We start from the raw sequence: 113,668 nt of genomic DNA on the forward strand, positions 1-113,668 counted from the left end.
TGCACGATGTCTCCAACCTGCAATTCATCGTCGATGTAACCGCTGGCAAGGCCGTGGGCCTCCCGTTTGACACTGACACGATAGTGACTGGCGCTGGGTTCGCCTGACAGCGAATAGCTACGCATCATCGCTGGCGCAGAAGCTGGTTCGAGCCGCAACACCACGAACTGCCCGGGCAGTGCCGCGGCAACGGGTTGGCCATCCGTCGGCTCGAGCAGGAGCGAGGTCACATTGCCGCTTTCCCGCACCTTGCGCGACACACGCATAGGGCGGAAACCGCGCCATGCGGGCGGTGGGCCAGACGCGGCGGCAAGCCCGGCATTTCCCGTCGCCTCGCCCTCCTCCCGTTTCTGCTTGAGCAGCGCCTCGAATGAACCACGCCAGCCGGCGCTCAGCGCCGGGATGCGCAGCGCGCGCTCCAATTGGTCACGAGGGTGGCCGGGCATGTAAAGCAGCGCGTTGATCGTAAAGATACTCATGCCCTCCGGGCCGGCCGCAACCTTCGTAATCTCGTCGCCCGCCCGCACCTCCCCTTCCTCCAGCACACGCAAGTAGAAACCGGGACGACCGTGTTTGACCAGCAACGCGGCCATCTCCGGCTCGTCCATGCGTATGCCAAGCCGGTAACAGCTGACGCGCGGCTGCGTCACCTCGAACAACGCGGCGCCGATCCGATAACGGTCTCCAATGCAGACTTCTGTGTCCGGCAAACCATCGATGGTAAAATTCTCTCCGAACTGCCCATGGACAAAGTCGTCTCGGCGCAACTGCTCCTGCCAGTACCGGTAGGAATCGATCTGATAGACAAAGACCGCGCGGCCTTCGCCGCCATGGCCGGCGAGGTCCGCTTGTCCATCGCCGTCCACGTTCAGTCGCCGCACCATGCGCGGGCCGCCGACCGGCGTTTTCCAAATGGCGGTGTTGACGATCTTGCCTTGCCAGGTGATGTCGCGCGGCAGGCCCACATTGACCGAGAGCAAGCGTACCATGACATTTCTCCCGAATGATGAGGTCGTCAGAGGATGGCTGAGGAACGGGCGCGGCTCTCCACGAGGCTGCTTCAGTGACCTCCCCCCAGTCGCCCGCAATCACAGGCTCGCCGATGATACCACCGAAGGGCTTTTCGATCGATCAGATGGTGGTGTCGGCGACGAGGTCCCTTGCAGTCCGTGGGCGGGGCGCAGGGCGGCGTGACGGTGTTCTCCTAGGCCGACGGCCCGCAATAGCCAAACGCCAGGGTCAAGCCGCAGGCAATCCCGATATGAGCTGAAATCACAGGGTTGTCGCAAAACCGCCTTGGACGGCGGGGAACGTCTCCCCGCCCGCAGCATCGTTCGGCCACGGCCTTCTCAGGCGAGGTATTTCGTAAACCAGTCGACCGTGCGCTGCCAGGCGAGCTTGGCGGCCGCTTCGTCGTAGCGCGGGGTGGTGTCATTGTGGAAGCCGTGATTGACGTCGGGGTAGACATAGGCTTCGTAGGTTTTTTGAGAGGATTTCAGCGCGGCTTCATAGGCCGGCCAGCCTTCGTTGATGCCCTTGTCCAATCCGGCATAATGGAGAAGCAGGGGCGCCTTAATCTTCGGCACGTCCTCGGCGCGCGGCTGCCTGCCGTAGAAAGGCACGGCGGCGGCAAGTTCCGGATAGGCGACCGCCGCGGCATTGGCGACGCCGCCGCCATAGCAGAAGCCGGTGATGCCAACCTTGCCGGTGGTGAGGTCGCTCTTCATCAGAAACTCCACGGCCGCGAAGAAGTCGTTCATCAGCTTTTCCGGGTCGACCTTCTGCTGCAGCTCCCGTCCCTTTTCGTCGTTGCCGGGATAACCGCCGACCGACGTCAGTCCATCCGGCGCCAATGCGATGAAACCGGCCTTTGCGACGCGCCGCGCCACATCCTCGATATAGGGGTTGAGGCCTCTGTTCTCGTGCACGACCACCACGGCCGCGACTTTGCCGGCGGCTTTTGCCGGGCGAACGAGATAGGCGCGGACGTTTCCATTTCCTTTCGGCGAGGGATAGGTGATGTATTCAGCTGATATGTCGGGATCGGTGAACTCGACCTGGGTCGCCAGCGCATAGTCGGGGCTCAGCGATGAGAGAATGGCGGCTGCCGTCAGCCCTCCGACCGCGAATTTGCCGGCCCGGTCGAGAAACTCGCGCTTGGTGATTTTCCCGTGCGCATAATAATCATAGAGTTCGAGAAGTTCCTGCGGGAAATCCTTGGCTGTCATGCGGGTCATGATGGCTCCTCCTTGCCTTCGGGTTTCGCACCATCCTACACACGCAAACTCACGTGTCTTTTCAACATTTCGCGAGTCCCGCGTGTGCTTGCCGGGGCGATGACCACCCGCGGTGACGGAGGCTGAATTCGCCGCCTCTGCTTCAACAGGTGCGCGCTTCTCAATTTGCAATCCGCGTCCTGCCGGCCGCAGCCGCCAATCGACAGCCGTCTACCGATCTATGAAAATAAATTTCATCCTCGTGCTGTGAGGCCCGTTTTCTATTGACGCCTCTCGTTTTTTGTCCCAACTTAAAGAAAATAAATTACTTAAACTGGGAACTTGATCGGCATGAAAGTGGGAATCATCGGGCTGGGATTCCGGCTCGGCTATCTCGGCTACGTCTTCAAAGCAATCGACAGCAGCTTCGACATTGTCGGCTATGTGGATCCGGAACCTGCCGGACTTCCAGGGTTGACGGAAAAGGGAATTTCGGTCGGCAAGGCCTATGGGTCGCCGGAAGAGCTGCTGGCTTCCGAAAAGCTCGATCTGTTGATGATCGGCTCCCCCAATCACCTGCATCTCGATCATATCAGGCTCGGCCTGCAAGCCGGCCTCAAGGTTTTCTGCGAAAAGCCGATCGTCACGACGATCGCTGAAAGCATCGAGCTTGCCCATCTGATGGCGAAGTTCGGTCATGAGCGGCTGATGGTTGGTTTGGTGCTGCGTTATTCCCCGCTTTACAAGGATCTGCGCGCCATCCAGGCCGAGGGCAAACTCGGCCAGATCGTCTCGATCGAGGCTTCCGAGCACATCGAGCCCTATCACGGCGCCTTCTTCATGCGCGACTGGCGTCGCTACGAGCGCTATTCCGGCAGCTTCATGCTGGAGAAATGCTGCCACGACCTCGACCTTTATAATGGTGTCGTCGGCGCAAGGCCGGAGCGCGTGGCAAGTTTCGGCGGCCGCAAGAGCTTCATTCCGGCCAACGACCCGGCGCGCGAGGGCATCAACGACCTCGAGCTTTTCCACCGCAAGCCGAGCGGCTGGATGGGATCGGACAAGGTCTTCGATAGCGATGCCGACATTATCGATTACCAGGTGGCGATCGTCGAATATGAAAATGGCGTGGGCATGAACTTCCACACCAATCTGAACGTGCCCGACCAGTTCCGCCGTTTCGCCATCATGGGCTCGCGCGGCATGGCCGAAGGCGATTTCGTGCGCGGCTATCTCGATGTGCATGAGCAACTGACCGGCAAGAAGGTGATCGAAAACAAATATGCCGCCACCGAGCTCTCCCAGCATTACGGCGCCGACGAACAGATGGCGAGCGACCTCTTGGAAAGCGTGTGCACCGGGCTCGAACTGCCCGTTTCCACGCTGAATGCGCTCGAAGCCGGCATCCTCGCCTTGGCGATGGATGAGGCGAGGATGAAGAAAACCGTCGTCGACCTGCGTCCCGTCTGGGATCGCTTCGACGAGGCGCTCCACGCCAGAGCGGCTTGAGGAAGGCGGCAAGATGAGTGTCCAAAGAAGCGCCTTCATCTTCGCCTGGCTCCTTCTCCTCCCGGCCGTCCTCTATGTTCTCGCCATCGTCGCCTATCCCCTCGTCGATACCTTCATACTCTCCTTCACCGATGCGTCCCTCAGGAAGACCACCAATTGGGTCGGCTGGGTCAATTACCAGAAAATCTTCAACGCCACCTTTGCGGAGGTCATCTTCCGCACCTTCGTCTGGACGTTCTTCTCGGTCGCGCTGAAAATGGTGATCGGCACATTCGGCGCGACGATGCTGAATGCCGCCGTGCCGGGCCGCTCGCTGTTCCGGCTCTTGACCATGCCGCCGTGGATCGTGCCGATGGCGATCGGCATCTTCATGTGGGGCTGGATGTATAATGGCCAGTTCGGGATGATATCCGGCGTTTTGCAGCGCCTCGGTCTGGTCGACGGCCCCGTCGCCTTTCTCGCCTATGGCAACACCGCCTTCTGGGCGACGATCATCACCGACGTGTGGATCGGCGTGCCGCTGGTGACGATCTACTTCCTGGCGGCGATCCAATCCATTCCGAAGGATCTCTACGAGGCCGCCTGGACAGACGGTGCCGGCCGCTGGTACCGCTTTCGCCGCATCACCCTGCCGCTGATGGTGCCCGCCATCATCACCATGTCGATGCTGTCGCTGATCGCCACGTTCAACTCGTTCGACATCATCTGGATCCTGACGCAGGGCGGACCGAGCGGTGAGACGACGACGATGATCATCGATACCTATCAGACCGCCATCGGCTCGAAGAAATACGGTGAAGGGGCCGCACGCGCCGTGCTGATCTGCATCTTCCTGTCGCTCTTCTGCTTTGCCTATTTCCGCGTCACCCGCCGCCTCAACCCGGAGAAGCGCGCATGAGCAGTGCTGCCTTGATCGACCGTTACCGCTGGTGGGAAATCATCCTGATCTATTGCGGCATCGCGCTGTTTCTGTTTTTCGTGCTGGCGCCTTTCTTCGAAGGTTTCATGGTTTCGCTCAAACCCCTCAGCCAGCTCTTCTCCTCGCCCTACCGCTTCTGGCCGGAGAATGGTTCCTTCGAAGCCTACCGGACGATGTGGGTCAGCGTGCCGGGTTTCGGGCGCTATATCTTCAACTCGTTCTTCATCTCGATCATCGTCACGCTGATCGTGCTCTGCCTCGTCATTCCGGCGGCCTACGCCTTCGCCAAGTTCGAATTCAAGGGCATGGGGATTCTGCTCGGCGCCTTCCTGACGGTGAACATGTTCTCCGGCGCCGTGCTTCTGATCCCGCTCTTCCGGCTGATGCGCAGCATGGGCGTGCTCAACACCTATCTCGCGATGATCGTGCCCGGCGTCGCCTTCCTCATCCCCTCGGCGATCTGGCTGCTGCGCACCTATATGATCCGTATCCCGCAGGAGCTCAACGAGGCTGCCTATATGGATGGCGCCAGCCATTTCTACACGCTTCGCCGCGTCATCCTGCCGATTGCGATGCCTGGGATCATCGTCGTCGCCATCACAACATTCATCGGCGCTTACGCCCAGCAATTCATCTTCGCGCTGACCTTCAACTCGAAGACAGAATACATGCCCCTGCCGGTGGGTCTCTTTGCCTACTTCGGTAAGCAGGAGGTCATCTGGAACGAACTGATGGCGGCATCCTTCGTCGGCATCGCGCCGGCGATGGTCGTCATCTTCTTCCTTCAGCGCTACCTTGTCGGCGGGCTGACCGCCGGTGCGGTGAAACAATAAGACCAAAAAACGAGTGAACAGCTAACACAAGAACGGGAGTCACGACGTGAGTATAACAATCAAGACAGGCCTTATGGCGCTCGCCTTGCTCGGTTCGACCGCACTGACCGCGGTCACTGCCCATGCAGCCGACAAGGAAATCAGCTGGATCTATTGCGGCGACACGATCGACCCGGTCCACACCAAATACATCAAGCAGTGGGAAGAAAAAAACGCAGGCTGGAAGATCGCGCCTGAAGTCGTCGGCTGGGCGCAGTGCCAGGACAAGGCAACGACACTTGCCGCCGCCGGCACGCCGGTTGCCATGGCTTATGTCGGTTCGCGCACGCTGAAGGAATTCGCGCAGAACGATCTTATTGTCCCGGTGCCGATGACCGATGACGAGAAAAAGTCCTATTACCCCCACATCGTCGATACGGTAACCTTCGAGGGCAACCAGTGGGGCGTTCCGATCGCCTTCTCCACCAAGGCGCTTTACTGGAACAAGGATCTCTTCAAGCAGGCGGGCCTTGATCCCGAGAAGCCGCCGAAGACCTGGGCCGAAGAAATCGAGATGGCAAAGACCATAAAGGAAAAGACCGGCATTCCGGGCTTCGGTCTCTCCGCCAAGACCTTCGACAACACCATGCACCAGTTCATGCATTGGGTTTACACCAACAACGGTGCGGTGACCGATGCCGAAGGCAAGGTCACGCTCGACAGCCCGGAAATCCTCGCAGCGCTGAAGGCCTATAAGGACATCGTCCCCTACTCCGAAGAAGGCCCGACGGCCTATGAGCAGAACGAAGTCCGCGCCATCTTCCTCGACGGCAAGGTGGCGATGATCCAGGCAGGTTCGGGTGCAGCCGACCGCCTGAAGAAGACGCAGATCAGCTGGGGCATTACGACGCTGCCGCTCGGTCCGAACGCCAAGGGCCCCGGCACGCTGCTGATCACCGACAGCCTGGCGATCTTCAAGGGTTCGGGAGTCGAGGACAAGGCGACGGAGTTCGCCAAGTTCATCACCTCTCCGGATGTCCAGTCGGAATACGAGCTGCAGGGCGGCGCCGGCCTCACCCCGCTGCGTCCTTCGGCAAAGGTCGACGAGTTCGTCGCCAAGGATCCCTATTGGAAGCCGTTGATCGACGGCATCAGCTATGGTGGTCCGGAGCCGCTGTTCACCGACTATAAGGGCTTCCAGAACTCGATGATCGAAATGATCCAGTCGGTCGTGACTGGAAAGGCCGAGCCGGAAGCCGCACTCAAGAAGGCAGCCGGCGAAATCGAAGCCTTCAAGTAATCCCTCCTGAGGCTCCCTGGGGTCGCGGCAAAAACCGCGGCCCCTCCCCTATATCGAATGTGCGACGAAGGCCGCCGGCGGAGACAGATTTTTGGGACAGCTCGTTCTTAACAAAGTTCAGAAATTCTATGGCGACTACGAGGTTCTGAAGGGCGTGCAGCTCGACGTGAAGAACGGCGAGTTCGTCGTTTTCGTCGGGCCGTCCGGCTGCGGCAAATCCACCCTGCTGCGGATGATCGCCGGTCTCGACGCGACGACGGCTGGCGATATTGTCATCGACGGCATCAGGGTCAACGACCTGCCGCCGGTCAAGCGCGGCATCGCCATGGTGTTCCAGTCCTACGCGCTCTACCCGCACATGACGGTTTTCGAAAACATCGCCTTCCCGCTTCGCGTCGAGAAGATGGAAGAGGCAAAGCTCAAGGCCAGGGTTGAGAATGCGGCGCGCATCCTGCACCTGGAACAGCGACTGCAGCAGAAACCCGGCATGCTTTCCGGCGGTCAGCGCCAGCGCGTCGCGATCGGCCGCGCCATCGTGCGCGAACCGAAGATCTTCCTGTTCGACGAGCCGCTCTCCAACCTCGACGCGGCGCTGCGCGCCGATATGCGCATCGAGCTTGCCAAGCTGCACCGGCAGTTGAAGGCGACGATGATCTATGTGACGCACGACCAGGTCGAGGCCATGACTATGGCCGACCGCATCGTCGTGCTCGACGCCGGCGACATCTCCCAGACAGGCGCGCCGCTGGAGCTTTATCACAAGCCCGCCAATCAGTTCGTCGCCGGCTTTATCGGCAATCCGAAAATGAATTTTCTCCCCGTGACCTGCACGGGCGTCAGCGCCGGCGGCGTCGAGGTGGATTATCTCGGCCAGACGGCCGTTCTGCCGGTAACACCGCGTGACGGCATGGCCGGCAAGACGCTGACACTCGGCATCCGCCCGGAGCATATCCAACTGAACGGCGGTGATATCGTCTTTACCGTGACGCCGACCGTGATCGAGCGCCTCGGCGCCAATACGGTCGCTTACGCCTCGCTCAATGGCGAGGGCGAGAACTTCTGCGCCATGCTCCCCGGCAGCGTCGGCATCCGCGCCGATGCGCCTGTATCAACCGGCATCAATGCCGCCGACTGCCATCTCTTTGACGAGGCGGGCATTGCGTTTGAGCGGCGGGTGGAACTGACGGAAATCGATATGAACGTGATCAACCCGACGCGGCTTGAAGCGACTGGGCTCTTGGCCAATCTCCCGCGGACGGCAGTATCCAGCCGCAGGTCCGACGCATAAATTGTATTTATTGGCAACTCCCCTGCGGCGAAAGGCGGCCACCCGTAGAATCGCCACGGGTTGCGTAAGATCCGGCCGACCAGCCCGGGGCCGCTATGTCTACCAAGCTCGTGAAGGATGAACTCCTGCGCTTCCTCACCTCTACGAATGAGGAGGTGCTTTGCATCAGAGGGAAGTGGGGAACGGGCAAGACATGGACGTGGCGGGATATGCTCACCTCAAATCGGAGCAAGATCGCGCTAAAAAAGTACGCCTATGTCTCGCTGTTCGGCCTGAATTCGCTCGCGCAGGTGCGCAGCCAAGTCTTTCAGAACACCATTGACACGAACCAGATCGGCAAGGATTTCAGCCTTGAGGATATGGAGGCCTCGGTCAAAGCGAGCTGGGGTTGGGCAAAGAGGGGGCTGGCGCTCGTCCACAGACTAGGTGCCGGCAGTGATGACATGGAGTCCGCCCTATCCCTTCTGGCGCTCTCGGCCCGCAACCAAATCATTTGCATCGATGACCTTGAGCGGAAGGGGAAGGATTTGGACGCCGCCGACGTCCTTGGCTATGCCTCGCAATTGAAGGACGAGCGCAAATGCAAGGTCGTGTTCCTGCTCAACGAGGAGGGATTGGATAAGAAGAACCGAGACGCCTACGATGCCTATCTTGAGAAGGTCGTAGACGTCAGCCTGCTTTTTGCGCCGACACCGCTGGAGTCCGTGGGTATTGCGCTAAAGGGAGCGGACGAGGCCAGCGAGCTCACCCGCAAATATTGCCTGATGCTGGGTCTCGAAAACGTCCGCGTCATTACGAAGATTCACAAGGCAGTCACGCAGCTTGACGCGCTGCTGAAGGAATTTCCAAAGGGTGTGTTTGAGAATGTCGTCGCGTCCACCGTCCTATTTGGCTGGACCCAGCACCAGCCGGACATCGCGCCAACGATGGACTTCCTCCACACTTACGGCCGCCTCATCTTCGGCGCCAAGGAGGATGACCTTACCGAGCAGCAGGCAGCTTGGAAACGTGCTTGAGGAATACCCGTTCAACGGCATCGACGCGTTCGACCTGGAGATCGTGAAAGGACTGGCGAGCGGTTACTTCTCCCCGGATACCGTCGCTGCCCATGCGGACGAGCTGAATAAGCGTATTGAGGCACAAGATGCAATGAACAGATGGCAGGCGGCTTGGGAGACGTGGCGGTATTCATTCACCTCGCCGGCAAGCACGGTCACGCGGACGATAGCCGACGCCTTTATCAAGGACACGGCCTACCATACGAACGACCATCTCAACACGCTCTATGACCTGTGCATCAGCATGGGTGAGCCCGCGACGGCGAATCAGGTGCTCGAACACTTCCTCGACTTCAATAAGAGCAACGTCGAGGCGTTCAATGTCGATAACAGCTTCTATCATGGCGCCGACTTCCATATCGATGTGAAAACCGCGCTTGCCACCGCATACACTGCAGCCAAGCCAAAGCCGAGTTTCGAGGAATTGCTTATTAGTCTCAGCAATACCTACAACTCCAATACGCTTGAGGAGCTGGACAAGTACACGGATGCCGATTTCGAAGAGGTGTTTCTATCCTATGAGGGCGAGGAGCTGAAAAAGCGGATCGTAGGGGTCACGGATCTCCGACGCATCAGCAACCCTAGCCCGGAAGTCACGTCAGTCGTGGGGAAGGTCAATGCAGCCCTGATCAGCATCGCGGCGACCTCGCCCATCAACAAGGAACGGGTCGAGAAAACGTGGCGTGTGAAACTGCCGCCTCCGCCTGCGCCTGTTGCTGCAGCCTCCGTCGCAGCGGCTCCCGACACTAAGGCGGCTAAGCCCCGAGCCCGACCGCCACGGAAACCCAAGATCCCTTGAGGCACAGACGTCCGCCTCACCCGAAGCCAACCGTTTTGCCCCTGAGATGCCCCCCAGCCGTCTAGTCCATTCCCGCTTCCACTTTCCGACGTGATGCCTTGGACGGCGGCATAAAGCTCGCGCCTTCTTGAACCTACTCACTAAAGACCGAACAATCTTCTTTCCCGTCGAGACCAGCATGAACAAAGCTTTTGACCTAACCGCCGCCGCGGCGCATCTGTCCGACAACCCCAAGGCAGCAGACTTCATCAAAGCCGTCCGCAAGTTCCAGTCTGCCGTCTCGGTCACCAACGACTTGAAAGAGGCGCAAGTATCCGTCAACGCCCTTATTGCGATGAGAGGCGACGATTCCGCCCAAGACTACCTTATTCGCGCGCTGCTGATGCACGCGGTGGTCACCTATTGCCGAGCCTCTACGACGAAGGCCATTGAGCGTTATAACGTGGGGGTCACAGGTGCCTACTCCCCAGAACAAAAGGAGCAGCATGAGAGCATCGTATTTCTTCGTGACAGGGTGCTGGCCCACTTCGGGCCAGGCGATGGCTGGCATATTGAGAAGGTCATCTACACCGAGCAGGAACATGGCGACGCCATCACTGCTGTGCATAAGCGGGTGGCAAGTGACAGCGTCGTCGTGGATGTACTGAAGGAACTTCTGACAGCTGCGATCCCCTATGTTGAGGCACGGCAGGCTGAGAGAGCCAAGGAGCTGGACACGGTTCTCCATTCCAATCAGCAGCTTTACAAGCTGATAGACCGGGTGCCGTTTGACCCAATGGCGTTCTTCGGGGACACCGCCTGCGCCGGAGAAGACTTTTGGGGACCAGACGGGTTCTCTATTGATAGCACCATCCGGACAACGACGGCAGAGCGTCCAAAGTTGTGGTCAACCAAGCCTCGGTGAGAGCGAGCTTCCGCGAGGCTGGTGATCCGCGTCTGGGGATAGCCGACGATCAGGTCGTAATCGCTGAAGCCTTGGAGATCCGAGGTCAGCGCCTTCGAGCCGGCGTCGACGACGGCGCTGTCGGCGGGTTTGGGGGCGAAATAACGGTGCAAGATGGCCGATTAGGCCGGTGCCACGCTGCCGATCGTCTGCCTGAGCTGACGTATGTCGCGCACCGGGGGTGCGCCGAATTGCCTGAGATATTCGCGACTGAATTGTGAGGCGCTTTCGTAACCGACTGCGAAGGCGACGTCCGAAGCGGTTCGGTCGCCGGAGAGCAGCAGTTGTCGCGCCTCCTGCAATCGAAGCTGCTTCTGATACCGGATAGGGCTGAGCCCCGTCAGTGCCACGAAGTGGCGGTGCAGGCTGGCGCGGCTCATGCCGCTTGCGTCGCACAGCGCTTCGATCCGCAGCCGCCCGTTCTGGTGATCGCGAATCCATTCGACCGCACGCCGGATCCGGCCGAGTGCCCCCTCGGGTTGGGCGATATGGCGCAGCAGGCGTCCCTGCGGGCCTTGCAGGAGACGATAAAGCAATTCGCGTTCCGCCATCGGCGCCAGAACCGGAATGTCGGCCGGGGTGTCGAGCAACGCCAGCAGACGCAGCAGCGTGTCGCGCAGCGGTGGGGTCATCGCATTGATTGCGATGCCCATGCCAGGCGCATCGGCGTCGCGCACCGGCGGCATGGTGGACGCGACCTCGGCCAGCAATGCGGGATCGAGGACGAGCGACACCGCGACATAGGGCCGGCCGCCATCGGCATCGTGGATCTGGCCGCTCAGCGGCAGATCCAGCGCGCTGACGAGATACTGCGAGGAGTCGTAGCGCAGCAGCGTGTCGTGGATCACCACATCCTTCGACCCCTGCAGGATGAAGCAGATCATCGAGCGGTACAGGCAAGGCGCCGTGCCTGATGTCGCTTGCCCCACGCCGATCTCCAGTCGCTGGATCGGCGTAACGGTCATCCCCGATCGCGCGTGGCGCAGGGCAAGGTCGATATGCGGCTGGAGATGATCGGTCATCAGCCTTCTATGGCATTGTTTTTCGAGCAAGCAAAGAGCTTGAGACAATCAGGCAATAGATTGAGAGCATTGGGCGGGCGGGCGCGGCGCGCTCTGCTTATCTGGTTGGCATCGGAACAACGCCGCAGCGGTGCGGCCTTCCGGAAAAACCATCCACGAAGGACAGACCATGACCAAAAAGATTGCACTCATCACCGGCGCCAGCCGCGGCCTCGGCCGCAGCATGGCGCTGCATCTTGCCAAGCGCGGCGTCGCCATCATCGGCACCTATCGCAGCGCCGCGGCAGAGGCCGATACGCTGCGCCAGGAGATCGAGGCGCTGGGCGGCCAGGCCGCGATGATCGCGCTCGACGTCAGCAATTCGGCGAGCTTCCCGGCATTTGCCGAGACGGTGGCCGACACGCTGAAGACCCGCTTCGGCCGCGAGCAGTTCGATTTCCTGGTCAACAATGCCGGCCACGGCCTCTATGCGCTGCTGACCGACGCGACCGAGGAACAGTTCGACTCGCTGATCGACACGCATCTGCGCGGCCCGGTCTTCCTGACGCAGAAGCTGCTGCCGCTGATCGCCGACGGCGGGCGCATCCTGAACGTCTCGTCGGGCTTCGTGCGCGTCACGATGGCGGGCTACGGCCTCTATGCGGCGGCGAAGGCGGCGATCCAGACGCTGACCAAGTTCATGGCGGTCGAGCTGGGCGCGCGGCAGATCCGCGTGAACACGATTGCCCCGGGCGCCATCGCGACCGACTTCGGCGGCGGCGTGGTCCGCGACGATGCGAACATCAACGCCTATGTCGCCGGGACCATCGCGCTCGGCCGTGTCGGCGAGCCCGACGACATCGGCGGCGCGGTCGCGGCCATCCTGTCCGACGACATGGGCTGGGCGAACGGCACCACCTTCGACATCTCGGGCGGTCAGGCGATCTGACCACCGCGCCGCTCCTCCATCCGGAATTGCCGTCACACCGAGAGGCCATCATGCCCGACCCCAGCCTGACACTCATCAGCCACCCGCTCTGCCCGTTCGTTCAACGCGCCGCGATCGTCCTTCTTGAGAAGGACGTGCCGTTCGAGCGGATCAACGTCGACCTCTCGGCCAAGCCCGACTGGTTCCTGGCGCTGTCGCCGACCGGCAAAGTACCGCTGCTCAAAGTGCACCAGACCGACGAGGGGGACGCCATCCTCTTCGAAAGCATGGTGATCTGCGAGTATCTCGAGGAAACGCAGGGCGGCGCGCGCATGTATCCCGACGGTGCGCTGCTGCGCGCCCGGCAGCGCGCGTGGATCGAGTTCGCCACTCAGACCCTGGCCGATGGCTGGCAATTTCTCAACGCCACCGATCCGGCGACCGCGGACGCCAAAGGGGCCGCGTTCCGCGACCGGCTCCGGAAGCTGGAAGCCGAGCTCGGGGCAGGCCCGTATTTCGCCGGCGCCGCCTTCGGCATGGTCGATGCGGTTTACGCCCCGCTCTTCCGCTATTTCGGGATCATCGATCCCGCGGTGTCGCAGGCGATCTTCGAAGGCTTCCCGCGCGTCTCGACGTGGCGGGCGGCATTGGCGGCGCGCCCGAGCGTAGGGAATGCGGTGGTCGGGGACTATGCCGACCGCTTCCGCGCGCATCTGCGTCAGCATCAGGCTCTCCTTGCTGCCTGACGCCGGGCGCAGGGGCGCGCACCCGAACACCATCCAAACAAAGGAACAACATCATGACCGACCACGCAACCAACGAAGCCGGCGCCAGGAGCGCGCTGATCCTCATCGAATATCAGAACGACTGGCTGGCCCCCACCGGCGGCATCAACGGCCAGTTCCACGACCGCGAACAGATCGACACCGCAGTCGCCAATTCGAAGAAGGTCCTCGAAGAAGCCCGCCGCCGCAACATCGAGATCATCCACGTCAGGATGGTGCTCGAACCGAACTACCGGGTGCTGGGCGAAGGGAAGTACGGGCTGCGCAAGATGGTGCGCGACTATGGCTCGTTCCTCGGCGAGCAGACCGATTTCTTCCCGGGGTTCGAGCCTCGGGATGGCGAATATGTCATCAGCGAGCGCACCGGCGGCAGCAGCGCCTTTGCCGCCACCACGCTCGACAGCTATCTGCGCAACAACCGCATCTTCGACATCTACGTCATGGGCTTCGCCCTGCGGCAGTGCGTCGAGTCGACCGTGCGCAACGCCCACGACCTCGGCTATCACACCAACGTTATCTACGATGCGTCGGCGGCCTTCACCAGGGAACACCAGACCGCGTTCCTCAGCGACATCGCACCTTTCTACGCAAATGCGATCACGACGCAGGCATTCATGACGCGAGCTTAAGCCGTTGCAATGCCCGGCGCCACGGAGGTGGCGCTGGGCATCGTTGTTCCGGCCAGCGTGCGACCGGAGCCGCCCCTACCAGACGAGGCCGCGGGCCGCGACGTCCTCGACGCGCGTCACGATCCCACCCCGGTGGAAGACCATCGTATCGAACAGGTTGGACACCACGCAGGTGTGGTTCGGGATGATGAAGAGCTTTTCGCCGATCTGCGGCCGGGGGCCGGTGCAGTTGGAAAGATCGATTACGCCGTGTTCTTCCGAGAGGCTGGTGATCCGCGCCTGGGGATAACCGACGACCAGGCCGTAGTCGCTGAAGCCCTGGAGATCTGAGGTGAGCGCCTTCGAGCCGGCGTCGATGACGGCGCGGTCGGCGGTCGGGCGGGAGACGACGGTGGCGAGCACGTGCATGGCGCAATCGTCCTCGGTGCAATGGCCCATGCGCACCATCTGGCGGTCGTTGTAGATATAGGTGCCGGCGCGGTGTTCGGTGGCGGAGGGGACGAGATGCGCCTCGAACAGGCTCGGCGTTCCGCCATTGCTGACGATCGGGCAGGCGATGCCGTCGGATTTCAGGCGGTCCAGCGTTTCGGTGATGAAGGCTTCGACGGCGGCGGCCGATTGCGGCTTCGGATAGGTGACGATGCCGCCGAAGGTGAGGCCGTCGGCGGCGGCAATGCGCCTGGCAAGCGAGGCCGCTTCTTCAGGCGTCTGCACGCCGCAGCGGCCGCCGCCGGTGTCGCATTCCACAAGCACGGTGAGCGGCTTGTGCCCGGAGAAATGCGCCGCCAGCCCATCGATCGTCGTTTCGCTGTCGGCAACGACCTTGAGAGCCGGAATTTTCTCGTTCAGCCTGGCCAGGCGCTCGAGCTTCTGCTGTCCGAGGATGTTGAAGGTGATCAGAATGTCGCCGAAGCCGGCTGCGGCAAAGACCTCGGCCTCCGTCACCTTCTGGCAGTTAATGCCCTTGGCGCCGGCGGCAATCTGCGCGACGGCCAAGGCCGGGATCTTGTGCGTCTTGATATGCGGGCGGAAGTTCAGGCTGTGCTGATCCATATAGGATTGAACGCGGGCGATGTTGGCAGCCAGCCTGTCTTCGTCGATCACGGGGCGCGGCGTCGAGAGATCGGCAATCCGGTCTCCCGCCTTGGCGACGACGGCAAAGCTGGCATCATCCATCTAGGCGGCTCCGCGTTCTCTTCCATGGGGATCGGCCACGATCGGCCAGATTGTCTTCGGCGCCCGCCGATATGGCGTTGTCGCCGGATTATTGGGATAGGGCGTTCCGGCGGAGCAGTAAAGGATCTCGGCGGCAATCCGGGAGAAGGAGGCGAAGAAGTGATTGGTGGATTTGATCACCAGGATCTTCTGCCTCGTCGGATCGATGCCCATCACCGAAAACAGGCTGGGATCGAAGCTTTGGGCGCGCGTCGAATTGAGGATGATGTCGATACCATCAAGCACGATATGGGCGGCATCGCCGAAAGGCGCTAGGCTCTCGCCGAACTGCATCTCGGCATTCCTCACGAGCTTGACGACCTTGACGGTGCCGTCGATCGGATTGCCGGTGCCGGGCGCCGATTTGGCGCCGAAGCGCAGCGGAATCTCAGCCCCCTCGCCTGCGGCAAAACAGATCTGCACGGCCACCGGATCCCAGATGGTGCCGATGACAGCACTTCCGACGCCGCGGGCCAGGAGCTCGGCGAGAATAACCGTCGCATCCCCTGCCGTGCCGCCGCCCGGATTGTCCCAGACATCGGCGATGACGACGGGCCATGCGGTCGCAGCAATCGCGCGCGAAACGGCTTGCCTCTCATCGATCTGCGGGACCATGAAGGTGCCGCGCTTGGAAAACAATTCGAGGCCGAGCTCGCGCGCCAAAGCCGCGCCCTTCTCTGGCTTGTTATCGGTGATGACCAGCAGCTTCGTTCCCATTTCGGGAACGTCGCCGACCATGAAGCCGTGGATCACCGAGATCGACAGGATGTCGGGATCATCCTCCTCGATCCGCATGATCTTGTCGACGAAGGAGCGCATCGGTTCGCGCGATGTCGGGAAGACGTCGATCATCCGGCAGTCGAACACCGAGATCACAGGCTTGACCCGGCCTTCGAGCGCATCGACGGCGATGCGCCAGAGGTCCTCGGCACGGTCGACGAAATCGGTATGCGGAAATTCCTTGAAGTAGACGGCGAAATTAAGCGCGGCGACGCGCTTCGCCGTCAGATGGCTGTGCGGATCGAGTTCGGCGCAGATGAGCACGTCGGGTCCGACGATCTCGCGCATGCGGGAGAGAAGATCGCCTTCCGTATCCTCGTACCCGGCGGCTACCATGGCGCCGTGCAGGCCCATGACGACGGCATCGACCGGCATTGCGGCGCTGAGCTGGCCGAGGATTTCGTCACGCAATTCTTCGTAGGTCGCCCGGTTGACGAGGCCCGCGGGATCGGCCCAGGTCGCCGTTCCCTCGATCAGCTGCCAACCTTTCTCCTTGGTGACGCGCCGTCCGACGGTGATCGGCGCGGTGCAGAGCGTCGGTGTTTCCGGATGCTGGCCGGGGGGTGCGTAAAGCGAGGCTTCGAATGCGCGGCGATCCACGCAGATCGGGGAAAAAGTATTGGTCTCGGTCGCCAATGCCGCCGTGAAAATGCGCAAAAAAGTGGCCTTCGTGTTGTCGGCCCCGCTTTACCCCATCGGGTTCGGCAGGTAGCCGGTGAAACCTGAGATCTTCCAGCGTCCTTGGTGAAGCCTGCAATAATAGAGCGTCTGCCATTGCAGGATGTCGCGGGTGCCGTCCGCCTTGGTAATGCCGCCGTCGAACTTCTTGCGGACGAGCGCCATCTCGCCTTCGATCTCGATATCTTCGAGCGTCGTGGTGGTGAAGATCGCCGTGCGCGGATCTTCCGCGAAGCTCTGCTCGGCGAAATCCTTCGCCTGTCTCAGCCATTCCTGGCGATAGGCCGACAGCGTCGGAAAGGCCAGGCGCCACCTGTCGGGGCTGACCTGCTTCTGGGCATCGATGCCGATGAAGCCCTCTTCGACGAAATCATCCTCCACCTTCGACCAGTCGGCGGCGAGAAAAGCATCGATATCGCGCAGAACGAGCATTTCCCAGATCGCCTGCCGGGCGCTGTCAGAGGGGAAAGGATTCTGGAAAGGATCGCGCATATCTGCCCCGGATTGAAATTCTTTTCATAATTTCTGTTTTTCACTGGCCAAATTCTGCTTTCTATGGTCCTTTGTCAACTTATCAAGAAAATAATTTGCAAGGACGTCAGCATGCCCATCAAGCGCTATGGCACTGTTCAAACGGGGGCCGGCGGCAAGGCGCTGCCTTTCGCGCGTGCGGTCGAAGCCGACGGATGGCTCTATGTTTCCGGGCAGGTTGCAATGGAAGATGGCGAGATCATCGACGGCAACATTATCGCCCAGACCCACAAGACAATCGCCAATGTTCTGGCGATTCTCGAGGAGGCCGGATATGGCGTCGAGGATGTTGTGCGCGTCGGCGTCTGGCTCGACGATCCGCGCGACTTCTGGACCTTCAACAAGATCTACCAGGAGTATTTCGGCGAGCATCCACCGGCACGCGCCTGTGTGCAATCGTCGATGATGGTCGATTGCAAGGTTGAGATCGACTGCGTGGCCTATAAGAAGAAGGATGGGTGAGGAATAAGGGCGGGAGCGGCTTTGGATATCTTTTCGACATTGCAGGAAGACAAGGGCCGGCTCTCTCCCTCCGAAAGCCGCATCGCGGAGATCATCGTCAACGACTTCGAGTTCGCGGTGAATGCCTCGATCATCGAGCTTGCCGAACGCGCCGAGGTATCGCCGCCGACCGTCACCCGCTTTTGCCGGCGGCTCGGCTGCGAGAGCTTTTCCGATTTCAAGGTGCAGCTCGCCCGGACTGCCCATATCGGCGTGCGTTATCTGAAGCCGGAATCGAAAAGCACCGACCCGGCCGATGTCGCCCAGGATATCATCACCAAGGCGCAGAACGCGCTCTTTCTCCTGCATCGGTCGCTCGATCTTGCCGCAATCGAAGCCGCTGTTTCGTTTATCGCCAAGGCCGATATGATCTATGCCTTCGGCTCGGGCGGCAATTCGTCGATGATCGCCGACGAGCTGCAGAACCGCCTCTTCCGTCTCGGTCTTCGCATCACGGCAAGTTCCGATCACAGCATGCAGCTGATGATGGCGGCTGCGGCAAAGCCCGGCGATGTGCTGATCGGCTCGTCCTTCTCCGGGCGCAATCTGGAACTGGTGCGGGCCTTCGAGCTTGCCCGCGGCGCCAAGGTGAAGACGATCGCGCTCACCCAGACGGCAAGCCCTGTTGCCAAGGCCGCCGAAATCGTCGTGCCGATCGACCTTCCCGAAGGCAACAATATCTATCGCCCGACCTCGACGCGCATCGCCTACATCGCGACGGTCGATATTCTGTCGAGCCTTGTCGCTTATGCCGTGCAGCCGAAGGCGACGACGACGCTGCGGCGCATCAAGCAGCAGCTCGTCCTCCACCGCGACGGCGACGACCGGCAATTGCTTGGAGATTGAGGTTCATGAACGGGAGCGACAGAAAATGACGAAGTCGATTGCGATCGTCACCGGCGCTGCGGGCGATATCGGTGCGGCAATCGCCGCACGGCTCGCCGATGAGCACGACGTCGTGTTTCTCGCCGATATCGATGCTGCGGCTGCGGCCGCCGTCGCCTCGAAGCTCGGGCCGGCCGATCGCTTCGTGGCCGCCGGGTGCGATGTGACCAGCGAGGCGAGCATTGCAGAACTGGTCAGACGCGCCGCCGATGCCGGTATCGTGCGAACGCTGGTCAACAATGCCGGTGCGGCGCGCGCCACCAGCCTGCACGAGACGACGCCCGAAATCTGGCGGGCTGATAATGCGCTCAATCTCGAAGCGGCATTCCTGTGTTTCCGCGCCTTCGAGCCGATGCTGAAGGCTTCGAAGGGCTCGGTTGTCAACATCGCGTCGGTCAACGGCATGAATGTCTTCGGGCACCCGGCCTATAGCGCCGCCAAGGCCGGCCTTTTGCATTTCACCCGGCTGGTCGCCGTCGAATACGGCAAGTTCGGTATCCGCTCCAACGCCGTTGCACCCGGCACCGTGAAGACGCAGGCCTGGGAGAAACGCGCCGCCGCCAATCCGAATGTTTTCGAGGAAGCGCGCCGCTGGTATCCGCTGCAGCGGGTCGTCGATCCCCAGGATGTCGCCAATGCGGTTGCCTTCCTTGCCGGTCCGCTTGCCGCCGCCATATCAGGCGTCTGCCTGCCCGTCGATTGCGGTCTCACGGCCGGCCAGGCCGAACTGGCGAGAACCTTCTCGCAATCGGAGCATTACTGATATTCAGGGCTCCGATCTCCGAGCCGAAACATGGCATGACTTTCGAGACTGCCCGCCGCGGCCGCGCCTGCCGATTTTCCCGACGATTGATGACCCGATGAGCCGCCTCTTCCCCGACGTCTTCCGCAATCCGGCGATCCGCGCCAGCATGATCGCCATCTTCACCTTCGGCATGGCAGGGGCGATGACCGCCCCCTATCGTTCCATCGTCGGCATCCGCGAACTGGGCTTGAGCGACGGTCTCTATTCCGTCCTGGCCTTCGCCTCGGCGGCGGTAAACGTCGTCATCAGCGTTCTGCTCGGCAACCTCGCCGACCGGCTCGGCGAGTATCGTTCGGCGATGATCGGCGCCTGCATCTTCGGCATCGTCGGTTACGGCATGGTCTATGCCTTTCCGAGCGCGGCGGTTTTCATCATCAGCGGGCTGCTGCCGTTGCCGATCTACGGGGCTTTGAATTCGCTGCTGTTTGCCAATGCACGCGCAGCGATGCACGGCATGAACCGCAATGACATGGTGACGGCCAATTCCGGCGTGCGCGCGATGATCTCGCTCTCCTGGGTGCTGATCCCGGGCATAATGGGCCTTGCGCTTTCCGGCGCATCGAGCATGCTGCCGGCCTATCTCTTTGCCGCCATCTCCTGCCTGCTCTGCCAGGGCATCATCGTCTTTTCCCTGCCGAAGCGGGCGGGAGCGGAGATGGCCGCGGTTCATCATCTCTCCTATCTCGGTGCGCTCAGGCAGGTGGTGTCGCCACGGATTTCGGCGCATATCGCCGGCGTCGCGCTGATCACCAGCACGCTGCATCTGAACGACGCCCTTCTGCCCTTGATCGCCACCGGTGCTGCCCATGGCGCGCTCAGCGATGTCGGTATTCTCGTCGGCATCGTTGCCCTGCTGGAGATCGTCTTCATCATCGTCTGGTCGCGGATCGCCCGGAAGACTGGGCAGATGACCGCGCTTGCCGCCGGCACCATCATCTATGCCCTATTCCTCAGCCTTCTCGGCTTTGCCTCCGAGCCATGGCACCTCTATGCGCTGACCTTGCTCGCCGGCATCGGTGCTGCGGCGATCATCAGCTTTCCGATCACCTATCTGCAGGATCTCATCGCCGATCGGCCGGGGCTTGGCAGTGCGCTGATCTCCGTCAATATCTTTGCGAGTGCGGGGATCGGCGCACTGGTTTTGCCGCCGGCACCTGGATGACAGGCTATTCCGAAACCGCGATGCTGAGCGCCGTCACCGGACTGTCGGGCATCGCCATCCTCGGCCTGCTGCAGCGACGGAATGCCGTTGCGCCTGGTGATGTCGAGGTTCAGTAAAATCCCGCCGAAAAATGTGGCTTTCATCACTATCCGTCTTGTGACAAGGGTGGTGCACCATTTCCTTTGAAGGCGACATGAAGGCAATCTCCGGCACGAATCTCGAGCAGGCCAAGTCTCACAACCGGCGTGTGGTGATCGAGGCCGTGCGGACCAACGGTCCCTTGTCGCGCGCGGCGATCGCCCGGATGACGGCGCTGACCGCCCAGACCGTGTCGAATATCGTCGAGGAACTGGAGCGGTCGCATCTGCTCGTTCCGGCCGAGGCCCAGAAGCTGGCGCGCGGCCAGCCGATCATCCCCTATTCGATTAATCCCGCCGGCGCCTATTCGATCGGTCTCGAACTCGGCCGCCAGCGCGCCAGCGGGGTTCTGACGGATCTTTCCGGCGCCGTCTGCGCGCGCATCGAGCGTCCTGTCGAACATCCCGATCCGCAACGGGCGATGCCGGTTCTGCAATCGATTGTCGAGGACATTCAGCAGGCCTTCGAATTCGACCGAAACAGGCTGCTCGGCGTCGGCATGGCCCTGCCCGGGCGCTATGCCGATGGCGGCATCACCTCTCTCAGCCCGCAAAACCTGCCCGGCTGGCAGGATTTTCCCGTCGGGCATGAGCTGGAGCAGCGGGTCAAGGTGCCGGTGCTCGTCGAAAACGATGCGACCGCAGCCGCGATCGGCGAGCGCCTCCACGGCGTCGCCCGTGGCTTGAGCAGCTTCGTCTACCTGTTTCTTGCCGGCGGCGGCGGCATCGGCGCCGGAATGTTCCTCGACGGCCACCTCTACAAGGGCAGCCGCAACAATGCCGGCGAGATCGGCCATATCATCGTCGAGCCGCACGGCAAGCTCTGCAGCTGCGGCAAGCGCGGTTGCCTGGACCGCTACATCTCGCCGACCGTCGCTTACGAATTCATGGGCATAACCAATGCCGAGGAACTGTCTTCAGACGATCTCGACGCGCGGATCGCCAAGGGCGGCGAAGGCTTGGATGCCTGGCTCGACCAGGCCGTCCAGCCGCTGCGGCAGACCCTCGACTTCCTCGAACTTGCCTTCGATCCGCAGACCATCGTGTTCGGCGGCAGCATATCGACATCGCTGATGCGTCGGCTTGCGGAACGGCTGGAGCCGCTGTATGTGCCGATCGACCCCAACCGGGCGCGGAGCGTTCCCCGGGTGATGATCGGCATGACCGGCAAGGATACCGCCATCCTCGGCGCCGCGGCGCTACCGATCTTTTCCGAAACCAATCCGCGCTTCGACGTTCTGCAAAAGCCGGTCGGCTAAGCAACGGTCGAGCGGCTATTCAAACAGAATGAGACTTGCCGGCGTTGGCGGCATCGGCTTGACTGTGACGCCGGTAAGACCGGCCAGTCTTGCCATCTCGGTCAGCTCATTTTGCGTATAGGCTTGGCCCGCCGGCGTGCCGGCGAGCATCTCCCAGGAGAAGGCCGCCGGAAAAGGCGGCGACACGCGATCCTCGTTCGGCACGAAATCGACGGCGACGATCCGGCCATCCCCTGCAAGGCTGGCGATGATCTTTCGCAGCAGCCCTGCGCATGTCGGCAAATCGAAGTGGTGCAGGAAATTCGGCAGCAGGACGAGATCATAATCCGTGCCCCAGTCGACATCGAAGGCACTGCCGGCGATCGTCCGATACCGGTCAGCGACGCCCGCTCTTTCCGCATTCTGCCGCGACAGCTCCAAGACCGCGGCCCAATCGACGGCAACGATCTCCGCCGACGGAAGGGCCTTTGCAATTTCGATCCCGAACAGGCCCGGACCTGCGGCAATGTCCAGAACCTTTTTGAAGGGCTTTCCCAAGCCGGAGATTTCGTCAGCCAGTATTTTGGCGCTGAGGCCGGTAAAGGAGCCCATGCCGCGCGCAAATTTCAACCAGACGGGATTGTCCGGCGACATGTTCGCCAGCCCGGGCGAACCGCCGTTTCGCACGACGGCCGCCGGATCGCGCAGAAAATTATCCAGTATTTCGGGTGCGGCGACGAACTCGACCGCGGAGCCCATATAGGCCGGCGAATTGCGATCGAGGAACATTCGGGTCGCCGGAGTCATCCGGTACTCTCCGCTTTCCTTTGTCAGGAAACCATGGACCACGAGGTAGTCGCACAGGATGCGCACCCCACGCTCCGAGGCGCTGGTTGCCGACGCCAGCAAGGCTGCCGTTTTGCCCTCGCCGATATGGGTAAAGAGATCGAGCTCGATGGCCGCCCTGATCGCTGCCGTCTTTCGGCAGGCAAACAGTGCATCGACCACGAGTTCGGGTGACACGACGCCAGCATCGGCATCCTCGACGATCGTTTCCATGGTATCCCCCAAGAGCCCTCGATCGGTCCTGTCTGGCAGTGCCAGCCGCGGGAATTATGCGTACATTCGCATATTCTACAATACTTACCATGCTAACCCGATCGGGTGCCCCAAGGGCCGACCGGGACCGCTGTATCACGGTCCCAATCTTTTAGCCTTACGACTGTTGCAGCCCATAAAGCAGCGGCATCAGCCCAGCCAGCGCCTTGAAGCGTTCCCACGACTTGGATGACGGTTTCGTCCAGCCGGTTTCGGCCAGTGCCGAAAGGCGCGGGAAAACCAGGCGGTCGAAAACGGCGCGATCCGTCATCGGTTCCGACCAGATGCAGGCCTGGATGCCGAGCAGTTTTTGTTTCTGGCTCGCTGTCCAGCCGCCGATGGGATCGAAGGTGTAGAGCTTCTCGGCATCCGAAGTCCCGGCCCAGCTGGCGCCAGGCTCGTCCCAGTCCGGCCGCAGCGCCATGTCGAGGTAATAGACCTGGCCGGGGCAGACGACCATTGCGTAGCCGCGCTCGGCAAGTTCGGCCGAGACTTCGACATTGCGCCAGCTGCAGAGATAGCTCTTCGCTTTGTCGATGACATCGCCGTGGGCTGCCTCTTCCCAGCCGCCGGTGATGCAGCCTTTGCCCGCCAGGAAACGCTGGACCCGCTCCAGGAATTCCGCCTGCAGGATGGCTGCGCCCGAGCCGTGAATATCGTCGGCGCCATGGGTGTTGGTCACGACGTTCAGCCGCTTGGCATGCGCATCGGCAACCGCATCGCCGGCGACACTGCGCAGCCGCTCAAGCGCCGCCGGCGAGCCGGACCATGCGCCGAGCGGCACTTCGTCGGCGCCGAGATGGATTGTCTTGAACGGAAAAAGTTCGATGAGCTCCGTCAGGATGGTCTCGACGATCTCGTAGGTCTTCTCGAGGGCGGGATTGATGCAATTGTCGGGAAAACCCTGAACCGAATAATAGCTGCCGACCTCTAGCGGATCGCGCAGTTCCGGTATCGCCTGCTGCATGGCGTAGCAATGGCCGGGCATGTCGATCTCCGGCACGATCTCGACGCCGAAGCGCTTTGCCTCAGCGACGATCGCGCGGATGACCGCCTTGGTGTAGTAACCGCCCGTGCGGGCCGGGCTCGAGCCGAGGAGCGGCGGCACCGCAAGGCCGTGGCCGCGCCAGGCGCCGACCTCGGTCAATGCCGGATAGGCGTCGATTTCGACGCGCCAGGCCTCGTCGTCGGAAAGGTGCCAGTGGAAGCGGTTGAGCTTGTTCCAGGCAAGCACCGCGATCAGCTTCTTGACCTCGGCGGCGCCGTAGAACTGGCGGGCGACATCGAGATGCAGTCCGCGCCAGCCCATTGCCGGCTCATCGACGATCTCGCCGGATGCCGGAAACTGGAAGACGCCGGGATGCAGCCTTGCGCCGCGCCAGATCTGGCCGAGGGTGACGAGGCCATAGAGAAAGCCGGTCCGGCTGCTCGCCTCGACCGTCAGCCTCTCTTCGTCAAAGCTCAGCCTGTAGGCTTCGGGGCCGAAGCCGGCGGCATCCTTCAGGGTGACGGGCACGGCACCTTCCGCCTCGGTGCGCACGATGCCTTCGACGGCGAAGAGATGGTCGACCAGCGCCGCGAAGCTTTGCGCCGCCGCCTCCCCTTCGGCGCTCTGTGCCCGCGGCGCAAAACCGGCCGGCAACGGACGGCGCGAAGCGACCGCCACATGCTTCGGCCAGGGAATGATCGACACCTGAACGGGCGCGTTGGCGGGAACCGGATAGATCTCGGCGCCCCGCTTGAGCGGCGCATTGCTGACCGAAGAACGCGTCGGCTCGATGCCGAGCACGATGGTGCTGCCGTCGGAAAGCGCGAGATAGGCGCTCGTCGCTCCGTCCGTCCAATGGCGGAACTGCCAGCTCAGCGCGTAGACCGAGATCGTCCAGGTCTCGCCCGCGGCGAGAACGAAATCGGCCGGCGGCTGGAATTCGGTAAAATTGGAGAGACGCTTCGAGACCGTGGCGCCTTCGACCCGTCCGGCCGGATCGACCCGGCCCGGACCGCTGATGCAAAGCGAGAAGCCCGAAATCGGCTCGCTGCCGAGGTTCTTGAGGCGTAGGACATAGGAGAACTCCTTGCCGTCGGCAGGCGGGTTCCAAAGGGTTTCAAGCCGCAGGGTTTTCGGTCGCGGTATGGACATGGTCACTCTTTCCTTTTGAACATTGGCCTCTTGAGAAGCGGGCTTTTGAAAATCAGCTCTTGGGCAATCCGGCGTTGGAAACGCCGAGCGCGCGGATGAAGTGGTTGGGGCCGATCTGCTCGATGACCGCCGATTCAGGGCGGCTCAGCGACCGCACCTTTTCCGCCTGTTCGAGGAAGCGCGCGCTTCCGCCGGTCACGAACGGCCTGCTGCCGTCCGGAACGGCGGACAGCAGCAGCCTCGTATAGGGATGGCGCGGGTCGGAAAGAACCCTTTCGGTATCGCCCCATTCGACCATCTGGCCGGCAAACATCACGACGATCTCCTCGGCCACATGCGCCGCCGTTGCGATATCGTGGGTGATATAGAGCATGGCGAGATCGTTTTCCCGTTTCACCCTGGCGAGCAGGTCGAGAATATCCTTGCGGATGGAAACGTCGAGCATCGAGGTCGGCTCGTCGGCGACCAGCACGCTCGGCGCGACGGCCAGCGCCCGGGCGATGTTGACGCGCTGCCGCTGCCCGCCCGAAAGCTCATGCGGGAATTTCTGCCTGGTCACATCGGGTTCCAGCCCGACGCTTGCGAGCAGCCGGATAATCTCCTCGGCGAGATCAGCCTTTGCGCCGCTCTGCCGATGCAGTTGCAGCGGCCGCGCCAGATGATGGCTGACGGTGAAGGCCGGGTTGAGCGATGAGAACGGATCCTGGAAGACCATCTGCACTTCCCTGATGTAGCGATGCTCAGCCCCAGCGTCGCCGCGGGCAGTCAGCTCCTGCCCGCGGAAAAACAACCTGCCGCCGGTCGGCCTGTCCAGGCGCGCGATGATGCGGGCGCAGGTCGTCTTGCCGCAGCCGGATTCGCCGACGAGCGCCAATGCCCGGCCGGGAAACAGCGAGAAGGACACGCCTTTCAGCGCGCGGACCGGGCCGAAATTGCGCTCTATCCCTTCGAGCCGGATCACGGCTTCAGCAGCAACGGGATTTGCCTCCGCTTTCATGCCACGACTCCCGATAGATGCCGATTGTCCGGAAGCTGCGGAATGGCATTCCAGAGCTTCCGCGTATATTCGTGCTTGGGCGCATGGGCGACCTGGCTGACGTCGCCCACTTCGACGAGCTCGCCCTTCAGCATGACGCCGATGCGGCGGCAGAGCTGCGCCATCAGGTGCAGGTCATGGGTGATGAACAGCACGGAAAAGCCGTAGCTCCGCTGCAGGTCGACGACCTGTTCGAGGATCTCCCGCTGCACGACGACGTCGAGCGCCGTCGTCGGCTCGTCCATGATGATCAGTTCCGGTCTCAGCGCCAGGCAGATGGCGATGACGATGCGTTGGCGCATGCCGCCGGAGAACTGGTGCGGGTAGTCGCCGATGCGATGCGTGGGAATGCCGACGAGGCGGAACATCTCCTCTGCCCGCGCCCGGGATTCCGCATGCGAGCAGCCGGTGTGCCGGCGCAGAACGTCGTGGAACTGCGCCTCGACCCGCATCAGCGGATTGAGCGAATTCATCGCGCTCTGGAAGACCATGCCGATGCGCTTCCAGCGGATTGTCTGTAGCTCGCGTTCCGGCAGCTTCAGGAGATCCTGCCCATCCAGTCGGATGCTGCCGCCGCTGATCCAGGCGGGCGCCTTGGAAAGACGGGTGATCGCATAGGCGATCGTGCTCTTGCCGCAGCCGGATTCACCGGCGAGCCCGAAGATCTCGCCGCGGCCGATCGTGAAGGAGACGTCCTTCACGGCGCGGAATTCTCCCTTGTCGACGAGGTAGTCGACATTGAGCTTTTCGATTTCCAGAAGATTGTCGCTCATCGGCCAAGCTCCAGTTGCCTGTTGCGGGCGCGGTTGAGGCGAAACCAGCGGGCCAGCGCCGGGCCGGAGCGGAGCTGCGGATTGGCGATCTCGTCGAAGGTGAAATTCAAGAGCGCAAGGCCAAGGCCGGTCAGGGCGATGCCGAGCGCGGGCACCCCGATATCCCACCACGCGCCGACCATGATCGCCGAGGAATTCTGGGCGTTGTAAAGCATCGTACCCCAGGAGACTTTCAGCGGATCGCCGAAGCCGAGATATTCGAGCGTCGTCTGGGCAACGATGGCGTAGATGATGCTGCCGACAAGGTTGATCCCGATCAGCGTCGTCAGGTTCGGCAGGATCTCCACGAAGATGATGCGCCAGGCCGGCTCGCCGATCATCTTCGACGCCGTGACGAAATCGCGATTGCGCAGCGCCATCGTCTGCGACCGCGTCATGCGGGCGCCCCACGGCCAGGAGGTCAGCGCGATGATCGTCATGATCGTCATCGGCCCCACCGTGCCGGCAAAGGAGGCGAGCAGGATCAGAAGCGGCATGTTCGGGATGACGAGCACGGCATTCGTCGCAAGGTCGAGACAGGCATCCGTCCTGCCTCCGGCATAACCGGCGACGAGCCCGATCGCCGTGCCGAGAACGGTGATGGCAATGCCGGTGGCAAAGCCGACGGAAAGAGAGCTGCGGGCGCCCCAGACGAACTGGCGATAGACGTCCCGCCCCATTTTCGTGGTGCCGAGAACATGTTCGATCGACGGCGGCTGATGCGAGCGTCCGACACGTGCGCCCGGCTCACCGGGGGCGACGAGCGGCGCAAACAGCGCCATCAGCCACAGGACGGCGATGATGATCAGGCCGGCGAGCGCTTTCTTCTGCTTGAAGATGGGCCACAGCGTAAAGCTCATCACGCGGCCTCCCGCAATCTTGGATCGACAAAGCCATAGATGATGTCGACGAGGAAGTTTGCGCCAAGGGTCGCAAGCGTCATCAGCAGGAGCTGCCCCTGGATGACGGGGTAATCGCGGGCGATGCTCGCGGTATAGAGCGTCAGCCCCAGGCCGGGATAGTTGAAGACGATTTCGGTGACGATCGAGCCGCCGAAGACGGCGCCGAGCATCAGCGCCAGATTGGTCAGAACGGGAAGCATGGCATTGCGGGCGCCGTAGCCGAACATCACGGTGAGGTGGCTGAGCCCCTTGGCGCGGCCCATGGTCACATAGTCTTCGCCGAGCACCGAGATCATCGACGAGCGCATCGTCGTCTGGAATTCGCCGATCAGAAACGGCGAAAGCGTCAGGACCGGCAGGATCGCATGGGCGAAGACGCTGCCGATAAAGGTGAAATTGAAGGCGGGATCGAGATTGGGATCATAGGCATAACCCACCGGAAACCAGCGCAGCGAAACCGCGAAGACGAAAAGCGTCGTCAGCGCCACGATGACGGGCGGCACCGAAATCATGATCACCGAGAGCGGCGAGACGATCGTGTCGAAACGCCCGCCGCGGCGCCAGGCCGACGCTGCGCCCAGCACGACACCGACACAGAGGGAAAAGATAATCGCGGTGGTGACAAGGAAGATGGTCCAAAGGGTCGAACGGCCGAGCACCTGGACGACGGTCTGGGGGTAATATTTGACCGAGACGCCGAGATCGAGGGTCGCGAGCCCCTTCAGATAATCGGCGAATTGCCAAAGCATCGGCTGGTCGACCGCGCCGAAGCGCGCCTTGATCGCTTCGACGGCGGCGGGCGTTGCCCGTGGACCGAGCTGGGCAACCATGGCATCGACCGGGCTCCCCGGCATCAGCCGGGGAAGGATGAAGTTCACCACGATGGCAAAGGCCAGCGCGACCGCATAGACGCCGAGGCGCCGGCTCGAAATGCGCATTTCCGCTCCCTCGCTGGGCTTAGCTGACCGGCTTGAGACGCAGCAGATGCATCAGGCGCATGCGGTTGTTGTCGTGATCCTCCGGATTCATCACCGGATCCTTGTGGGTGACCCAGCCGGTGAAGCGCTTGCTGGAGAACTGATACCAGGTCGGCCCGTTGAAGACGGGCACGACGGGGAAGTCGTCGGCGATCAGCAGCTGAATGTCGTTGAAGATCTTCTTGTGATCCTCGTCCGACGTTGCCTGCAGATATTGATCGAAAAGCGCGTCCAGTTTCGGGTTGGAATAACGCGAGGGCGCGCCGGTGATGCGCCCGCCATAGGCTGTGGAAAGGCTCTGGTAATAGCCGCGGAACGGCGTTGCGCCATCGGCGCGGGAGTTCATGACGACCTCGAAGCTGCCGTCGATGATCTCTTTGCGCCATTGTTCATATTCGGGCGTGGCGACCGACGCATTGATGCCGGCGGCGCGCAGGCCTTCGACCGCGATCTGGACCGCATCGATCCAGTCCGTCCAGCCGTTCGGAACGATGATCGGGAAGGCGATCGGCTTGCCGCTCGGCGTCGTGCGGAAGCCGTCGGCGCCCTTCTTGTAGCCGGCATCGTCGAGAATCTTGCTGGCCTTCTCGGTGTCGAAGCCCATGAAAGCGTCCTTGCCGCCCTCGGCATCCTTGTTGCGCCAGCTTTCGAAGCGCGGCGGCAGGCCGGTCGCATGTTCGTTGACGACGGGATAGCCGAAGCCGGCAATATCGACCATGGACTTGCGATCCATGGCGAGGCTGAAGGCATGGCGGAAGTTTAGGTCCTTATAGGCCTCGAGGTTGCCTTCATTGCCGCTCTTGAAGTTCATCTGGAAGGCGACGGTTTCGGCCGGCGGCTGCCAATAGCCATTATGGTCGGCATCGAGCGCGACGAAGGTCTTGTCGATCTGGGGAATGAAGGATCCGATCCAGTCCATATTGCCCTCAGGCAGGATGGCAAGCATCTGGTCGTTGCCGGAGATCTGCGGCAGTCTCAGGCAATCGACATGCAGCGAGGCGGCATCCCAGTAGTTCGGGTTGCGGCACTGCTCGTAGACCTGCGGCGTGAAGCGGCGCAGCTCGGTCATCGGGCCGGAACCGACCGGCTTCTCGTTCTTGAAGGCGACTGGATCGGAAACATCCTTCCAGATATGCTCGGGAACGACGGCGAGGTCCGCCAGCGTTTCCGGGAAATCGGAGTTGACGGCCTTGAGATCGATCTTCACCTCGGTCGCTGACGGCGTTTCGACCGAGGCAACGGTCTCTCCGACGCCGACGGTGTCGAGGGCTGCGTTCTTCAGCATGAGGTCGATCGTATATTTCACATCGGCCGAGGTCAGCGGCTGGCCGTCGGACCATTTCACACCGGGTCGCAGCGTATAGGTGACCGATTTCATATCCTCGGAGAATTTATAGCCGGTCGCCAGACGGAAGACCGGCTTGCCGCCATCCTCGGCATTGAAGATCACCAGCGGCTCGTAGATGAAATCCATCGTGCTCTGCCGGCGGCCGGCAAGATCGAACGGATTGAAATTCTGAACCCAGCTGGTCTGCTCTTCGATGTGCATCGTCAGCACCGATTCAGCCGCCGCACTGCCCGCCCCGAAAGCGACGAGCGCCGTCAGCGCGGTTGCCGCTGCTAAGCCGGCGTGCACGGAAATGTTGCGAAACATGCGTTTGCTCGATCTCATTCCAACGTTCCCTTGTTGTTTATTTTTGAAGTCAATCAAATTGATTTAATATTGATAGTCAGTTTCCCGCCGATGCGTCAATTGCCGATCTCAAATTTTTCCGGGCGGCATCGGGAGCCGTTTTCGGCAGAGATCGAGATGCGCAATTTCATGGTGAACAAAAAATAAGGGCCGGGCTCGCCACGTTAGCAATTAAGGTACGTTTAAGTACGATAATTACTCCAACGATGGCGAATTGATCGGAAACTCCAGGTCGATAAGCATGAGGCTGCTCGCCACGGCCGGGATGTTTCCCCGGGTTTCAACATATGCAACCACCGAAACAGGCGAACTCCGATGACGAGCATCAATACCAACAATTCCGCGATGGCAGCCCTTCAAACGCTGCGCAGCATCAATTCCAATCTCGAAACGACACAGAACAGTGTCTCCACTGGTTATCGGGTCGATACTGCATCCGACAATGCCGCCTATTGGTCGATCGCCACCACGATGCGCTCCGACAACAAGGCGCTGTCTGCCGTCTCCGATGCGCTCGGCCTCGGCGCGGCGAAGGTCGATACTGCTTACACGGCAATGGACAGCGCGATCGACGTCGTCGACGAGATCAAAGCCAAACTTGTGGCAGCGACCGAAGACGGTGTCGACAAATCAAAGGTCCAGGAAGAAATCAGCCAGCTGCAGGAGCAGCTGATGAGCATTGCCCAGTCGGCGTCGTTCTCGGGCGAGAACTGGGTCGCGGGCGCCGACGGCACGAAGAGCGTCGTATCCTCCTTCGTTCGCGACGGCTCCGGCGCCGTTTCCGTGAAGATGACGGATTACGTTTTGGATACCAGTTCCGCCGGCAACGTGCTGTTCGGCATGAGCAGCGGTTCGATCGAAACCTCGACGGGTATCCTCGGAACGGCGGATGCAAACGGCGATTCCGTCTACTCGCTCGACATTACCAACTTCACCACCGGTCAGATCCAGTCGGCATTGTCGACCATCGAATCCGCGCTGTCGGCGATGACCTCGGCCGGTGCGCAACTGGGTTCGATCTCGACGCGCATCGATCTGCAGGAAGACTTCGTCGGCGCGCTGTCGGACTCGATCGACTCGGGCGTCGGCCGGCTGGTCGATGCCGACATGGAGGAGGAATCGAGCAAACTGTCCGCCTTGCAGACACAACAGCAGCTGGCGATCCAGTCGCTGTCGATCGCCAATTCCTCGTCCCAGAACATCCTGTCGCTTTTCCGCGGCTAATCGCAATCGCCGACACAAAGGGAGCCGGGCGCTTAAAACACCCGGCCTCCATCCGCCGATCAAACGATCGAGCCTGGCCTTGCCGGTCAGGCTCGATCGCATTTGGGACCGCTCTTGCCTCGACATGCCGGTTGACATGTCGATCGTCTCCACAGCAAACATGGTCGATCTTCTCAACCGCGGCAGAAATGCCGCGCGCGCGGGACCATCGCATGGAACGAGTTGAGCCTGCCCATCCCGATGCAAGGCCCGCCATCATCTGGCTCGGCTTCCTCGCCATGTGCATCGGCATGTTCATGGCGATCCTCGACGTTCAGGTGGTGGCGACGTCGCTCCCGACCATCCAGTCGGCACTGGGGATCGATCCCGATCAGATGAGTTGGATACAGACGGCGTATCTCATCGCCGAGGTGGTGGCGATCCCGCTCACCGGCCTGTTGACGCGGCTTCTGACCATGCGGTGGCTGTTCGTTGTTGCCATCGGCCTGTTCGTGACGGCTTCCGCCGGTTGCGCGGCCAGCGGCAGCTTCGGCGAACTGGTCGCCTGGCGGGTGCTGCAGGGTTTTTCCGGCGGAACCCTGATCCCCTCGGTGTTTTCGGCCGTCTTCATCCTGTTCCCGAACGAGCGGCAGGCGCTGGCGACGACGATCGCCGGCGTGCTGGCGGTGCTGGCGCCGACGGTCGGGCCGATCGTCGGCGGGTGGCTGACCGAGACCTATTCCTGGCACTGGCTGTTCCTGATCAACATCGTTCCGGGGATAGCCTCGGCAATCCTGGCGGCATTCTTCCTGCCGCGGCAGGCGGCCGACCCGTCCGAACTCAGGTATCTCGACGGCCTGTCGCTTCTCCTTATGGCGACCGCGCTGACGACGCTGGAACTCAGCCTGAAAGAGGCGCCGACCAGCGGCTGGACCTCGGCCTATGTGCTGAGCCTGCTGGCGATCTGTCTTGTCTCGGGCGGTGCGTTCATCGCTCGCACGCTCAGCCGGCGCCGGCCGATTGTCGATCTCGGCAATTTCGCCGATCGCAATTTTCTCGTCGGCTCGACCTTAAGCTTCGTGCTCGGCATCGGCCTGTTCGGCTCGGTCTATCTGATGCCGGTGTTTCTCGCTTTCGTCAGAGGCCACGACGCGCTTGAGATCGGCATGACGATGCTGGTGACCGGCATCGCGCAATTGGTGACGGCGCCGATCGCGGTCGCGCTGGAGAAGCGTTTGGATGCGCGGCTGCTGTCGGCCGCCGGTTTTGCGCTGTTTGCGATCGGCGTCGGCATGAGCGCGTTTCAGGATCCGCGTTCGGACTACGATGCGATGTTCTGGCCGCAGATCGTGCGCGGCGTCGCCATCATGTTCTGCCTGCTGCCGCCGACGCGGCTGGCGCTCGGCACGCTGCCGGCCGATCGCATTCCCGATGCGAGCGGGCTTTTCAATCTGATGCGCAATCTCGGCGGCGCCATCGGCATCGCGCTGATCGACACCATCATCTACACGCGCTCGGAACCGCTGGGCCAAGGTCTCTGGGCGCGTCTTCAGGCCGGCGACATCGACGCCGCCACATTCGTTGGCGCACCTCTTCAGGCCATATCGGGCCACAATGGGGAGTTCGATGCGGATACGACGGCGCTGCTCGATCCGCTGATCCAGACCGCGGCCAACGTTCAGGCGATCAACGAAGCCTGGATGGTCGTCGCCATCCTCACCGGCTGCGCCCTGCTCTGCGTGCCCTTCGCCAGGCGGCCGGCGTCAACGTGACACATGGCGATATGTTGCCGATCGGTCGGCCGCCGGTAAGATTTCTCTCAATCTTTTTGCGTCATCCTTCGATTCCCCTCTGATCAATCGACGAGATCTCAATGGCCCCGAACCTTGACCGCAGCTTTCAAATGCCCCGACGCGACGATCTCGGCCTGTTTACGATCAGCAACGGCTCCGGCCTGTCGATATCGGCGCTGCCGAACGGCACGCTGTTTGCCATCGAATATGCCGACAACAAGGGGTCGGTGCAGATCAATCAGATCGAGGGTTCGCCGCTCATCGGCGGCATCGGCCGCCTCTACCTGCGCATCGGCGGCGCTCGGCCTGATGTCGTCGAGATTGTCGGGCCGCGTGCCAATGGCAGCTTCGGATACGATGCGACGAGCTTCTGTTGGAGCGGCAAGGCAGGCGATATCGCCTATGACGTCCGTCTCGAACTCCATCCCTCCGAAACGGCATGGTTCTGGCGCGCCTCGCTCCGGCATCTGAAGGAGAAAACCCTGCCGGCGGATCTGGTGCTGATCCAGGATGTCGGCCTTGGCGATCGCGGCTTCCTGATGAACAGCGAAGCCTATGCCTCGCAATATGTCGATCACCATATCGCCGATCATCCGGCATTCGGCCCTGTCGTCATGAACCGGCAAAATCTCAAACAGGGTGGCGCCCGCAGTCCGTGGCTCGCCCAGGGCTGCCTCGACGGGACTGCGGCCTATGCCACGGATGCGATCCAGCTGGTGCAGGCGAAAGACCGCCTCGACGACCGGCTGGTCGGTCCCTTCGGCGCCAGCCTGCCGAGCGAACGGCGCCAGCAGGAAACGGCCTGCCCGGCCATTCAGTCGAAACCGCTCACCATTTCCGCAAGCGGTGCTGGTGCGACTTTCTTTGCAGTGTTTGCCGCCGATCATCCCGAGGCGTCGAGTGACGTCGATCTTGCGCGGCTCGACGGGCTCGCAACTGCGGAAAGTGTTGCCGCCGGCCTCGAAGCGGTGACGCCGGTCCGCAGCCTGTTGCAGGACGCGTCGCTGCTGGAGGTCGAACCGCTCGACAAAAAGGCAATCGGCCGGCTCTATCCCGAGCGGAGCCTGGGAGAGCGCGCCGGCGGGAAGCTGCTGTCGTTCTTCACGCCGGACGGCGGCCTGAACCGCCATGTCGTGCTGCGCGAGAAGGAGCTTTTGGTGGCGCGCCGTCACGGCGCGATCGTCCGAAGCGGTCAGAATATGCTGCTCGACGATTCCACCCTTGCCGCCACCTGCTGGATGCAGGGCATTTTCGCCGCGCAGCTGACGATCGGCAATACCTCGTTCCACAAGCTCTTTTCCGTCTCCCGCGACCCCTATAACCTGACGCGCGCCAGCGGCTTGCGCATCATGGCGGATATTGGTGCCGGCTGGCAGCTGCTCGCGGTGCCGTCGGCGTTCGAAATGGGGCTGAGCGACTGCCGCTGGATCTACCGATGTTCGGAACGCACGATCACCGTTGCGGCGGTCGCCTCCGGCGAGGATGCCGCGATGCAATGGTCCGTCTCTGTCGAGGGAAAGCCGTGCCGCTTCCTGGTGTTCGGTCATGTCGTTCTCGGTGAGCGCGAATATGACGCGGGCGGGCAGATCGAAGTCGATGCCGCACGCAAACGCATCGCCTTCCGGCCCGACCCGGCCTGGCTCTGGGGCGAACGTTATCCCGATGCCGGCTATTGGCTGGTGAGTTCGACACCCGATGCCATCGAGGAGATCGGCGGCGACGAACTGCTCTATACCGATGGCATTGCACGCAACGGCGCCTTCGTCGCCCTGCGCTCCCGGCCGACGCGGGCCCTCTCATTCGCCGTCGTCGGCTCGATGACCGATGCTGAAGAAGCCGAACAGCTGGCGCGACGTTATGAGGCCGGCGTCACCGATGCAGCCATACTCGCGCCGGCCTCGAAATTCTGGCGGAACGCCGTGCGCGGTCTGACGATCGATAGCCCTTCGCCGGACCTTGCCGCGCAGACGACGCTGCTTCCCTGGCTCGCGCATGACGCCATCGTGCATTTGAGCGTGCCGCACGGTCTCGAGCAATATACCGGTGCCGCCTGGGGCACACGCGACGCCTGCCAGGGGCCGATCGAATTCCTGCTCGCCTACGAGCATGACCGCGAAGCCAAGGAGGTGGTGAAAACGGTCTTCAGCGAACAGTACCTTGAGAAAGGCGACTGGCCGCAATGGTTCATGCTGGAGCCCTATGCCAACATAAGAGCGGGCGACAGCCATGGCGACGTTATCGTCTGGCCGTTGAAGGCGCTCTGCGACTATATCGAAGCGACCGGCGATCTCGCTATTCTCGACGAGAAGGTCGCCTGGCGCGATGAAAAGACCATGCAGAAGGCGCCGAAGGCCGACAGCATTGCGGTCCATGTCGACAAACTGCTCGATACCGTCCGCGGCCAGTTCATCCCGGGAACGCATCTGATCCGTTATGGCGAGGGGGACTGGAACGATTCCCTACAGCCGGCCGATCCGCATCTGCGCGACTGGATGGTCAGCAGCTGGACCGTCGCCCTGCTTTACGAGCAGATCGTCCGTTATTCCGCGATCCTACGTCGTCTCGGCCATGGGAAAAAGGCCAGAAATAACAAGGCAAAATCGCTGAGGAAAATCGCGACGGCGATGCGGCGGGATTTCAACCGCCATCTCGTGCGAGACGGCATCGTGGCCGGCTACGGCATCTTCGATCCCGCCCATGACGGGGTCGAATTGCTGCTGCACCCGAGCGACCGGCGTACCGGCCTCTCCTACTCGCTGATCGCGATGACGCAGGCGATGCTCGGAGGGCTGTTTTCGCCGGATCAGCGGCGCGATCATATGAAGCTGATCGAAAATCATCTGCTTTTCCCAGACGGCGTGCGGCTGATGGAGAAGCCGGCGACCTATGCCGGTGGCCCCGAGACGCTGTTTCGCCGCGCCGAATCCTCCTCCTTCTTCGGCCGTGAGATCGGGCTGATGTATGTGCATGCGCATCTGCGTTATTGCGAGACGCTCGCTTTGGACGCCGAGGCGGATGAACTCTGGAAGGCGATTTCGGTCGTCAATCCGATCGCCGTCACCACGGCCCTGCCGCAGGCGTCGTTGCGCCAGCGCAATACCTATTTCAGCAGCAGCGACGCGGCCTTCCATGACCGCTATCAGGCGGCGGCACAATGGGCGCGGGTCAAGGCCGGAAAGGTCGCCGTCGACGGTGGCTGGCGCATCTATTCGAGCGGGCCCGGGCTTTATGCCAGAAGCTTCGTCGAAAATATCCTCGGCTTCAAACGGCGCTTCGGCCGGCGCAGACGCAAACCGCTTCTCCCCGCGGTTCACGCCTCCGTCGAGCTGCAGACGGATCACGCCGCCTGGCGGCGGCTAATGAAACCGAAGCCCGACGCGTAATATTCACGACGAGGTGCTTGCGTCGCGCAGTTCTTCGAAGCGGGCGGCACTCTTGGACAGGTGAGTTCGGATGGCGCGGCGGGCGGCCGCCTCTTCGCCGTCGCGGATCGCCGCGAATATGGCATGGTGTTCCCGGCGCATGCGCGCCGCATGGCGCTTGCGCTCGGCCGCCGTCATTTTGTCCAGGCGGGCCCATTGCCGCGGCACCATGAGGTCGCCGAACGTATCGAAGAGGCGACCGTAATAGGAATTCTGCGTCGCGACCAGAATGGACCTGTGGAAGGCGTAGTCCTCCTGCGCCCCGTATCCGCCCTCCTCCAGCGCCTTGTCGAGCGCATCGAGCCGGTCCTGCATGCGGTCGAGATCCTCAGGCGTGCGCCGCAGCGCGGCAAGACCGGCGGCTTCGTATTCGACCCCCATGCGCAGCTCCAGCACGCGCAGGATCTCGTCGATCGACTGCAGGTCGTTGGGAATGATCGAGAAGGATCGCGGATTAGGATCGTTCGAGACGAAAGCTCCAAGCCCCTGCCGCGTGGTGATCAGACCCTTGGCGCGCAGCGTGGCGAGCGCCTCGCGGACGATCGTCCGGCTGACGCCGGTCGTCCTCATGATCGCCTGTTCGGTCGGCAGGCGCTGGCCGGGCTTCAGATCGCCGGACTCGATCTGCGCCATCAACATATCGGCAAGGCCGCTGCGCAGGTTCGTCGGCTGGCGAATGGTGTTGAAGACCGCGTTGTCGTTGTCCGTCATCCTGTGTCGAATCCTGCCTGTCGATGCGGCTGTGCCGGTCTCATGTCCTTTTGCTAACGCATGCCGGCAGGAAAGGCAAAACGACGTCGGTCACGGCAGCTCTGTGCGACAGCGCCGCGTCTGAAGACACGCGGCGCTGTCGCACTTAATTATGCAGTCGTCGTGCCAGGGCGGATCACCGCGCCAGCCAACCGCCATCGACGGGCAGCACCGTTCCATGCACATAATCGGAGGCCGACGATGCCAGGAACACGGCAGCCCCTCCAAGTTCGGCTGGTGTTCCCCAGCGCCCAGCCGGAATGCGGGCAAGGATGGCGGCGTTGCGGTCGGCATCCTCGCGCAGCGCCGTGGTATTGTTGGTGACGAAATAACCGGGCGCGATGGCGTTGACGTTGACGCCCTTGCCGGCCCATTCGCAGGCAAGCAGCTTGGTCAGGCCGGCAAGGCCGCTTTTCGAGGCGGTATAGGATGGGATGCGGATGCCGCCCTGGAAGGAGAGCAGCGAGGCGATGTTGATGATCTTGCCCCTGCCCTTGTCGACCATGTGGCGGCCGGCCGCCTGCGACAGGAAAAAGGCCGTCTTCAGATTGACGTCGATCACCGCGTCCCAGTCTTCTTCGGTGAAGTCGAGCGCATCGGCCCGGCGGATGATGCCGGCATTGTTGACCAGGATGTCGAGGCCGCCGAAGGTTTCGATGGCTTCAGCGACGATGCCCTTGACCGGCTCGATGGTGCCGAGATCGGCCTTGACGACGTGGAAGCGGCTTCCCGCCTGCTTCACCAGCGCCTCGGTTTCGTCCATCGACGAGCGCCCGACGGCGACGATCGAGGCGCCGGCCTCGGCCAGCGCCGCCGCGATGGCTTGGCCGATCCCGGTATTGGCGCCGGTGACGACGGCGGTTCTGCCTGTGAGGTCGAAGGGATTTGCCACTGCGCTCACCTCAGATCCGCAATGGCGATGTGATCCATGTCGGTGAAGCTCTTATTGTCGCCGGCCATCGCCCAGATGAAGCTGTAGTTCTTGGTGCCGGCGCCGGAATGGATCGACCAGGGCGGCGAGATGACCGCCTGTTCGTTGGCGACAAGCATATGCCGGGTCTGCTGCGGTTCGCCCATGAAGTGGAAGACGCGCTGTTCCGCTTCGAGATCGAAATAGAGATAGGCTTCCATGCGGCGATCATGCGTATGGGCCGGCATGGTGTTCCAGACGCTGCCCGGCTCGATCGTGGTGAAGCCGAGGGTGAGCTGGCAGGACTGGCAAACCTCAGGGTGGATGAACTGGTAGATCGACCGCTTGTTGGCCGTTGCCGCGTCGCCGGGCGTCAGGTGGCGGGCTTTCTCGCGGGTGAGCAGCACGGTCGGGTGTGCTTGATGCGCCGGCGTCGAGACCAGATAGAACTTTGCCGGATTGGCGGCATCCACGCTCTCGAACCGCACGTTCTTGGCGCCCTTGCCGGCATAGAGGCAATCATACTTGGCAAGATCATAGCTGGTGCCGTCGACGACGATGCGGCCGGCGCCGCCGATGTTGAGCGCGCCGAGTTCACGCTCGGCGAGGAAGGTTTCCTGGCCGATCGCCGTCGGCGCCGTCAGCGGCAGCCCGTCAGCAAGCGGCGTCGCGCCGCCGATGACCATGCGGTCGTAATGGGAATAAGTCAGCCGGATCTCGCCGCCCGCAAAAACGGTTTCCACCAGAAAGTGACGCCGCAGCGTCTCCGTGTCGTATTCGCGCACGGCCTCGGGATGGGAGGCGTGCCTCACGTCGATCTGCATGTCAATTTTCCTTCAACTTCATTGTCGTCAGGCGGTGCCGCTATTGCGGAAAGCCGGTTATGTTGGACGGTTTCCGGTGCGTGGTATCCGTCTGGTTACATAGTTGTACGACAAGTTCAGTGTCAACAGCTTTGTCCTGTGCCTCTTCGGGCAGGCGCACGGGACGACAAGCGCGAAAACTCATTCGGCAATAAGCAGGTACTCTTGGGGGAAAGCGAGGGCCGGATGATCGCGACAGGCCGTACGATAGCGCCGCGATAACAACTTGAATCTGCGCACCATGCTTTCCAAAAATCGATTCCGGTTTTCGAGCTGAGGCGCGGTCCGACGTTCTATGGCCCAGAACGAAAAAGCCTGCCGCGGGAGGAGGTGCGGCAGGCTTTCGAGAAAAACCGAACGACAGCTGGGAGGAGGAGTGCTGCCGTTCCCGCAGACGACCCTGGGAGGAGGATGGGGCGCCTGCAAATCGAAGGGATGCGGGAGGAGGTGCATCGCTTCGATAGAAATAATCATACTTATTTTGTGCTCAGTTGGTAGGCATTTCTTTGCAGGGCAGCTATGCGTTATGCGATAAGCAGGTAGCTCCTGTTACCATGATCCGGCCACGCCAAAAGCACAAAAGCAAAGCGCCCGCTTCGGAGAAAGCAGGCGCTGGCCAGGTCTTTAAAAGTGCTTACTGTGCAGGTCGTTAGCGGCCGATGGCAGCGCGAGCGACATTGCGGATATCGCCGCGGCCGATGCCGAGGTCGTCCAGTTCGCGCGCGGACATACGGCCCAGTTCAGCGACCGTCTGACGGTACTTGCGCCAGTTATTGAAAGAGCGTGCTACGTTCATGATGATCCCCTTTCCGTGGGCTTTCGAAGCCTAGCTGCCAGTCCTTGGCGCTTCGTTCGCTTCGATGAGTGGTATATAGGATGAACCCAGCGATTGTTGCAGCGCCAATGCATCACTGCACCTATGCGACGTTTGCATGGGTCGTCGGGTTGGAGGTGTTCCGGTCAGGATCCGAACCGCGTCGCGCTCAGAGTTTGAAGCGATCGAAGGCCGTCAGCCGCACGGTCGGCGGATCCGCGTCTCGCCACCGGTAGATTTCCGAGCGCAGATAGGAAAGCTCGTCACCAAGATCGTCTTCGCCGACTTCGATCCACCAGGACTTCAGGCGGCCGTCGCTTCCATCAGACCAGCGGTAGCCCCTCGCCTTCAGATGGTCCTTCATCTCGAACGGGCTGTGTTCGGCAAAGATGCGGATGCGCGAGCGCTGGCTGGCGCGATAAAGCTCGGCAAACGGACTTTCACCGTCGCCTTGCTGTCGATCGAGGATTTCCAGCAGCGCGTGGCAGTCGTCCACGGCGCGATGGCCGTCATGGAAATAACCGGCCTGGCCGACGAGATAGCCGAGCTTGGTGCCTTCGAAACCGCGGGCGCTCCAATCGATCTCCGACACCGAACAGGCCCAGGCCTTGCCGGCGAAGATCGTCGAGAAAGCTTCGCAGAACGGTCGGTCGAAGCCGGCATTGTGGGCGATGATCAGATCGGCCGGTTCGATCAGGGTGCTCAGCGACCTCATATCGATGACCTGGCCTTCGACCATCGCATCGGTAATGCCGGTCAAACGGGTAATTTCGGCCGGAATTGGCCGCGACGGCTGTTGCAGGCCGCCATAGACGCCGACGATATCGCCAATCGCGCCGTCATCGTCGAATGTGAAGGCGACGGCGCCGATTTCAATGATCTCGTCGCTGCGGTGGTTGAGACCGGTCGTCTCCGTATCGAGAATGACGCCAAGCCGCGAAAACTCCGGCCGTCTGGCCGTTGCAATCGGCCGGGCGGTCAGTTTCCGGAGGATACGGTAGTTGCCGCTCTTTTCAAGCGTGCGCGCCATGTCTTCATTGGAATGGCCGGCCGGCTGCGACGTCGGCCGGCGCAATCGAGCGCGCTCCTTGGGCACCGTCAGTGACGGCTTGGCAAACATATCGAGTTGCAGATCTCTCTGCACGCTCATCGAACCTGTATGCCACGCAGACGCGGTTTAATCCATCACGCGCGGCGCTATCCCCAGCCCTTGCCTTTCACGGACATGCAAGCTTAGCTGAGCGCGAGCAGCCAAAGGAAAAGCCATGCCCGGTGACAACGGTAAGGGTGTCGAACAGGACGTCGTCATCATCGGCGCCGGGGCCGCCGGCATTGCCGCTGCCCGTCGCCTGCAGGCGATCCGTCCGGATCTTTCGATCCTGCTGCTGGAAGCCGGCGATCGTCTCGGCGGCCGCGCCTGGAGCATCGGACTGCCGGGAGCATCCGACATCGCGCTCGACCTCGGCTGCGGCTGGTTGCACGGGGCGCGGACCAATGCCTGGACTGGCATTGCCGACGAGGTCGGATTGACGGTCGACCGCACGCCGGCGCCCTGGAACGGCGGGCGGCGGCTGCAGCGCGACGATGCGGAAACCCGCGCCGCACAGGAGGCGATCGGCGCCTATTTCGAACGCCTGGAAAGCCATGAAGGCGATGACACCGATCTGGCCGCGATGCTTGAACCCGGCAATGCCTGGAATGGCCAGATCAGGGCGATCGGCACCTATATCACCGGCGCCGAGTTGGAACGTTCGTCGGTCGTCGACTACAACAGATACGACCCCGGCCCTGGCCCCGATTGGCGGGTGCGTGAGGGCTATGGAACATTGATCTCCCGTTATGGCAGGCCGGTTCCGGCAAGGCTTGGCGTCGAGGTCACGCGCATCGACCACCGTCATGCAGGCCATATCGCCATTGAGACGAACCAGGGTGGGCTCAGCGCCCGTGCAGTGCTGGTGACGGTTTCGACGAATATGCTTGCCGCCGAAAAGATCGCCTTCGACCCTCCCTTGCCCGAGAAGATCGAGGCGGCGGCGCGTCTGCCGCTCGGGCTCGCCGACAAGCTCTTCCTCAGGCTCGATAATCAGGAGGCGCTGCCGGCCGATACCCATATGCTCGGCTCCATCAGCCGCGGCGCGACCGGCACCTATCAGCTCCGGCCGCTCGGCGCTCCTGTCGTCGAGGCCTATTTTGCCGGCGACCTCGCGCATGATCTGGAGCGTGAGGGCAGAGACGCCGCCTTTTCCTTCGCCGCCGATGAGCTGGCGGCACAATTCGGCGCCGATATCCGCAAGGAATTGTCGGTGACGGCGATCTCGGCCTGGGCTGCAGCGCCGCATATCGGCGGTTCCTATTCCTATGCCGAGCCCGGAGCCTCGGATCTCCGCACGGTCTTGGCCGCACCGCATGACCAACGGATATTCTTTGCCGGCGAGGCCTGTTCGCGCTCGCGTTATTCGACAGCGCATGGCGCCTACGAGACCGGTGTCGCCGCCGCCGATCTGATTGCCGGTTCGTTTTCGAAAAAAGCGTAAATCGCCGGGCGCATGGCCTGCGGGAAAATTTTTTCCCACTTGTGGCACCGGCGGGATTGGCTATGCTGCTCCAGCCCCTGCGCCGGATGTGCCCAGGGCGCTAGACGTCATCCGGCGGCAAGCGGCCGCCTCAAGCTCGATATTGTCATTGATTGCGGAAGCCCCGGCTTCTACCCCGGCGATTTTGTGCGTCGGCTGCGGGCGTCCGCATGAGGAGGAAGAAATGGATTATCGCAAGCTCGGTCCCAGCGGGACCGTCGTCACCGCCTATTGCCTGGGCACCATGACCTTCGGCGCGGAGGCCGACGAAGCGGCCTCGCACAAGCTGCTCGACGATTATTTCGCCTGGGGCGGCAATTTCATCGATACCGCCGATGTCTATAGCGCCGGCAAATCGGAAGAGATCATCGGACGCTGGCTGAAGGCGCGCCCGACCGAAGCCCGCCAGGCAATCGTCGCCACCAAGGGCCGTTTTCCGATGGGCAACGGACCGAACGACATCGGCCTGTCGCGCCGCCATCTCGGCCAGGCGCTCGACGACTCTCTGCGTCGTCTCGGCCTCGAGCAGATCGATCTCTACCAGATGCATGCCTGGGACGCGCTGACGCCGATCGAGGAAACGCTGCGCTTCCTCGATGATGCGGTTTCCTCAGGCAAGATCGGCTATTACGGCTTCTCCAATTATGTCGGCTGGCACATCGCCAAGGCCTCGGAGATTGCCAAGGCGCGCGGTTATACCCGCCCGGTGACGCTGCAGCCGCAATATAATCTGCTGGTGCGCGACATCGAGCTCGAAATCGTCGCGGCCTGCCAGGATGCCGGCATGGGCCTGTTGCCCTGGTCGCCGCTTGGCGGCGGCTGGCTGACCGGCAAATACAAGCGCGACGAGATGCCGACCGGCGCCACCCGCCTCGGCGAAAATCCCAATCGCGGCGGCGAATCCTATGCGCCGCGCAATGCGATGGAGCGAACCTGGGCGATCATCGCTGTTGTCGAGGAAATCGCCAAGGCGCACGGCGTCAGCATGGCGCAGGTGGCGCTCGCCTGGACGGCGGGGCAGCCGGCGATCACCTCAGTCATCCTCGGCGCCCGCACGCCCGAACAGCTCGCCGACAACTTGGGCGCCATGAAGCTCAAGCTCTCCGACGACGACATGGCGAAGCTCAACGAGGTGAGTGCGCCTCAGCCGTTCGACTATCCCTATGGCAAGGGCGGCATCAACCAGCGGCAGCGCAAGATCGAAGGCGGCCGCTGAGCTTCGGTCCATAAGCAACAAGTTGTCTCAGATCTGCAGCCACCAATGCAAAAAGCCGCCATGTTTTTTCATGGCGGCTTTTCTGCTTGGGAGGCGATTTAGGCCGGAAGCTGGAAAATCACATTGGCGATCAGGACGATCGCCAGGCCGCCGGCGAGTGCCAGATAGGGCAGCATGCCGGCTTTCTTGACGCCGAGATCCTGGCCGACGAGGCCGAGATCCTCCATCGCGCCGGCCGGGAACTTGCCGCCGTCGCGCACATAGTGGCGATAGGCGAAGACCGGCAGGATCAGGGCGGCGAAGATGAAGCCGACCCAAAGTGCGTTGGAATAACCCCAGACCTTGGCGCCGGCGCCGAGGAACAGTGCGTTGACGAAGGCGAGCACGGTGTTGAGGCCGATCAGCCAGGTCGGCGCCTTCCAGGGGCGTTCGATGTGGCCGGAATCCATCCGATGGATCCAGCCGGAATTGAGGTTCAGGAAGTTGAAGATGATGTAGCCGACATTCGAGACGGCGAGCACGAAGAAGTAGCCGCCGGTATCCGAGGCGATGGCCAGAAGGAAGAGGTTGAAGGCGAAATCGGTCCACATCGCCCGCGTCGGGGCGCCGTTTTCGTTGACGTGGTCGAGATATTTCGGCAGCCAGCCGTCCTTCGAGCCCTGATAGAGCGTGCGCGAGGAGCCGGCCATCGCCGTCATGATGGCGAGGAAAAGCGCCATGATCATCAGCACGACGAGCAGCTGGGTGACGACGCGGCCGGCGCCGATCAGGCCGCCGAGTGCTTCGGCAACGCCGGTGCCGTCGACGATGCCGGGGGCGAGCATGCCCGCATGGCCGAGAACGCCCTGGAAGGCGAAGGGCACCAGGAAGAAGAACAGGCAGCAGGCAAGGCCGGAATAGAAGATCGCCTTGAAGGTATCGGTCTTCGGGTTCTTGAGTTCACGGGTGTAGCACACGGCGGTCTCAAAGCCGTAGGTCGACCAGGCGGCGATATAGAGGCTGCCGAGGAAGAGCGTCCAGCCGCCGTTGCTCCAGGTGCCGTCGGTGCCGGAATAAGCGGCCGTCGGCGGTACGAGGCCGGTAACGTTGGCGGCAAGGATATGGCCGCTGACGATCGGGTAAAGGCCGATGATGAGCAGCGGCACCAGCACGATGATTGCCAGCCACTTCTGCACGCTTGCCGTCTCGGAGATGCCGCGATGCTGGATCGCGAAGATGATCAGCATCAGGATGCCGCCGATGAAGAAGGTGGCGTTGACATTGGCGGTGGCAAGAAAGGGAATGCTGAAGCTGACGAGCGACCAGCTGCGGATCCACGGTGTCAGCGCAGCGATGCCGTCGGTGCTCAGCAACGCTTTGACGGCGTCGTCCGGCGTCGTGCCGGCATGGGCCGCAATATATTCGGCGACGCGGGGGCTATCGGCCGTGATGGACGCGGCATGCGCGGAGATCCAATCGAGGACCATCTGCGAATCCGCCGCCGGGATGGGGAAAAAGGCATTGAGGATATAACCGGCGGCGATGGCGCAGCCGAGCGACAGCACGGGCGACCAGGCAAACCAGTTGCACCAGACGGACAGCGGCGCGATGAACTTCGAATAACGCAGCCATGCGGTGGCGCCATAGACCGAGGCGCCGCCGGATTTGTTGGCGAACATACCGGCGATTTCGGCATAGGTGAAGGATTGCAGGAAACCCATCACCATTGAAATAATCCAGACGAGAAAGGCGAGCTTGCCCGTCGTGCCCGCAATACCGCCGATGGAGAAAAGAACGAGCGGCGGCACGCCCGCAGCCACCCAGAATGCGCCCTTCCAGTCGAGCGCGCGTACAAGCTTACCTTCGATGCCGGATGAAATTCCGGCCTCCACCACGTCTGTCATCGGTGAAATTCCCCATTCGATTTGTTCCCGGACGTATCTTTGTACGTCTCCCTGAACGTGTCTCCCTGACAGTCTCAAGCCCGCCCGGATGATTTTGGCGATCCGTGTTCCCGACGGATTCCCGAGTCTCAGCCTTGATGCATAGTGAAGAAATTTTCTTTTTAGTCAATACACCTTTACTTTCCGAAGGCGTTTTGTAACCTGTATGGGTGTGCCCGAGAGCATGCCCATCCCATGAGGGCAGTATGCGAGAACTTCATCCTGCTACGACCGGGTTGCGCCCGGCCACTCCGAGCCTGGTGCGCTATCCCGGCATTCCCACCCTGCCGGAGGGAATGGAGCGCTATAGGGCCAAGGGCGGCGGATCGGTCGTCGCGCGTGTCGAGCCGGGAGATGTCGTCAGCGTTATCGACAGCGAGGGCGGACAGGTTTGCGAGATCTCCTTTGTCGATGAAAAAGGCCGCTTCCTGGCGGCGGGCCTCGGAACGGCGTTCAGCAATTCTGCTCAGGGTTTAAAAGCTATTCTTCAAGCAGAGGATGAAAGTGCTGCGCGTACGCGTGTAGCACTTCGCCGTCGCGGCGCGGATCTGACTGCGGCTGGAGCACTTAGGATCTTCGGGGCGGGATCGAGCCCGGGCAGCCGGGCGGAATTCACGATTGCCATGAAGGGACTGTTGATCGTCGCGGCACCCGCCGGTGCGATGTCGCCGGAGGCGCAGGATACGGCGACGCCGATCGAGATCAGGATCAAGCGCAGCCTCCTGATCCGCGATTATGCCTCCGCCCTGCCGGAGCCGGCCGCCGACCCCATCGAGGATATCCGCATCCGGGCGGCGACCGCCACAGCCTATTTGGTGCGCGCCGGCGAATTCATCCAGATCGTCGATGTTTATGGGCGCCAATGCACCGACTTCCAGGCTTTTGCCGCTCGCAAGGTCGACAAGGGCCTCGATCTCGCACTGGATTCGACGGTGACTCGCACGCTGCTCAGCCGCAGCTATCCGGTGCCGGGCCTGCCCTCCAAGGCCTTCGACCGCGATTTCGAGCCGCTGGTCGAGATCGTCCAGGATACGGTCGGGCGCCACGATGCCTTCGCGACCGCCTGCAATTCGCGCTATTACGATGACATGGGTTATCCCGGCCACGTCAACTGCACGGACAATTTCAACGCGGCGCTGGCGCCTTACGGCATTGCCGGCCGCAAGGGCTGGGAAGCGCTGAATTATTTCTACAACACCAATATCGACCACAACAACCAGCTCTATCTCGACGAGCCCTGGTCGCGCCCCGGAGACTACGTGCTGATGCGGGCGCTGACCGATCTTGTCTGTGTCTCCTCGTCCTGCCCCGACGATATCGACGCGGCGAACGGCTGGGATCCGACGGATATCCACGTCCGCACCTTTTCCGGAAAAGAAAAATTCTCACGAGCGGTGGCCTATCGCATGACCCCAGACGCCGACGCCGAACTGACGCGCGAAACCGCCTTCCATCCCCGTCTCTCCGCCCTGACGCGGGACTATGCCGAATATCGCGGCTACTGGCTGCCGAACCGCTTTTCCGCCGAAGGGCCGGTCGAGGAATACTGGGCCTGCCGCGAGCGCGCCGCCATCATGGATCTCTCGCCGTTGCGGAAGTTCGAGGTGACGGGGCCGGATGCCGAGGAGCTCTTGCAATATTGCCTGACGCGCGATGTGCGCAAACTGTCGACCGGCCAGGTCGTCTATTCCGCCATGTGCTACGAAAACGGCGGCATGATCGACGACGGCACGCTTTTCCGGCTCGGCGACAAGAATTTCCGCTGGATCGGCGGCGATGATTCCAGTGGCATATGGCTGCGTCAGCAGGCCGAGAAGAAGGGCTTCAAGGCCTGGGTCCGCTCCTCGACCGATCAGATGCACAATATCGCCCTGCAGGGCCCAAAGAGCCGCGATATCTTGAAGGACATCATCTGGACGGCGCCGCGCCAGCCGACGATCGGCGAGCTCGAATGGTTCCGCTTCACCGTCGGCCGCATCGGCGGTTTCGAGGGCGCCCCCGTCGTCGTCTCGCGCACGGGCTATACCGGTGAGCTCGGCTACGAGATCTTCTGCCATCCGAAGGATGCGCTGACGGTGTTCGATGCCGTCTGGGAGGCAGGACAGCCGCATGGCCTGAAGCCGATGGGGCTGGAGGCGCTCGACATGGTCCGCATCGAGGCAGGCCTGATCTTCGCCCATCACGAATTCACCGACCAGACGGACCCGTTCGAGGCGGGTATCGGCTTCACCGTGCCGCTGAAATCCAAGCAAGACGAATTCATCGGGCGCGAGGCGCTGATCCGGCGCAAGGAACACGCGCGTCATCTGCTCGTCGGCCTCGACGTCAAGGCCAACGAGGCCGTCGGCCACGGCGATTGCGTTCATATCGGCCGCGCTCAGGTGGGCGTGGTCACCAGCGCCACCCGCTCGCCGATCCTCGGCAAGACGATCGCGCTCGCCCGCATCGACGTGATGCATGCAAGTCCGGGCACAGAGGTGGAAATCGGCAAGCTCGACGGCCACCAGAAGCGCCTGCCGGCGACAATCGAGCCGCTTTCCCACTACGACCCGCAGAAGACGCGGCCGCGTTCGTAATGCATGCATTGGAGACCTGGTGACGCCGATCCGTTCCGGACCTCGCCGATGCGGCATCACGCACCGGCGACAATGTAAAGCGGCAACGATACAACCAGTTAGAGAATATAGAGTTTCGAAAAACTGAAAGTTGACAAATTCGGGTTAAGTCATTATATCGGTATTGTCGATATTGCTTGTTTGACTTTTGTTATCGCACGCCGACAACGTGCCCTGGACGAACTTCCCTCTTCAAAATCGAGATTATCATCCGACGTGCATTCAGCACGTGCGGTCATTCAATTGCTATGAAAGGGTTCGTTATGACCACTGGCACAGTTAAATGGTTCAATTCCACCAAGGGCTTCGGCTTCATTCAGCCTGATGACGGCGGCGCTGACGCCTTCGTTCACATCTCTGCCGTCGAGCGCGCCGGCATGCGTGAAATCGTCGAAGGCCAGAAGATCGGCTATGAGCTTGAGCGCGATAACAAGTCGGGCAAAATGTCCGCTTGCAATCTTCAAGCTGCCTTAAATTGATATCTGCTTTCCTTTGACCACGGATGTACTGGCACTGTTGAAAGCGTGATACCAGCGAGGTCAGGCAAATTGCCTGGCCTTTTTGCTGCACTCGAGCGGGCCACTGCACCATTCCTTAAATGGGAATCGATCTAAGGAATTATGCAGCAAGTCAAAGCGTTCCAGCGTCCTTTGCGCGTCTTGAGACGCGCGGCGCTGTTACGAAAATCCAGGACTGATATGACAGACACACACAGCAAATCGCGCCAACGGGCGGAGATCGCCTTCGGAAACGTACAGTCGCAATTCTTGGCGCGCAGCCGCGCGGTCGAAGAGATCGATCAGACTGTGCGCGCCCGCGAGGAAAAGACCTTGAGATTGCGAGAAGCCCGTGAGGCCAAGGAATTACAGGATCGCTTGATGGCGGCCGCCGACCCTTCTGTGAAGCGAAAAAAGAAAAAGTGATTCAAGATCTAGATGATTTCAAGCCGGATTGGCATAATAGCATCCGGATCCCAATCGAATACATAGAGCATAGGGTCATGCGAAAGCCGCACAGTTTTCGGCAATCATGCTCTAACGTCGCAGCAAAACAGTCAGGTAACAGAATTGAAAAACGCCAGAAACAATGAGCTTTCCGATCGTCGCAGCGCCGCTGCCGAAGCAAAGGCCGCTCTCCTCAATGCGTATCGTGACGCCAAGGATAAGGCTGAGCCGACCAGGCAGGCAAAGCAGGCGGAGCGTCAGGCCGTCGCTGCCGCCAGGGAAGAACGCCGCGCCGAGCGCGAACGGGTAAAGCGCGAGGAACTGGAGCAGGCGAAAGCCGCGGAAGCAGAACGCCAGGCCGCCGCCGAGGCTGCAGCACGCGCCGACGCCGACGCGCGGGAAGCGGCTGACAAAGACCGGATCGCTCGCGTCATTGCCGACGAAGCCGCCCGGAAGGCCGCACGCGACCTGCGTTACGCCAATCGAAAAGCCAGAAAGTCGTGACTGTCAGCGCTGCCTGTCGTCACAACAGGCAGCGCCCTCTTTCAAGCGGCCTGCACGGCTGCATTCAGCGGGATTTCGACATCGATCTCGAGCGTTGAGACGAATTCGTTGCGATCGATCGTCACCTGCACCTTGTCATGGTCGAGCTCGACATGCTTGGCGATCACCGCAAGGATTTCCTCGCGCAGCAGGGTGACCAGGTCCGACCCGGCCGAAGATCGCTCATGGGCGAGAAGCACCTGCAGGCGCTCACGAGCGGCCGGTGCGGTTCTCTGCTTGTTGAAAAGACGGAAAATACTCATGCCGCCCTCCGTCCGAAGATTTTGCCGAAAATATTCCGCTTTTCCTCAGGGATCGCCATCGGCACCAACTCGCCGGCGAGCCGGCGGGCGGCGTCGAAATAGGCCATCGCAGCCGGGCTGCGGCTTTCTGCCAGCGTGACCGGCGCACCGATATTGGAGGCGCGCAGGACATCCATGCTTTCGGGCACGATGCCGAGCAGCGGGATGGACAGGATCTCCAGGACGTCGTCAACCTTGAGCATGTCGCCGCGCTCGGCGCGGTTGGCGTCGTAGCGGGTCAGCAGCAGGTGCTTTTCCATCCGTTCGCCGCGTTCGGCCTTGGCGGTCTTGGCATCCAGCAGGCCGATGATGCGATCGGAATCGCGTACCGACGAGACTTCGGGATTGGTCACGACAACGGCAACATCGGCATGGCGCATCGCAAGCGTTGCGCCGCGCTCGATCCCGGCCGGGCTGTCGCAGATGATCCAGTCGAAATAGCGCTTCAGGTCGTTGATGACCTGCTCCACGCCCTCGGCCGTCAGATTGTCCTTGTCGCGCGTCTGCGAGGCCGGCAGCAGGAACAGCGTTTCCAGCCGCTTGTCGCGGATCAGCGCCTGGGTGAGCTTCGCATCGCCCTGGATCACGTTGATCAGGTCGTAGACGACCCGGCGCTCGGCGCCCATGACCAGGTCGAGATTGCGCAAGCCGACGTCGAAATCGACGACGACGACTTTTTCATTGCGTTGCGCCAGCGCCGCTCCCAATGCGGCGGTCGAGGTCGTCTTTCCGACCCCGCCCTTGCCTGACGTGACGACGATCACTTTCCCCATGTCTCTCTCCTTAGTCGTGGCCGCAGTAGTTCAAAGTGTTACAGCGTCCTTTGCGCGTCTGAAGAGCCGCGCGGCGCTGTGGTCAGATCAGTTTTTCCGCCATGATCGCATCGTCTTCGAGCCAGAGCTGCACAGCCTGTCCGCGAAGATTGGGCGCCATGTCTTCCGCCATTTTGTAGATGCCGTCGATTGCGACCAGCTCGGCCTCGAGCTTGCGGCAAAAGATCCGCGCCGATGCGTTGCCGATGGAGCCCGCCATAGCGCGGCCGCGCAGCGCCCCGTAAATGTGCACCGAGCCTCCCGCGATAACCTCCGCGCCGGAGGCGACCGATCCGATGACCGTGACGTCGCCTTCCGGGAAGATCACCGATTGCCCCGAGCGCACCGGCTCCCGGATGACGATCGATTGCATTGCCGGACGGGGCTCGGCCGCTGGCGGTTTCCCGACCGGATCGACGGGATCGTTTGCCTGAACCTCGATGTCGGAAGCCGAGCGGCCGCCCTTGAGCGCTGGAGGCATGCCCGCGCCGAGGATCGAAGGTCGTGCGCCCTCGATGCCCATGATGCTGACATTGCGCTTGGCAAGTTCGGCAATCAGGTCCTTGAGCTGCGGCCGGTCGATTTGCAGGTCCGTCACATCGAGCACGACGGGCCGTCCGAGGAAGAAGCCGGCCGAACGCGCAGCCAGATCGTCCAGCCTGATCAACCAATCATCGATGGGAAGATCCGGGGACAGCATGACCGCGAGGAAAGAGCGGCCCTTGATGCGGATAGAGCGAGCGTCTGTTAGCACTTTGGTCATCTATGTGAAGAAATCGTTGATCATGTCTAGCGCGACTATGGTTAACAAAAAGTTAACGCGGCCTTAACATTCCCCACGATCACAGAGGGTTTGTCAGTCGCAGAATAGCGGCAAGTTGTTGAAAATGTGTCTGAATATCAGCAGACGTGGGACGGTTAACAATCCCGTCTTCGACCTGAGCCCGAATTATTTCGTGAGCCGGGAAACGCTCAGCCTTCCGCCTTGCGTTGCGCCTCGGAAATGGCACGCGCGGCCTCTTCGGAGGAGTTGGCGAGCGTGCGCATCTCGGCGGCAAGCACGGCAAAGCCCGATCCGGCCGTGCCGGCGCGGGCGGCTTCGATGCCGGCGTTGACGGCGAGCAGCTTCAGGTAACGCAGCGATTGCAGAATCTCGTTGGTCTTCGAAGCGGTGACGCGCATATCGGCGGTCCGCTCGTCGATTCGCTGATAAAGCGATTCGATATTGATGATGCTGCCTTCGAGGTAGAGAAGCTCACCCTTTTGGTCCCAGATGCCGCCGCCGGTCTCCGTCACCCAGATCAGATGGCCCATCGCATGGCGGATGCGGTATTCCATCGTCCAGTCCGCGCGCTTCTCCAGCGCCCGGCCGACGATTTCGTCCATCAACGGCACGTCTTCCTCGTACATGATCGAGGTGAAGGTCCGCGTACGGTTGCCGATGATTTCGTCGGCGGGATAACCGAAAATGCGCTCGATGCCGTTGGTCATCTCAAGCATCGTGTAGTTTTCATCGGCACGGCAGCGATAGAGAAAACCGCTCATGCGTCCGAGAATGCTCGTTTGAAAATCCATGAAGGCCACGTTCGAAGAGAAGAGTTGCGGATGGATTATATCGGCTCGTTTCAAAAGGCGCCGGTCATAAAATGCCGGACGAAGTGTACGAATAGCTTCGTCCGGCAGAACACTCGCGTCCGGTCAGTTGCGCAGATATTCCTCCTTGGAATCGTCGAGCGCCTCGACCCAGGGCGTGTGATGCTTCGGCGACATGTTGCCGGTCATCAGCGATCGATAGGCGTGGTCGCGGAAGCCCATGATATTGTCCGCCTTGTGATGTTCCCACTCCATGAAAGTCCGGTTGGTGCCTTCGATGTCGAAGGAGGGATAATCGGTCTCGGCAAGCAGTTCCTTCACATAGTCGCCCTGATACCAGATCATCTGCTCGGCATCCTCGAGCGTCTCCTCGCGGGCCCGCCACATATCGAAATTGGCCTTCAGTTCCTCTTCCGGCGGCAGGGTGATGCGGCCCATCATCACATCGCGTGCCCACCAGGCCTGCACGTCGAACATGTTGAAGGTGTAGAACTGATCCTGCATGCCGATATAGAAAAGCCGCGGGTTCTTATCGAAGATCACCCCCTTGTAGAGGCTGTCGGCCCAGAGGCGGTTGGCGGTCTTCAGCCGGAGGTCGTCGGGCAGGAAAGGGAAATGGTGCTGGTAGCCGGTGCACAGGATCAGCGCGTCGACCTCCTTGCTCGAGCCGTCGAGGAAATAGGCAGTGCGGTTTTCGAGCCGGGTCAGCAGCGGCCGTTCCTCGAAATTCTCAGGCCATTTGAAGCCCATCGGCTTCGAGCGGTAGCTCGTCGTCACCGATTTTGCGCCGTATTTCCAGCATTGCGAGCCGATGTCTTCGGCCGAATAGCTGCGGCCGACGAGCAGAATATCCTTACCCTTGAACTCCAGCGCATCGCGGAAATCGTGGGCATGCAGGACCCGACCGTTGAAGGTCCTCACGCCCTCGAAATAGGGCACGTTCGGCGTCGAGAAGTGGCCTGATGCGACGACGACATAGTCGAATTCCTCGTCATACATCCGGTCCTCGACGCGGTTGTGCGCCGTCACCGTGAATTTCTTCGTCGCTTCGTCGAAGCGGACCATGCGCACCGGCGTGCTGAAGCGCACCCAATGGCGGACATTGGCCTTTTCGACGCGGCCCTTGATGTAATCCCAGAGCACGGCGCGCGGCGGATAGGAGGCGATCGGCTTGCCGAAGTGCTCCTCGAAGGAATAATCGGCGAATTCGAGGCATTCCTTCGGGCCGTTCGACCAGAGGTAACGATACATGCTGCCGTGCACCGGTTCGCCATATTCGTCGAGGCCGGTGCGCCAGGTATAATTCCAGAGCCCGCCCCAGTCCGACTGCTTTTCGAAGCAGACGATCTCCGGGATCTCGGCGCCCTTCTGGGCAGCCGATTGAAAGGCGCGCAGCTGCGCCAGACCGGAAGGACCGGCACCGATGACGGCTACTCTTGTCATGAAGCATTCCCCTCTTGATTATGCGATATCAATTTGCGACGAATTTTCAGAGCGTTACGGCGTCTTTCGTGCCTAAAATGCGCGGCGCGCCTCAGTCGGGAAAAGTGCCGGGGCTGGTCGGTGCTCCGTCGTCATACTTGGAAAGCCAGTCGATCGTCGTCTCGCGGAAACGGGTGAGGCCCTTGTAGTCGATGAGTTCGGGCGGCAGCGTCTTCAGTACGCGCGGGAAACGGCGCGCCCATTTCGGCACGGTGACGAGCTCTTCCATGTTCATCAGGTAGCAGCGGATGACGAAAAGGATGGCGTTGGAGCGCGGCAGGCGCCAGAGGCTTTGCAGCTCGACGCGCAGATGCACCTTCTCACCGACATTGTCCGATGTCACCGTGGTACGATCAGGACCCCATTTGTGATAATTCTCGGGACTGGTGTCGAGGCGCGGATTGATCGTCATCGTCCAGTTGAAGCGTCGTGTCGGCTTGCCCTGCTGCAGGTTCAACAGGAATTTCAGCGCCCTGTCGAAGACGCCGATCTGATGGGCGAGCGGCACCGGCCCGTGCCATTCCATGAAGTTCATGCCGATATCGAAATCGAGCGACCAGTCGGCCTGCGTCGTCACCATGCCGGCATCCATCCAGAGATTGCCGTCGCGTTGGTCGACGATGCAGAAATCGCCCTGGGCCTGGCGGGTGATGTATTCGAAGGGCTCATAGGGCAGCGTCGAGGCATCGCCGAAGGTGAAGCTGTCGTCTATGCCGAGCGGGCGGTTGATCCAGCGCCATTGGTCGCCGTTGCGGATCAGCGTGAAATGCTCGGGGTTACCCGCCGCCTGCTCTTCCATCAGCAGTTCGAGCGTATCCCATTGCGCGCTCATCATGTGCGGCAGGGCCTGATAGCGAAGCGGATCTTCCTTCAAAACAAGCGCCCGGTCATGCATCTCGGCAACATAATGCTCGTCGACGTCGATCAGGTTTTCGAAGACGGTGCCTGGCCGGCCGCGCACATGCGGCTCCATGTTGACGGAATACATGTATTCATCGCGATCGAAGGGAAAGGGGAAGCGGCGGATGTTCTCGGGGCTGTTCCGGTAGCTGAAATCGTTCCGGAAGGTTTCCTGCTTGAAGGCAATTGCCATGTCGGGCTCCTCGTTCCGTTTTCCCGATGCCGCTACAGATCAAGATGCAACGTGTTTCCCTCGAAGCGGGAAACACAGATCATCACCTTGCGGCCGGATTCTTTTTCTTCGCTTGTTAGATAGACGTCATGGTGCAGCAGCTTGCCCTCGCAGACGGCAACCGCGGTTTCGCATTGACCGCAGGCGCCGCCGCGACAGAGGAAAGGTGCGTCGACGCCCGCCGCTTCGATCGCCTCCAGCATGCTTTCATGATGACCGACTTTCACCGTCTTGCCCGAGCGCAGAAGCTCGATCGTGAAGGGCTTGCCGGGCAGCGAGGAAAGGAACCGTTCGGAATGCAGGTTCTGTTCCGGCCAGCCGGCGTTGATGCCGGCTTTCAGCACGCCGTCGATCATCCCGGACGGGCCGCAGACATAAAGATGCGTGCCGAGCGGCTGGCTGTCGAGCAGGCGCGCCAGGGGGATGGCGGCGCCTTCCGCGTCGCAATGGATCTTGATGCGATGGGGGCCGTAGCGCTCCAGCAGTTCCCGCCAGTAGGCGCCGCGATCGCGCGTGCGGATGGCATAATGCAGCTCGAAATTGGCGCCCTCGCGGGAAAATTGCTCCATCATCGCGATGAAGGGGGTAATGCCGATGCCGCCGGCGATCAGCAGATGTTTGCGCCCGCGCCAGTCCGGCTGGAAGAGGTTGACGGGATAGCTGACCTTCAGCTCGTCGCCTTCGCGCACCTTCTCATGCATGAAGGTGGATCCGCCGCGTGAATCCTCGACATGCAGCACGCTGATCTCGAAGGCGGCGCAATCATGCGGCGGCGACATCAGCGAATAGGCGTTGCGGCGCATATGGCCGCCGTCGTTCATCGAGACGATGATGTGCGCGCCGCCGGAAAAATAAGGCATGGGCTTGCCGTCGAGGCGCTCGAAGCGAAAGCGTTTGACGCGCTCGGCGATCGGCGTGATCCGCGCCACGCGGACGGGAATTTCGGTGCCGCCGCTCACAGGAACAACTCCTCGGGGTCGGGTGCACTGCCGGGCTCTTCCGCATCGATATTGACGCCCTGGAAGGCGCCGAGCCGGCGGGAATAATGATCGCGCACCAGAAGCGCCAATCCGCAATGGCTGCAGGAAAAGGGACTGACGGTGACGTCGTCGGTAATGCCCTTGCAATGGACGCATTGGACGCGCCGGGCGAGCGAGCCGCGGTGCTCGGTAACGACCGAGGCGTGGTCCATGCCGTAATCGAGCGCCACCAGCATCGCCTGACCGATGAAGCCTTCCCTCCCCGAGATATAAAGCCGCGTGCCCATATGGGCGGCGGCGAGTGAGCCCTTCAATCGGAAGAGCAGCGTTGCGATCGTCGGTGCGGTGAAGAACATGTCCGCGCCAAGGTGGCGCAGTGCCTCGTCCAGGCCGGACCCTTGCGAGCCGCGGGCGACATAGAGGATTTCGCTGCGGGAAAGGGCGGTTTCGTCAAGTGCTGGCCGCTGGTCGAGGAGAGCCTTGGCGCCCTCCCCTTCGAGCGCGAAAATGTGCCGCCGGGCACGCGGCTGGATGGTCAGGCCCGTATAGACTGGTCGGCTCTTGATGCCTGCAACGAGCATTGGCGTGCTCCTTAACCTACGGCAGTCCTCTTCTTCTTCTCCGGATCGTCGAAGGGGAGCGTGTGGGCGGTCGCGTTTGCCTTCACGGTCTTGCCGCGGACTTCGAGTTTCGTCCCATGCACCGCCTTGTCAACGTCGAGACGGGCAATCGCCATGGATTTCTTCGTCAGCGCCGAATAGCTCGGGCAGGTAATGACGCCGACCTTTTTGCCGTCGGCAAAGACCTCGTCGCCGAGATCGGCCGGCCCATCGGCATCGATCAGCATGCCGAAGATCTTGAAGCGTTCCTTGCCCTTGAGGCGGGCATGTTCCTCCGCACCGCGGAAGCCGGTCTTGCCGGGGCTGACGGTAAAGTCGAGACCGAGTTCCCAGAGGCTGTCGCCGGGCGGCTGGTCGGCGAAGGGATACATCTGCGAATTATCGTAGGGGTAGAACAGCAGGTAACTTTCGACGCGCAGCATGTCGAGCACGGAGAAGCAGCAGGGGATGACGCCCATCTCCTTGCCTTCCTCGACGATCCGGTCCCAGACCATGACGGCGTCCTGGCCGCGCACGAAGATCTCGTAGCCGCGTTCGCCGGTATAGCCGGTACGCGAAATCATCACCGGTGCGCCGAACAGTGTCGTCTGCATATGGTGGAAATATTTGAGATCGCGGATGCCCGGCACATATTTGGCGAGATAGTCGACCGCGAGCGGACCCTGCAGCGACAGGTCATGCAGGTCGTCGTCGAAGAGCACGGCGCAATTTCGGCCTGCCGCCTGCCTGACGATCTCCTCGTGGCCGGAACCGGAGCCGTGTACCAGCATCCAGGAATTCGGGCCGGTGCGATAGACGATGCAATCGTCGGTGAAATGGCCGCGCTCGTTCAGCATGGTCGCATAGACCGAGCGGCCGGGGTAGATCTTGGTCAGGTCGCGGGTGGTCATGGCGTCGAGAACGGCGATGGCATGCGGGCCGACCAGATGCACCTTCTTCAGGCCCGAGACATCCATGATGCCGGCCTTGGTGCGGACGGCGACATGTTCTTCCGACATGTCCTTGTCGTAGGTCCAGGCGGTCCCCATGCCGCTCCAGTCCTCGAGCTTCGATCCCAGAGCGCGATGCCGATCCGCCAATACGGAAAAACGCCATGATAAAGCCATTACCGTTCCCTCTTATTTCCTCTACGGAATATTTATTTCTTGACTATATAATTCTTTCGCGTCGTGGCAAGCCCATCCGACATGCATTTCCCCAAAACTTCTATAGCTCTGCGCGCCGCCGATTGATCCAGACCGCGCTCAACCCATGCGTTCGGAGGCGTAGCTGCCGGGGCTTGCCGGGAAGACCACGGTTCGATTGCCGTTGATGAAGGTGCGGTGGTGGATATGGGCGTGGATGGCGCGGGCCAGCACCTGGCTTTCGACGTCGCGGCCGATCGAGACGTAGTCGTCCGGCGACTGCGCATGGGTGATGCGGGCCGTGTCCTGCTCGATGATCGGGCCTTCGTCGAGATCGGCGGTGACGTAATGCGCCGTTGCCCCGATCAGCTTGACGCCGCGGCCATAGGCCTGCTTGTAGGGGTTGGCGCCCTTGAAGCTCGGCAGGAAGGAATGGTGGATGTTGATGATCTTGCCCGACATCTTCTGGCACATCTCGTCCGACAGGATCTGCATGTAGCGGGCAAGCACGATCAGCTCGGTGCCGGTCTGCTCGGCGACCTCCATGATATGGGCTTCGGCCTGAACCTTGTTGGCCTTGGTGACCGGGATATGGTGGAAGGGGATGTCGTGATTGACCACCACCTTCTGGTAGTCGAAATGGTTGGAGACGACGCCGACGATATCGATCGGCAGCGCGCCGATCTTCCAGCGGTAGAGCAGGTCGTTGAGACAATGGCCGAAGCGCGACACCATCAGCAGCACCTTCATGCGGCTTTCGCTGTCGTGGAATTCGTATTCCATCGAAAAGGGCGCGGCGACGGCGGCAAAATCGGCGCCGATCTCTGAGCCGGACAGACCTTCTTCGGAAATGAAGGAGACGCGCATGAAGAACTTGCCGGTATCGAGATCGTCGAACTGCGAACTGTCGATGATGTTGCAGCCCTTCTCCGCCAGATAGCTCGAAATCGCCGCAACGATGCCGCGTGTCGACTTGCAGGATACGGTGAGTACGAAGCTTTTCATGCTGTCTCTTCCTTCGCGAGATCAGGTGGCAAGCATGCGATCACGCCGAAGCTTGCCACTCCGGCGTGTCGGCGGTCGTCAAAGAGCTCGGCCGGCCGCTCAGATATCGAGCGTGCTGTCGCGTTCCCATTGGGTGAAATGCGAGCAGTAGGCATCCCATTCCCGATGCTTGAGCTTCAGGTAGGCGGCGGAAAATTCCGCTCCCATCGCCTGCTTCAGGCCCTCGTCGGCATCATAGGCGCGCAACGCATCGAGAAGGTTGAGCGGCAGCCGCGGCGCGTCCTTCACCAGATGCCCCTCGGCATACATGTCGATATCATAGTGCCGGCCGGGGTCTGCCTGGCTGCGGATGCCGTTAAGGCCGGCAGCGATGATGATCGCCTGCAGCAGGTAGGGATTGACCGCACCATCAGGCAGGCGCAGCTCGAAACGTCCCGGCCCCGGCACGCGCACCATATGCGTGCGGTTGTTGCCCGTCCAGGTCACTGTGTTCGGCGACCAGGTGGCGCCTGAGGTGGTGCGCGGCGCGTTGATCCGCTTATAGGAATTGACCGTCGGATTGGTGACTGCGGCTAGCGCCGAGGCATGTTTCATGATGCCGCCGAGGAAGGTCTTGCCCTGCGCCGATAGCCCGAAGGCCATTTCCTTGTCGGCGAAGGCGTTGACGTTACCGTCGATGTCCCAGACCGAAATATGGGCATGGCAGCCGTTTCCGGTCAGTCCCTTGAAGGGCTTCGGCATGAAGGTGGCGCGAAGCCCGTGCTTTTCGGCGACCGACTTGACCATGAACTTGAAGAAGGAGTGTTTGTCCGCCGTCTTCAGAACATCGTCATATTCCCAGTTCATCTCGAACTGGCCGTTCGCATCCTCGTGGTCGTTCTGATAGGGCTTCCAGCCGAGCTCGAGCATGTAATCGCAAATCTCGGCGATGACGTCGTAGCGGCGCATCACCGCCTGCTGATCGTAGCAGGGCTTTTCGGCGGTATCGAACTGATCCGAGATCACCGAGCCATCCGCGGAGATGAGAAAGAACTCGGGCTCGACGCCGGTTTTCACCCGCAGCCCTTGTTTCGCAGCCTCAGTGACCAGCCTTTTCAGCAGCACACGCGGGGCCTGTTCGACCGGCTGATCGTCCATGACGCAGTCGGCTGCAACCCATGCGACGTCCTTCTTCCATGGGAGCTGGATGACGGAGGAAGCATCGGGAACCGCAAACAGGTCGGGATGGGCAGGCGTCAGGTCGAGCCAGGTGGCAAAGCCGGCAAAGCCGGCGCCATCTTTCTGCATATCGGCAATGGCTTCGGCGGGGACCAGCTTGGCGCGTTGGCCGCCGAACAGGTCGGTGTAGCTGATCATGAAATATTTGATGCCTTTGTCTCTGGCAAAAGCAGCAAGGTCCAGTGTCATTCTCGTTCCCCTTTGGATTTCTTGGAGACACCTTGGTTATGGATGCAAGACGGCCGGGACGTGTGCCCGGCCGGTAGAAATCAATAGCCTCCCTTACCCGGGATCCAGTTGGTGCCGGCAAGCGGCACCTGCGCCATGGCCGATGCCTCGATCGTCAGTGCGACGAGGTCTTCCGGCTCGAGGTTGTGCAGGTGGTTCTTGCCGCAGGCCCGCGCAATCGTCTGCGCCTCGAGCGTCATCACCTTGAGGTAGTTGGCAAGACGGCGGCCGGCCACGATAGGGTCGAGGCGTTTTGAAAGCTCCGGATCCTGGGTGGTGATCCCGGCCGGATCCTTGCCTTCATGCCAATCATCATAGGCGCCGGCTGTCGTTCCGAGTTTCTGATATTCGGCTTCCCAGTGCGGATCATTGTCGCCGATGGCGACAAGTGCCGCCGTGCCGATCGCGACTGCATCGGCGCCGAGCGCCAACGCCTTGGCGACGTCGGCGCCGGAGCGGATGCCGCCCGAAACGATGAGCTGCACCTTCCGATGCATGCCGAGCTCCTGCAGCGCTTGGACGGCCGGGCGAATGCAGGCAAGTGTCGGCATGCCGACATTCTCGATGAAGACGTCCTGCGTGGCCGCCGTGCCGCCCTGCATGCCGTCGAGGACGACGACGTCGGCGCCGGCTTTCACGGCAAGGGCGGTGTCGTAATAGGGACGCGCGCCGCCGATCTTGACGTAGATCGGCTTTTCCCAATCGGTGATCTCGCGCAGCTCCATGATCTTGATTTCGAGATCGTCGGGGCCGGTCCAGTCCGGATGGCGGCAGGCCGAGCGCTGGTCGATGCCCTTCGGCAGGTTGCGCATATTGGCGACGCGGTCGGAGATCTTCTGGCCGAGCAGCATGCCGCCGCCGCCGGGCTTGGCGCCCTGGCCGACCACGACTTCGATCGCATCGGCGCGGCGCAAATCCTTCGGGTTCATGCCATAGCGGGAGGGCAGGTACTGGTAGACCAGCGTCTGCGAATGGCCGCGTTCCTCATCGGTCATGCCACCGTCGCCTGTCGTGGTCGAGGTGCCTGATATCGTCGCGCCGCGGCCGAGCGCTTCCTTGGCATTGCCGGAAAGCGCGCCGAAGCTCATGCCGGCAATGGTGATCGGCGTCTTGAGCGTGATCGGCTTCTTGGCGAAACGCGAGCCGAGCACCACCGTCGTGTCGCACTTCTCGCGATAACCTTCGAGCGGATAGCGCGAGATCGAGGCGCCGAGAAACAGCAGATCGTCGAAATGCGGAACCTTGCGCTTGGTGCCGGCGCCGCGGATGTCATAGATCCCGGTCGCGGCCGCGCGGCGGATTTCGGCGAGCGTATAATCGTCGAAGGTCGCGGACTTGCGGGGCGGGGTATAGGGGTTGTGATAGCTCATGGGGATCCCTCGCCTCAATACGCGTCGGCGTTATCGATGTTGAAATTGTAGAGCTTGCGGGCTGAGCCGTAGCGCTTGAACTCGTCGGGGCGGACGTCGCTCACCCCTGCGCGCTCCAGCAGCTCGGCCAGCTTCTCCAAGTGTTCCGGCCGCATCTCTTTCTCGATGCAATCGGAGCCGAGACTCTTGACCTCGCCGCGGACGAAAAGCTTGGCTTCGTAGAGCGAATCCCCCAGCGCATCGCCGGCGTCGCCGAGCACGACGAGATGGCCGGACTGGCCCATGAAGGCCGACATGTGGCCGATGCTGCCATGAACGACAATGTCGATGCCCTTCATCGAAATGCCGCAGCGCGAGGCCGCATTGCCCTTGATGACGAGCAGGCCGCCGCGGCCGGTGGCGCCGGCATACTGGCTGGCGTCGCCCTCGATGACGACCGTGCCGGACATCATGTTTTCGGCAACGCCCGGGCCGGCCGAACCATGGACCGTCACCCTGCCGCCGTCATTCATGCCGGCGCAGTAATAGCCGACCGATCCTCTCACAGCGACCGTGACGGGGCTGTCGATGCCGACGGCGACGGCATGGCTGCCGCGCGGGTTGATGACTTCGAATTCAGTGTCGTTGGCGCCTTTGGAAAGGGCGTGCAGCGCGCTGTTCAACTCGCGAAGAGGGGTGTTGGAAAGGTCGAATATGGGCATTGAATCCTCGTTGGAATCCTCGTTTGTCTGGGAGACGGTTTCAGCCGCCTCCTGCTTTCAGGCGACCCTCAGGCGGCCTTGTCGTGATCCCAGAAATAAACGGTCGCCGGCTCCGGCTCCCAGACACGGGCATTCTCGATGCCGGGAAGGTTGACCAGCGCGCGGTATTCCGAGCCGAAGGCGACATATTGGTCGGTCTCGGCCATGACAGCGGGCTTGCAGGCGATCGGGTCGCGCACCACGCCGAAGCCGGACTTGGTGCCGACGACGAAGGTGAAGAAGCCGTCGAGATCGTCGAGCGCGCCTGTCAGCGCCTGGCCGAGATCCTTGCCCTTGGCCATTTCGGCCGTGAGGTAGGCGGCGGCGACTTCGGAATCGTTCTGCGTCTCGAAGGTCATGCCTTCGCGGATGAGTTCTCGGCGCAGATTGTTGTGGTTGGACAGCGAACCGTTGTGCACGAGGCACTGGTCGGCGCCGGTCGAGAACGGATGGGCGCCGAGCGTGGTGACGGCGGATTCAGTCGCCATGCGGGTATGGCCGATGCCGTGGGTGCCGCCCATGGCACGGACGTCGAACCGCTTCACGACGTCTTTCGGAAGGCCGATTTCCTTGTAGATCTCGACGCTTTCGCCCGACCCCATCAGACGGACCGCCGGACGGATCTCTTCGAGCGCCTTGCGCACGGTTCCAAGTTTGGAGGCATCGAGCTCGATGACGGCGTGCGTGCTCTTGACCGACACGTCGGCTTTGATGCCGGCCTTTTCGAGGTCGGCGGCAAGACCTTCGAAGTCCGAGCCCGGATTGGCGGACTGGATGGTGATCTTCGCCCTCCCCTCGGCAGCACCGCCATAGATCGCGATGCCGGCCGAATCCGGTCCGCGATCCGTCATGGTGATCAGCATATCCGAGAGCAGATTTCCCAGCTGGGGTTCAAGGCTCTTGTCCTTGAGGAACAGTCCAACAATGCCGCACATAGCGCGTGCCTCCGTTCGTGTTGAGAAAGGAGTAGCAGGTCTGTTTCAGGGTATCAACTGGGAAGAATAAATTTTTCTTTTAAGGCAAGTCAGCTTCGGGAGTTCTGCTGGGGATAACTGATGATCGACAGGTACTTGCTCGGCAGCTTCACCAGCTGTTCCGGCCCATGCGGCGCATCGGCATCGAAGAACAGGCTGTCGCCCGGCTGCATCTGGAAAAGCTGGTCGCCGTGGCGGTAAATAACCTCGCCTTCGAGCATGTAGAGAAACTCCATGCCCTCGTGCTGGAACGTCGGGAACACGTCGGAATCGGCGGTCAGGGTGATCAGATAGGGCTCGACGATGACGCCGCTGGTATTGTTGTCGATATGGCCGAGCAGATTATATTGATGGCCGGCGCGCGTGCCGCGCCGTTCGAGCTCAATACCCTGCCCCGCCTTGACGAAGACGGCGTTGCGCGGCTCCTCATAGCGGCGGAAAAAGGAGGTCATCGGCACGCCGAGAGCGCGTGACAGCGATTGCAGCGTCGTCAGCGATGGCGAGATATTGCCGTTTTCGATCTTCGACAGCATGCCGAGCGAAATGCCGGTCGCGGCTGCCAGATCGGTGACGGTGATGCCGAGTTTTTTGCGGTAGGCGCGCACCTCATGGCCGATCGCCATTTCGAGGTTGTTTTCCTTCGGTTCCCGAACCGCGTGCGGATCCTGGGAAAAGGGCGTGCGTCCGCCATGCGCCTCTTCCGGTTGATTTGCCGCTTCACGCTTGGTTTTCATGCTGCCGCCTTCGATTTTGTCCTAAGCCGACCCTATCGTCATAGTGAAATTTTCTCAACCGTGAAGAAAACCTATTCCCGCCGCGCCTCGCGTGGAGTGATGCCGTAGGCGGCGCGGAACATCCGGGAAAAATGGCTGAGACTGGAAAAGCCGGTGGCGACCGCGATCTCCGAGACCGAAAGCGGGCTCTGTTTCAGCAGGCGATGCGCGTGCTGCAGCCTGATCCTGTGATATTGATCGAGGAAGGTGGTGCCGAGATGGGCTGAAAAGAGCCGGTCGAGATGGCGGGTGGTGACGCCGGCGATGCGCGCCATGGCGGCGCGGCCGAGCGGCATCTCGATCGTTTCCTCCATGCGTTCGAGAACGCTCAGCAGCCCCGGATGATGGACGCCGTAGCGCTCGGTCAGGGAACCGCGCTGAGGGGCCGCGGGCTCGTTGACCTCAGTGTGAAGATACCAGTCGCTGACGCGGCGGGCAAAATCCGGTCCCATGCGCTCGGCGATCAGCACATGCATCATATCGAGCGGCGCGATGCCGCCGCCGCAGGTGATCCGGTTGCCGTCGATCATGAAGCGCGCCTGCCGTGGCGTGAGGTCCGGGAAGGCCTCGAGAAGGGCGGCGGCATGTTCCCAATGGATGGTAAAATCGCGGCCGGCAAGCAGTCCGGCCGCAGCCATCAGATAGGGACCGCCCGAAATGCCGCCGATCCTCACGCCTTCGCGCCCCAGTTGCCTGAGGCAGGCAAGCACGCCGGGATAACGCCAGTCGCGCGGCAAGCCGCCGGCGCAGACGAAGGCCGTGCCAAGCCCGGAACCCTTGGACGGAAGCGGTTCGGCCGGCACGCTGACGCCCGATGAGGAGAGCGCCGGCGCGCCGTCCGGCGAAAAGATCGACAGGCGATAGATTTCCCGCCCGGCCAGAAGGTTTGCCGCTCTGAGCGGCTCTGTCGCCGAAGCATAGGACATCAGCGCGAACCCCGGGATGAGGATGAAGCCGATCTCCTGGACATTTCTGCTATCGGATGAGGACATGTCTCTTTTCTAACCATTCATGTCCTAATTGCGCAAGTTGATCGTGTCCTTTCTGGCATCATGCGGTCGTTCCATTCGGATTGACCCATGCGCTATTCCGCTCTTTCGATTTTTCTCAACGGCCTTCGCGGCAACAAGGGCTGGGCGCCCGCCTGGCGCGACCCTGCGCCGAAGCCGCATTATGATGTCGTCATTGTCGGCGGCGGCGGTCACGGCCTTGCCACCGCCTATTATCTCGCCAAGGAATTCGGCATCACCAACGTCGCCGTCCTGGAGAAGGGCTATCTCGGCTCCGGCAATATCGGCAGGAACACGACGATCATCCGTTCGAACTACCTGCTTCCCGGCAACAATCCCTTCTACGAGCTGTCGATGAAGCTTTGGGAAGGGCTGGAGCAGGACTTCAACTTCAACGCCATGGTCTCGCAGCGCGGCGTGCTCAACCTCTTCCATTCCGATGCGCAGCGCGATGCCTATACACGCCGCGGCAACGCCATGCGGCTGCACGGCGTCGACGCCGAGCTTCTCGACCGGCAGGCGGTGCGCAGAAAATTGCCGTTTCTCGATTTCGACAATGCCCGCTTTCCCGTGATGGGCGCCTTGTTCCACCCGCGCGGCGGCACAGTGCGCCATGATGCGGTCGCCTGGGGTTATGCCCGCGGCGCCGATAGCCGCGGCGTCGATATCATCACCCAATGCGAGGTGACCGGCATCCGCACCGAAAACGGTGAGGTCACCGGCGTCGAGACCAGCAGGGGCTTCATCGGCTGCGGCAAGCTGGCGCTGGCGGCGGCCGGCAATTCCGCCGTCGTCGCCGATATGGCCGGCCTTCGCCTGCCGATCGAAAGCCACGTGCTGCAGGCCTTCGTTTCCGAAGGGCTGAAACCCTTCATCGACAATGTCGTCACCTTCGGCGCCGGGCATTTCTACGTCTCCCAGTCCGACAAGGGCGGCCTCGTTTTCGGCGGCGATATCGACGGCTATAATTCCTATGCCCAGCGCGGCAATCTGGCGTCGGTCGAGCATGTCGCCGAAGCCGGGCTGGCGATGATCCCTTCGCTGTCGCGGGTGCGTTATCTCCGTTCCTGGGGCGGGGTGATGGATATGAGCATGGACGGCTCACCGATCATCGACCGCACCCATATCGACAATCTCTATCTCAACGCCGGCTGGTGTTACGGCGGCTTCAAGGCGACACCCGCCTCCGGCTTCTGCTACGCCCATCTGATCGCCCGCAACACGCCGCATCAGACGGCCCGCGCCTTCCGGCTCGATCGTTTCGCCCGCGGTTATCCGATCGACGAAAAGGGCGTCGGCGCCCAGCCCAATCTGCACTGAGGACATTTGACGATGGCAAGCCTGATTTCCTGTCCCCATTGCGGCGCCCGCCCCAAGGAGGAATTCTCGATCCGCGGTGATGCAGGCCTTGTCAGGCCGGCGCCGGATGCCGGTGCGGATGCCTGGTTCGACTATGTCTATCTGCGCGACAATCCGCGCGGCCGCCACAGCGAATATTGGCACCACTCCTCCGGATGCCGCCGCTGGCTGATCGTCGAGCGTGATACCGTCACCCATGCTGTCCATGGCGTCAGGGACGCCGCCCTTGCGAAGCTCGGCGGAGAACCGGCATGACGAGCTTCCGTCTTTCCTCCGGCGGGCGCATCGACCGCGCCAAGACCCTCGGCTTCAGTTTCGACGGCAAGGCGCTGGAAGGCCATCCAGGCGATACGCTCGCCTCGGCGCTGCTTGCCAACGGCGTCCAGCTCGTCGGCCGCAGTTTCAAATATCACCGTCCGCGCGGCATCCTGACGGCGGGTGCCGCCGAACCGAACGCGCTGGTGACCACAGGCAGCGGCGGGCGCACCGAGCCGAATACGCGCGCGACGATGATCGAGCTTTACGAGGGGCTGGCGGCAAAGAGCCAGAACCGCTGGCCGTCGCTCGGCTTCGATGTCGGCGCGGTCAACGGCCTGCTCTCGCCTTTCCTCAGCGCCGGTTTCTACTACAAGACTTTCATGTGGCCGGCGGCGCTCTGGGAAAAGCTCTACGAGCCGGTGATCCGCAAGGCGGCGGGCCTCGGCAGAGCCTCCTATGAGGCCGACCCTGATTCCTATGAGAAATGCTGGGCGCATTGCGATCTACTGGTGATCGGCGCCGGCCCTGCCGGCCTTGCCGCAGCACTAACTGCCGGCCGCGCCGGTGCCCGCGTTATCCTTGCCGACGAAGGCCCCGAACTCGGCGGCAGCCTGCTTTCCCGCAGCAGTGTCGAGGGCAAGCCGGCGAACGCGCTTCTCGGCGAGCTGCTGGCCGAACTCGAGGGGCTTTCAAATGTCCGCCGTCTGCCGCGCATGACCGTTTTCGGCTGGTACGACGACAATGTCTTCGGCGCCGTCGAACGCGTGCAGAAGCATGTGGCGCTGCCCGATCCGGAGCGGCCGGTCGAACGGTTGTGGCGCATCGTCGCCCGCCAGGCGATCCTGGCGACAGGGGCCGAGGAACGGCCGCTCGTCTTCGGCGGCAACGATATTCCCGGCGTGATGATGGCGGGCGCCATGCGCAGCTATCTCAATCGGCAGGCGGTGGCGCCGGGCAAAAGCACGGTGATCTTCACCACCAACGATGCCGGCTACCGCACGGCCGCCGACCTCGAGGCGGCCGGCCTCGGCGTCGCGGCGATCGTCGACAGCCGCGCCGATGCCGGCAAAGGCTGGCAAGGCCGCGCCGAAGTGCTGAAGAGCGCCCGGGTGATCGATGCGTTCGGCGGCCAGCGCCTGCGCGGGGTCAGCATCGAAACCACCGACGGTATTCGCCGCATCGAAGCCGATGCGCTTGCCATGTCGGGCGGCTGGAGCCCGATCATCCATCTTGCCTGCCATCGCGGCGGCAAGCCGCAATGGTCGGACGAAGCTGCGGCGTTTCTGGCGCCGGCCTCACAGGACGGTCTGGCTGTTGCCGGCGCGGCCGCCGGCCTTGCTGAAACCACGGCTTGCCTCGGCGATGGCGCCGCAAAGGCGGCCGATGCCCTGAAGACGATCGGCTTTGCGGCGGCGGAACCGGCCTTTGCCGCTGCCCCTGAAACGGCCCAAGGCTCAAAGCCGCTGTGGTCCGTCAAGGGCTCGAAGGGCAAGGCTTTCGTCGATTATCAGAACGACGTCCATCTCAAGGATCTCGGCCTCGCGGTGCGCGAAGGTTACGGTCATGTCGAGCTTGCCAAGCGTTATACAACATCAGGCATGGCGACCGACCAGGGCAAGCTTTCCAACATCAACGCCATCGGCATCTTGGCTGAGGCGCGCGGCGTATCGCCTGCCGCGGTGGGAACGACGACCTTCCGGCCTTTCTATACGCCGGTCTCCTTTGGTGCTTTGACCGGGGCATCGCGCGGCAAGGATTTCCAGCCGGCGCGCAAATCGCCGCTGCATGCGTGGGCTAAGAAGAACGGCGCGGTCTTCGTTGAAACCGGCCTCTGGTACCGTTCCTCCTGGTTCCCGCGTGAGGGAGAGGCGACGTGGCGCGACAGCGTCGACCGCGAGGTGCTGAACATCCGCAAAAATGCCGGCCTCTGCGACGTCTCGACCCTCGGCAAGATCGAAATCTTCGGCCGCGATGCCGCGGCCTTCCTCGACCGGGTCTATTGCAACGGCTTCGCCAAGCTTGCCGTCGGCAAGGCGCGTTACGGCATCATGCTGCGCGAGGACGGCTTCATCTATGACGACGGCACCACCAGCCGCTTCAGCGACGACCACTTCTTCATGACGACGACGACGGCGCTGGCCGCCGGCGTGCTGACCCATCTCGAATTCTGCGCTCAGACGCTCTGGCCGGAACTCGACGTCTGCTTCGCCTCCTCCACAGATCAATGGGCGCAGATGGCCGTTGCCGGGCCGAAGTCCCGCGCCATCCTTTCGGAGATCGTCGACGAGGATTTGTCCGATGCAGCCTTCCCCTTCATGAGCGCCCGCAAGGTTTCGCTCTTCGGCGGTCGTCTCGAAGGCCGGCTTTTCCGGATCTCCTTCTCGGGCGAACTCGCCTATGAGCTCGCCGTGCCGGCCGGCTACGGCGAGAGCGTTGCCGACGCGATCATGGCGGCCGGCGAAAAACACGGCATCTGTGCCTATGGCGCCGAAGCGCTCGGCGTCATGCGTATCGAAAAGGGCCATGTCACCCATGCCGAGATCAACGGCACGGTCATACCCGGTGATCTCGGCTTCGGCCGCATGATTTCCAGCACCAAGCCGGATTTCATCGGCAAGGCGATGCTCGCCCGCGAGGGCCTGCAGGACCCCGAGCGCCCGCGCCTCGTCGGCGTCAAGCCGCTGAACCCGGCAAGCGGCTTCCGCACCGGCTCGCATATCCTTGCCGAGGGCGCTGCGGCGACGCTCGAAAACGACCAGGGCTACATCTCCTCAAGCGCCTTTTCGCCGACACTCGGCCATACGATCGGCCTGGCGCTGGTCAGGCGCGGGCCAGAACGCATCGGTGAAAAGGTGACGGTCTGGAACGGGCTGCGCAACGAATTCACTGATGCGGTGCTCTGCCATCCCGTCTTTTTCGATCCTGAAAACGAGAAGCTCCATGCCTGATCTTCCCCAGCACAGACCGGTTCTCGCCGGCGCTCGATATAATGGCATGGCAGAATCCGGCCTCCGGCTGGAAGCCTTGCCGGAAGGCCATCTGCTGCATGTGCTCGGCACGATCGAGCCGGCTACACTGGCCGCCGAACTCGTCAAAGCGGGCCTTGCAAACAGTTCGATCCGCACGGCCGGCTTCCGCCAATGGTTCATCGCCGGCGACGCGCCGCTTGCTTCAGCCGGTCTCGATGCGCTGACGACGGCGCTTGCCGGAAAAGCCTTCGTCATGGACCAGAGCCACGGACGCGTCCGCATTGGCGTGTCCGGCCGATCCTCGCGCGTGCTTCTTTCAAAAGGCACCGCCGTTGATCTCGCCCCTTCCGTCTTCCCGGAAGGCGGTTCGGCAATGACGATGGTCGGCCATATCTCCGTGCAGATCGTCCGCACCGGCGATGACGACTTCGAACTCACGGTCCTGCGCAGCTTCGCCGAAAGCCTCTGGGACGAACTCAAGCATATGGCGGCGAGCGCCGAAAAGGACGGCGGCGCATAGGCCTGCGGTTGGTCCAGCCAATATCAGGCCCATTTCATCTCTATCCATGTGACCGAGGAGCCCCAGCCGCCGGACATTGACACGGCAATACCAGGCTCCTATGTTACATGTAACGCCATAATGGAGCCAATCATGGCAACGTCGGTCAATGAAAGAGTTCAAAAGCGCCGCGAGGCCTTGCGGGCTGCTGGGCTGCGTCCCGTGCAAATATGGGTGCCCGATACCCGCCGCCCCGGTTTTGCCGAGGAATGCCATCGTCAGTCCGTTCAGGCAGCCCTTGCCGACGCCGGAGATCGTGATTTGCAGGATTTCCTCGATGCCGCACTCGCCGACCTGGACTCCGAAGGTGAGGCGTGAGGCGCGGTGACATCGTAACCGTCGCCATCACCGGCGATTTCGGCAAGCCTCGTCCGGCGCTTATCATCCAGGCAGATCAGTTCGACGCAACGGGCGCGGTTACCGTGCTGCTGATTTCTGGCACGCTCATCGATGCGCCGATCATCCGGCCAACCATCGAGCCGACAGCACTCAGCGGTTTGCGCAAAGTCTCGCAAGTGATGGTGGATAAAACCATGTCCGTGAAACGGGATAGAATCGGCCCGATAATCGGCCGCCTGGAAGACGATGCTCTCCTGGCCGTTACAAGATCGCTCGCCGTTTTTCTGGGTATTGCCTGACGCCAAATCTTGACCCGCTTTCCACCGACTGGTGTCCGGCGATGGACTTCAAGCCGTTTCCCGCGCGGCGGGCTTCATCCACTCCGCGCGCTCCGCGCCTTGCAGCTCTTCCACCGCATCGGCAGCGAAACTCGGCACCACGCCGGTCCACAGCAATGCGCCGTCGGAATTGGAGTGGCCGTCACCCTCGAGCTTATAGATGCTCTCGACGATATACTGGCCGTCATTGTTCAGGCCCTTGATCTCGGAAATCTCGATCACCCGGCGTCTGCCGGTGCGCTTGAAACGGGCGATCTGGACGACGACGTCGACCGCCGAGGCGATCTGGGCGCGCAGCGGCCGGAGCGGCATGTCGATATCCGACATCAGCGCCAGCGTTTCCAGCCGGTGCAGGGCGTCATAGGGTGTGTTGGCATGCACCGTCGAAAGGCTGCCGCTATGGCCCGAGGTCATCGCCTGGATCATGTCGAGCGCCTCGCCGCCGCGGCATTCGCCGACGATGATGCGGTCTGGCCGCATGCGCAGCGACGAGCGGAACAGGTCGCGGATGCTGGCGCCGCCGCGGCCGAAGCGGTCGGGCTTCGTCACTTCGAGATAGACCACGTGTTCCTTGCGGATCTGCAGTTCCGAGGTGTCCTCGATGACGATGATGCGCTCGTGGTCGGCAAAGGCTTCCGACAGCGCGTTCAGCATCGTCGTCTTGCCGGTGCCGGTGCCGCCGGAGATGATGACGTTCTTCTGCAGCCCGACGGCTGCCTGCAGCAGCGACAGCGACGCTTCGGTCAGGCTGCCCTGGGTGACGAGATCGCGGATGCTGCGATGTTCTTTCAAGAAACGGCGGATGGAGATGCAAAGTCCGGTGCGGGCGGCGGGCGGCTGGATCATCTGTACGCGCGAACCGTCCGGCAGGCGGGCCTCGACGCTCGGCTCCTCCGGCGTCAGCCGCTTGCCGGAGAATTGCGCGATGCTGCGCGCAGCCGATTCCAGATCCTCGCGGCTGGCAAAACGCGTATCGGCGCGTTCGAGCTTGCCGCGCCTTTCGACGAAGATATCGGATGTCCCGTTGATCAGGATTTCCGACACGCTCGGATCCTCGAGCAGGAAGCGGATCGGGCCCAAGAGCTTGTCCAGCGCCCGGGTCAGGACTTGGAAGGTCGCCTGTTCGGCGGCGTCGTCGGATACGGCCTTCATCAGAGCGGCATCCCCACCAGAACCGTGCTCATGCCGAACAATGTCGCCATCATTTGAACTGCGGTTGGAAAGAACATCATCAATGGAATGAGGACCAATGCAAGTATCAGGATGCTGCTCATCGTTTCCATGGTTCGTTTCTCCGGAACGACTGAAGGGCGAGGCCCACAATGTCGGAGAAGCTTAATCCAGATCGACAAGCAACGCTATGGCTGCGCCCCGTGCGAGCGGCCGATAAGACGCGCGCCGTATCGTCTATTCTATCGCCTTGAAAGAATTGACCAATTATGGGGCAGTCGGCGACAGTTGGCAAAGCCGTCGCACAGTTGCTTCTTCGGGGTGAAACTATAGCGTCTTCAAGCGGTTAGTTGAAAATTACCGCCGTCAACTCGGTTTCATCAAGAGACGCCTCCAAGACAATTGGAACCCTCCGTTCCGTTTGCTTGACGGAGGGCTGGCCTTGGGCGCACTCTTGGGTCTTAATGATGTTGCTCAACAAGCGTTGGCCGCCGGGGAAGAAAAGCTGAAGCAGAACATATCATTGGAACGAGCAACGTGCTGGTTCGGACCGATACCGTATGCTTGGTAATCTTCTCTCAGGTCTTCGATCCGAAACAAACCTAGGAACGAGGAATACGCAGATGTTTGGAAAACTCAAGACTCTCGCAATTGCACTTCACCAGGACGAGCGCGGCGACATGGCCCAGATCGTCCTTGCCGTCGCCCTGATCGTCATTCCGCTGATGCTGCTTCTGCTCGCATTCGGCAAACAGATCGGCGAATGGTTCAACGAAAAGAACACGGCTCTCTCCGACGCTGAGAGAATTCCCGAGCCGGGTCAATAAGCGGATCCTTGTCATGGATATGACCTACGATCTGACCCTGATGCCTGTGGCGGCGGCTCTTGCCGTCGCCTGCGCCACGACCGCGGCGGTGCTCGATCACCGCCAGGGTCACATCCCGAACGCCGTGACCTATCCCTGCCTGCTTGCCGGCTTCATGCTTGCGGCAGCCGGCGGAGGTCTCGCAGGGATCGGCCTTGCCTTTGCCGGCCTGATTGCGGCCGGCATGATCTTCATCATCGCCTTCGCAGCCGGAAGCTGCGGCGGCGGCGATGTCAAGCTGATGGCGGCGCTCGGCGCCATTCTCGGCCTCTGGCCCGCCATCGACGTGACGCTCGCATCGCTGATGGTCGGCGGCGTGATCGCCCTATTCTCGATGGCGCGGCGTGTCCAGTGGAGCGTGCTGGCCAGGAACGTCGGACTGTTCGCCCTGCTGCTGCCTGCCGGTTTCCGCGATGCCGCTTCGGTGCTGAAGCCGCGCGAGACACATCATACCGTCCGCTTCGGCGTTGCCGCCGCTCTCGGGCTTTTCTGGTGCCTATTCATGCCTGATTTCACCCCTCTTTCACTTGTGAGGTAACGGCAATGCGCGCTGAACTCGAACGCCCCCTCTTCGACGGTGCCTTCTGGAGTTCGATCCTGCACTCACGGACCTTCTGGATCCCTGAGGATCACGGCGCGCTCTTCGGCACCTTTGCGATCGCGATGATCCTGCTTGCCTCGATGCTGCTGCTGCCGCGGCTTTCCGCCCGCCGGCGCCGGATATCGGAGCTGCACGGCGATAGCTCCGGCAGCACGACGATGATGGATTTCGTGCTCGTCACGCCGGTCTTCGTCTTCTTCATGTTCGTGGTGTTCCAGTTCGCGATCCTGGCGAAAAACCACCTCTTCACCCATTATGCCGCCTATGCGGCGGCCCGCAGCGCCCGCGTCTATTTCTGCCCCGCCCTGCCGATCACCATCCGCAGCTTCATCGACGTCAAGACCTGCGATGACGATGCCGCACCTGGAAAAGCCGATCTTGCCGCCCGGCTGGCGCTGATCCCGGCTGCTCCCTACGACCAGCTGAAATGTGTCGGCGCCTGCCAGCCGCCAGAAGATGCGCTGAAGAGCCTTGCCGATGCCTCCGGCCTTTCGAAGAACTGGCGGGCGATGCGCAACCAGGCCCGCTACATGTTCGATCCGCAGAACGTCACCGTGACCGTCGACCGCGCGCCGATGGCGCTCTATGCCGCCATCAACCGCTCGCCGCATGTGCCGGTGACCGCCAAGGTCGAAGCGCGCTTCCTGCTGCTCGAATATGCCGGCTGGGTCTTTGCCCGCGGCCAGAGGAAAGACGGCCGCTATTACACGATCTCGAAGGCGGAGGTGAACCTGCTATGACACCGACCCTCATCAAGCGCCTGCACCGCGACGAACGCGGCTTCCTGTCGCCGATCATTCTCTACATGACGATCGCGCTCGCGCTGATGATCGTCTGGATCCTCAATACGGGACAGATGATCTACGACAAGCAGCGCACGCAGGACACGGCCGACGCCGCCGCGCTCGTCCATGCCGACTGGGAAGCGCGTTATCTCAACATCATGGCGATGAACAACGTCGCCTCCTCGCAGGCAACCGTCGTCATGGCGACCTCGGTTGCCTTCCAGCTGACCACGGCGGAACTGGCCCTGCGCTCGACCGCTATTCTGGCGAAACTCGCCGAATACTCCTTCACCGAGGGCTTCGGCCCGGCGTCCCTCCTGCCGCCGATGCCGCCGATGCCCTATTGCCCGGGCTGGCAGAAAGTCCCGATCGTCGGCGGCATCATCTACGGCGCTTGCCTGGCGTTTCAGGGGTTCCGGGCGACCGAAGCCACCATTGCCATTGCATACACGGTAAAAGCACAGATCGATTATAATCCCTGGGGCCTTATCGAAAAGTCCAGCGACATCATCGACGGCATGAACGATCTCAACGACTACCTCGTCGAGAGCTTTCCGCAGCGCGTCGGCAACGAAGCCCTGCATCTGGTGCGCCTGAACAAGTCGGATCATGTCGTCTTCCATCCGCCGTGCGAATCCTGCAACGACGCCGGAGAAGGTGCGGGCGGCAACCTTCCGGTCGATCGCGACGGCGTCAATCCCGTTGCGGCCTATGCAGAAATGTGCCTTGCGATGAGCAGGGGCACCGAGGGGCAGGACCCGTTCCTGATGCGCGGTGAATTCGCCAATCGCGGCTTCCCCAACGGCAAGGGTCCGCTGACCGCAGGCGGCGTCGACGGCAGCCATATCCGCGACTTTGTCAATCACAAGAGTGGCATCGACAATACGCTGGTGAACTTCTACATCTTTTATGAAGCCTTCGGCCCGGCTTACTTGAGCAAGATCCCGTTTAAGGCGATCATCGAGCAATATGCCGATCTGAGCTGGTGGGAGGAACTGACGCTCGATGCCAGCTTCTTTGTGGCCGAGGAGTTCTTCGGCATCGAGTTCGGCGTCGTGAACCCCTTCCAGCTGCCGATCGACGTGCCGCCGCGCTATTCCGACAAGCAGACAAAAGACGAGAACGATTTCACACGCAAGTTCGACATGATCTGGAACCAGGTCTGCGGGCCGGCTGGTGGGGCGATCTCTGTGGCGGGTGCCGCCCTGCCGGTCATCTCCTTCCCCAAGCCTTACTGGCTGAAGGGCCGCATCCCCTTCAACTTCACGCCCTTCGGCGGCGAGCAGCTCGACGACTATCAGACGCTGGCGATCGTTTCGCGTGCGCCGCGGGCCCGGCTGCAGGTCCGCATCTTCAAGGACAAGACACCATCCGCCTATGCACTCGCGCAGAGCTGGGTGCACAATTACACGGCCTTCGATCTCTACACGCAGGACTGGCTCGCATCGCTTGCGCCGGCCACGCTCGCCGACGATACCGGCGAGGTTTCGAACACCATCAAGCAGAGCCCGGTCGCCGATAGTTTCACCGGCCTGACCCGCGTCTTCGACAAGGGAGGAGCCAATGCCTGGGCTGCCGTCAACACCCACTGATCCTGCCGGCGTAGCACCAGCCGGCGGCCTGATGATGCGGCTGCACCGCGACAGGCGGGGTCTCGCCTCGATCGAATTCGTGCTCGCCGCACCCGTCATCCTGCTGATCGTGATCTTCATGATCCATGCCAACAGGATCTCCACCAAGAAGGTGGGCACCATGCTGGCGATGCGCAACGCCGCCTTCGCCGAGGCGAATGGGCTGGACTGCACCTCGGATTTCTCGAACGTCTTTCCACTCCCCTCTCTGCCGGCGCTGCCCGGACGCGACGCCATGAGCTGCTCGCGCACGCCCTCGCATGAGGGCGACGGCGACCCCCAGCGCACCTTCGTCTGGGACGACGTGCAGAACACGCTGAAAAGCGACGGCCGCGATTTCGGCGACATGGTCGGCGACCTCGCCAATGAAAAGCCGCAGCTGGTCACCGCGACGGCCGACCGCGTCTACAAATTCAGGGATTCCGACGATCTCGATACGATCAGGAGCATTCGCTGGAAGGATGCCTTCACGGTCGACGATGCAACGCTGTTTGCCTCGCACAACAACGACACGACCCGCCGCGGCTACGACCCGACGCTGCGCCGGGAAATCCGTGATGTCGCCGATGATTCCGGCGATCTGTTCGACGGCGTCTTTCCGGGAGCGAAATAAGATGAGACAGGGCGCGCGCATCTCCGTTCATCTACTGGCCACCGCGTTTGGTATCGGGCTTGTCGCCATGGTCGCGGCCACGCCGGGCCGCGCCGAAGTCTACAAGGATTTCCGGGCGACGCTGAATTCGATGCTGGCCGGCATTCTCGGCGCGCCGGAGCGGCCGCCGCGCGATCTCGTCATCAATGGCCAGCCGCTGGAATTCACGCCCTACCAGAGCGATCGCAGCATTTCCGAGATCACCGACGAATGGCTGCGGGTGCTGGCCGTCAATACCCGCCCTGCCCTCCCGAAAAGCAACGACCGGGAAGAACTGACCGCCGTCATCGCCGCCAATATGCTGATCGTCCCGAAGACCAGCCGCATCCGCGACGATCTCGCCGTCGTGGTTCGGTTCTTCGATGGCGACGGCGAGGCAGCGCTCGATTATCTCAAGAAGCAGGACCCGGCAAATCCCTCGGCAAGGGCGCCGATCCCCGGGGTCTCGATCATGATCCGCCGGCCCGCCGGTGCGCCGATGACCGAGGTGCTGATGACCCGTTTCGAAGACGTAGCGTCGTCGCTGCCGGCCTTTGCAGCACCCGCCGATGCCGGCAAGCTGCCGCCGTCGCTGCGTCCGCCGGCCGGTATCGAGGTGCTGAGCGATATCGGCGACCGCGACAAGGGCCATACGTCGCGCACGGTCGTCTCGAAAGGCTCGCTGTCGGCCGTGCGCTGGTCGGATGCGCGCGCCGAGCTCCTCACCCGTGACGGCTTCACCATCGAGGCGCCGCCGGCTCAGCGCGGCGGGGTCACTGCCCTCTATGGCCGTCGCGGCAGCGTCGAGGCCAATGTTCTCTACACCAGCAGCAAGAGCGACGGCCGGACCGTCGAGGTCATTCAAATCAGGCAACCCTTCGTCGAAGGAACAACACCATGAACTGGAAGCTTATTGCGGCCGTCATCGTCGGGCTCATCACCGGCGTTCTGCTCTACTTCTGGACCGAGAGCGTCAAGAACGAGCAGGTAGCCTATGCCTTTATGCGGCTCCAGCCGGACCGGAAGGTGACGCGAGGTCAGGCGATCACGCCCGACATGCTCGCCGAACCGGTCATGCTGCCGGAAAGCTTCGGGGCGCTTGCCAAGCTCGCGGTTCCGGCGGCCAGCGCCTACCAGGAATGGCTGAAGGACAGGACGGCCGCCGCCGATATTCCGGCCGGCTCGGTGCTGCTTTTCCAGTATTTCGACGATAATGACGGCGGGCGCCTGACGACGATGATCGCGCCCGGCAAACGGGCGCTTACCCTTCCCGTCAACGCGGCCGCGGCCGTCGGCCACTTCGTCGAGCCGGGCAGCTATGTCGATATTCTCGGCACGGTCGATGAGCCGGTCGAGCCCGTCGCACCGGCGGCGGCGACCCAGCCGGGAACCCCCGGCCAGGCACCGGCCGTTCCCGGGCAAGCGCCTGTTGCAGCCGGGCAGCCGCAGGCTCCGGCTCAGCCGCCCTCGCCGGTCGAGCAGATGCTGAAGAATTACCTCACCCAATATCCGGGCGCCGACGAGAATGACGTCAACGCCTACCGCAAACAGGCGCAGGATTATAAACTCGGCATCAGCTCGCGCACCCGCGTCGTCACCCGCACCTTCCTGCAGAATGTCAAAGTGCTGGCCGTCGGTGCGGCGACGACGGCGGAAGGCGCGGTCACCAAGGCCAACAGCACCTATAACAACGTCACCGTCGAAGTGACGCCGGCGGAAGCGGAGATGCTGATTTTTGCCATGGGACAGTCGAACGGCAGCCTGAACCTCGTGCTGCGCAATCCGGCCGACAATACCGTCGAGGAACTGCCGAGCATCAACTGGACGCGCATGTGAGCGTTGCGGGGGAATAAGCCATGCTGTTGAAGATTTCCTATGAGGACGGCAGCGGGCGGGAGGTGATCCCGCTTTCTTCGAATGAGACCTATTTCGTCGGCGAAAGCAGCACGCTGACGCTGCCGGCCGGCGCCGGCGTCGTGCGGCTGCGCGGCAGCCACGTCTCCTCGCCGCAATTCGTGCTGCGCAAATCAGGCCAGGGCTGGTCGGTGCAGCATCACGGCCGCAACCCGACCCGGGTCGACGATCAGCCGCTGCGGGCCGGCACGCCGGTTGCGGTTTCGGCCGGCATGTCGATCTGGGTGCCGAACGTCACCATCGAACTTGTCGAGCCGGCCGCGGCGGCCGAAGCGGTGACGCAGTTTCCGGACCAGGAGCGGGTGCTGGCGCTGCAGATGGAGATCCATGAGCGGTTGCTAAAAGACACGCAATACGACCGGCTGGTGAAATCCTCCGATTTCGGCCGCGAAGACACGCGAAACCGCATCCGCGAGCGGCTCGACATGTTCATCAAGGAGGCGCTCGACGGCGCGCCGCAGGATCTCGTCATCCTCGTCATCAAGAACGCCGTCTATCGGTGGCTGGCAAAACGCATCGCCCGCACCGGGCGGCGCGATGCCTCGTCGACTGCAGCCAGCCTGTCGCGCGAGGAACAGGACAACCGCCGCCTGTTCGATGTCGGCAAGGCGCTGATCTCGGCGCTGCAGCTGAAGCTGAATTTCGAATCCACCCGCGCCGACTTCGCCCAGCTCGACACGCGCTTCAGCGCCGCCTTCCAGTCCCGCCAGGCGCTGTTCAATGCCGGCGACCGCTACGAGATCGCCCATATGCATCTGCGCTCCAATATCGAGGAGCTGATGTATCGCTGGGGCACGATCTCGGAGCTGATGGATCTCGACGTCATCTCGGAAATCATGGTGACGCGTTATGACGAGATCTACGTCGAAAAGTTCGGCCTGCTCGAGCGCTACCCTTTCGCCTTCGCCAATGAGCGGCAGCTGATGAAGGTGATCGAACGCATCGCCGTCGATTCCAACCGTTCGATCAACGAGAGCGAGGCGATGGCCGACTTCCGCATGCCCGATGGATCGCGCGTCAACGCCGTCATTCCGCCGCTGGCGGTCAAGGGCGCCTGCCTGACCATCCGCAAATTCGGCGGCAAGTCGCGGCTCGACATCTCCAAGCTGGTCACGGCCGGCGCACTCAGCGAGCCGATGCGCGCCTTCCTCGAGGCGGCGGTCCGCGCTCGCAAGAACATTGTCGTCTCCGGCGGCACCGGCTCCGGCAAGACGACGCTCTTGAACAGCCTGTCGCAGTTCATCCCGATCGGCGAGCGCGTCGTTGCCGTTGAGGACACGTCGGAACTGCAGCTTGACGGCATTCATGTGGTCTATCTGCAATCGCGCCCGAAGACGGCGGAGTCCGAAACCAGCGTCACCATCCGCGATCTCGTGCGCAACGCGCTGCGCATGCGCCCCGACCGCATCATCGTCGGCGAGTGCCGCGGTGCCGAGGCGATCGACATGCTGCAGGCAATGAACACCGGCCATGCCGGCTCGATGACGACGGCGCATGCCAATACGCCACAGGACATGATGACCCGTCTGGAGGTGATGGTGCTGCAGGGCCAGAGCTCGCTGCCGGTCATGGCGATCCGCCAGCAGATCGTCGCCGCCGTCGAGCTCGTCGTGCAGCTCAACCGCCTGGAAAGCGGGCGGCGGGCGGTGACCGAAATATCCGAGGTGATCGGCATCGATCCGGATACCGGCCTCGTCATCGTCGAGCCGATCTTCCATCTCGTCGGCCGCGCCGGCGGCCAGGCGGTGCATGCCTTCACCGGCTACCTGCCGAGCTTCGTCGCCGAACTCGTCGAGTTCGGCGAAGACGGTGAAATCGAAAAACTCGATATGTTCGTCTGAGGTAGAAACCATGGATATCAGCATTCTGCAGATTTTTACGGTCGCCCTCGGCGCGGTGACGGCAGGGCTGCTCGTCTGGGGCGCGCCGGTGCGCTGGCCGGCACCGCTGCTGCGCGCCACCGAACGCGATATCGCGCTCGCCAGCGAAGCAGCACAGGTCTTCGGCCGCGATGCCGTGCCGCCCTATACGATGATCCTTGCCTACGGCATCACCGCAATCGTCGTCTTCCTGGTGGTCTCGCTGATCTTCGGGCCGATCTTCGGCATCGTCATCGCCATTCCGGTCGCCTTCTTCCTGCCCAAGGCGGTGATCCGCTATTTCCTGCAGCGGCGCTGGCTGCAGATCGAATCGCAGCTTCCCTATGCCGTCGACCAGATCGTCTCGGCCGTGCGCACCGGCAAGCCGCTTGCCGTCGCCGTCAATGCGGTGGCCGATACCGGCCAGATGCCGGCCTCGCGCGAGTTCGAGCGCATCGCCCGCGAACAGAAGCTCGGCATCGGCCTGGTCGAGGCGCTCGACCGCCACGGCCGCACCGTGCCGAGCCTGCACTTCAAGATGGTCGATGCCGCCCTTGGTCTCTTTGCCCGCCAGGGCGGCGACATTTCCGAGCCGCTGACGGAAATGTCGAAATCCTTCAAGGAAATCTGGAAGCTCGACCAGAAGATCACCACCTCGTCGTCGCAGGCGCGCATGAACTTTCGCGTCGTCAATGGCGGCGCGCTGTTCATGATCCTGATGATCTTCTTCGGCCAGCCCGAGCTGATCGACAAGGTGTTCGGCAACGCCATCGGCATCGTCATCGCGATCGTCGGCGCCATTCTCTATGCCACCGGTTTCTTCTGGATGCGCTCGATGATGAAGGTGTCGGTCTGATGTCTCAGATACCTCTCGCCCCCATCGCCGTTGTTTTTGCCGGCATCACCGCCGCCCTCTTCGTCTGGTGGATCGGCGATCTGCTCGGCAGCATCCAGGTGGTGCGCCGCTCCCGCGGCGGCGACGGCCCGCCGCCGAATGTCGTCGACAGCATCGGCATGCGCACGCCGGTCGAATTCGTGCTGCTGCATTTCGAGCCGTGGCTCGCCGATTACGGCGCCCAGCTCGAGCAGAAGCTGATCTATGGCGGCCGGCCCTTCGGCGGCGTGACCGGGCGGGAATATATCGCGCTTCTCGTTGTGCTGAGCCTCTTCGGCTTCATCCTGCTCGGCGTGCTGTTCGGCATTGCCAGCGGCAGCATCATCGGCGGACTGGTGGCCGGGCTGATCCTCGGGCTGATCCCCGCCATCTATTTCTGGGTGGTCGCCGACGACAAGATGCAGGACCGCAAGGAACGCATTTCGCGCGAATTTCCCTATTTCCTCGATCTCGTCGTCATGACCCAGCAGGCCCAGGCGACCCTGCCGGAAAGCCTGAGGCTTTATGCCGAGGCTGCACCCGGCACGGTGATGAGCGAAGAGATCGATCAGACGCTGAAGGACGTGGCGCTCGGCACCGGCATGGTCGAGGCGCTGCAGCGTTTGGAGGCCCGCATGACTGCCGAGGAGGTCATCCGCGTCATCCGTGCGGTGATCCAGGGCGAGGTCGAGGGTAGTAACCGCGTCGAGCTGCTGCGCGAACATGCCCGCGACCTGCGCTTCCGCCGCTGGGAAAAAGCCGACAGGGCCAGTGAAAAGCTGAAAGCCAAGATCGTCATGCCGGCGATGATGATCGTCGTGTCGATCCTGCTTCTGGTGCTGGCGCCGGCAATTGTCGAGATGATGTCGAGTGGGATGTTCTGATCATGGCCTTTTCCTTCTTGCGCGGAAACAAACCAAGCCTCTTGCAGACCGGTCCCGGCGGCCAGAGCCGCAGCCATGTGCTCGACCGGCCGGAGATGTCGATCGGCCGGGCTTCGAATGCCGATATCGTCGTCGACGATCCGTTCCTGGCGCCGATCCATGCGCGCATCGAAAAACAGAGCGACGGCGGCTTCATCATCCGCCGCATGGGGCTGAACCCGATCATGCTGCGCGGCGAAGCGCTGCTGCAGACGGCCTCGCTGAAAGCCGGCGACAGCTTCCGTCTCGGCAAGGACGTCGAATTCCAGTTCGTCGTCAAAGCCACCGCCAAGGAGGCGCCGAAGAAGGAGGCGTCCAAGACTGGAGACGACAAGCCGAAGAAGCCGCTGCTCAAGCAGCCGGCCTTCCTCGCCGGCATGGGTCTTGCCTATCTCGCCATCGTCGGCATCATCGGCTACGTCATCCTGTCGGACAGCGGCAGCACCGAGGGAGGGCCGACGGCCGAGCGCATCAATGCCGAGGCCGCCCGCATCCCGACCTGCATCAAGAACGCCCGCCGCATGCGCCAAGTTTCCGAAGCAAGCTTCAACGGCGCCGTCGGCGGCCGCGTCGGCCGCGATGGCGACGCAACCTATGCCGCCCTTTCGCTGGCAGCCGAGCCATCGGACGAGGCCGCACTGGTAAAGGCCGCCGAACCGATCATCGAGGCGTACAAACGCACCGCACTTGCAGCGCTCGCCTCGGAAAACCGCGGCAACAACACGCTGGCGCAGACGCTTTACCAGCAGACCTACGATCTTGTTCCCGACATCAACTGCCCGGCGGCGCGCTTTGCGCTGCAGCGGCGGGCGGCCGTGAAACCGCCAGCACGGCGATGAGCACAGTCCTGCCGGCTGCACTAAAGCGCGTCGCGAGCTTCCAGATTCTGCTCCCCGCGCTTTAGGCCTTCTACGCATGTCATTATCGCACACTTTTACGCGACATGCTTTAACATGCACACCACGGCGGAGGAGCGCGCCGACCTCGGTGCTGCTCGACCAAGTCCGATTGATTTGCCGATGAGGTCGTCCGAGCGGGACTGGGGATTTCATCCTGCGCTGACGGCAGTGCGGCTTGTCCGCTGCATGACCAGGATCAATCCGAACATGACGATCGCCAGGCAGCTTAGCATTGCACAGATAGCCAGTGATGCCGGAATGCCGATCTGAGCCATTGCCAGCGCCAGGACGAACGGCGCAATCGCGGACAGGATCAAGCGGGCCGCCATCATCTGACCCTGCCGCTTGCCATAGCCGTCACTGCCGAACAAATGCAATGGCAGCGTACCGGTGACGATGCTCAGCAAGCCGTTACCCATGCCAAAGATCATCGCGAATATCATGGCGCCCGGCACGGACGGTGCCAGAAGCAGCAGGATCAGCATGCCGCCGGGTATTAGAAGAGCCGCGAACAAGGCCAGATGCAGCGCCGCCAGATTCTTGCCGAACATCATGTTGATGAGACGGCTGGCGACCTGGGAGGGCCCGAACAGCGTCCCGACCAAGGCAGCCGTGGTGCCGAGGCCGAGGCCAGACAGCAGTGGCACCATATGAACCAGCACCGCCGAGCTGGAAAGCGACATCAGCGAGAACCCCGCTACCATCAACAGGAACCCCAGCCGACGACGCTCTGATGGCAGGATACCCTCGACGCGCGGCGAGGCAATTTTTGCTGTTTTCCGGTGCGTTACTGCGCCGTGAGAAAGCCATGCATGGATCGGCAGGCAGATGAATAGGTTGAGGGCGGCAAATATCACATACACATTCTGCCAGGACATCTGCGCCTGCAGCGCTGCCGTGATCGGCCAGAACATTGTCGAGGCGAAACCCGCAATCAGCGTGAGGTAGGCAATGCTGCGCGATGCCACCTCCGGCCGGAGCTGCACGAGGAACGCGAACGCCGCGCCGTATTGCACCAGATTGGCCGCGACCTCGATCGCGATCAGGGCGGCGACATAGGACGTCCTGCCCGGCGCGTAGGCGCAGGCGAGCAAGGCTGCGGCGGCGACGGCCGAGCCTATGGTCATCACCCGCCCGGCACCAATGCGATCAAAAAGGCCGCCAAGCCACGGCGCCGTCAGCCCGCCGATCAGCAGCGCGACCGAGAGGGCGCCGAAGATCCATTCGGTCGACCACGCGAAATGGGCCGCCATATCAGGCGCCAGAATACTGAAGCTGTAGTAGAGCGTGCCGTAGCCGATATTCTGCGTGATGCCGAGGGCAACGATGGCAGTGACCGGGATCCGCCCGCTCATATGGATTTCAGTCTCGTGCGCTGCTCCAGCTTTTCCGCGTCTTCCTTGCGCTCGCTGTAGCGATCCGTGAGATAGGCAGAGACGTCCCGGGTCAGCAGGGTGAATTTCACCAGCTCCTCGCAGACGTCCACGACGCGATCGTAATATGACGAGGGCTTCATGCGGCCGTCCGTATCGAATTCCTGAAAGGCTTTCGCCACCGAGGACTGATTGGGGATGGTAATCATGCGCATCCAACGGCCGAGGACACGAAGCTGGTTGATCGCGTTGAACGACTGCGAGCCGCCCGACACCTGCATCACCGCCAGCGTCTTGCCCTGGGTCGGCCGCACCGATCCGACCGAAAGCGGGATCCAGTCGATCTGTGCCTTCATGATGCCCGTCATGGCGCCGTGCCGTTCCGGACTGACCCAGACCTGGCCTTCCGACCAGGCAGAGAGATCACGCAGTTCCTGTACTTTGGGATGGTTGACCGGTTCCGCGTCTGGAAGTGGCAGGCCAGCGGGATCGAAAATCTTCACTTCGCACCCGAAATGCTTCAGCAGCCGGGCGGCTTCATGAGCCAGCAGGCGGCTATATGATACAGCCCGCAGCGAGCCGTAGAGGATCAGAATGCGTGGCTTGTGGCTAGAAAACGCCGGACGCAATGCGTCGAGATCCGGCTGGCGCAGATGATCGGGGGATGCGGCAGGCAAGTCAGACAATGCGCTTGCCCTCGGCATCGAGAACTTGCTCGCCATCTTCCTTGGTGAACGCCCCCTTGTGGGTGGCCGGCAGAATGTCGAGCACCAGTTCGGAAGGACGGGTCAGCCGCGTGCCGATCGGTGTGATCACGAAAGGCCGGTTGATCAGGATCGGGTTTTCAAGCATCGCATCAAGCAGCTGATCGTCGGTCAGCTTCGGATCATCGAGGCCAAGTTCCGCATAAGGCGTGCCCTTCTCGCGGATCGCCTCACGGACGGTGAGGCCGGCCTCTGCGATCATTCTGACAAGCTGGTCGCGGCTGGGCGGTGTCTTCACGTACTCGATGACTGTGGGCTGAATGCCGGCATTGCGGATCATCTCCAGCGTGTTGCGCGACGTGCCGCAGTCGGGGTTGTGATAAATGGTGACGTCCATGATGTTAAATCCTCTTGATGGTGGTGGCGCTGGTCTGGACGGCGGCGCCGCGCTCATACCAGCCCTTGCTGCGGTTGACGATCCAGACGACCGACAGCATCACCGGCACCTCGATGAGGACGCCGACAACGGTGGCGAGCGCCGCCCCGGAGTTGAAGCCGAACAGGCTGATGGCTGCGGCCACCGCCAGTTCGAAAAAGTTGGAGGCGCCGATCAGTGCCGAAGGCCCGGCGACACAGTGCTCCTCCCCGCTCATGCGGTTGAGCAAGTAGGCGAGGCCTGAATTGAAGTAGACCTGGATCAGGATCGGCACGGCCAGCAGCGCAATGACCGCCGGCTGCGCGATGATCTGTTCGCCCTGGAAGCCGAACAGCAGAACCAGGGTTGCGAGAAGCGCCAGCAGGGACACCGGCTGCAGCTTGGCGCCGAGGCGGTCGACGTCGGTCACGCGGCGCAGAATCTGCGCGACGATCACCGGCAGGACGATGTAGAGCACGACCGACAGGATCAGCGTGTCCCACGGCACGGTAATGGCCGAAAGGCCGAGCAACAGACCAACGATCGGCGCGAAGGCAATGACCATGATGGTGTCGTTCAGCGCCACCTGGGAGAGCGTGAAGTGCGGCTCGCCCTTGGTCAGGTTCGACCACACGAAGACCATCGCCGTGCACGGCGCAGCCGCGAGGATGATCAGGCCGGCAATGTAGCTATCGATCTGGTCAGCCGGCAGGTAAGGCCGAAACAGATAGCCGACGAACAGCCAGGCGAGCAGCGCCATCGAGAACGGCTTGACGGCCCAGTTGATGAAGAGCGTGACACCGATCCCGCGCCAATGGCGCCCGACCTGGCTGAGCGAAGCAAAGTCGATTTTCAGAAGCATCGGAATGATCATCAACCAGATCAGCACTGCGACCGGCAGATTGACCTTGGCGACTTCGGCTGCGCCGATCGCCTGGAAAACGCTGGGCATCACATGACCGAGAGCGACGCCAACGACGATGCAGAGGAAGACCCAGACTGTGAGGTAACGTTCGAAGGTGGACATGGATTATTACCCTTGGACTATCTTGGCCAGCAGCGCCGCTGCGGCCGGGCACAGGCTTGTGGCCTGCCGAGTTTGCAGGATTGCAGCAGGAGCCGTCGCGCGATCCACCTTGGCGAAACCGAGGCGTTCGAAAAAAGGGGTTGCAGAATCCGTCAGCAAATAAACTATCCGCGCACCATCATGCGCAGCCTGGGCTAGCAACCGCCTGGTGATGGCTTCTCCATAACCGTGCCCACGCTGCTGCGGCAGGACCACCAACGAACGCAAAAGTGCGCAGTCCCCGTAGTGTTCCAGCCCCCCATAACCGATGGTCGCGTTCCGATCCGTAAACCGGAAGAAGCTGCGGCCGCCTTCATCAAGATCACCGGTCGGAAGTTGGGCGGCCTGCAGGGCTGTTCGCAAGTTCTTATCTGCGCAGCTGACCGGTTGCTGGTCCACCTCCCCGCTCATGCGACGTCGCCCCGGCTATTGGTCGTGCCCTCCATCGTGCCGATGGCGCGCAGCTGCGTTTCAAGAGCCAGCTTGTCAATTGATGCGAGCGGAAGGCTCACGAATGCGATGATCCGGTTCTTGAGGTAGCGCGCGGCTTGGGAGAACGCCTGGCCTTTCTCGACCAGTGTACCTTCGACGGCCGCCGGATCCTCGACACCCCAGTGCGCCGTCATCGGGTGGCCGATCCACACGGGGCAGGCCTCGCCCGCGGCGTTGTCGCAGACCGTGAAGATGAAATCCATCTGCGGCGCGCCGGCTTCGGCAAACTCGTCCCAGCTCTTCGAACTGAACCCGGTGCTTTCGTAGCCAAGGGCGCGCAGCGTATCCAGCGCCAGCGGGTGGACTTCACCTTTGGGCCGGCTTCCCGCCGAGTAGGCCTTGAACCGACCCTTGCCTTCGCGGTTGAGGATGGATTCGGCCAGGATCGAGCGGGCGGAATTGCCCGTGCAGAGGAAAAGGACGTTATAAACGCGATCGGCGGTCATTGCAGTTTTTCCTTCGGAGCTGGGGCGCAGCAGGCGGCGACTTCGGCGGCCGGCGCGCAAATCTCGGGATGGCCGCCGCAGCAGTCTTCCATCAAGAAGCGGATGAGCGCGCCGAGGCCTTCGTAGTTGGCGGTGTAGATGATCGAGCGGGATTCCCGCTGTTGGTTGATAAGTCCTGCTCGTTCCAGTTCCTTCAGATGGAACGAGACGTTGGAGGCGGAAACCTCCGCCTTCTCAGCGATGGCGCCGGCAGGCATCCCATTCGGCCCGGCGACGACAAGCATGCGCACGATGTGCAGCCGGGTTTCCTGCGACAATGCCGCAAATGACATGAGGGCTTGACGTTCTTCCATATTTCTACAATCCTTGAAGTGTTGAAACAGGAGTAGCCGAAATGAACGCGATCGACAAGCCCCTTCTCGAGACCGACATCAGCCTGGGTCGCCTCCTAGAGACGATCGACGGCGTCCGTGAACTGCCGCTGATCTTCTCCTACGACGGTCGACCGGTGAAATCCGGTTTCCATGTCACTGAGGTCAAGGCCGGGCAGTTCGCCGCGCTTGACTGCGGTGCCAACCCTGAAGCCTGGTCGGAAATCTTCGTGCAGCTTTGGGATGTCGACGAGGAAAATCGTACGCACATGGCGGCCGGCAAGTTTGCGGCGATCATTCGCAAGGTGTCGGAGCATGTACAGCTCGATGGTTCTGCCAAGCTCACCTTCGAAGTCAGCGACGGGATCAGGCCGATGCAGCTTTATTGTGCCTCGATGCCGACCGTGCAGGACGGTGCTCTGCATGTCGAGCTGACGCCGCGTCCGGCAAGCTGCAAGCCCCGCGACCGATGGCTGAAAGAAGAGAACCGCAAGTCATCTGCCTGCTGTGGCCCGTCAACGGCACAAGGCGCCTGCTGCGGCTGAAGCCGCCGTTGTCGGAAGATCCGGCGACTAAGCCGGCAAGTTCACGGGGAGAAAAGCAGTCGCTACGGAGGGCCGCTCGCCGGCGCCGGGGCGCGGTGCGTTGCAGGGCTGTTGTATGGCTGGCCGAGAGGCCTCGTTTCCCCGCCACGCATTGCGGCAGTCGCACAGGTTTGGGTTGCCAGCGCTTAGGGCTTGGCGCATGCCGGGAAGCCGGCGAGCGGCATTGCCTCTATCAAGCGGTTGCGCTAGATGGCGATGCAACCTATGCCGCCGTTTCGCTGGCGGCCGAGCCGTCGGACGACGCCGCGCTGGCAAAGACCCTCGAACCGATCGTCCAGGCGTACAAACGCACCGCACTTGCAGCACTCGCCTCGGAAAACCGCGGCAACAAACGCTGGCGCAGAGGCTTTACCAGCAGACCTATGATCTGGTTCTCGACATCAACTGCCCGGCGGCGCGCTTTGCGCTGCAGCGGCGGGCGGCTGTGAAGCCGCCTGCCAAGCGTTGACAGCCGGTCTCGTGCCGCTGCTCGTAACCTCGCGCGCCGCTGACCACTGTCGGCCTAAGCAGATGTTGCCACCAAATCCCAAGCGGTAGAGCTTGACCTCGGCGCAAGTGAAAAACGCGGCATGCTCGCACACCGTTTGGAGTCGGTGTATGATCTCAGCCGAAGGGAGATGGGGGTTGCCAACGGGTCAGGCCAAACGCAGGCTTTGCGCTATTTTCGCCGCCGATGTGGCTGGCTATAGCCGCCTCGTGGGTATTGATGAGGAGGGCACCCTTTCCCGGCTGACCATGCATCGCCGCGACGTTCTTGATCCGGTCATCCTGCGGAATGGCGGCGGTATTGTCAAAACCACTGGTGATGGATTGCTCGCACAGTTCACGAGCGTCATCGATGCAGTTCGATGCGCGGTTGAAGTGCAAACTCTTATGGCCAGTCGCAACGCCAGCGAGGCCGAGGATATGCGCATGGATTTCCGTATCGGCATCAATGTCGGAGATATCCTGGAGCAAGATGGTGACATTTTCGGTGACGGCGTCAATATTACCGCACGGCTCGAAAGCATAGCCGAACCCGGCGGTATCTGCGTTTCGGCCCGCGTGCGGGACGATGCGGCGGGAAAAGTTGACTATGCCTTCGAAGATATGGGTGAGCAGGCACTGAAGAACATCGAGCACCCGGTCCGTGCCTTCAGGGTGCGGGATGTGAACCCTCCCACGGTCGGCCCGGCCGGGCAGGCCACGTCACTCGGCAAACCGTCGATTGCTGTCCTGCCATTCCAGAACATGAGCGGCGACCCGGAACAGGAGTATTTTGGTGATGGCATAACCGAAGACATCATCACCGCCTTGTCGAAGGCGCGAGGCGTCCTCGTCATCGCGCGCAATTCGACCTTCGCTTTCAAGGGCAAGGCAGTGAGCAGCCGTCAGGTCGCTCGTGAACTTGGCGTTCGCTACGTCCTGGGAGGCAGCGTTCGCAAGGCAGGGGATCGCCTACGGGTCACTGGTCACCTTGCTGACGCGACCAGCGACAACCACATTTGGGCGGAGCACTACGATCGGCCTATCTCCGACATCTTTGCGCTGCAGGACGAGATCACCGCCAATGTTGCCGCAGCGATTGAGCCGCAGCTCTACGCCGCCGAAAACCTTCGCCTGCAGAGCAAGCCGCCGGAGAGCCTCGACGCCTGGGGCTGCGTCGTGCGAGCAATGCCCTATATCTGGACATGGGTTTCGCAAAAAGACGACACGGGGATAGCGCTGCTGAAGCGGGCTATCGAACTGGACGCCGGTTATGCGCGGGCGCGTAGTCTGCTCGCTTGGATTTTCGCCACGCGGGTTGCACTCGGCAATATGGATTTCGAGCGCGGCGTATCTGACGGATTGATTCTTGCCCAACGGGCGATCGACCTCGATCCAGACGATCCCTGGGGACATCTGGCCGCCGCCTATATCTTTACCTTTACGCGGCGCTTCGGCCCAGCAGTTGAAGAACTCAATGAATCTTTGCAACGCAACCCGTGCTTCGCACTGGCGCGAGTCATTTTGGCCGTCACCTACGCTTATGCCGGGCTTGCGGAAGAGGGTTATCGCCAGCTGGAAATCGCGAGTCGACTGAGCCCCCGCGACTTCGCGCAGCCCGCGAATTTATCGATCGAAGGCTTATGCCATCTGATCGCGGGCCGCTACGCCGACGCGGTTACTGCCGAGAGGCGTGCTGTTCAACTACGGCCCGACTTCGGTACGGCCTGGCGGACGCTGACGGCAGCCGCGGGCCTCACTGGTGATTTGGAAGTTGCACGACAGGGGCTCGCCGAGTGCAAGCGCCTGCAGCCAAACCTCAGCATCGCCTGGGTCGAGAAATACCACCCGCTAATCCGAGCGGAGGACCGCGCCAGATACATCGAGGGCTTGCGACTGGCGGGCCTGGAATAGGTCAGGCTCGGCGATTATTGGGGCGCGGCATCCTCCAACGTCCCTCATGCTTGAGGTGCGCAGCCCGAAAGGGCGAAGCAAGTCGCAACGCTGTTTCTTGCGTGTATCAACGCCTGACCCGCCCTCCCTTCGAGGTCCTACGGGGCACGTCAGGATGGGGCTCTCTTGGAGGGGCGCGCGTTGCAGAGCTGTTTTATGGCTGGCCGACAGGCTTCCTTCGCCTGGCATTCCGGCAGTCGCACAGGTTTGGCGAGGTTTGCCAGCGTCTCGGGCTTGGCGCATGCCGGGAAGCCGGCGAGCGGCATTGTCTCTATGAAGCGGTTGCGCTCGATTGTGCTGAGGCCGGGTTCGTTGATCATGCTTTCGACGGTCACCTCGGGGTGCTGCTTCAGAGCTTCCGCGGCCGAAGCCTTCGCCTCATCGGTTCGGCCCAGTGCCGCAAGCGAGCTGCTGCGGACCACCCAGGTCCATCGCTGGTAGTTGTTGGGCGTCATGCGCTCCAGCATCGTCACCGCGTCCTGATACCGCCCCGCCATGAAATAGGCAGGTGCGAAGAAATTGGACGCCCACATCGGATAGTTCGGGTCGAGCCGCATGACCTTGTCGACCATTTGAGCACCACGTTCCGGTTCGTTGAAGCGGGCGGCATAGCCACTGTAAAAGGTCAGGATTTCGGACGAACCGGGGGCGAGACGAAGGGCGGTGTCGAATTCGGACTTGGCGCGACCCATGTCGCCCTTATTAGCAAGGCTCATGCCGAACACCGCATGGGCTTCGGCGTCGCTCGGATCGAGCCGCACTGCGCGTTCGGCCACATCGGCGGCCAGCTTGCGGTTGCCCTCGGGATCGACGCCGAACACTCCCATCAGATCATGAGCGTGGTAAAGTTCGACCCAGGCCCGCGCCAGGCCCGGGTCCAGCGCGACGGCCCGGTTGAGAAAGGTGATGGCCTCCTCGTCATCGGCTTTGGTGAGCTTTTCGATCTTCTCTGAGCCGAGCAGATAGTAATCGTAAGCGTTGAGGTTTTCGGGGCGTTTGCGTTTGGCCGCAGCCCGCCCGGCCTGTTGAATCAGCCCCACGCCGCCGCCGAGGCGGTTGGCGACCTGCTCTGCGATTTCGGTCTGAACGGCAAACACATCCTCGGCCGGCCGGTCCCAATTTTCCGACCAAAGATGGTGGCCGGTTTTGGCATCGATCAACTGGGCGGTGATCCGCACCCGGCCGCTCTGCCGCTGGATCGAGCCTTCCAGGACAAAGCCGACATGGAGCGCAGTTGCGACCTGGCGGGCATCCACCGGCTTGCCTTTAAAAACTTCCGTCGAATTGCGCGCCACCACCTCGAATTCGGGAAACCGCGCGAGGTCGGTGATGATGTCCTCGGTCAGGCCATCGGCCAGGCGCCCGCTCGCCTCGTCGCCGCCAAAATTGTCGAAGGGCAGCACCGCCACCGACGGCTTGCCGATCAGCGGTTCCGGCCGGAGGAACCACCAGGCCCCGCCGCCTGCCAGAGCCAGCGTGACGATCGCCGCCGCGGCCGTTTTGGCCCAGCGCGGGATCATTGCGAGAAGCGGGCGGCGCGCCCGTTTGCCGTCGAGCCTCAGCCGATACATCCGCACCGGGCGGCTGATATTCTTGACCTGCTGCTCGCCGGCGAAATCGAGCGGCCAGTCGAGTTTGCCCTGGAGATGATCGTATGCCGTGCCCGACACCACCACGCCGCCCGGCTCGGCCAGATGCTCCAGCCGCGCGGCGACATTCACCCCATCCCCATAGAGATCGCCATCCACCAGGGCGACATCGCCGAGATTGATCCCGACGCGGAAGATAATGCGCTCGGGCTCCGGCAGGCCGGCATTGCGCGCCGCCACTGCATTTTGAAACGCCGCGGCGCAGGCAACCGCATCCACCACACTGTCGAAGGCGACGAGCGCGCCGTCGCCCATCAGCTTGATGACGGTGCCATGGCGCTCAGAGATAGCGGGATTGATCAGCTCGGCGCGGATGGCCTTCAGCCGCTTGATGGTGCCGGCCTCATCGGCCTCCATCGCTTTGGAGTAACCGACCATATCCGCTGCGAGGATCGCGAGCAGCTTTCGGTCGAGCGCGGGGGTGCCCATCATCGTTGCCTAGCATGACCATGCAATCGTGTCGCCAGTCTACACCCATCGAAGCGCGGCAACTAGACGACCGCCGAGACGGCAGGTCTGCTTGCGGGGCTGTCCGACCCAAAGCAAAGCAGACCTGCCATCTGGCATCCGCCCGCCGACCCTGCCATAAATAAGGTTCATCGAGGGAGGCACCATGATGCAGAAGAATGCTCCGGACTTCAGCCTGGAGGGCAAGGTGACTTTGGTGACGGGAGCCAGCCGTGGCATCGGTCGAGCTTGCGCGCTTGCCTGTGCCGCAGCAGGCTCCGATATTGTTTTGGGGGTCCGCGACGTCGCAGCGTCGGCGGGACTGGTTGCCGAACTCGAGGGGACGGGAAGAGAAGTCCTCGCTGTTGAACTGGACCTTCCCAACAAGGCCCATATCGCCCAAGCCGTCGACGCAACGCTGACGACATTCGGCCGGATTGACGTCCTCATCAACAATGTCGGCGTGGCGCCCGGCAATCTCGCGGAACTTGTCGAGGAGAGGGACCTTGACGAGATCCTCGATGTCAACATCAAGGGCACCTTTCTGATGACGCAGGCAGTCGGGCGTCACATGATCAAGCGCAATGGGGGCCGGATCATCAACATCAGCTCCCAGGCTGGCACCGTGGCGCTGCGCGGGGAGGCCATCTATTGCATGAGCAAGGCGGCGATCAATCACCTCACGCGCTGCCTTGCAGCCGAATGGGCAGCCTATAATATCACCGTAAACACCGTATCGCCGACCTTCATCCACACCGATGGGACAGCACCTTTTCTCTCCGATGCCGACAATCGCAAAGCGACGCTCGATCACATTCCACTCGGCCGGATCGGTGAAACCGATGATGTGGTGGGTGCCGTCGTCTTCCTGGCATCGCCAGCTGCGAGCCTGATCACCGGCGCCAACCTGCTGGTCGACGGCGGATGGTCCGTCGCCTGAGGCGGAGGCTGTTGTGGCGGTGCAAGTCTTATCCGGACGATAACGACAATTTCCCAGATTGGGATCACCTTCCCTCACCGGCAAATGCGATGGCTATCCACGATTTCTATCGGTATGACCTGGAGAACAATGGGTGTGCCCGCTTCGGGCACTTTCTGCCGAGACAATTCGTCGCTTTCGGCCCAAGGGAGCCAGCCAAGGTTGGATCACTTAAAGACTGCTTCGCGCCCGCGTTTCGGTCATAGAAGTCATCGCGGCGCGCGCCTATAAGCAGTCGCACCCGCGACGAAGTTTCGTAATCTGTACGCCGATATCTGAGGGTAGGTCCGTCACTCCGATCCCGTTCAAGAGCGGGAATCTTTCTTCCGGCATTACGGATGAAAATCGCCAAGAACGATTTTGCCGAACACACCGCCGGCTTCCATTCGACGATGGGCATCCGAGGCAGCCGAGAGCGAATAGAGCGCTCCAACGACGGGCTGAAGTTCCTTGCCCATCATCGTCAGCACCTGGTCACCGAACCGCCGGATCATTGCCCTCTTCTCTGCCCGCGATCTGGATTTCATCACCGTCCCCAGCAGTTGCAGGTGGTTGTGAAGAACGGTACCGAGGGGAATGATGGCATTGTCATCACGCCCCAACAGCCCGACCTGAACAAGCCGACCGCCAGGCGCAAGACTTCTGATGTTACGGGCCAAGTAGGACCCGCCGACAAAGTCGATGATCAGGTCCACACCGCGTGAGGCTGTCACGTCAGTGATCTCTGCCTCAAAGTCGACCTGCCTGTAATCAAAGACGGCATCCGCGCCGAGTGCCAGTACGTTTTCGATGTTGTTTCCAGACGCAGTGGCCAGCACTGTCGCGCCCTGAGCTTTTGCAAGTTGGACCGCAGCCGATCCGATGCCGCCTGCAGCAGCATGGATGAGAACGATCTCGCCCGCCGCGATCCCTCCGAGATTTGCCAGCGCTTCCCAGGCTGTCACGAAGCTTTCCATGACTGCGGCTGCGTCGGTGAAGGACATGCCGGACGGAATGACAGTCGCCATGCCGCTGTCGAGGCGCGCATACTGGGCATAGGCGCCGCCGCCGACAATCCCCATGACACGGTCGCCAAGGGCATAGTCGCTGACTGCGTTTCCGACGGCTATTACTTCTCCCGCGACCTCAAGGCCCAGAATGCTGCTATCGCCGTAAGTCTGAGAACCGTAAACACCTTCACGTTGAAGAAGGTCAGCGCGGTTGACACCTGCCGCCATGACCTTCACCAGGAGGTCATCGGGACGCACTTCGGGCATGGGGACGTCGGCAAGTCGCATTACATCGGCGCTTCCGAAGTCATCGAAGATGATCGCTTTCATCGCAAGGCTCCTTACTTCGAAAGCGCGCGCCGGGCGATGCTGGCAGCAAACAGCGGAGTTTCGCGACGATTATGGTCTCCGCCTGCTGTCTGACGGGCTGCTGCAGCATCTTCGTAGGTGACCCCATGCTCTTGGATAAAGCTCATGAACGCATCCGTCGGATGGGCTGTGACCTTGTTGGTGTAGCGCGTCCTGCGGTCGTCAATCTTCTCAACGGAGAGTTCCCAGACGACATTGACCTGGGTTCTGCCATTGGCTGTGAAGACATCCGAGATTGAGTTCATCCGGCAATAGGTTGGTTCGGCGACCTCGGCGACATAGTGCTGCACTACGAGGCCCGAGCCGATCTGTTCGACATTGATCGACATACGACGGCCGTCGTCAGTCCAGGTGACGCCTGCTGCAATGTGGTCGGGCGAGCAGCAGCGAAGATATTCCGCTTCAGGCAAATTGAAGAGCCAATCGGCGATGTCGATCTTTTCGAGCGGAACGTCGATCTCGGCGGAATAGGCGGACTGTGAGAGAATTGTATCGAGGACCTTGACCATGGAAGTGTTCCTTGTGTTTGGTGAGCAAAACTGCCCGTTGACGAGAAGGAATTTGCTCCTGATGACCTTGGATGATAACCAACTGAATGGTCGGAACGGTTTTGCGTCGTAGGCAAAGATGAGGGACCCACGCTTCGCCGAACATCTGGCGGTTTTTGTCGACGTCGTCCGCGCGGGCAGCTTTTCGGCCGCGTCTCGGCGTCGGGCTGTCACTCCCTCGGCTATCGTTCGACAGATCGATGCGCTCGAGCAGGACCTGGGAGTCTCGCTCCTTGTCCGCTCGACAAGGGCACTGTCATTAACGGACGCGGGGCGTCATCTCCTTGAGCGTGCGCAACGCTTGCTTGACGATCTCGCCGATACCCATGCCGAGGTTGCTGCTTTCGACGGTGCGGTCAGCGGCACGCTGCGTATCGCCTGTTTCCCGACATTCGGTAAGCGCTACGTCATCCCTGTTCTGGCATCTCTGGCGCGAGAATTTCCGAGCCTGCATGTCGAGCTGGATCTCACGGAGCGGCTGGCCGACCCGGTTGCAGAGCGGCTCGATTTGGTGGTGAGGATGGGTGAACTGCAGGATACCTCGCTGATCGCAACCAAGCTAGCGCCTCACGATCGCGTGCTCGTGGCAAGTTCTGCTTATCTTGAGCAGCACGGCGTGCCAGAAAGTGAAGCCGCGCTTCGCAATCATCGCCTTCTCGACAAGCTCCACGGCAACGATCTTCTTGGGTGGTCTGCGATTCTCGGCGCGCCAACAGGGGAGACCTGTGAGCACGTTATCTTCCGATCAGATGATTTTGAAGCGCTGAATGGGGCTGCGCTGGCCGGGATGGGCGTTGCCTTCCTCCCAAGCTGGGTATCGGGACCTTCAGTGAAGGCGGGTGATCTTGTACGCCTGTCGATATCGCGGGAGAGTTGGAATGAGAGGCCTTCGGGAATCTATCTCCTGCGCGCCCTCGCGGCGCCACCTGCGAAAGTCAAGGCATTCACGCAAGCGCTGAAAGATCACGTCGGGACCCCACCTTGCTGGAGCTGAGAAGCGTGAGCGAGAAAAGCTAATCACACAGAGGTTCTTAGCCGAAACGGTCGTTAGGTACGTCACAACCTTTTCCTTAAAGCAGACACACTCGCAGCGTCACGTCCCCTATGTGCGGTACTCGCGCCGTAAGCTGCGATCGCCGCATTTACTCGTCGTGCATCAAATCATGTTCTTCTGTTGCAAAGTCGATTGCTTTGACGATGATGCCGTCGGCATTGACCGTGACCGACATATCTATCGTGTGATGAATGCCGGCCTCATGAAATAGCAGCAAGTCGGCAGCCAAATCCGTCGGGTTGGATGTATCGAGAATTTCTTGCTCGGCATCGATCTCAAGCAACGATCCGAACTGACCACGGGCAAATCGGCCGATCGCCAAGATCATGGCACGACGGATCGCATTTGGCTCACCTGCCGCGCTAATCTCGCGGGACGCTTCATAAGCATCAGACGATCGTTGCGCGATTAAGAAAAGCAGGGACGCGGACAATTCCGCACCTACCATTCTGTCATTGAGTGCGGTCGGTGCATCTGCGCCCGCAAGTAGTCTTGAAATTTGTGCCAGGACTTGCCTTGCCGATGCCGCGCCGCCGGACGTTCTCCAGCGAATAACTTCCTGCCGGCACGGTCTCGAAGGCAAGTGTCCACGAAACCGGGCAGAAGCCGTGCGCCGACAGCGCCTCGAGATCAGCAAAGATCGGCTTGTAGGCTGAGAGCGCGAGCTTATAGGCCTCCGCACTGCAACGGCCGTCGGCCTCGACCAAGCTTCACTAGCCAAACCGCTCCACCAGGAAATCTATCACCGTCCGCAACATCGCTGTCGGTCGACGGTTCGGGGCATACACAAGGTACATCGGAACGGGCTTGTAGGACCATTCCGGCAGCACCTGCTCAAGACGTCCTTCGGCGATATCGGCGGCGAGCAGCAGTTCCGGCTGAAGCACGATTCCCGCGCCGCTGAGCGCTGCCATGCGTAGTGCTGCCCCCTGGTTGGTGGAGAATTTTCCGGAAATCAACACATCACGCATTTCGCCTCCCGGCCCGACCAGGTGCCAGCGATCCTGCATGCGCCAATAGGAGTGGCCAAGGCAGAGATGGTTGGTCAGAGCCTCGGGCGAGGCCGGCCGGCCATGGCGGGCAAGATAATCCGGCGAGGCAGCGAGAATCCGCCGGTAGGGCGTCAGCGGGCGAGCGACCAGGCTGTCGTCGGTGAGCGGGCCGATGTGGATGCCGAGCTCGAACCCCTCGCCGACGAGGTCATGGACATTGTTGTCGAGCGACAGCTCGATGCTGACGTCGGGATAGGCGTTCTGGTAATCGATCAGCGCCGGCACCAGGATTTGCGTCCCGAAGCTGACGGGTGCCACCAACCGAAGCCGGCCGCGCGGCGCCGATTGCAGCTCGCTGGCCGAAGCTTCGGCCAGCGCCACTTCGGACAGCGCGCGTTTGCAGCGCTCGTAATAGAGCTGGCCAACCTCAGTCAGCTGATGGCGTCGCGTGGTGCGATGGATCAGCTTCGCCCCGAGCCGGGTCTCGATGGTCTTGATGTGCTTGGCAACCATGGCAGGCGAGACTTGCGCGATCCCCGCCGCCGCCGCGAAACTGCCGTTGTCGATGACCCTGACGAACATGGCCATGCCGGCCAGCTTGTCCATGATTGCCTACCTATTGGTTTCGAATGACGATACCGGGAGCTTATTTATCAACCTCAGCATTTGCAACATAGTGGTCACGTCCGAGCCAAGGCGATGGACATTGCCAACATGACCAAGGAGAAAATATGCCTATTCTTCACCTGCAGATGCATCCCGGCCGCACCGACGATCAGAAGCGCGCCTTCGCCGGCGAAGCGACCAAGGCCGCCGTCGAAACGCTGGCATGCCCGCCGGAATCGGTGGAAATCCTGATAACGGAGATCGCGAAGGATTCCTGGGCGGTCGGCGGTAAGCTGAAATCCGAGGCCTGAGAGACGACCCGCAGCATCGAAGGCTTGATCTGCGGGTCGCCGGTGCCATGGTATTGGGCAGGGAGCCGGTGCGCGGCTCCCGTGCTGACCGCGATGGGCGACCGGTTGACTTGCTGGGCTGCTGCGAATCCACGGCCCGTAAACTGGGACACCCGGCTTCGTCCGGACTGGGCCTTTCGGCGCATCTGAGCCATGGTGGAGTTTGCCGAAAGTAGACATCGTCGACGAACACGCTGTAGGTCGCAAATGCACCAGAGAACTTGATCTCGGCCGAGATCGCTCTGGGCAGAAGTTCCCCTGTCTCTGTCTTCCTGCTATCGTAGAGATGGGGGACGGCTCTATGAGCGAGAATCGCAAGCTGGCCGCAATTCTGGCCGCGGACGTAGTCGGATACAGCCGGCTCGCCAGCGAGGACGAAGATCGCACCCTGGCAAGGTTGCGGGCACTGCGCAGCGACCTGATCGATCCAACCATCGCCGTGCACAACGGCCGTGTCATCAAGCGCACCGGTGACGGAGCGCTGGTCGAATTCCGCAGCGTTGTCGATGCCGTGCGCTGCGCCATCGAGGTGCAGAACGGCATGGTCGAGCGAAACGCCGGCGTTCAGCAGGATCGGCGCATCGAGTTCCGGATCGGCATCCATCTGGGGGACGTAGTAGAGGAATTCGATGGCGACCTGATGGGCGACGGCGTCAACATCGCCTCGCGTCTCGAAGGTATCGCGGCCCCCGGCGCTATTTGCCTGTCCGAGGACGCATATCGCCAGGTCAGGGCGAGACTCGATCTCTCCGTCAGCGATCTCGGCAACACGCAACTCAAGAACATTGCCGAGCCGATCCGGATCTATTCGCTCCAGGTCGGCACCGCCGCGGAGGTAAAGCCAGGAGTGACCGCCGCCGTTGCTCGTGCGCCGGCCGCATTGCCGTTGGACCTCTCGATTGCCGTGCTGCCATTCGTCAACATGAGCGGCGATGCCGAGCAGGAGTACTTCGCTGACGGCATCTCCGAAGATATCATCACAGCTCTATCGAAGCTGTCGCAGCTGTTTGTCATCGCTCGCAACTCGTCGTTTACCTTCAAGGGCCGGAACGTGAACGTGCAGGAAGTGGGCGACAGCCTCAAAGTGCGCTACGTGCTGGAAGGAAGCGTTCGCAAATCAGGCAACAAGGTGAGGATCACCGCGCAGCTGATTGATGCCACCACCGGCGGGCATCAGTGGGCGGAGCGTTTCGATCGCGACCTGACCGATATCTTCGCAGTGCAGGATGATGTCACGCAGCAGATCGTCGGCGCTCTGGAACTCAAGCTGACGGCCGGGGACCAGCAGCGGCTCGCGACCGAGCAGACTCAAAATCTGGAAGCCTATGACTGCTTCCTGCGGGGCCGTGAACACATGTGGCGGCTGACGAGAGAGCAGAACATTCAGGGCCGGCAATTGCTGCAGCGCGCCGTCGATCTGGACCCGAAATTCGCCCCGGCCCACGCGTTCCTCGCCGTCACGCACGGGCTGGCCTACGTTAACCAGTGGAGCCGATCACCGTCGAAATCGCTGGAACAGGCGACCGAGGCTGCGACGCTGGCGGTGGCGCTCGACGATCGGTATCCGTACGCACATTGGGCGCTGGCCGTCGTCAACTTGTACCTGCGACGACTTGACGTGGCCATCCGCGAGGCTGAACGCGCGATCGCGCTTGCTCCCAATCTTGTCGAGGGCCACGAGAGCCTCGGAAACGCGCTGCACTATGCGGGCAGATCCGACGAGGCCCTCGTCTGCTTCGAGCGGGCGATCGCCCTGAATCCATATTATCCAGACATTTTTCTGCACTTCCACGCGCAGGCGATGTTCCAGTTGGGCAGGTACGAGGAGGCCGTTGTCTTCCTGAAGCGACGACTAGTCCGCAATCCTGCCACCGACATCTCACGTGTGTTGCTGGCGGCGAGCTATGGTCACTTGGGCTGCGTGGCGGAGGCGCGCGGGCAGTGGGAGGAAGTGTTCCGGATCAATCCCGATTATTCGCTGGAGCACAGGCGCAAAGTGCTGCCCTACAAGAACCCAGCCGATTTCGAGCGCATTGTGGACGGACTGCGCAAAGCTGGCCTCATCGAGTGATTGCATTCCATCGCCGGCAGTCGTCCCGCAGCTTCCGTAGGCTCCACAAAAGCACGCCGCCTTGTATCTGGTTCGCCTCAGATTGTACGAACGAACGTCGAGAAAACATGCATATTCTTCACCTGTGGCGAGGTGAACGACACCGTTTCGGCCCTCGTCTGCGCACAGCTCCTGTTTCTGGAAGCAGAAAACCCCCAAAAGCCGATCTACCTCTATCAATTCGCCGGGCGGCGTCGTGACCAGCGGCCTCGCCATGTACGACACCATGCGCTACATCCGCGCGCCGGTTCACACGCTCTGCATGGGCACGGCCCGCTCTATGGGATCGTTTCTCCTGATGGCGGGCGAGCCGGGCGAGCGGGCCGCCCTGCCAAATGCAAGCATCCTGATCCACCAGCCATCAGGCGGCTTTCAGGGGCAGGCGACCGATATGCAAATTCACGCCGGAATCGGTGGAAATCCTGATAACGGAGATCGCCAAGGATTCCTGGGCGGTCGGTGGCAAGCTGAAATCCGGGGCCTGAGAGACGTCCCGCATCACTCAGGCAGGCCGGCCCTTCGGAAGCCGTCGACAAAGTGGTCTCGTATAGATGCATCGCGCAGCGGTTGGGAGCTGAGCCAATGGCCGATGGTGAAATGAGGGTGTGCGATCAAGAACAATTCTGCTTCTTGCCGCGCCTCATCACCGTGGCCGGCCTGCGCAAGCGTAGCAGCCAGGAATTTGCGTGAGTTGGTACGATACGTGTCTTTCCTGCGGAGCGTAGCGGTTGCCGCGTCATAGTCACGCGCGGCATATTGCGCCTGCCCAAGATGACAAAGATACCAGCAGGGTGGGTGGGGATTGAGCCGCAGAGCTTTCTCGATCTGCGCTAGTCCGTCGGCAACCCTGCCGTCCAGCACGGAAATGTCCGACATGGCGGCCCAGGTGTCGGCGTGGTTGGCGTCCAGCTCCAGGGCCTTGGCGAAGGCGGCCTCCGATTCCTCCCATCGCCGCTCGTAGGCCAGAATGGTCCCCAGAACGTAGCGGCAGCCGGCATCGTTGGGATCCAGCTCGACCGCCTTCTGCGCTGATGTCGCCGCCATCCGACGGTTAGGATCTTCGGGCTCGCCGAAATGAGTCCAGGCAAGCCAACGGTTATAGGCAAGCAGACCGAGCGCCTCGGCATAAGATGGCTCGAGCTTGACCGCGCGTTGGAGCAGCATATAGGCCTCACGCTCAGTTTGCGGCGACTCTTCCGTCAGGAGGCGGGCGCGCACACACAGATCGTACGCCTCAAAGTTCGTTGGCCGATTGCGCGGTGTCGGGATGGTCAGCCGGCCGACGAGGGCTTCAACAATCTTGGCGTTAACTTCATCCTGCAACTCGAAAACATCTTCCATCGTCCTGTCAAACCGGTCGGCCCACAAGTGCTGGCCGGCAAGCGTGTCGACCAATTGGGCATTGATGCGGACGCGACCCATTGCGCGCCTGGCGCTCCCCTCCAGGACATAGCGGACGCCGAGTTCCTGGGCGACCAGCCGTACGTCTACCGGCTTGCCCTTGTAGCCGTATACGGAATTGCGCGCGATGACGAACAGGCCAGCCGTACGAGAAAGGTCGGTGATCAGGTCTTCGGTCAAGCCGTCGACGAAAGGCGCGTCCGCATCATCCCCACTCATATTCGTGAACGGCAATACAGCGATCGAGGGACATTCGGGCAGCGGCAATATACTCTGCAGCGCATCCGGCCAATGCCACACGTGGACCGGGCGAGTCAGGTTCTTCAGGTAGCGTTCGCCTGCGTCGAAGAACCGGTCGCCGATCTTGCCGACGATCTCGTCGTGAACGCCGGCTGAAATGCAGATACCTCCCGGCGCGGCCTGTGTCTCCAAGCGCGCCGCGACATTGACCCCGTCGCCGAGGACGTCTGAACCGTCGTCAATGACATCTCCCAGATTGACGCCTACACGTAAAAGTAGGCGTCGATCTCCGGAGGCCTCGACAGTCGTGGTGGCCCGTTGCATTTCCAGCGCTGCTTCGACCGCGTCCACCGCGCTGCCGAATTCGATTAGGAAGCCGTCGCCCACGACCTTGAAGATGCGACCGTTGTGGCGTCTCACAGCCGGCTCGATAACGCCAGAACGGAGTTCCCTGAGGTTTTCAAGCGTTGCGACTTCATCAGCCTCCATCAGGCGTGAATATCCCACCACATCGGCAACGACGATGGCAGCGAGACGACGCTGAAGAAATTGATCCGTCATCTGAGGACAAGCCCAACGACCAAATTAGCAAGTTATTGTTCAACTGCGGGTGAGTCAACAAGTGGTGAGAGGTAATGTCCAAGCGGTCTCCACCTCCATCGAGCCGTCAGCCTTCTTCGTGACTGGCGGCGTCGAGGTGGACGACACGGAAATCTGTACCACGGACAGCAGACGGTTCTTGAACGTCTGGTGATGGGGTCGAGCGGGTCTTCGGCGGAAGTGCCCAGTTCTGTTCGCGAAATGGCACCGGGGGAGACCCGAACTGCACTGCGCTAAGCCTGCATTTCTGGCTAGCTCTCCAGACGCGGCCAGTCTCCTTCGGCCCCAACTCGGACATACGTCGCTTATGAACTGACGTCCGCTATAGGCGCAAACGTGATGTCCAAGGCGGGTTAGCCCCTCGAATTGCCAGCTATCTTCGCAGCGACACCAGAAGGCCGCCACGAAAAGAAGCTTGCGAATCAGATAAGTCTATGCTTATGTGTTGGCATGATCGAGAATGACTTTTTCCGGGCTTTGGCAGATCCGACCCGCCGTGCGATCTTTGATAAGCTGGCGGCGGGGAGCATGAACGCCAGCGCCTTGCGCAACGGCATGGAGATCAGCCAGCCGGCAATGTCGCAACACCTTGCGGTTCTGCGGAGTGCGAAGCTGGTGAGGGAACAACGGCAGGGGCGTTTCGTGAACTACGAAGTCGATCCGGAGGGGCTGGCTCTCATCGCTCAATGGCTGGCGAAGTATCGCGCCTATTGGCCCGACCGCATCGCAGCTCTCAAGGTCTTGCTGAAGGACATGGATCAATGAACGAACAAAAGACCGAGGAGCAGAATAGCGGCGTCGAGCTGGAATTTGACTTGGTCGATCCGCCGCACAAGGTCTGGCGCGCTATCAGTATTCCCGAATTTCGGGAAAGGTGGTTGCCAAAGGAGGCATTGGCCGATCCCGATGCGATCGCCGTCACTCCCGGCCAGGAAGTCCGCTACAGGCTGCGCGACGACAGCCCACCTTTCCTTGAAAGCACCGTGACGTTCACGATCACACCGAACGCGACGGGCGGAACCTGCCTTCGGATCGTCCACGAACTGACGGATGCAAGGCTCGACCGAATGGCGAGGGCGGCCGCGAACAGCAACAGCCCGCTCCTCATGCTCGCCGCCTGACGCGGCGAGCCTCACCCTAAAACTCTGGAAGTTTGGAGGTCGCCGATGCGCGAAGCGATGCAACTTGTCCCTATGGTCGTAGAACAGTCCAGCCGGGGAGAACGATCATTCGATATTTATTCCCGGCTTCTGCGCGAGCGGATTGTCTTCCTCAATGGCGAGGTGAACGATACCGTTTCGGCCCTCGTCTGCGCACAGCTCCTGTTTCTGGAAGCAGAAAACCCCAAAAAGCCTATCCACCTCTATATCAATTCGCCGGGCGGCGTCGTGACCAGCGGCCTCGCCATGTACGACACCATGCGCTACATCCGCGCACCGGTTCACACGCTCTGCATGGGCACGGCCCGCTCTATGGGATCGTTTCTGCTAATGGCGGGCGAACCAGGCGAGCGGGCCGCCCTGCCAAATGCAAGCATCCTGATCCACCAGCCATCAGGCGGCTTTCAGGGGCAGGCGACCGATATGCAAATCCACGCCGAGGAAATCCTGAAAACAAAGCAGCGTATGACCCGGCTCTACGCCGAACATTGCGGCCGCTCCTATGAGGATTTTGAACGCGCCATGGACCGCGACCGCTTCATGACGTCGCAGGAGGCATTGGAATGGGGCTTGATCGACAAGATCATGCAGCTCCGCGAAGCTCCGGCCGATCAGTAAGGGACTGGCAGCCGCACGGCCTACACGCGGCTTGCGAAGTCCCTCAGATGCGCCAGACCCTCTGACCAATCACCCAGTTTGCTTTGGCCATTGATGTGGCCGGCTGCGCCAATCGTTTTCAACTCGCTGCCCCATTGCTCCGCTCGCATTTGGGCATACGGCAACGAACCATAGGGATCATCGCTACTTGCCACGATCAGAGAAGGAAATCGGAATTTCTTCTCGGGTGGCCGTGCAAAACTTGATGCCTGGGCGGGGAAAGCCGGAGATGCCGGATCAGGGACAGCGACCAACATTGCGCCCTTGATCGGCAAATCGGACATCTGGTGCCAATGCGCCACGAGCAGGCAGGCCAGGCTATGAGCCACGAGAACCGGTGGTGTTTGCGTGGATTGCACGGCCTGCTCCAGCGCTGCGATCCAGTCGGAAAGGTCTGGCTCGTCCCAACTCGCAGGAGCAAAACGGCGTATCGACGGATCGGCGTCCTCCCAACGTGTGTGCCAATGGAGATCGCCGGAATTGCCGATACCCGGCAGATGAATGATTTCAGTCATGCTTCACCTCTTGGTCGTTCTCCGCCAAGGATGATCGTTTACGCAGGCAAGATAAATTGGCATTCATCGGAAAAGGCGCCCCTATTCCGATGGATTTAAAGTCAATGGCGAAACAATTCGATACTCATGCTGCGTTCGATCCTACCGACATCTCGATGATCGAGATCTTGCAGGATGATGGTCGCATCAGCGTTTCCGAACTGGGGAGAAGGGTCGGCCTCTCTCAACCCGCAACGTCAGAACGTCTGAAGCGGCTCGAAGAACGCGGGGTCATCAGCGGTTACCGGGCTCTTATCGATCCTGCTGCGGTAGGGCTGGGAATGATGGCGATCGTTCGCCTGCGCACCACGCACGAATACATCAAAACTTGCCTCAAGCAGTTTTCAGAGATGCCGCAGGTTATCGAGGTCCTCAGGCTGACAGGAGAAGACTGCTTCCATCTGAAAGTGATTGTACCGTCGCCAGCAGAGCTGGAAAGCATCGTCGATGCAGTGGCGCGCTACGGCTCGGTCACCACGGCGATTGTGTTACGCAGCGAGCCCACCAAACGTATCGGACGTGAACTCATGATGAAGGGATAGTTTGGCAATAAGACCGAATTTCTGTTTCGGGTTTCCGCCTACTTTCCGAAGTTGCAAGGGAGGGTAATTCCCGACCTTGCCTGCTGTTGGCGCAAACATGATGTCGAAGGCGGGTAGCTTCTCGGGATTCGGACTATCTTTGCGCCTTCGACGGCAGGTCCGGCCGGCGCGCTGCCACGCCCTGGGGAACGAGACAGAGAGCGGCGATGCCCGCCTCTTCGGCCGCACGCAGAAGCGCTTCCCGGAATTGTTCCGGGGCAATTTTGCCGCTGATTGCGTCGACGCAGGCTTTCACGGCCGCCACATATTCCTCGCCGTCATCGCAAGGCCAATCGTTCATCAGGAGACGCGCCGCGTCTCCAAGCGTCCATACGATCTTGCGAGATGCCGGACCTCGCAAAGCAAAACCGACCGGCGTGAATGCTGCTGATGTGTTCCAGCACATTATCCTCGACCCCTCAAGGCAGGCATACTGCAATCCCCACTTTTAATATACGCGCATTTTATGAAAGGTGGAATTGAAATTTCTTGAAGCGTACCGCCTGAGCGCGAGGCTGCCGAATCAAGGAAAAAGGCTCTCTGCGACCTCATTTCAAGCGCTGCGTCAGCACGTGTGGCGCCGATCGGGGCAAGCGGGATTTCTCCTTCGGTCTCAACCCTTCACCCCCTCACCGCAACTCGGCAGTCACCCGGAAAATGCCGCCGGCCGATGCGTCGGAGCAGACGACGAAGGTTGAGCCCTCCTGTGCCATGAAGGCGACGTTGCCACCGGCTTCGCAGGGGGTGGCGCTCCATTGCAGGATGATGTCGCCGTTGTCGGGCAGTTTTTCCGTCGCCATCTTCGTCGCACTTGCCATCCATTCGGTTGCCGACGGCAGGTGGACGGGAGCGTTCAGCTGTTTCGACAGCCAGGCGGTATAGTTCTGCGCCACGGCCAGCGGCACGTCGTCGGCTGGCTGCTGCGGATTGTCGCTGTAGGCCTGGGCGCTAGCGGGATCGGAATTGGCGGTGTAATAGGCCGCCATCTCGGCGCGGGTGACGGCTTTTGCCTGCATGCAGAAGGATTTTTCGACCTTCACGGCGCCGTTGGCGACGCCGAGCATGCCGCCGAGTTCCTTCATCGAGGCGGTCATCAGCCGGACATTGTCCAGCGAATAACTCCCCGCCGGCACTTGCTCGAAGGCCAGCGTCGGTGAAACCGGGCAGAAGCCGCGCGCCGACAGCGCCTCGAGATCGGCAAGGATCGGCTTGTAGGCTGCGAGCGCGAGTTTATAGGCCTCGGCGCTGTAGCGGCCGTCGGCCTCGCCGATTTTCGGCGCGAGGGCGGCAAGCGTCGGATCGGCCGCGCCGGCGCGCGTCGTGATCGAGGCGTTGAGATCGGCGACCTGCTGCTTCAGCGCCGTCGCCTCGTCCTTCGACGCCATGACGTCGGCGATGAGGGCGTCGAAAAGTTTGGCGGCGTCGCCATAGCCCGATGTCGCGGCCGGCACCTGCCATTGCTCGGCCTTGGCCTTGGCATCAGTCATCAGGCCGCTCGCCTTGGCGACATCCGGGCTATCGCCGGCGCCGATGCGATTGACGGTCTCGCGTTTTGCCGTCGCGTTCTTTTCGGCCGCTGCCAGCGTGGTCAGCGCCTTGGCGAGATCATCGAAAGCCGTTTTCGACGCATCGTAATTGTCGATCGCGCCGTGCATCTGTTTGGCGGCGGCGCTGTCGGCGGCGGTCTTCATCTTGGCGTCGGCCTCGGCAAAAGCCGGCGCCTTGTCGCCACCGGCGGCCGAAGCGGCGGCTTTCGCCTTTTCGGCATTCTCCTTTGATATGGCGATCAGCGCATTGCCGAGATTGATGGCGGCAGACTGGAAGCCCGGAAGGGCCTTGTCGTAGTCTTCATCCTTGAGCAGGGCATCGGCGGAGGTCAGTGCCGCTGCACCCGTGTCATAGGCAAGTTTCGCCTGGTCACCGGATGGGCGCTCCGGCGCCTTGGCGGCGATCGCCTTCTGTTTTCGGCTTTCGGCCTCCTTCTTCCAGGTGCCGACATCGGCGACGAGTTTCGGATCCGGGCGCAGCAGCTTCGGGATGGTGATGGCGCCGACGCCGATGCAGATCAACAGCAGGGCTGCGATCATGGAGATTTTGACAGGCGTCCACTTTTTCGGTTTCGGCGCCTCCGCCTGCTGCGGCATGCCGCCGCGCGGATCCCAGGACATTGGCTGGATGCCTGTCGTCACCCTTGTGTATTCGCCGAGCGCATCGGCGCCGGTGCGCGGGCGCTGGGCCGGGTCGCGGCTGAGCATCCTTTCGATCAGGCTTGCAAGACCCTCGGGAAAGCCGGGGATCAGAACATCCAGGCGGGGAAAGATGTTGGAGGGGTCGAGGTGGATGTTCTTCCAGCTCTGCTCGCGCTGGTGCTCGTCTTCCCAGACCATGACGCTGTCGAAGACGCTGTTATAGGTCTGGCGCGGCAGGAAGAGCTTGTAGGCGATCATGCCCATTGCATAGATGTCGAGGGCGGCTGAGGCCGAGAAGGTGCCGCTGGCATAGATCTCCGGCGCGCCGAATTCCGGCACATAGGGCGGAATGATGTGTTCGCCGATCTTCGAGATCAGGTGCAGGTTGCCGATCCGGACCGACAGGCCGGAATAATCCTCGGAGACGTAGATGCACTGGTCCGTCAGGGCGTTGTGGGCGTAACCGGCGCCGTGCAGCGTCGCCAGGCCCTCGAGGATGTGGCGGCCGATCTCGGCGGCGCGCTCGTAGGCCACCATTTCGGTTTCGTCGAGATACTGGTGCAGCGTCTTCGACGGCCGCTTCTCGACGATGTAAAAATTGTCGTCTTCCGGCGACGGCGGGATCAGGTCCTCGATTTCGACGAAGCGCCGGGCGGTCAGCGATTTCGCCTCGTTGATGGAGGTCCAGACCCGCTCGAAACGCGCCTTGTCCAGTTTCAACGCCACATCGGGGGCGACGATGAAGACCGCATGATCCATCCGCTTGTCCTGAGCGGGATAGACGATGAACTCGTTCTCATAGACCGGCTCGCCGATCGTGTAGCGGGCGATCAGATCACTTCTCATGCACGTATCCCCCTGCAATCATTGGCATTCCATGAAACCGCATTCTATTCGCCCGCCAGAAGCGGATCGCCGATCAGCCCTGCGGCGAGCAGCAGGCCGGTCCTTGTATCCCTGAGTGCGAAGGCAAAACGGGCATCGGCAACGACGCGAACGAGCTTCGGATCAATGCTGCGTTCGGTGATTGCTGCCGTGGCTGCCGCTGCCTCCGTGCCGTTTTCGTCGAGCTTGATCATCGTCTTCTGAAGAACGCGCGACAAGCGAATGTTTTCCTTGGTGAAACCCGGGAATGCCGCATCCTTGGCCTTCCCGGCCGCCAGGCCCATCTGATTGAGCACCGGCATCAAATCACGCCCGTCGCTCAGGGAAAAGCGGGGCAGGAAGATTTCACCCTTGGCAGGTTCGAATTTTTCCCCCTGCAGCCAGGAAGAGAGCGCCCTCAGGTCGGCGCCGCCGACACCTTTGCCGGAGCGCGCCGCCACCACGACCATGCTGTAGCTTTCGCCGGCATAGGCAAGATCGACGGCGGCGAATTTCTCGTTGAAGCGGAATTTCTGCCCATCGCCTGCGAGATGCATCATCGGCACCGAAATCGTCGAACCATCAGGCCGCTGAAAGGGGCTTGCCGGGCTTTCTTTCTCGAAGGAGGTCTTCCAGCGCGCCTTGAAGGACAGCGCGCCCAGGCTGACGAAGCCGCCGCCGGGCGGCGCGTCCAGCATGACGGGAATGGCGCCCCGCGTCGTCTCCTTGACCCAGCCATTGATATGCTCGACCGAGGCCGGTCCGTCGAGATCTTCGATTGATGGTTTGATCCGGTGGGTGGCGAGCATGGAAAGCGCGTCGGGGGCGAGCACCAGCTTGTCGTCGAAGACGATGGCAACTGCCGTCGCCAGAGGCGCATCCGCCGCTGCCGGCTTCTCCGGGGTCATCGCGCCGAGCACCGTCTCCGGCCCCTTCACCTCGCTGCCGAAGCCGAGGCCCTTGGCGATCGCAGCCTTGCCCTCGGCGGAGGCGCCAAGGCTGGCAAGGCCGAGGGCTGCGGCAAGGCTTGCCGGCGACACCATGATATTGGCAGCACCCTCCTTTGCCAGCGTGCGGTCGATGAGTTCGGCGGCAAGCCCGGCTTGCGCGGCGAGCAACGTCTTGCCATCGCCGGAGTTGTCGGCATGGGCTGGGGCAAGCGTCAGCAGCGAAGCGGCAAGACCCGCCAGCAGAGTGGATTTCGGCATGGGTTCCCTCCTCTTCAGCGGATGCGGTAGAATTTGGAATCGAACGACCATTTGCCCTGGGCGCCGGTCTCGTCGTCGCCGACGATCCTTAACGTACGGGCGAGATCGTAGACATAGTTGAAGGCGGCGCGCTGGCCGACCAGCGGCGTCGGCACATCCGGCAGGTCGAGCACTTCGATCGGCTTGTCGCTGAGGATGGCGACGACCATGCCGACGCCGGCCGGTCCCTCCACCACATATTCGAAACCGGTATAGGGATTGCGCGCATCGGGCACGACGACCGGACGGGCCGGATCGAGCCGGTTGTCGCCGCTCTTGGCAGTCGGCTTCAAGCCCATCGAGCGCTTGTTCGGGTAGAGCTGGGTCAGCTTGCCGGAGGCATCGATATCGACGAGGATCAGGTAGCCGGATTTCTTGGTCGAAACCCGCATCGCCACCTTGTCGCCGATGCCGACCGAGGTGCCGGGCAGTACATCGACGGCAACACCCGCCTCGTTGTCGGTCTTCAGCGTATTCTCGACGGCGGCGAGCGGGGTTTTTGCCTCCTCGCCGGTGATGACATCGCGGCCGAGCGCATCCGGCTGGCCATAAAATTGCGGGACCGGGGTGAAGCGGCAATCCTCGGCATGCATCCGGCAATATTCGTCGGATTTGCGCCGGACATAATCGAGCAGCGCGGCGTTGCTGACATTCGGCTTGTCGGCGGCGCGCGCCACGCCATCCTCGACGCCTTCGATGAAGCGGCGGGTGAAGACGCCGACCGGCGGCTTGGCCTCCCGATCGACCAGCGCCCATTGGCCTGAGTTGACCGCCGACCAGACCATGGCGTTTTCGCCGCCGAAGGAGAACTTCGCTTCCTTGCCGGATTTGTTCGGTGGTTCGAGCTCGGCCAGCGCCGGACCGAGGCAGCGCACCGAGCCGGAGGGGGCGGCGACCGCACTGCGGCTGCCGGGCCCGACATGGCAGGCGTCGATCAGCAGCGTGACGCGGCGGTCCTTAAGGCTGTTCAGCCGTGCGGCGATTTCCGTTTCGCGGATCTGGTTGGTGACCGTGACCTTGCCGGCCTCGCGCACCAGCTTGGCGTCGGCTGCGACAAGCGTCGGGCTGGTCGTCGCCTCGGCGCCCATTTCCTCTGAACCTTGGCCGCTGAAATAGAGGAAGACCCGGCTTCCGGGCGTCGACTGGCGCACCAGCCAGTCGTCGATTTCGGCAAGGATCGCCTCGCGGGTGGCCTTGCGGTTGGTCAGCGTGTGGATCTGTTCCGGGCGGTAGGCGAGCGTCTTCACCAGGAAGAGCTGCATCGCCTTCACGTCGGTAGCGGAGCCGGTCAGTTTCGCCTCGCGCATCTCGTAATCGTCGATGCCGATCAGCAGCACGCGGTCGCCTGGGGAGCCTTGGATGCCGGGTGTTTGTCCATCAGGGGCGTGGACTGGGGGCGTCTCGGCAACAGGCGGCTGGACGGCGGGTTCCTCGGCGGCAGGCTTGGCAGGGGGCGCGGTATTGTCGGCGGGCGTTTCGCTGGTGGCGGCAGGAGCGCTGTCGCCGGCGGGCGGGGTGGTGATGGCGAGGTTGGCGAGTTTCTGGCCGGATTGCCTTGGCTTGGTCCCGGTGCCGGGGGTGGTCGAGGCAAGTTGATCGCCTGAACTGGGCGCTTCGACATCGGGCACGTCGCCCTCGGTCTTGGCGGCGATCCAGCCGCGGAAGGCGGCGACGCGGGTATAGACGCCATAGTGCTCGGCTTCGGCGCAGCCGGCACCCCAGCTGACGATGCCGAGCTGGATCCAGCTCTTGTCCGGGCGCTGGGCCACCAGCGGCCCGCCGCTGTCGCCCTGGCAGGCGTCCTTGCCGCCTTCGGCATAACCGGCGCAGACATTGCGCTCGTCGATCGGGTTCATCCGCATCGAGCTGTCGCGATAGGCGGCGCGGCAATCCTCGCGCGCAACGATCGGCAGCTCGACCTCCTGCAACTCGGTAGGCAGATATTTGTCGTCCCAGCCGTGATCGGCCTTGGTGTAGCCCCAGCCGGTGACGATGGCCTTGTGGCCGGCCGCCTCCACTTCGTCATCCCCCGCCGAGGCGAGGACCGCCGGCTTGGAGACGGCGGGTTCGGCAAGCTTGATCAGCGCGATATCGTTGGCGAAGACCTTGCGGTCGAAATCCTCGTGGATGACGACGTCTTCGACGGCAAGGCCGGGTTTATCTGGCCCGTCGACCGAGATGACCTTGTCGATCTTCGACTTGCCCTCGACGATCAACAGGTCGCGGGCGAACAGATCCTGCTTGCCGGAGCGGCCGCTGGTGACGCAATGGGCGGCGGTCAGGATCCAGCGCGGTGCAATCAGCGAGCCGCCGCAATGGCCGCCGAAGCGGCCGCGCTGTTCGGGATCGGGCGCCAGGATTTTGACCTGCCAGGGCCATTGGCCCTTCTTCGCCGCCTGGCCGCCGATGACGCGGCCGCCATCCTCGCCGGCAAAATCCGTATCCTGCTGCGCCAGGATCGGTGAGGCCAGCAGTAGCATGACGGCCGCAACGTTGAGGATGCTGCTGA

At 61.9% G+C, this 113,668-nt stretch carries 104 protein-coding genes and 6 pseudogenes (2 of these 110 cut by a window edge); 55 read left to right on the plus strand and 55 right to left on the minus strand.

The window, feature by feature from the left end:
• Positions 1-989: the 5' portion of an MOSC domain-containing protein gene (locus tag ACS4RS_RS23910; protein ID WP_439013350.1), read on the minus strand. 772 nt of this gene lie to the left of the window's left edge; 989 of the gene's 1,761 nt are visible here — the first part of the coding sequence; the start codon lies at positions 987-989; its stop codon lies off the left edge, out of view.
• Positions 990-1,349: 360 nt separating this feature from the next.
• Positions 1,350-2,237, minus strand: coding sequence for a YghX family hydrolase (gene yghX, locus ACS4RS_RS23915; RefSeq protein WP_439013351.1), 888 nt, complete (start codon positions 2,235-2,237; stop codon positions 1,350-1,352).
• Positions 2,238-2,567: 330 nt separating this feature from the next.
• Between yghX and ACS4RS_RS23920 the strand changes: the two genes are divergently transcribed.
• From ACS4RS_RS23920 to ACS4RS_RS23955, 8 genes and pseudogenes are all read left to right on the plus strand, one after another.
• Positions 2,568-3,725 (plus strand): Gfo/Idh/MocA family oxidoreductase, encoded by a 1,158-nt coding sequence (locus tag ACS4RS_RS23920; RefSeq protein ID WP_439013352.1) that lies wholly within the window; start codon positions 2,568-2,570, stop codon positions 3,723-3,725.
• A gap of 13 nt (positions 3,726-3,738) precedes the next feature.
• Positions 3,739-4,623 carry an ABC transporter permease subunit gene (locus ACS4RS_RS23925; protein WP_439013353.1) on the plus strand — a complete coding sequence of 295 codons (885 nt, stop codon included), beginning with the start codon at positions 3,739-3,741 and terminating at the stop codon, positions 4,621-4,623.
• Positions 4,620-5,477 carry an ABC transporter permease subunit gene (locus ACS4RS_RS23930; RefSeq protein WP_439013354.1) on the plus strand — a complete coding sequence of 286 codons (858 nt, stop codon included), beginning with the start codon at positions 4,620-4,622 and terminating at the stop codon, positions 5,475-5,477. Before ACS4RS_RS23925 ends, ACS4RS_RS23930 begins: the two co-directional genes overlap by 4 nt.
• Before the next feature lie 73 nt (positions 5,478-5,550).
• Entirely contained in the window at positions 5,551-6,756 is a 1,206-nt protein-coding gene (locus tag ACS4RS_RS23935) for an extracellular solute-binding protein (RefSeq protein ID WP_439013677.1), read from the plus strand.
• Between the two features lie 91 nt (positions 6,757-6,847).
• A pseudogene (locus ACS4RS_RS23940) lies at positions 6,848-7,972 on the plus strand (ABC transporter ATP-binding protein); the annotation flags it as partial.
• Between the two features lie 167 nt (positions 7,973-8,139).
• On the plus strand, positions 8,140-9,060 hold the full coding sequence (locus ACS4RS_RS23945; RefSeq protein WP_449314002.1) for a hypothetical protein: 921 nt from the start codon (positions 8,140-8,142) through the stop codon (positions 9,058-9,060).
• Positions 9,053-9,901: a hypothetical protein gene (locus ACS4RS_RS23950; protein WP_449314003.1), complete on the plus strand. Its 849-nt coding sequence runs from the start codon at positions 9,053-9,055 to the stop codon at positions 9,899-9,901. Before ACS4RS_RS23945 ends, ACS4RS_RS23950 begins: the two co-directional genes overlap by 8 nt.
• 178 nt (positions 9,902-10,079) lie before the next feature.
• Positions 10,080-10,805 (plus strand): hypothetical protein, encoded by a 726-nt coding sequence (locus ACS4RS_RS23955; protein ID WP_439013358.1) that lies wholly within the window; start codon positions 10,080-10,082, stop codon positions 10,803-10,805.
• Between the two features lie 161 nt (positions 10,806-10,966).
• Here ACS4RS_RS23955 and ACS4RS_RS23960 read toward each other — a convergent pair whose 3' ends face one another.
• Positions 10,967-11,866: an AraC family transcriptional regulator N-terminal domain-containing protein gene (locus ACS4RS_RS23960; RefSeq protein WP_439013359.1), complete on the minus strand. Its 900-nt coding sequence runs from the start codon at positions 11,864-11,866 to the stop codon at positions 10,967-10,969.
• Positions 11,867-12,035: 169 nt separating this feature from the next.
• Between ACS4RS_RS23960 and ACS4RS_RS23965 the strand changes: the two genes are divergently transcribed.
• The 3 genes from ACS4RS_RS23965 to ACS4RS_RS23975 are packed head-to-tail and all read left to right on the plus strand — an operon-like array spanning position 12,036 to position 14,187.
• Positions 12,036-12,794, plus strand: coding sequence for an SDR family oxidoreductase (locus tag ACS4RS_RS23965; protein ID WP_439013360.1), 759 nt, complete (start codon positions 12,036-12,038; stop codon positions 12,792-12,794).
• 50 nt (positions 12,795-12,844) lie between these two features.
• Positions 12,845-13,519, plus strand: coding sequence for a glutathione S-transferase N-terminal domain-containing protein (locus tag ACS4RS_RS23970; RefSeq protein ID WP_439013361.1), 675 nt, complete (start codon positions 12,845-12,847; stop codon positions 13,517-13,519).
• Positions 13,520-13,572: 53 nt separating this feature from the next.
• Positions 13,573-14,187 carry an isochorismatase family protein gene (locus ACS4RS_RS23975; RefSeq protein WP_439013362.1) on the plus strand — a complete coding sequence of 205 codons (615 nt, stop codon included), beginning with the start codon at positions 13,573-13,575 and terminating at the stop codon, positions 14,185-14,187.
• A gap of 75 nt (positions 14,188-14,262) precedes the next feature.
• Here ACS4RS_RS23975 and ACS4RS_RS23980 read toward each other — a convergent pair whose 3' ends face one another.
• The 3 genes from ACS4RS_RS23980 to ACS4RS_RS23990 are packed head-to-tail and all read right to left on the minus strand — an operon-like array spanning position 14,263 to position 17,352.
• Complete coding sequence (locus tag ACS4RS_RS23980) at positions 14,263-15,363, minus strand: D-TA family PLP-dependent enzyme (protein ID WP_439013363.1); 1,101 nt, start codon at positions 15,361-15,363, stop codon at positions 14,263-14,265.
• Positions 15,364-16,839 (minus strand): M81 family metallopeptidase, encoded by a 1,476-nt coding sequence (locus ACS4RS_RS23985; protein WP_439013364.1) that lies wholly within the window; start codon positions 16,837-16,839, stop codon positions 15,364-15,366.
• Positions 16,840-16,869: 30 nt separating this feature from the next.
• Positions 16,870-17,352, minus strand: a complete 483-nt coding sequence (locus ACS4RS_RS23990) for a hypothetical protein (protein WP_439013365.1) — start codon at positions 17,350-17,352, stop codon at positions 16,870-16,872.
• Positions 17,353-17,463: 111 nt separating this feature from the next.
• Between ACS4RS_RS23990 and ACS4RS_RS23995 the strand changes: the two genes are divergently transcribed.
• The 5 genes and pseudogenes from ACS4RS_RS23995 (at position 17,464) to ACS4RS_RS24015 (ending at position 22,140) form a co-directional block, all read left to right on the plus strand.
• Positions 17,464-17,853: a RidA family protein gene (locus ACS4RS_RS23995; protein ID WP_126824305.1), complete on the plus strand. Its 390-nt coding sequence runs from the start codon at positions 17,464-17,466 to the stop codon at positions 17,851-17,853.
• Between the two features lie 21 nt (positions 17,854-17,874).
• The gene (locus ACS4RS_RS24000; RefSeq protein ID WP_439013366.1) at positions 17,875-18,738 is read left to right on the plus strand and encodes an SIS domain-containing protein; all 864 of its coding nucleotides are present in this window, start codon (positions 17,875-17,877) and stop codon (positions 18,736-18,738) included.
• Between the two features lie 25 nt (positions 18,739-18,763).
• Positions 18,764-19,540: an SDR family oxidoreductase gene (locus tag ACS4RS_RS24005; protein ID WP_439013367.1), complete on the plus strand. Its 777-nt coding sequence runs from the start codon at positions 18,764-18,766 to the stop codon at positions 19,538-19,540.
• A 97-nt stretch (positions 19,541-19,637) separates the two neighbouring features.
• Positions 19,638-20,860 (plus strand): annotated as a pseudogene (locus tag ACS4RS_RS24010) (MFS transporter).
• Positions 20,861-20,937: 77 nt separating this feature from the next.
• Entirely contained in the window at positions 20,938-22,140 is a 1,203-nt protein-coding gene (locus ACS4RS_RS24015) for an ROK family protein (protein WP_439013368.1), read from the plus strand.
• A 15-nt stretch (positions 22,141-22,155) separates the two neighbouring features.
• Here the strand turns inward: ACS4RS_RS24015 and ACS4RS_RS24020 are convergent, their stop codons facing one another.
• The 7 genes from ACS4RS_RS24020 to ACS4RS_RS24050 all read right to left on the minus strand — a co-directional run bounded on the left by ACS4RS_RS24020 (position 22,156) and on the right by ACS4RS_RS24050 (position 30,756).
• A complete protein-coding gene (locus ACS4RS_RS24020) occupies positions 22,156-23,178 on the minus strand; it encodes a methyltransferase (RefSeq protein WP_439013369.1) in 1,023 nt (340 codons plus the stop codon).
• A 157-nt stretch (positions 23,179-23,335) separates the two neighbouring features.
• Positions 23,336-25,357: a family 20 glycosylhydrolase gene (locus tag ACS4RS_RS24025; RefSeq protein WP_439013370.1), complete on the minus strand. Its 2,022-nt coding sequence runs from the start codon at positions 25,355-25,357 to the stop codon at positions 23,336-23,338.
• 52 nt (positions 25,358-25,409) lie between these two features.
• Positions 25,410-26,354, minus strand: a complete 945-nt coding sequence (locus ACS4RS_RS24030) for an ATP-binding cassette domain-containing protein (protein ID WP_439013371.1) — start codon at positions 26,352-26,354, stop codon at positions 25,410-25,412.
• On the minus strand, positions 26,351-27,166 hold the full coding sequence (locus ACS4RS_RS24035) for an ABC transporter ATP-binding protein (RefSeq protein WP_179612860.1): 816 nt from the start codon (positions 27,164-27,166) through the stop codon (positions 26,351-26,353). The genes ACS4RS_RS24030 and ACS4RS_RS24035 overlap by 4 nt, the downstream gene beginning before the upstream one ends.
• The gene (locus ACS4RS_RS24040; protein WP_439013372.1) at positions 27,163-28,065 is read right to left on the minus strand and encodes an ABC transporter permease subunit; all 903 of its coding nucleotides are present in this window, start codon (positions 28,063-28,065) and stop codon (positions 27,163-27,165) included. The genes ACS4RS_RS24035 and ACS4RS_RS24040 overlap by 4 nt, the downstream gene beginning before the upstream one ends.
• Complete coding sequence (locus tag ACS4RS_RS24045; protein WP_439013373.1) at positions 28,065-29,045, minus strand: ABC transporter permease subunit; 981 nt, start codon at positions 29,043-29,045, stop codon at positions 28,065-28,067. Before ACS4RS_RS24045 ends, ACS4RS_RS24040 begins: the two co-directional genes overlap by 1 nt.
• A 19-nt stretch (positions 29,046-29,064) precedes the next feature.
• Entirely contained in the window at positions 29,065-30,756 is a 1,692-nt protein-coding gene (locus tag ACS4RS_RS24050) for an ABC transporter substrate-binding protein (RefSeq protein WP_439013374.1), read from the minus strand.
• Between the two features lie 336 nt (positions 30,757-31,092).
• On the opposite strand from ACS4RS_RS24050, the gene ACS4RS_RS24055 reads away from it, so the two are divergent.
• The 3 genes from ACS4RS_RS24055 (at position 31,093) to ACS4RS_RS24065 (ending at position 37,156) form a co-directional block, all read left to right on the plus strand.
• Positions 31,093-32,001, plus strand: a complete 909-nt coding sequence (locus ACS4RS_RS24055; RefSeq protein WP_439013375.1) for a flagellin N-terminal helical domain-containing protein — start codon at positions 31,093-31,095, stop codon at positions 31,999-32,001.
• A 212-nt stretch (positions 32,002-32,213) separates the two neighbouring features.
• Complete coding sequence (locus ACS4RS_RS24060; protein ID WP_439013376.1) at positions 32,214-33,752, plus strand: DHA2 family efflux MFS transporter permease subunit; 1,539 nt, start codon at positions 32,214-32,216, stop codon at positions 33,750-33,752.
• Positions 33,753-33,853: 101 nt separating this feature from the next.
• Positions 33,854-37,156 (plus strand): cellobiose phosphorylase, encoded by a 3,303-nt coding sequence (locus ACS4RS_RS24065; protein ID WP_439013377.1) that lies wholly within the window; start codon positions 33,854-33,856, stop codon positions 37,154-37,156.
• 3 nt (positions 37,157-37,159) lie between these two features.
• Here the strand turns inward: ACS4RS_RS24065 and ACS4RS_RS24070 are convergent, their stop codons facing one another.
• The 5 genes from ACS4RS_RS24070 to ACS4RS_RS24090 all read right to left on the minus strand — a co-directional run bounded on the left by ACS4RS_RS24070 (position 37,160) and on the right by ACS4RS_RS24090 (position 41,682).
• Positions 37,160-37,906, minus strand: a complete 747-nt coding sequence (locus tag ACS4RS_RS24070) for an FCD domain-containing protein (RefSeq protein WP_439013378.1) — start codon at positions 37,904-37,906, stop codon at positions 37,160-37,162.
• Positions 37,907-38,081: 175 nt separating this feature from the next.
• Positions 38,082-38,846, minus strand: coding sequence for a 2-dehydro-3-deoxy-D-gluconate 5-dehydrogenase KduD (gene kduD / locus ACS4RS_RS24075; protein ID WP_439013379.1), 765 nt, complete (start codon positions 38,844-38,846; stop codon positions 38,082-38,084).
• A complete protein-coding gene (gene kduI / locus ACS4RS_RS24080) occupies positions 38,843-39,679 on the minus strand; it encodes a 5-dehydro-4-deoxy-D-glucuronate isomerase (protein WP_439013380.1) in 837 nt (278 codons plus the stop codon). Before kduI ends, kduD begins: the two co-directional genes overlap by 4 nt.
• A 688-nt stretch (positions 39,680-40,367) precedes the next feature.
• Positions 40,368-40,514, minus strand: a complete 147-nt coding sequence (locus ACS4RS_RS24085; RefSeq protein ID WP_097616699.1) for a DUF1127 domain-containing protein — start codon at positions 40,512-40,514, stop codon at positions 40,368-40,370.
• Positions 40,515-40,701: 187 nt separating this feature from the next.
• The gene (locus ACS4RS_RS24090) at positions 40,702-41,682 is read right to left on the minus strand and encodes a 3'-5' exonuclease (RefSeq protein ID WP_439013381.1); all 981 of its coding nucleotides are present in this window, start codon (positions 41,680-41,682) and stop codon (positions 40,702-40,704) included.
• Between the two features lie 115 nt (positions 41,683-41,797).
• Between ACS4RS_RS24090 and ACS4RS_RS24095 the strand changes: the two genes are divergently transcribed.
• Both ACS4RS_RS24095 and ACS4RS_RS24100 read left to right on the plus strand, forming a co-directional pair.
• Entirely contained in the window at positions 41,798-43,066 is a 1,269-nt protein-coding gene (locus ACS4RS_RS24095; protein WP_439013382.1) for an FAD-dependent oxidoreductase, read from the plus strand.
• Between the two features lie 223 nt (positions 43,067-43,289).
• Positions 43,290-44,321, plus strand: coding sequence for an aldo/keto reductase (locus ACS4RS_RS24100; RefSeq protein ID WP_439013383.1), 1,032 nt, complete (start codon positions 43,290-43,292; stop codon positions 44,319-44,321).
• Positions 44,322-44,419: 98 nt separating this feature from the next.
• On the opposite strand, the gene ACS4RS_RS24105 is transcribed toward ACS4RS_RS24100, so the two are convergent.
• Positions 44,420-46,204, minus strand: coding sequence for an APC family permease (locus tag ACS4RS_RS24105; protein WP_449314004.1), 1,785 nt, complete (start codon positions 46,202-46,204; stop codon positions 44,420-44,422).
• 245 nt (positions 46,205-46,449) lie between these two features.
• On the opposite strand from ACS4RS_RS24105, the gene ACS4RS_RS24110 reads away from it, so the two are divergent.
• From ACS4RS_RS24110 to ACS4RS_RS24125, 4 genes are all read left to right on the plus strand, one after another.
• A complete protein-coding gene (locus ACS4RS_RS24110; protein WP_439013384.1) occupies positions 46,450-48,819 on the plus strand; it encodes a DUF1989 domain-containing protein in 2,370 nt (789 codons plus the stop codon).
• 302 nt (positions 48,820-49,121) lie between these two features.
• On the plus strand, positions 49,122-49,337 hold the full coding sequence (locus ACS4RS_RS24115; protein ID WP_449314005.1) for a cold-shock protein: 216 nt from the start codon (positions 49,122-49,124) through the stop codon (positions 49,335-49,337).
• Positions 49,338-49,556: 219 nt separating this feature from the next.
• Entirely contained in the window at positions 49,557-49,781 is a 225-nt protein-coding gene (locus tag ACS4RS_RS24120) for a hypothetical protein (RefSeq protein ID WP_439013678.1), read from the plus strand.
• Between the two features lie 144 nt (positions 49,782-49,925).
• A complete protein-coding gene (locus ACS4RS_RS24125) occupies positions 49,926-50,306 on the plus strand; it encodes a DUF6481 family protein (RefSeq protein WP_012555040.1) in 381 nt (126 codons plus the stop codon).
• Positions 50,307-50,347: 41 nt separating this feature from the next.
• On the opposite strand, the gene minE is transcribed toward ACS4RS_RS24125, so the two are convergent.
• The 16 genes from minE to ACS4RS_RS24205 form a co-directional block, all read right to left on the minus strand.
• Positions 50,348-50,608 carry a cell division topological specificity factor MinE gene (minE, locus tag ACS4RS_RS24130; RefSeq protein WP_097629714.1) on the minus strand — a complete coding sequence of 87 codons (261 nt, stop codon included), beginning with the start codon at positions 50,606-50,608 and terminating at the stop codon, positions 50,348-50,350.
• A complete protein-coding gene (minD, locus tag ACS4RS_RS24135) occupies positions 50,605-51,420 on the minus strand; it encodes a septum site-determining protein MinD (protein WP_439013385.1) in 816 nt (271 codons plus the stop codon). The genes minE and minD overlap by 4 nt, the downstream gene beginning before the upstream one ends.
• 82 nt (positions 51,421-51,502) lie before the next feature.
• Positions 51,503-52,222 carry a septum site-determining protein MinC gene (gene minC / locus ACS4RS_RS24140; protein ID WP_439013386.1) on the minus strand — a complete coding sequence of 240 codons (720 nt, stop codon included), beginning with the start codon at positions 52,220-52,222 and terminating at the stop codon, positions 51,503-51,505.
• A gap of 209 nt (positions 52,223-52,431) precedes the next feature.
• The gene (locus ACS4RS_RS24145; protein WP_184375582.1) at positions 52,432-53,034 is read right to left on the minus strand and encodes a methyl-accepting chemotaxis protein; all 603 of its coding nucleotides are present in this window, start codon (positions 53,032-53,034) and stop codon (positions 52,432-52,434) included.
• Between the two features lie 123 nt (positions 53,035-53,157).
• Entirely contained in the window at positions 53,158-54,495 is a 1,338-nt protein-coding gene (locus ACS4RS_RS24150; protein ID WP_439013387.1) for an NAD(P)-binding domain-containing protein, read from the minus strand.
• Between the two features lie 91 nt (positions 54,496-54,586).
• Positions 54,587-55,627: a heme-dependent oxidative N-demethylase subunit alpha family protein gene (locus ACS4RS_RS24155; RefSeq protein WP_439013388.1), complete on the minus strand. Its 1,041-nt coding sequence runs from the start codon at positions 55,625-55,627 to the stop codon at positions 54,587-54,589.
• Between the two features lie 32 nt (positions 55,628-55,659).
• The gene (locus ACS4RS_RS24160; protein WP_439013389.1) at positions 55,660-56,625 is read right to left on the minus strand and encodes a 2Fe-2S iron-sulfur cluster-binding protein; all 966 of its coding nucleotides are present in this window, start codon (positions 56,623-56,625) and stop codon (positions 55,660-55,662) included.
• Positions 56,622-57,227 (minus strand): dimethylamine monooxygenase subunit DmmA family protein, encoded by a 606-nt coding sequence (locus ACS4RS_RS24165; RefSeq protein ID WP_439013390.1) that lies wholly within the window; start codon positions 57,225-57,227, stop codon positions 56,622-56,624. The genes ACS4RS_RS24160 and ACS4RS_RS24165 overlap by 4 nt, the downstream gene beginning before the upstream one ends.
• Positions 57,228-57,238: 11 nt before the next feature.
• Complete coding sequence (locus ACS4RS_RS24170) at positions 57,239-58,372, minus strand: aminomethyltransferase family protein (protein WP_439013391.1); 1,134 nt, start codon at positions 58,370-58,372, stop codon at positions 57,239-57,241.
• 138 nt (positions 58,373-58,510) lie between these two features.
• Positions 58,511-59,395: a formyltetrahydrofolate deformylase gene (gene purU, locus ACS4RS_RS24175; RefSeq protein WP_439013392.1), complete on the minus strand. Its 885-nt coding sequence runs from the start codon at positions 59,393-59,395 to the stop codon at positions 58,511-58,513.
• A gap of 99 nt (positions 59,396-59,494) precedes the next feature.
• Positions 59,495-60,802, minus strand: coding sequence for a type III glutamate--ammonia ligase (glnT, locus tag ACS4RS_RS24180; protein ID WP_439013393.1), 1,308 nt, complete (start codon positions 60,800-60,802; stop codon positions 59,495-59,497).
• 80 nt (positions 60,803-60,882) lie between these two features.
• Entirely contained in the window at positions 60,883-62,211 is a 1,329-nt protein-coding gene (locus tag ACS4RS_RS24185) for a glutamate synthase-related protein (protein ID WP_439013394.1), read from the minus strand.
• A 14-nt stretch (positions 62,212-62,225) separates the two neighbouring features.
• Positions 62,226-62,912 carry a GltB/FmdC/FwdC-like GXGXG domain-containing protein gene (locus ACS4RS_RS24190; RefSeq protein WP_439013395.1) on the minus strand — a complete coding sequence of 229 codons (687 nt, stop codon included), beginning with the start codon at positions 62,910-62,912 and terminating at the stop codon, positions 62,226-62,228.
• Between the two features lie 68 nt (positions 62,913-62,980).
• A complete protein-coding gene (locus ACS4RS_RS24195) occupies positions 62,981-63,886 on the minus strand; it encodes a class II glutamine amidotransferase (RefSeq protein WP_439013396.1) in 906 nt (301 codons plus the stop codon).
• A gap of 89 nt (positions 63,887-63,975) precedes the next feature.
• Positions 63,976-64,659, minus strand: a complete 684-nt coding sequence (locus ACS4RS_RS24200) for a helix-turn-helix domain-containing protein (RefSeq protein WP_439013397.1) — start codon at positions 64,657-64,659, stop codon at positions 63,976-63,978.
• A gap of 71 nt (positions 64,660-64,730) precedes the next feature.
• Entirely contained in the window at positions 64,731-65,690 is a 960-nt protein-coding gene (locus tag ACS4RS_RS24205; protein ID WP_439013398.1) for a helix-turn-helix domain-containing protein, read from the minus strand.
• Between the two features lie 87 nt (positions 65,691-65,777).
• Between ACS4RS_RS24205 and ACS4RS_RS24210 the strand changes: the two genes are divergently transcribed.
• From ACS4RS_RS24210 to ACS4RS_RS24235, 6 genes are all read left to right on the plus strand, one after another.
• A complete protein-coding gene (locus ACS4RS_RS24210) occupies positions 65,778-67,028 on the plus strand; it encodes a sarcosine oxidase subunit beta family protein (RefSeq protein WP_439013399.1) in 1,251 nt (416 codons plus the stop codon).
• 12 nt (positions 67,029-67,040) lie between these two features.
• Entirely contained in the window at positions 67,041-67,322 is a 282-nt protein-coding gene (locus tag ACS4RS_RS24215; RefSeq protein ID WP_064843635.1) for a sarcosine oxidase subunit delta, read from the plus strand.
• A complete protein-coding gene (locus ACS4RS_RS24220; protein WP_439013400.1) occupies positions 67,319-70,273 on the plus strand; it encodes a sarcosine oxidase subunit alpha family protein in 2,955 nt (984 codons plus the stop codon). The genes ACS4RS_RS24215 and ACS4RS_RS24220 overlap by 4 nt, the downstream gene beginning before the upstream one ends.
• Entirely contained in the window at positions 70,266-70,814 is a 549-nt protein-coding gene (locus tag ACS4RS_RS24225) for a sarcosine oxidase subunit gamma family protein (protein WP_439013401.1), read from the plus strand. Before ACS4RS_RS24220 ends, ACS4RS_RS24225 begins: the two co-directional genes overlap by 8 nt.
• A gap of 132 nt (positions 70,815-70,946) precedes the next feature.
• A complete protein-coding gene (locus ACS4RS_RS24230) occupies positions 70,947-71,171 on the plus strand; it encodes an antitoxin MazE family protein (RefSeq protein ID WP_439013402.1) in 225 nt (74 codons plus the stop codon).
• On the plus strand, positions 71,168-71,491 hold the full coding sequence (locus ACS4RS_RS24235; protein WP_439013403.1) for a type II toxin-antitoxin system PemK/MazF family toxin: 324 nt from the start codon (positions 71,168-71,170) through the stop codon (positions 71,489-71,491). The genes ACS4RS_RS24230 and ACS4RS_RS24235 overlap by 4 nt, the downstream gene beginning before the upstream one ends.
• A 48-nt stretch (positions 71,492-71,539) precedes the next feature.
• On the opposite strand, the pseudogene ACS4RS_RS24240 reads toward ACS4RS_RS24235, so the two are convergent.
• Positions 71,540-72,851 (minus strand): annotated as a pseudogene (locus ACS4RS_RS24240) (CpaF family protein).
• Between the two features lie 472 nt (positions 72,852-73,323).
• Between ACS4RS_RS24240 and ACS4RS_RS24245 the strand changes: the two are divergent.
• From ACS4RS_RS24245 to ACS4RS_RS24295, 11 genes are read left to right on the plus strand one after another with little or no spacing between them, the layout of a single operon-like run.
• Entirely contained in the window at positions 73,324-73,527 is a 204-nt protein-coding gene (locus ACS4RS_RS24245; RefSeq protein WP_003563674.1) for a hypothetical protein, read from the plus strand.
• A 13-nt stretch (positions 73,528-73,540) separates the two neighbouring features.
• Positions 73,541-74,104, plus strand: coding sequence for a prepilin peptidase (locus ACS4RS_RS24250; RefSeq protein WP_439013404.1), 564 nt, complete (start codon positions 73,541-73,543; stop codon positions 74,102-74,104).
• 5 nt (positions 74,105-74,109) lie between these two features.
• The gene (locus ACS4RS_RS24255; RefSeq protein ID WP_439013405.1) at positions 74,110-74,907 is read left to right on the plus strand and encodes a TadE/TadG family type IV pilus assembly protein; all 798 of its coding nucleotides are present in this window, start codon (positions 74,110-74,112) and stop codon (positions 74,905-74,907) included.
• Positions 74,904-76,544, plus strand: coding sequence for a pilus assembly protein TadG-related protein (locus ACS4RS_RS24260; RefSeq protein WP_439013406.1), 1,641 nt, complete (start codon positions 74,904-74,906; stop codon positions 76,542-76,544). The genes ACS4RS_RS24255 and ACS4RS_RS24260 overlap by 4 nt, the downstream gene beginning before the upstream one ends.
• Positions 76,516-77,196 (plus strand): TadE/TadG family type IV pilus assembly protein, encoded by a 681-nt coding sequence (locus tag ACS4RS_RS24265; RefSeq protein ID WP_184694107.1) that lies wholly within the window; start codon positions 76,516-76,518, stop codon positions 77,194-77,196. The genes ACS4RS_RS24260 and ACS4RS_RS24265 overlap by 29 nt, the downstream gene beginning before the upstream one ends.
• Before the next feature lies 1 nt (position 77,197).
• Entirely contained in the window at positions 77,198-78,115 is a 918-nt protein-coding gene (locus ACS4RS_RS24270; protein WP_439013407.1) for a hypothetical protein, read from the plus strand.
• Positions 78,112-79,050: a Flp pilus assembly protein CpaB gene (gene cpaB / locus ACS4RS_RS24275; RefSeq protein WP_449314006.1), complete on the plus strand. Its 939-nt coding sequence runs from the start codon at positions 78,112-78,114 to the stop codon at positions 79,048-79,050. The genes ACS4RS_RS24270 and cpaB overlap by 4 nt, the downstream gene beginning before the upstream one ends.
• Before the next feature lie 20 nt (positions 79,051-79,070).
• Complete coding sequence (locus ACS4RS_RS24280; RefSeq protein WP_439013408.1) at positions 79,071-80,969, plus strand: ATPase, T2SS/T4P/T4SS family; 1,899 nt, start codon at positions 79,071-79,073, stop codon at positions 80,967-80,969.
• A 10-nt stretch (positions 80,970-80,979) separates the two neighbouring features.
• Positions 80,980-81,843: a type II secretion system F family protein gene (locus tag ACS4RS_RS24285; RefSeq protein ID WP_003594911.1), complete on the plus strand. Its 864-nt coding sequence runs from the start codon at positions 80,980-80,982 to the stop codon at positions 81,841-81,843.
• Positions 81,843-82,745: a type II secretion system F family protein gene (locus tag ACS4RS_RS24290; RefSeq protein WP_439013409.1), complete on the plus strand. Its 903-nt coding sequence runs from the start codon at positions 81,843-81,845 to the stop codon at positions 82,743-82,745. The genes ACS4RS_RS24285 and ACS4RS_RS24290 overlap by 1 nt, the downstream gene beginning before the upstream one ends.
• A gap of 2 nt (positions 82,746-82,747) precedes the next feature.
• A complete protein-coding gene (locus ACS4RS_RS24295; RefSeq protein ID WP_449314007.1) occupies positions 82,748-83,623 on the plus strand; it encodes an FHA domain-containing protein in 876 nt (291 codons plus the stop codon).
• 209 nt (positions 83,624-83,832) lie between these two features.
• On the opposite strand, the gene arsK is transcribed toward ACS4RS_RS24295, so the two are convergent.
• The 7 genes from arsK to ACS4RS_RS24330 are packed head-to-tail and all read right to left on the minus strand — an operon-like array spanning position 83,833 to position 88,532.
• Positions 83,833-85,038, minus strand: coding sequence for an arsenite efflux MFS transporter ArsK (gene arsK / locus ACS4RS_RS24300; protein ID WP_439013410.1), 1,206 nt, complete (start codon positions 85,036-85,038; stop codon positions 83,833-83,835).
• Positions 85,035-85,760 carry an arsenical resistance protein ArsH gene (gene arsH / locus ACS4RS_RS24305; RefSeq protein ID WP_439013679.1) on the minus strand — a complete coding sequence of 242 codons (726 nt, stop codon included), beginning with the start codon at positions 85,758-85,760 and terminating at the stop codon, positions 85,035-85,037. Before arsH ends, arsK begins: the two co-directional genes overlap by 4 nt.
• On the minus strand, positions 85,735-86,157 hold the full coding sequence (gene arsC, locus ACS4RS_RS24310; RefSeq protein WP_439013411.1) for an arsenate reductase (glutaredoxin): 423 nt from the start codon (positions 86,155-86,157) through the stop codon (positions 85,735-85,737). Before arsC ends, arsH begins: the two co-directional genes overlap by 26 nt.
• A gap of 4 nt (positions 86,158-86,161) precedes the next feature.
• Positions 86,162-87,202 carry an ACR3 family arsenite efflux transporter gene (gene arsB, locus ACS4RS_RS24315; protein WP_439013412.1) on the minus strand — a complete coding sequence of 347 codons (1,041 nt, stop codon included), beginning with the start codon at positions 87,200-87,202 and terminating at the stop codon, positions 86,162-86,164.
• 6 nt (positions 87,203-87,208) lie between these two features.
• Positions 87,209-87,652 carry an arsenic resistance N-acetyltransferase ArsN2 gene (gene arsN2 / locus ACS4RS_RS24320; RefSeq protein WP_439013413.1) on the minus strand — a complete coding sequence of 148 codons (444 nt, stop codon included), beginning with the start codon at positions 87,650-87,652 and terminating at the stop codon, positions 87,209-87,211.
• Positions 87,649-88,179: an arsenate reductase/protein-tyrosine-phosphatase family protein gene (locus tag ACS4RS_RS24325; protein WP_439013414.1), complete on the minus strand. Its 531-nt coding sequence runs from the start codon at positions 88,177-88,179 to the stop codon at positions 87,649-87,651. Before ACS4RS_RS24325 ends, arsN2 begins: the two co-directional genes overlap by 4 nt.
• Positions 88,176-88,532, minus strand: a complete 357-nt coding sequence (locus ACS4RS_RS24330) for a metalloregulator ArsR/SmtB family transcription factor (RefSeq protein ID WP_439013415.1) — start codon at positions 88,530-88,532, stop codon at positions 88,176-88,178. The genes ACS4RS_RS24325 and ACS4RS_RS24330 overlap by 4 nt, the downstream gene beginning before the upstream one ends.
• Positions 88,533-88,573: 41 nt before the next feature.
• Here ACS4RS_RS24330 and ACS4RS_RS24335 point away from each other — a divergent pair, with 41 nt between their 5' ends.
• From ACS4RS_RS24335 to ACS4RS_RS24345, 3 genes and pseudogenes are all read left to right on the plus strand, one after another.
• Positions 88,574-89,095, plus strand: coding sequence for a DUF6428 family protein (locus tag ACS4RS_RS24335; RefSeq protein WP_439013416.1), 522 nt, complete (start codon positions 88,574-88,576; stop codon positions 89,093-89,095).
• A gap of 239 nt (positions 89,096-89,334) precedes the next feature.
• Positions 89,335-89,603 (plus strand): annotated as a pseudogene (locus ACS4RS_RS24340) (FHA domain-containing protein); the annotation flags it as partial.
• Between the two features lie 149 nt (positions 89,604-89,752).
• Positions 89,753-91,534 (plus strand): adenylate/guanylate cyclase domain-containing protein, encoded by a 1,782-nt coding sequence (locus tag ACS4RS_RS24345; protein WP_449314008.1) that lies wholly within the window; start codon positions 89,753-89,755, stop codon positions 91,532-91,534.
• A 149-nt stretch (positions 91,535-91,683) separates the two neighbouring features.
• Here the strand turns inward: ACS4RS_RS24345 and ACS4RS_RS24350 are convergent, their stop codons facing one another.
• Entirely contained in the window at positions 91,684-93,651 is a 1,968-nt protein-coding gene (locus ACS4RS_RS24350; protein WP_449314039.1) for an adenylate/guanylate cyclase domain-containing protein, read from the minus strand.
• Positions 93,652-93,838: 187 nt separating this feature from the next.
• Between ACS4RS_RS24350 and ACS4RS_RS24355 the strand changes: the two genes are divergently transcribed.
• Positions 93,839-94,609, plus strand: coding sequence for a glucose 1-dehydrogenase (locus ACS4RS_RS24355; RefSeq protein WP_439013419.1), 771 nt, complete (start codon positions 93,839-93,841; stop codon positions 94,607-94,609).
• Between the two features lie 371 nt (positions 94,610-94,980).
• On the opposite strand, the gene ACS4RS_RS24360 is transcribed toward ACS4RS_RS24355, so the two are convergent.
• Positions 94,981-95,967, minus strand: coding sequence for a zinc-binding dehydrogenase (locus tag ACS4RS_RS24360; RefSeq protein ID WP_439013420.1), 987 nt, complete (start codon positions 95,965-95,967; stop codon positions 94,981-94,983).
• Between the two features lie 11 nt (positions 95,968-95,978).
• A complete protein-coding gene (locus ACS4RS_RS24365; protein WP_439013421.1) occupies positions 95,979-96,515 on the minus strand; it encodes a hypothetical protein in 537 nt (178 codons plus the stop codon).
• 118 nt (positions 96,516-96,633) lie between these two features.
• On the opposite strand from ACS4RS_RS24365, the gene ACS4RS_RS24370 reads away from it, so the two are divergent.
• Entirely contained in the window at positions 96,634-97,548 is a 915-nt protein-coding gene (locus ACS4RS_RS24370; RefSeq protein ID WP_439013422.1) for a LysR substrate-binding domain-containing protein, read from the plus strand.
• 148 nt (positions 97,549-97,696) lie between these two features.
• On the opposite strand, the gene ACS4RS_RS24375 is transcribed toward ACS4RS_RS24370, so the two are convergent.
• Genes ACS4RS_RS24375 through ACS4RS_RS24385 form a run of 3 tightly spaced genes read right to left on the minus strand, consistent with a single transcriptional unit; the run spans position 97,697 to position 99,206 of the window.
• On the minus strand, positions 97,697-98,056 hold the full coding sequence (locus ACS4RS_RS24375) for a hypothetical protein (protein WP_439013423.1): 360 nt from the start codon (positions 98,054-98,056) through the stop codon (positions 97,697-97,699).
• A gap of 4 nt (positions 98,057-98,060) precedes the next feature.
• The gene (locus ACS4RS_RS24380) at positions 98,061-98,315 is read right to left on the minus strand and encodes a hypothetical protein (RefSeq protein WP_439013696.1); all 255 of its coding nucleotides are present in this window, start codon (positions 98,313-98,315) and stop codon (positions 98,061-98,063) included.
• A gap of 6 nt (positions 98,316-98,321) precedes the next feature.
• The gene (locus ACS4RS_RS24385) at positions 98,322-99,206 is read right to left on the minus strand and encodes a LysR substrate-binding domain-containing protein (RefSeq protein WP_439013424.1); all 885 of its coding nucleotides are present in this window, start codon (positions 99,204-99,206) and stop codon (positions 98,322-98,324) included.
• Positions 99,207-99,331: 125 nt separating this feature from the next.
• On the opposite strand from ACS4RS_RS24385, the gene ACS4RS_RS24390 reads away from it, so the two are divergent.
• From ACS4RS_RS24390 to ACS4RS_RS24405, 4 genes and pseudogenes are all read left to right on the plus strand, one after another.
• Complete coding sequence (locus ACS4RS_RS24390) at positions 99,332-99,517, plus strand: 4-oxalocrotonate tautomerase (protein WP_439013425.1); 186 nt, start codon at positions 99,332-99,334, stop codon at positions 99,515-99,517.
• 340 nt (positions 99,518-99,857) lie between these two features.
• On the plus strand, positions 99,858-101,627 hold the full coding sequence (locus ACS4RS_RS24395; protein WP_439013426.1) for a tetratricopeptide repeat protein: 1,770 nt from the start codon (positions 99,858-99,860) through the stop codon (positions 101,625-101,627).
• A gap of 111 nt (positions 101,628-101,738) precedes the next feature.
• A pseudogene (locus tag ACS4RS_RS24400) lies at positions 101,739-102,072 on the plus strand (ATP-dependent Clp protease proteolytic subunit); the annotation flags it as partial.
• Positions 102,071-102,151 (plus strand): annotated as a pseudogene (locus ACS4RS_RS24405) (4-oxalocrotonate tautomerase); the annotation flags it as partial. The pseudogenes ACS4RS_RS24400 and ACS4RS_RS24405, both read left to right, overlap by 2 nt.
• A 13-nt stretch (positions 102,152-102,164) precedes the next feature.
• Here the strand turns inward: ACS4RS_RS24405 and ACS4RS_RS24410 are convergent.
• The gene (locus ACS4RS_RS24410) at positions 102,165-103,868 is read right to left on the minus strand and encodes an adenylate/guanylate cyclase domain-containing protein (RefSeq protein WP_449314009.1); all 1,704 of its coding nucleotides are present in this window, start codon (positions 103,866-103,868) and stop codon (positions 102,165-102,167) included.
• 489 nt (positions 103,869-104,357) lie between these two features.
• On the opposite strand from ACS4RS_RS24410, the gene ACS4RS_RS24415 reads away from it, so the two are divergent.
• Genes ACS4RS_RS24415 through ACS4RS_RS24425 form a run of 3 tightly spaced genes read left to right on the plus strand, consistent with a single transcriptional unit; the run spans position 104,358 to position 105,685 of the window.
• Positions 104,358-104,672, plus strand: a complete 315-nt coding sequence (locus ACS4RS_RS24415) for a metalloregulator ArsR/SmtB family transcription factor (RefSeq protein ID WP_439013427.1) — start codon at positions 104,358-104,360, stop codon at positions 104,670-104,672.
• The gene (locus ACS4RS_RS24420; protein WP_439013428.1) at positions 104,669-105,028 is read left to right on the plus strand and encodes an SRPBCC family protein; all 360 of its coding nucleotides are present in this window, start codon (positions 104,669-104,671) and stop codon (positions 105,026-105,028) included. The genes ACS4RS_RS24415 and ACS4RS_RS24420 overlap by 4 nt, the downstream gene beginning before the upstream one ends.
• A 45-nt stretch (positions 105,029-105,073) precedes the next feature.
• Complete coding sequence (locus ACS4RS_RS24425) at positions 105,074-105,685, plus strand: ATP-dependent Clp protease proteolytic subunit (protein ID WP_439013429.1); 612 nt, start codon at positions 105,074-105,076, stop codon at positions 105,683-105,685.
• 20 nt (positions 105,686-105,705) lie between these two features.
• On the opposite strand, the gene ACS4RS_RS24430 is transcribed toward ACS4RS_RS24425, so the two are convergent.
• Positions 105,706-106,239 carry an alpha/beta hydrolase gene (locus ACS4RS_RS24430; protein ID WP_439013430.1) on the minus strand — a complete coding sequence of 178 codons (534 nt, stop codon included), beginning with the start codon at positions 106,237-106,239 and terminating at the stop codon, positions 105,706-105,708.
• A gap of 104 nt (positions 106,240-106,343) precedes the next feature.
• On the opposite strand from ACS4RS_RS24430, the gene ACS4RS_RS24435 reads away from it, so the two are divergent.
• On the plus strand, positions 106,344-106,820 hold the full coding sequence (locus ACS4RS_RS24435; protein ID WP_439013680.1) for a winged helix-turn-helix transcriptional regulator: 477 nt from the start codon (positions 106,344-106,346) through the stop codon (positions 106,818-106,820).
• Between the two features lie 133 nt (positions 106,821-106,953).
• On the opposite strand, the gene ACS4RS_RS24440 is transcribed toward ACS4RS_RS24435, so the two are convergent.
• The 4 genes from ACS4RS_RS24440 to ACS4RS_RS24455 form a co-directional block, all read right to left on the minus strand.
• On the minus strand, positions 106,954-107,265 hold the full coding sequence (locus ACS4RS_RS24440; RefSeq protein ID WP_003594936.1) for a DUF982 domain-containing protein: 312 nt from the start codon (positions 107,263-107,265) through the stop codon (positions 106,954-106,956).
• Positions 107,266-107,488: 223 nt separating this feature from the next.
• Positions 107,489-109,894, minus strand: coding sequence for a protein kinase domain-containing protein (locus ACS4RS_RS24445; RefSeq protein ID WP_439013431.1), 2,406 nt, complete (start codon positions 109,892-109,894; stop codon positions 107,489-107,491).
• 44 nt (positions 109,895-109,938) lie between these two features.
• The gene (locus ACS4RS_RS24450; RefSeq protein WP_449314010.1) at positions 109,939-111,120 is read right to left on the minus strand and encodes a serpin family protein; all 1,182 of its coding nucleotides are present in this window, start codon (positions 111,118-111,120) and stop codon (positions 109,939-109,941) included.
• Positions 111,121-111,134: 14 nt separating this feature from the next.
• A protein-coding gene (locus tag ACS4RS_RS24455) for a trypsin-like serine protease (protein ID WP_449314011.1) crosses the window boundary here: on the minus strand, positions 111,135-113,668 show its 3' portion. The gene runs 13 nt beyond the window's last position; the window shows 2,534 of its 2,547 coding nt (coding positions 14-2,547); the start codon falls outside the window, past its right edge; its stop codon occupies positions 111,135-111,137.

The sequence above is a fragment of the Rhizobium sp. F40D2 genome (genome assembly GCF_051810745.2).
Lineage (GTDB): Bacteria > Pseudomonadota > Alphaproteobacteria > Rhizobiales > Rhizobiaceae > Rhizobium.

Coding starts and splice junctions, on each gene's coding strand:
- ACS4RS_RS23935 (WP_439013677.1), top strand. CDS start 5,551: ATGGCGCTCGCCTTGCTCGGTTCGACCGCACTGACCGCGGTCACTGCC.
- ACS4RS_RS24330 (WP_439013415.1), bottom strand. CDS start 88,532: ATGGAAGAACGTCAAGCCCTCATGTCATTTGCGGCATTGTCGCAGGAA.
- ACS4RS_RS23980 (WP_439013363.1), bottom strand. CDS start 15,363: ATGGATGATGCCAGCTTTGCCGTCGTCGCCAAGGCGGGAGACCGGATT.
- ACS4RS_RS24030 (WP_439013371.1), bottom strand. CDS start 26,354: ATGAAAGCGGAGGCAAATCCCGTTGCTGCTGAAGCCGTGATCCGGCTC.
- ACS4RS_RS24440 (WP_003594936.1), bottom strand. CDS start 107,265: ATGTGCTGGAACACATCAGCAGCATTCACGCCGGTCGGTTTTGCTTTG.
- ACS4RS_RS24260 (WP_439013406.1), top strand. CDS start 74,904: ATGACACCGACCCTCATCAAGCGCCTGCACCGCGACGAACGCGGCTTC.
- ACS4RS_RS24445 (WP_439013431.1), bottom strand. CDS start 109,894: ATGAGAAGTGATCTGATCGCCCGCTACACGATCGGCGAGCCGGTCTAT.
- purU (WP_439013392.1), bottom strand. CDS start 59,395: ATGAAAAGCTTCGTACTCACCGTATCCTGCAAGTCGACACGCGGCATC.
- ACS4RS_RS24375 (WP_439013423.1), bottom strand. CDS start 98,056: ATGGTAGGTGCGGAATTGTCCGCGTCCCTGCTTTTCTTAATCGCGCAA.
- ACS4RS_RS24290 (WP_439013409.1), top strand. CDS start 81,843: ATGTCTCAGATACCTCTCGCCCCCATCGCCGTTGTTTTTGCCGGCATC.
- ACS4RS_RS24145 (WP_184375582.1), bottom strand. CDS start 53,034: ATGGATTTTCAAACGAGCATTCTCGGACGCATGAGCGGTTTTCTCTAT.
- ACS4RS_RS24190 (WP_439013395.1), bottom strand. CDS start 62,912: ATGCCCATATTCGACCTTTCCAACACCCCTCTTCGCGAGTTGAACAGC.
- ACS4RS_RS24210 (WP_439013399.1), top strand. CDS start 65,778: ATGCGCTATTCCGCTCTTTCGATTTTTCTCAACGGCCTTCGCGGCAAC.
- arsC (WP_439013411.1), bottom strand. CDS start 86,157: ATGGACGTCACCATTTATCACAACCCCGACTGCGGCACGTCGCGCAAC.
- ACS4RS_RS24435 (WP_439013680.1), top strand. CDS start 106,344: ATGGCGAAACAATTCGATACTCATGCTGCGTTCGATCCTACCGACATC.
- ACS4RS_RS23945 (WP_449314002.1), top strand. CDS start 8,140: ATGTCTACCAAGCTCGTGAAGGATGAACTCCTGCGCTTCCTCACCTCT.
- ACS4RS_RS23995 (WP_126824305.1), top strand. CDS start 17,464: ATGCCCATCAAGCGCTATGGCACTGTTCAAACGGGGGCCGGCGGCAAG.
- ACS4RS_RS24170 (WP_439013391.1), bottom strand. CDS start 58,372: ATGGCTTTATCATGGCGTTTTTCCGTATTGGCGGATCGGCATCGCGCT.
- ACS4RS_RS24370 (WP_439013422.1), top strand. CDS start 96,634: ATGAGGGACCCACGCTTCGCCGAACATCTGGCGGTTTTTGTCGACGTC.
- ACS4RS_RS24225 (WP_439013401.1), top strand. CDS start 70,266: ATGCCTGATCTTCCCCAGCACAGACCGGTTCTCGCCGGCGCTCGATAT.
- ACS4RS_RS24395 (WP_439013426.1), top strand. CDS start 99,858: ATGAGCGAGAATCGCAAGCTGGCCGCAATTCTGGCCGCGGACGTAGTC.
- ACS4RS_RS24050 (WP_439013374.1), bottom strand. CDS start 30,756: ATGAGATCGAGCAAACGCATGTTTCGCAACATTTCCGTGCACGCCGGC.
- ACS4RS_RS23960 (WP_439013359.1), bottom strand. CDS start 11,866: ATGACCGATCATCTCCAGCCGCATATCGACCTTGCCCTGCGCCACGCG.
- ACS4RS_RS24335 (WP_439013416.1), top strand. CDS start 88,574: ATGAACGCGATCGACAAGCCCCTTCTCGAGACCGACATCAGCCTGGGT.
- arsN2 (WP_439013413.1), bottom strand. CDS start 87,652: ATGAGCGGGGAGGTGGACCAGCAACCGGTCAGCTGCGCAGATAAGAAC.
- ACS4RS_RS24355 (WP_439013419.1), top strand. CDS start 93,839: ATGCAGAAGAATGCTCCGGACTTCAGCCTGGAGGGCAAGGTGACTTTG.
- ACS4RS_RS24295 (WP_449314007.1), top strand. CDS start 82,748: ATGGCCTTTTCCTTCTTGCGCGGAAACAAACCAAGCCTCTTGCAGACC.
- ACS4RS_RS24150 (WP_439013387.1), bottom strand. CDS start 54,495: ATGACAAGAGTAGCCGTCATCGGTGCCGGTCCTTCCGGTCTGGCGCAG.
- ACS4RS_RS24250 (WP_439013404.1), top strand. CDS start 73,541: ATGGATATGACCTACGATCTGACCCTGATGCCTGTGGCGGCGGCTCTT.
- ACS4RS_RS23965 (WP_439013360.1), top strand. CDS start 12,036: ATGACCAAAAAGATTGCACTCATCACCGGCGCCAGCCGCGGCCTCGGC.
- kduI (WP_439013380.1), bottom strand. CDS start 39,679: ATGCAGATCGACGTGAGGCACGCCTCCCATCCCGAGGCCGTGCGCGAA.
- ACS4RS_RS24115 (WP_449314005.1), top strand. CDS start 49,122: ATGACCACTGGCACAGTTAAATGGTTCAATTCCACCAAGGGCTTCGGC.
- ACS4RS_RS24215 (WP_064843635.1), top strand. CDS start 67,041: ATGGCAAGCCTGATTTCCTGTCCCCATTGCGGCGCCCGCCCCAAGGAG.
- ACS4RS_RS23925 (WP_439013353.1), top strand. CDS start 3,739: ATGAGTGTCCAAAGAAGCGCCTTCATCTTCGCCTGGCTCCTTCTCCTC.
- ACS4RS_RS24155 (WP_439013388.1), bottom strand. CDS start 55,627: ATGGCAATTGCCTTCAAGCAGGAAACCTTCCGGAACGATTTCAGCTAC.
- yghX (WP_439013351.1), bottom strand. CDS start 2,237: ATGACCCGCATGACAGCCAAGGATTTCCCGCAGGAACTTCTCGAACTC.
- ACS4RS_RS24450 (WP_449314010.1), bottom strand. CDS start 111,120: ATGCCGAAATCCACTCTGCTGGCGGGTCTTGCCGCTTCGCTGCTGACG.
- ACS4RS_RS24040 (WP_439013372.1), bottom strand. CDS start 28,065: ATGAGCTTTACGCTGTGGCCCATCTTCAAGCAGAAGAAAGCGCTCGCC.
- ACS4RS_RS24020 (WP_439013369.1), bottom strand. CDS start 23,178: ATGGAAACGATCGTCGAGGATGCCGATGCTGGCGTCGTGTCACCCGAA.
- ACS4RS_RS24105 (WP_449314004.1), bottom strand. CDS start 46,204: ATGACAGACGTGGTGGAGGCCGGAATTTCATCCGGCATCGAAGGTAAG.
- ACS4RS_RS24280 (WP_439013408.1), top strand. CDS start 79,071: ATGCTGTTGAAGATTTCCTATGAGGACGGCAGCGGGCGGGAGGTGATC.
- ACS4RS_RS24205 (WP_439013398.1), bottom strand. CDS start 65,690: ATGTCCTCATCCGATAGCAGAAATGTCCAGGAGATCGGCTTCATCCTC.
- ACS4RS_RS24415 (WP_439013427.1), top strand. CDS start 104,358: ATGATCGAGAATGACTTTTTCCGGGCTTTGGCAGATCCGACCCGCCGT.
- ACS4RS_RS24090 (WP_439013381.1), bottom strand. CDS start 41,682: ATGAGCGTGCAGAGAGATCTGCAACTCGATATGTTTGCCAAGCCGTCA.
- ACS4RS_RS24325 (WP_439013414.1), bottom strand. CDS start 88,179: ATGACCGCCGATCGCGTTTATAACGTCCTTTTCCTCTGCACGGGCAAT.
- ACS4RS_RS24110 (WP_439013384.1), top strand. CDS start 46,450: ATGCGAGAACTTCATCCTGCTACGACCGGGTTGCGCCCGGCCACTCCG.
- ACS4RS_RS24220 (WP_439013400.1), top strand. CDS start 67,319: ATGACGAGCTTCCGTCTTTCCTCCGGCGGGCGCATCGACCGCGCCAAG.
- ACS4RS_RS24255 (WP_439013405.1), top strand. CDS start 74,110: ATGCGCGCTGAACTCGAACGCCCCCTCTTCGACGGTGCCTTCTGGAGT.
- ACS4RS_RS24430 (WP_439013430.1), bottom strand. CDS start 106,239: ATGACTGAAATCATTCATCTGCCGGGTATCGGCAATTCCGGCGATCTC.
- ACS4RS_RS24035 (WP_179612860.1), bottom strand. CDS start 27,166: ATGAGCGACAATCTTCTGGAAATCGAAAAGCTCAATGTCGACTACCTC.
- ACS4RS_RS24265 (WP_184694107.1), top strand. CDS start 76,516: ATGCCTGGGCTGCCGTCAACACCCACTGATCCTGCCGGCGTAGCACCA.
- ACS4RS_RS24070 (WP_439013378.1), bottom strand. CDS start 37,906: ATGACGGACAACGACAACGCGGTCTTCAACACCATTCGCCAGCCGACG.
- ACS4RS_RS24025 (WP_439013370.1), bottom strand. CDS start 25,357: ATGTCCATACCGCGACCGAAAACCCTGCGGCTTGAAACCCTTTGGAAC.
- ACS4RS_RS24200 (WP_439013397.1), bottom strand. CDS start 64,659: ATGAAAACCAAGCGTGAAGCGGCAAATCAACCGGAAGAGGCGCATGGC.
- ACS4RS_RS24270 (WP_439013407.1), top strand. CDS start 77,198: ATGAGACAGGGCGCGCGCATCTCCGTTCATCTACTGGCCACCGCGTTT.
- ACS4RS_RS23930 (WP_439013354.1), top strand. CDS start 4,620: ATGAGCAGTGCTGCCTTGATCGACCGTTACCGCTGGTGGGAAATCATC.
- ACS4RS_RS24385 (WP_439013424.1), bottom strand. CDS start 99,206: ATGGACAAGCTGGCCGGCATGGCCATGTTCGTCAGGGTCATCGACAAC.
- ACS4RS_RS24085 (WP_097616699.1), bottom strand. CDS start 40,514: ATGAACGTAGCACGCTCTTTCAATAACTGGCGCAAGTACCGTCAGACG.
- ACS4RS_RS24095 (WP_439013382.1), top strand. CDS start 41,798: ATGCCCGGTGACAACGGTAAGGGTGTCGAACAGGACGTCGTCATCATC.
- ACS4RS_RS24365 (WP_439013421.1), bottom strand. CDS start 96,515: ATGGTCAAGGTCCTCGATACAATTCTCTCACAGTCCGCCTATTCCGCC.
- ACS4RS_RS24185 (WP_439013394.1), bottom strand. CDS start 62,211: ATGAGCTATCACAACCCCTATACCCCGCCCCGCAAGTCCGCGACCTTC.
- ACS4RS_RS24065 (WP_439013377.1), top strand. CDS start 33,854: ATGGCCCCGAACCTTGACCGCAGCTTTCAAATGCCCCGACGCGACGAT.
- minD (WP_439013385.1), bottom strand. CDS start 51,420: ATGGGGAAAGTGATCGTCGTCACGTCAGGCAAGGGCGGGGTCGGAAAG.
- ACS4RS_RS24360 (WP_439013420.1), bottom strand. CDS start 95,967: ATGAAAGCGATCATCTTCGATGACTTCGGAAGCGCCGATGTAATGCGA.
- glnT (WP_439013393.1), bottom strand. CDS start 60,802: ATGACACTGGACCTTGCTGCTTTTGCCAGAGACAAAGGCATCAAATAT.
- ACS4RS_RS23955 (WP_439013358.1), top strand. CDS start 10,080: ATGAACAAAGCTTTTGACCTAACCGCCGCCGCGGCGCATCTGTCCGAC.
- ACS4RS_RS24245 (WP_003563674.1), top strand. CDS start 73,324: ATGTTTGGAAAACTCAAGACTCTCGCAATTGCACTTCACCAGGACGAG.
- arsH (WP_439013679.1), bottom strand. CDS start 85,760: ATGCCGAGGGCAAGCGCATTGTCTGACTTGCCTGCCGCATCCCCCGAT.
- ACS4RS_RS24195 (WP_439013396.1), bottom strand. CDS start 63,886: ATGTGCGGCATTGTTGGACTGTTCCTCAAGGACAAGAGCCTTGAACCC.
- ACS4RS_RS24005 (WP_439013367.1), top strand. CDS start 18,764: ATGACGAAGTCGATTGCGATCGTCACCGGCGCTGCGGGCGATATCGGT.
- ACS4RS_RS24045 (WP_439013373.1), bottom strand. CDS start 29,045: ATGCGCATTTCGAGCCGGCGCCTCGGCGTCTATGCGGTCGCGCTGGCC.
- cpaB (WP_449314006.1), top strand. CDS start 78,112: ATGAACTGGAAGCTTATTGCGGCCGTCATCGTCGGGCTCATCACCGGC.
- ACS4RS_RS23970 (WP_439013361.1), top strand. CDS start 12,845: ATGCCCGACCCCAGCCTGACACTCATCAGCCACCCGCTCTGCCCGTTC.
- ACS4RS_RS24410 (WP_449314009.1), bottom strand. CDS start 103,868: ATGACGGATCAATTTCTTCAGCGTCGTCTCGCTGCCATCGTCGTTGCC.
- ACS4RS_RS24055 (WP_439013375.1), top strand. CDS start 31,093: ATGACGAGCATCAATACCAACAATTCCGCGATGGCAGCCCTTCAAACG.
- ACS4RS_RS24420 (WP_439013428.1), top strand. CDS start 104,669: ATGAACGAACAAAAGACCGAGGAGCAGAATAGCGGCGTCGAGCTGGAA.
- ACS4RS_RS24165 (WP_439013390.1), bottom strand. CDS start 57,227: ATGCTCGTTGCAGGCATCAAGAGCCGACCAGTCTATACGGGCCTGACC.
- ACS4RS_RS24100 (WP_439013383.1), top strand. CDS start 43,290: ATGGATTATCGCAAGCTCGGTCCCAGCGGGACCGTCGTCACCGCCTAT.
- ACS4RS_RS24015 (WP_439013368.1), top strand. CDS start 20,938: ATGAAGGCAATCTCCGGCACGAATCTCGAGCAGGCCAAGTCTCACAAC.
- ACS4RS_RS24390 (WP_439013425.1), top strand. CDS start 99,332: ATGCCTATTCTTCACCTGCAGATGCATCCCGGCCGCACCGACGATCAG.
- ACS4RS_RS24230 (WP_439013402.1), top strand. CDS start 70,947: ATGGCAACGTCGGTCAATGAAAGAGTTCAAAAGCGCCGCGAGGCCTTG.
- ACS4RS_RS24350 (WP_449314039.1), bottom strand. CDS start 93,651: ATGGGCACCCCCGCGCTCGACCGAAAGCTGCTCGCGATCCTCGCAGCG.
- ACS4RS_RS24425 (WP_439013429.1), top strand. CDS start 105,074: ATGCGCGAAGCGATGCAACTTGTCCCTATGGTCGTAGAACAGTCCAGC.
- minE (WP_097629714.1), bottom strand. CDS start 50,608: ATGAGTATTTTCCGTCTTTTCAACAAGCAGAGAACCGCACCGGCCGCT.
- ACS4RS_RS24285 (WP_003594911.1), top strand. CDS start 80,980: ATGGATATCAGCATTCTGCAGATTTTTACGGTCGCCCTCGGCGCGGTG.
- ACS4RS_RS23990 (WP_439013365.1), bottom strand. CDS start 17,352: ATGCGCGATCCTTTCCAGAATCCTTTCCCCTCTGACAGCGCCCGGCAG.
- ACS4RS_RS23920 (WP_439013352.1), top strand. CDS start 2,568: ATGAAAGTGGGAATCATCGGGCTGGGATTCCGGCTCGGCTATCTCGGC.
- ACS4RS_RS24345 (WP_449314008.1), top strand. CDS start 89,753: ATGATCTCAGCCGAAGGGAGATGGGGGTTGCCAACGGGTCAGGCCAAA.
- arsK (WP_439013410.1), bottom strand. CDS start 85,038: ATGAGCGGGCGGATCCCGGTCACTGCCATCGTTGCCCTCGGCATCACG.
- arsB (WP_439013412.1), bottom strand. CDS start 87,202: ATGTCCACCTTCGAACGTTACCTCACAGTCTGGGTCTTCCTCTGCATC.
- minC (WP_439013386.1), bottom strand. CDS start 52,222: ATGACCAAAGTGCTAACAGACGCTCGCTCTATCCGCATCAAGGGCCGC.
- ACS4RS_RS23975 (WP_439013362.1), top strand. CDS start 13,573: ATGACCGACCACGCAACCAACGAAGCCGGCGCCAGGAGCGCGCTGATC.
- ACS4RS_RS24120 (WP_439013678.1), top strand. CDS start 49,557: ATGACAGACACACACAGCAAATCGCGCCAACGGGCGGAGATCGCCTTC.
- ACS4RS_RS24060 (WP_439013376.1), top strand. CDS start 32,214: ATGGAACGAGTTGAGCCTGCCCATCCCGATGCAAGGCCCGCCATCATC.